Below are 115,343 nucleotides of genomic sequence, written 5' to 3' on the forward strand. Positions count from 1 at the left end.
ATTAATACATTGCTCTTTACATGTACTATGTTTATCATTGCCTTTGAGCTGAACTTGGCTTTAGAGTTGCCATTTTTCTGGACTTGGCTTACAGTCGCGGCGGGTGAATTTGTTGTATTAGCTGTAGGTGCACCGATTATGTATGTATTAAACAAACGCCTTCACTTTAAAAATTTGATTTAACGGACGGATCTTTTTAGATTCGTCTTTTTTCTTGACACTATTCTGAAAATACTCTACAATTCTTTCTAATAAATGCAAGGAAGAAGAGTAGTAGCAAGCATTGTTACTTTAAGAGAGCTGGTGGTTGGTGCAAACCAGTAGTACAGACTTGTGAATGGACTTCAGAGCAGCCTTATCAAATGTAAGGCCGTTTCGCTCCCCGTTACCGGAGCAGGAAAGCGCGCAAAAATTGCGAATGAAGGTGGCACCACGGTTACTCGTCCTTTTTATGAGGGATTGGAGTGGCTTTTTTTTTGGAAAAATCAGCATAGAGGAGTCGAGTTAAGATGAGTACAGTAGTAGAAAAAAAGGGATATTTCGGTGAATTTGGTGGAAGCTTTGTTCCAAAGGAGCTTCAAAATGTTTTAAATAGACTAGATGAGAATTTTCAAAAGTATAAAGAGGATGATGATTTTAAGCAAGAATTAGATTACTATTTCCGTGAATATGTCGGGCGTAAATCCCCTCTTTATTTTGCAGAAAATTTAACACAGCAATTAGGTGGCGCAAAAATCTATTTAAAACGTGAAGACCTTAACCATACAGGCTCACATAAAATCAATAATGTATTAGGACAAATTTTACTAGCTAAACGTATGGGAGCAAATCGCGTGATTGCCGAAACAGGTGCAGGACAACATGGAGTAGCAACAGCTACAGCGTGTGCCATGTTTGGAATGGATTGCACGATTTATATGGGCTTGGAAGATACAAAACGTCAGGCATTGAACGTATTTCGCATGGAACTTCTCGGAGCGAAAGTTGTAGCTGTCGATAAAGGGCAAGGCCGCTTAAAGGATGCTGTAGATGAAGCATTCGCTGACTTAGTAGAAAACTATGAAACAACCTTCTATTTATTAGGCTCAGCAGTTGGACCACACCCCTTCCCATCAATGGTTAAACATTTTCAATCAGTGATTAGCCGTGAAAGTCGTGAACAGATTTTAAAAAAGGAAGGAAAGCTGCCAACAGCTGTTCTTGCCTGTGTAGGAGGCGGTAGTAATGCTATTGGGGCATTTGCTGACTATATTGCAGACGAGAATGTTCGTCTTATTGGAATAGAGCCAGACAAAGCTGCTACCTTAAACGAAGGAACACCAGGAGAGCTACACGGCTTCAAATGTTTAGTACTTCAGGACGCAGAAGGTAACCCACTCCCTACCTATTCAATAGCAGCTGGTTTAGATTATCCAGGTGCAGGGCCTGAGCATAGCCATTTGAAAACAATCGGTCGTGCTGAGTATGTGACCGTGACAAATGAAGAAGTTTTAGATGCCTTCCAAGTACTTTCTAAGGTTGAAGGTATTATTCCTGCTCTTGAAAGCTCACATGCAGTCGCACATGCTCTAAAATTAGCACCAACTTTATCACCTGAGGAAAGCATTATTATTAATATATCAGGTCGTGGCGATAAAGACGTTGAACAAGTCTTCCACATGTTAACTAAATAACTCAAAAAAGAGCGACTTCCGTTTATAGAAGTCGCTCTTTTACCTATACCAATGATTTAGGATAAATTTCTGCTACATTATCTCGCAGCTTCGCTTTCAGGAATTTTCCGACAGATGTCTTTGGAATTTCTTCTAGAAAGACGACTGCATCTGGTACCCACCACTTGGCAAATTGATTTTCTAAAAAAGCAAGAAGCTCTGGTTCAGTTACTGATTGTCCCTCTTTCAATACAACACAAGCTAATGGACGCTCCTGCCATTTTGCATGGGGCATGGCAATGACAGCCGCTTCTAAAACGGCATCATGCGTCATCAGTGCATTTTCCAAATCAACAGAGGAAATCCATTCCCCACCTGATTTAATAAGATCCTTCGTACGGTCTGTTATTTTAATAAAGCCATCTGCTGTTCGTACAGCAATATCACCAGTATATAACCAACCATCTCGATAGGCATCTGCTGTTCGCTCATCACGATAGTATTCGTTGGAAATCCATGGGCCTTTTAAACGTAATTCCCCCATTGTTTCGCCATCCCAAGGTACCTCACCCGCCTCATTAATAATACTAGATTCGATACCTGCCATTGTCATCCCTTGCATCGCTCGAGCTTCAATACGTTTTTCAATCGGCCAATCTTCCATCCATGACATATAGTTGGACAATGCCACGATTGGTGTAGTTTCCGTCATGCCATATACAACAATATAAGGAATACCGTACTTTTCTTCAAATGTCCGAATGAGTCGAGTTGGTGAAGCCGATCCACCACAGCATATCGCTCTTAAAGAGCTAATATCTCGCTCTTTCTTTTCCTGCTCCTGTAAGGCGCCTATCCAAATGGTTGGTACACCAGCAGTTAATGTAACCTTTTCTTGCTCGATTAAATCCATTATTAATGCTGAAGTAAATTGCGGACCTGGTAGAACTTGTGTAGCACCCACATTGACACTAGCAAAAGGTAAGCCCCATGCATTTGCATGAAACATGGGTACAATCGGCATCACCACATCCCTTTCCGCAATCCCCATAGAGTCAGACATACTCAGCATGATACTGTGTAAAACTAAACCCCGATGGGAATAGACAACCCCCTTTGGATTCCCTGTCGTAGCACTTGTATAGCACATACCAGCAGGTGCTTCTTCGTCAATATCCTCTGGAAATTGAAAATTTTCATCAGCCGAAGCTAATATGTCCTCATAGGATAAAACATTTTGTAGTGTAGTCTTCGGCAAAGCTGGTTCATCCGTCATAATGATATAGTGTTTCACTGTCTTAAGTTTTGGCGCAATATTTTCAATGATCGGCAATAAATCTACATCGACCATTAAAATCTCATCTTCTGCATGATTAATAATATAGATTAAGTGTTCTTCTGATAACCGAATATTCACCATGTGTAAGATTGCCCCTGAGCAAGGCACAGCAAAATAAGCTTCTAAATGCCGATGCTGATTCCACGCAAAGGAGCCGACTTTTGTTCCTCTTGTCATCCCAAGCTTTGTAAGGGCATCTGCTAAACGACGCGTTCTTTTTGCCCACTGCCCATATGTTAAACGATGTATTTTGTGTGGGCTTGTCCGTGAAATAATTGATTTTCTTGCAAAATAGCTCTCTGCTCGCTTGAAAAAACTAGTTAAAACTAATGGTGCTTGCATCATAAAACCCATCATCCCTTCATTTGTGAATTTCCCCTTGTGAAATTGTTATAGCATCAATTAAACTGAATACTATTAATATTCCGAATATTATTATATTTTAATTTCATAATTTAATCTATATATTCCAATAATTTTCTTTTATATATAAAAAAACGGATGAAGTTTAGATCTTCACCCGTTGCCCATCTTTTATGAAATGGCTTTTTTATGCAGTTTGATTTTCAATTTTTCTAACATATCTACTGTCATTTTAGCTAAATCATATTCTGCTTTGAAGCCCCACTCTTTTTGAGCCGCTTCAATATTTAAAGAGTTTGGCCAGCTATCTGCAATGGCCTGACGAACTGGATCTACCTGATAGCTCATTGTGAAATTTGGTAAGTGTTTCTTGATTTCAGCCGCGATTTGCGAAGGTTCGAAGCTCATAGCTGTAATATTAAAAGCATTGCGATGAACAAGCTTACTACCGTCTGCTTCCATTAAATCCACAATAGCTTGTAAGGCATCTGGCATGTACATCATATCCATAAATGTACCTTCCTGAATATACGATGTATATTTGCCTTGTTCGATGGCTTCATAGAAAATTTCTACTGCATAATCTGTTGTACCACCACCTGGAGGTGTTACATAAGAAATTAGTCCTGGGAAGCGTACGCCACGTGTATCAACACCAAAACGATTGAAGTAATAATCGCATAATAACTCACCCGCTACCTTATTTACCCCATACATAGTTGTTGGTCTTTGCAAAGTATCCTGTGGTGTATCTTCCTTAGGTGTAGACGGACCAAACGCACCAATTGAGCTTGGCGTGAAAAATTGCATATTTAACTCACGTGAAACCTCCAACGCATTCATTAATCCACCCATATTTAAATTCCAAGCTAACAATGGATTTCTTTCTGCTGTAGCTGATAATAATGCTGCTAAATGCATCATTGTATCTGCACCGAAGTCCTTTGCTAAATCATGCATTCTTTGTCCATCTGTCACGTCCAATATTTCAAATGGGCCCTTAGTATGTTCAAGCTTTCTAATGTCTGTAGCAAGTATATTGTCCTCTCCATAAATACCACGAAGTTTTTCTACAAGCTCAGAACCAATTTGACCAAGTGCTCCAGTAACAATAATCTTTTTCATTTCCCAAAACCTCCACATGTGAACAATTGTACTTTCTGAAAGTACAAAAATACATTAATAAACATTGATTTAATAACACTTTCAATGAAATTCATTATAATGTGTTCGTTTTGAAAATACAACAATTATATTAATAATATTCCTTACAAAGAACAGATAATCCCTTATTCACAGTATATGAGAACATGAAAAACATTGTGCTACAAAAATATACAAAACACATTTGTACACCTCAAAAACACAAAACATTTACACTTTCATAAGCTAGTTTTGTAACCATGCAAAAAAAGAATCTTCTTTGCTATTTTTTGCAAAGAAGACCCTTTTCGAATATTATTCTTTAATATTAAATTATATCGAAAAACGTTTGACAGCTATTTGCAAAACTTTTGATACTTTGCGCAATTCCTTTATATAATTATGGAACTGTTGCTGAGCTGTTAATTGATCAGCTGTTAACGTAGCAACATGCTTAGTAGACACGGCATTCGTATCGGATAAGGCGGTCAGCATACCTGCATCCTCACTTACCTTCTTCGTGTGATTGGCAATCTCTTGAACCGTAGCAGATACTTCCATCATATAAGGCTTAATAGTATGTACTTTTTCTAAAATTTGATCAAAACTTGACGCAGTTTGTCCTGTAACAGCTACACCTTTTTCAGTCGCCACTAAAACGCCTTCCATCATTTGTACCGCATAATTCGAATCTAAATGGATGTTCTGTACAATGGATGTAATCGTTTGTGTCGATTGAACAGTTTGCTCTGCAAGCTTACGAACCTCATTAGCCACTACTGCAAAACCTTTACCATGCTCTCCTGCTCTTGCGGCTTCAATTGACGCATTTAAAGCCAGTAAATTAGTTTGTGCTGTTATTCTTTCTATTACTTCAATCATTTGATCGATCGATGCAGCCCGCTCTACTAAATTAAAGATAGCTGTATTAGATTTTTCAACTGCCTGCTTAATAGCTTGCATTTGCGTTAAATTAGCCTGCACAATTTCAGTTCCACTTTCTGCATCTCTGGCCGTTTTTTGCGCAAAACTTTCTACAACCTGAACCTTTTCTAAAATAACCTGTACATCATTTAAAACCTCCTCTAAGGAAGCCGTATTCGAAGCTAATTTACTAGAAGAAGCAGACGTTGACTCTGAGATAGATTGTACATCCTTCGCTATTTTTAATGTCGTTGTTGATGATTGCTCAGAGGATTTCTGCAATTTCCCTGTCATTTCTTCTACTTCATAGGCACTGTCTGTCACAGTATGGAGTAGTCGTTTCACCTCTGTTACCATTTGATTGTAGGACAGTACTACTTCACCAAGCTCATCATGAGCTACATAACTTGCATTGGCAGTGAAATCACCTTGTTCTGCACGTTTTAATAAGGACTTTAGTTGACGGGTTGGTACATTGACTGCCTTCGTTGCGATAAAGCCGATAAGGATAACAAGCAAGACAACCGCTAAGCATACACCACCTAGTAACCAGTAACCGAATTGTACATCTTTCTGATAAGCATGCTGTTGATCTTTTGCTCGTTGAACCAAATAATTTTGCGTGTCTTCTAATAATGCATGACTCTCCTGACTAATTGGTAAAAATGTTTGCACATAAAACTGATCTAGCTCACCATGGTTCAATTGCTTAAAGTTCTCGATGGCTTCTTCCTGCTTCTTAAGCAATGACTTATACTTCTTAATTTGATGACTCATCTTTTTATCAATTTCTTGGCTATCTAGATGCTCTAAAGGCTGCGCCATATTTTGTAAAATGGCTGTCATTTCTTTATCGTTGCCCTTCGAATCTACTATTAAATCTAATCGACGCTGTGATTCTTCTAGCTCATTTAGCCATCCAATTGGGACAAGTCCCTGTGTATAACTCTCACTTGCATGCCACGACATTTTCCTTAAATAATCTACACTGAATATACCTAGCAATACATTCGATAATACACAAACAATCATGAGTACAAGTAACTTGTCCTTCACCTTAATGAAACGGAAAAAATGCATGATCCCTGGCTCCTCCTCCAACTCTTACCAATAATGATAGTATAGAGATATAAAGCCAGTGTTATATTTTTGTAAATTTTAATCGAAACATTAAGAATTTATACCCATCATTTAGTTTTATTTAGGTAATTTAACTCGCTAAATTAGCCAGATGATTGCTTCTTATTCATACTATTTTTAGAAAAACATCCGCAACCTTCCATACATTGTCAGCGTTCTTAATAGAGAATGGAGGTGTTACATTTGACGCAATTCAAGAAGTTAGATTGGAGTTTAGTAATAAGTCTTCTTTTACTCGGCGCTATTAGTTGCCTTTTTGTCCATTCTAGTAGTGTAAATTTTGAACAGTATTCAAGCTCCTTTATTATCAAACAGTTTTTATTTTATATCATCGGATTAACCATCATGCTTGGAATATCTTTGCTTGATATTGAACAGTTGAAGAAGATTGGATGGCCATTTTACTTCCTAATAGTTGCTTTAACGGCTGGTCTTATTGTTGCACCTGAAAGCATTGCTCGAACGATCAATCAGGCAAAATCATGGTATCAAATCCCGTTTTTAGGTTCTCTCCAACCATCGGAATTTTTAAAATTCGCTTTTTTAATAGTTGTGAGTAGGGTCATTATTGCTCATCAAGAGAAAAATGTCCGCCCCTCCTATCTAGCAGATTTTTGGTTACTTATAAAAATCGGGCTAATTGTCCTTCCTCCTACGCTACTCGTTTATAGACAACCCGATACAGGTATGGTCATGTTATATATGGCAATGATTTTACCGATGATTTTCTTTTCAGGTATTCATAGAAAGCTTCTTGTCGTATTTACGGCTGTTCCTCTAGTTATCATCAGTACGCTGGTAGTGCTCTATGTCAGATTTAATGAATTTTTTACAGAGAAGGTTTTAGGTGCTCTATCAGGACATCAGATTTCTAGAATTTATGGATGGCTTCAGCCTTATGAATATACAGATTCTTCTTTTCAAGTACGCCAAGGCTTTATGGCTATTGGGTCAGGAGAATTTGTGGGCAAGGGCTATCTACATAACAATGTCTATGTACCAGAAAAACATACCGATTTTATATTCTCTGCTATTGCAGAAGAGCTAGGTTTTATTGGAGGAGCATTTGTAATCGCGCTACTATTTTTTGTTATCTATCGTATTGTTGTTATTACGGTAGTAGCGCGAGACCCCTTTATGACTTTAATGGGGGCAGGTATTTCAAGCTTACTAGCCTTTCAAATTACTCAAAATATCGGTATGACAATTGGGCTTTTACCTGTCACAGGTGTCACCCTACCCTTTTTAAGCTATGGCGGAAGTTCATTATTATCCAATTTTATGCTTATCGGAATCGTCATGATTATTCATAATTCATATAAGGGATATATGTTTAAAGTAGGAGACTGACAAAATGCAAGTAGAGATATTGTACATACTATTCTCTACTTGCTAAGTTAAGGGGGGATTAATTCGTTAAAAACTTCTTCATACTTGCATTATGTTGATCGATAAATAGCTTTGCTTCATTATATGGTAAATTTAAAGCAGCTAAAGCGGCACCACCTACTGGTAAGCTATAAGCACCCACGAAGTCATACTGATTACTATTCTTTTTATCAATAGCGATTAATTTTTTAGTAAATAGCTCCAATTCATTAAAAACTCCACCAGCCAGCACTACTTTGACTCGCTTATCTGCAAACGGGTTTTTTTTGTAACAAGCATCTATACTTTGATAAAAAACATGGCACACTCGATCAATAATTGTATTGGCTTCTCCATCACCACGTTTAGCGCATTCAATTGCAACCTTACTTAAAGGAGATATGGTATCCCTCGGATGTCCTTCACCATATACCACTTCAATTATCTCTGGAACGGAATGTAAACGAAAATATTCTAATACCGCTGCTGTTAGAAGCGTTTCAGGACCTCTTTTATCGAATGCTTTAAATACCGCTTTTAATGTGCGTATGCCAATATCATAGCCACTGCCCTCATCATCAAAAATATAACCCCATCCTGCTGTGCGCTCAATTCTTCCAGATGCATCTATACTGAGTGTAATCGCACCCGTACCAGAAATTTGTACAATGCCTGGCTGCCCCAAGGTCCCCGCATACAGCGCGTTCATTCCATCATTCGATAGTGATAGTTGACAGTCTTTCGGTAAAAGCGAGGTTAATAATGCATAGGTAATTTTCTCATTATTATTTTCTGTTACACCAGACAGGCCCGCATGGCACTTTGTAATGCGTTGAAATTCGTGAGGCTGTTGTCTTTTTAAATCATTTATTAATTCTGTTATCGTCTCTGTAAAATGCTCAAAGCTCATGGACGTGGGATTACTTTTGCCTGTTTCTGCTAGCGCCATAATTTGCCCATGACATGTTGAGATTGTTGCAATCGTTTTCGTTCCACCACCGTCTATTGCCAAAACATGCAAGTGCCTTCACCTCTAGACAATTTTAATTGTAGATACAATTTCTCCTACCTCTACCCCTGCATCATTGCGCACAAATGTAGGAGACAATGCTTTAATACGCTCAATTGTTTCTTGATTTTTATACTGAATTTGTTCCAATACAGAAGCAATTACATTCGGCCATGGACTTTCTGAGCCATTCATAATTTTCAAGGCAAAACTTACCCCTTCATCTCTAAGAGCAAAACAGTATACACCCTGTGCTCCACCCTTTGCCACAATATTAGGGTCCTTTAATAATGCCGTACAAATAAAGTTTTGCGCTGCAATGATATGATTCTCTTGATTCATCACTGACGTAAGCTTGATTACTGCTTCACGAATTAGTTGATCATCAATTAATTCTGGTCGTGCTAACTTTAAATAGGCAATGGCCATGTTTTTTAACGGAATCGCAAAGACGGGCGCACCACAGCCATCAATCCCTGTATGAATTCTCTCTATCTTATATTCACTTAAATAAGCAATATATTTTTTTATCATCTGTTGCAGTGGATGTGCTGGATGACAATATTGCTTGACATCATAGCCATTTGCTAGACATGCAGTTAAAAATCCTAAATGCTTGCCCGCGCAATTATGAAAGAGTTTCCTCTTTTGAAATCCTTGTTGAATATACTGTGTTTTAGGTTCCTCATTTAATGGATAGGATGCTGCACAAATTAAATCATTTTCATGAATTGGGAGTTTTTCCAGCAAAGAGAGTAATGCCTCTTGATGATAAATTTCGCCTCTTTGCGAAGCCAGAAATAATGCACTTTCATTTGAAGTAATCCCGTATTTTTCTATAAAATCAGTCATAAAAATGGGAATGGCTTGAAATGGTTTTGCTGCAGAACGAAAATACACAGGCTCATAGTCTTGACCTACAGAGACGAATTCTTCCTTCGTTAGATTCACAGCACTCATTTGTCCATAATGCACATTTTCCATTAATCCTGAACGATACTCCTTTAAAAATTCTGAGTAAGCCACGAATCAACCAACCTTTCTTTAAACAGACAGCAACTGCTTTTGTGCTTGTAATGCCGCTCCTTTAACAACCCCTTCTTTTAATTGATTTGAAAACTGTAAATCAAAGTAGGGTTGTAATTCCTTCCATATATACTGTTTACACTTTTCACTAAGAAGTTTTTGAAATGTCACATTGTGCTCAATAATTTCTCCACTGACGATGACAGCCTCTGGTTCGTATAAACAAACTAGATTATTGATGGCAATAGCTAGAAAAGTAGCTACATCTTGTTGAATATCGATCGCCCATTGCTCACCTTGATCAACACACTGCAAAATCTCTTCTATTGATTGAATATTAAGATTTTTAGGTGTTCTTTTTAACAGCGTAACTTCAGAAACATACATCGATAAGCATCCTCTTTTACCACAGTGACACATTTCACCAAAGGGATTAATTGTTATATGACTTATTTCTCCAGCTTTATTTTGAATGCCACGATACACTTCTCCATTTAATAATATGGATGCTCCTATTCCCGTTCCAATTCCGACTAAAATACAATTTGAATACAGTGGCGTATAGATATCACCAATTTCAGCAATGATTTGCATTTTTAATTCATTATCTACGATGACTTCACAACCCAAAACACCATTTAAATCTTCTCTTATATGGCAGTTTTCCCACTTCAATTGCTCAGAGGAAACGATAATTCCTTCCTCGTTATTGATTACTCCTGGAATTCCTATCCCAATGCCTAGTAATTTATCCTGAGCAATCTGATATTCTGTCATGATATTTTCTATAGATCGTTTTAGTAGATGTATGGCTTCTTCGTATTGATGCTTGATGCTACATTTGACTTCCTGAAAGGCAATAAGCTTCCCCAAGAAATCTAGTATCCCTATTCGAATAGTAAAGCAGTCAATTTCTATCCCAATCGTATATAAAGCATCTTCGCGCATATGAATTAACGTAGGACGTCTACCAATGGCTGTTTCTTCCGATACCCCTTCAAGAATAAAGCCTTCCGCTTCTAGCTCCTGCACAATACGAGTAATGGTCGTAGGGCTCATTTTTGTATGTTTTGATAATTGAATTCTTGAAATTGGCGCCATCTGCCTTATTGCGTCAAGCACAATATATTTATTTTGTCTTCGCATTTGTACTTGATCTTGCTTCTTCAAATTAGATTCAACCCCTATTTAAACTTTTCTATGAATTGTACAGCTTCTTTGATGTCTTTTTCGGGATTTGATCTCACTTCTCGTTCAATAGTTAAATAGCCATTGTATCCGATTTCTTGTAAAGCTGAAAAATAAAGCTCGAAATTGACATCTCCATGACCTAATGGAAGTTCTCTGAAAAACTCTCCATTTTCCACCATTTCTTCTATTTTATCATGAGATGTTCCAGAATCGTATCCTAAGTACCCGTACACATCTTTAGGATTCGTTGACTGTAGTTGAATACCATCCTTTACATGTGTATGTACAATATACTTCTTTAATAGTTTGACTCCAGCTACAGGATCATCTTTTGTTACCATCACCATATTGGCAGGATCAAAATTAACCGATACACCGTTCGTTGATAGCTTATCTAAAAACCCTTTTAATGTTTTACTCGTTTCTGGTCCTGTTTCAATCGCAAAATAAGCATCTAATGATGTAGCATATTGTCCTAATTCTTCACAAGCTTCCAGCATTGTTTGATAGATTGGGTCATTTTCATCTTCAGGAATAATACCGATATGGGTTGTAACAATGGATGTTCCTAGGTCCTTGGCTAATTGCAGTATGTCTTTGGATTTCTTTATTTTCCGGGCATTTTCTGCTTTATCTTGGAAGCCATGTCCTCCTAAATCTCCACATAAGGCAGAGATTTCTAGACCTAACCCTAAGATATACGCCTTCAATTCTGCTCTCTGTTCAGCACTTAGGTTATCGGGGTCCAATTCACCTGAAACGGCATACATTTGTACACCCTGTGCACCAACTTCTTTCGCCTTTAACAAACCTTCACGAATAGGTAAACGAAAGCTGTCTACTATCACACCGATTTTATTATCCAATTTCACCATTTTAATAAACAACCTCCTTTCCTTCAGTTGCAGAAATATAAATACCTTCTAAGATTTTCATAATTTCTACCCCATCTTCCACAGGTGCAACTGATTCATAATGATGAAGGCAACAATCAACAAATGAATTGATTTCATTTTGAAAGGCAGTCGCAAAATCAAATGTTAGATCGTTAATTTGAGGATGAATATTTAAAATCGTATTATGCTCTTCACTTACAATTTTTAATTCAGGCTCTAGCTCTGCTCCACCGTTCGTGCCATATAGCTTAATACTTATTTCTTCTTTTATAGCATGTAGTGTATAGGAAACGTCTACCATTAGCGACGCCCCATTCTCAAATGTAATGAGGGCATTTGCTAAGTCTTCTACTGTGTTTTTAGTAGCATCATAGTCTGCAGCCTTGTAAAAGGATAAATTTTCAATATGATTTCGATTTCCTAATTGATTGTAAGTATGACCTGTTATACGCTTCACCTTTGGTCTACCCATTAAATACCAACATATATCAATTACATGTACCCCTAGATCAATTAAAGGTCCGCCACCAGACTTATCAATTTCTGCAAACCAGCCTCCTGGATTCCCTAATCTTCTTAGGCAGGAAGCTTTGGCATAATAAATATCGCCCAATTTGTTATCGTCAATGAAGCTTTTCAGTACTTTGGTATTTGTTGCAAACCGTCTTACATAGCCCACTTGAAATACTTTCTGATGCTTTTCTGCAACCTTTTGGATATTTAGAGCCTCTGCATACGTCATAGATAGCGGCTTTTCTATTAGAACATGTAAGTCATTTTCCAAAGCAAGAATCGCCAATTCTGCATGCGTATTATTCCATGTACAAATACTGACAGCATCCACATTTTTATCTGCGAATAGCTCTTCTTTCGTAGAAAAAACATGCGTTGCTCCAAATTGGGCTGCTTTCGCTTTGCCTCGTTCAATAGAAGCATCATACACGCCATATAATTCAACGAATGGATTATTCGTATAGGAACCTAAGTGAAAATCTGAAATAGAACCTGTGCCAATGACACAAACTTTTAATTTGTTCATGTACTTTCCTCCTTTAGAGCTTGCATTCGTCCCATAAACGACGTACATTATCCATTCCTATTTTTGAACCAACTTGACAATCTTCCATTCCTTCAAACTCAATAGTAAGATAGCCATCATATCCACTGCCTTTTACGAGCTTAATAATTTCTCGAATATTTATATCGCCATGTCCGACAATAGCACCTCTGATGTAGTTGTTATGAACTGTACGGAACCACTCGCCCTCACCTGGATTTTCATAATAAGGACGAATATAAAAATCTTTAAAATGTACCGTAGCAGCATAAGGAATGTTTTTCATAACACCAATGAGAGGTTCTTCATCAATACATAAAAAATTACCGATATCTAAAGTTGTTTTAAAGTTGTCTCTGTTTACCGCATGAATTAATTGTTGTACACGATCACTTGTTTGAACATTAAAGCCATGATTTTCAATCGTTGTCGTAATATTAAATTGTTTCGCGTAATCTGCAATTAACTGACAGCCTCTAAGCATTTCTTCAAAGTGCTCGTTGTAATAATGAATGGATGTTTGCTCCTTTGGTAAGGTAAAAAGTGTAACGTCATGGCGCAAAATCTGAATACCCATATGATGTACTACATCAATATGTTTCTTTAAACGTTCAACTTCTTCTAAAAAAGCTTCCTCTGTATCCTGAATAAAGTTAGCTGGTAACGAATAGGCGGATAACTCTAATCCTAGCTCTGCTGCTTTATCTTTAATTTCAGTTGCAAGCTCATAGTTATCTACAACAGTAAATTCATAGGGCACTAATTCTACATGCTGACCACCGTTGTCTGCTACCCATTGTAAAACATCCAGAACATCCATCTCTCCCTGTCTCATTTTTTTAACCATGCTGTATGTGCTTAACCCTATTTTCATTTATAAACATCCTCTCCATTAGTTAACAAAGTGACATGCAACACTTTGCTCTTCGTTAATTTTCTTCATTTCTGGTATAGCTTGCTTACATATATCTGATGCAAAGGGGCACCTTGTGTGGAAGGTACAACCACTTGGCGGATTTTTAGGATTTGGAATATCACCAGTCAAAACGATCTTCTTTTTTCGTAATGTTGGGTCTGCAATTGGTACGGAAGCAATAAGCGCTTGTGTATATGGATGCTTTGGTTCATTAAATATGGTTTCTTTACGCCCAATTTCTACAATGGATCCTAAATACATAACCCCAATATAATGGCTAATATGCTCTACAACACTTAAATCGTGAGAAATAAAGAGATACGATATTTTATATTCTTGCTGTAATTGCTTTAATAGATTCAATATTTGCGATTGTATAGATACATCCAACGCAGACACAGGCTCATCAGCAATAATTAATTTTGGCTTTGTTATTAAAGCACGTGCAATACCTAAACGCTGTCTTTGTCCACCACTGAACTCATGTGCATAGCGATCGGCATGTTCAGCATTTAATCCAACGACTTCCAGCATTTCAAGCACTAGTTTTTCACGCTCTGCTTTCGAAAGTTTTGTATGAATTTCTAAAGGTTCCCCAACAAGCTCCTTGACCTTCATTCTTGGATTCAATGAGGCATAGGGGTCCTGAAAAATCATTTGAACAGTTTGCCTTAAGTGCCTTAATTCAGATGGCTTTGCAGTAGCTACTTCTTTCCCATCCACAACGATACTTCCATTCGTTGGTGCTATTAATCTAGTAATTAATCTGCCTGTAGTAGATTTCCCACAACCACTTTCTCCAACTAGACTGAATGTCGTACCTTCCTCTATTTCAAAGGAAACATCTATAACCGCGTTAACATATTGCTTTTTTTGAAATAGCCCTCCGGCTATTTGAAAGCTCTTTTTTAAATTCTCCACTTTTAATATACTGTTAGGCATTTACTTCCACATCCTTTTTCACATATAGCCAGCAGCTACATTGGCGTGTAGCCGAAATTTTTACTGTCGGTGGACTCTCCTGATGGCATATAGACATCGCTTGATTACAACGTGGAGCAAATTTACAACCATTCGGCATATTTTGTGGGGATGGTACTTGACCATTGATAGAATCTAATACTTCTTTGTTATCACCAATTTTCGGTACAGATGCAATTAAACCTTTTGTATAGGGATGCTTGGGGCTAGCAAATAATTCAAAGACATCTGCTTCCTCTACAACCTGCCCTGCATACATGACCACTACCCTATCGCACATTTCCGCAACAACACCTAAATCATGTGTAATTAATAAAATAGCTGTCTCATTTTCTTCTTTTAGCTTTTTCATTAATTCTAAAATTTGAGCTTGTATCGTGACATCAAGCGCAGTGGTTGGTTCGTCAGCAATAAGTAAATTAGGGTGGCAGGCCATAGCCATTGCAATCATTACACGCTGGCGCATTCCTCCTGAGAGCTGATGTGGATATTCATAAATGATTTCCTCGGCCCTCCCTATGCCCACGCTTTTTAACATTTGGATTGCATGATGCTTACTTTCGTTCTTCGACAGCTTCAAATGCATCTCAATTGCTTCCATTAACTGCTTGCCTATTTTTAAGACAGGATTTAAAGAAGTCATGGGCTCTTGAAAAATCATGGCCATTTGCTTGCCACGAATCTTCCGAATTTCTGATTCGGACATTTTCGTCAAGTCATGCCCATTAAAATGGATAGAGCCATTGACGATTTTGCCTGTAGTACCGTGAAATAATTGCATGATGGATAACGATGTTAAGCTTTTTCCACTGCCCGATTCTCCCACTAAGCCCAATATCTCTCCTTTACCGATGGAAAAATTGACACCTCTTAAAATCTTGATTTCCTTATTATCACGCGTAAAGGACGTTTCTAAGTCACTTACTCGCAATACATGTTCTGGCATAGGCATTCTCCTTAATTATTTTTTATTTTTGGATCTAATACATCTCGTAATCCATCACCTATTAAGTTAAATGCTAGTACGGTTAAAAATATGGCAATGCCCGGCATGATGACTACGTGCGAAGATGTTCCTAAATAGTCACGCCCACTACTTAGCATGACTCCCCACTCAGGCATTTCAGGGCTTGCACCTAAGCCTAAAAAACTTAAACCAGAAGCTGCTAAAATGGCTGTTCCTATACGCATTGTGACAAAAATGATTAATTCACTAATGGTTTCAGGGAAAATATGTTTCCACAGCACTCTAACATGTGAAGCTCCCATTGATTGTGCTGCCTCTACGTATACATTCTCTTTCGCATTCAATGTAGCACCTCTGACTAAACGTGCAAAAGATGGCACACTAAAGATCATCACAGCAATGATGACATTATTAATACCAGGGCCCAATAAGGCTACAATGGCAATCGCTAACAATAAATCAGGGAATGAAAACAGTACATCACAGCTACGCATGATGATTTTGTCAATCCACCCACCAAAGTAACCGCTAATTAAACCTAAAATAGTTCCTAGTATTAAGCCTAAAAATACGGCACTGAAACTCACCATCAAGGATATTTTTGCGCCTACTATCAAACGACTAAAAATATCTCGACCATACTCGTCCGTTCCTGCCAAATGACTTGCACTTGGTCCCTCTAATAAAGCATCATAATTTGGTTCAAAAGGGTCGTACGGTGCGATATAAGGTCCAATAATGGCGACTACAATTAACAATCCTATAAAGATACTTGCTACCAAAGCAGCCTTTTGTTTTTTAAAAGACTTCCAAAATTCTTTAAGAGGAGAGTATTTTCTTTGTGTATTTTGCACTTGGCTATTTTGCACAGTAGTTGGTGAAGTCATTTTGTTCCCTCCCTTAAGAATTTAATTGGATTTTTGGATTTAACACGGTATAAAGCACATCAACAATTAAATTGACTAAAATAAATTCAAATGCAAATAACAGCAGTGCAGACTGAATGACGGGATAATCTCGAAAGGCAATCGAATCGATTAGAAGTCGTCCCATTCCTGGAAAACTAAAAACTGTCTCCACTACCACCGATCCTCCTAAGAGAAATCCAAATTGTAAGCCTGCTACAGTTACCACAGAAATCAAGGAATTTCTTAAAGCATGGGTCACAATAACGGAGTGTTCTTTCAGTCCTTTTGCTCTCCCTGTTCTTATAAAATCTGCTTGTAACGTTTCAAGCATAGAAGAACGAGTAAATCGAGCGATCATTGACATAATGCCAGCTCCTAAGGTCAAGGAGGGTAAAATATAACTAGAAAAGCCGTCTAATCCACCTGTTGGAAATAACCCTAGCTGCACTGAAAATAATTGAATCAATAATAAGCCCAGCCAAAATCCCGGAATCGAAATGCCAGAAACAGCCGTTACCATTCCAAAATAATCAGGCCATTTGTTTTTATTGATGGCAGAAAGAACACCAATCACCAAACCCATTAATGTAGCCCAAAACATGGAAAGGAAAGTAAGATGAAGAGAAGGCATAAACCTTGTTTTAAACATATCTATGACAGGTAGTCCTGTTGTTAAGGATGTTCCAAGCTCACCCGTCACAAGATTTTTCATATAATCCATGTATTGTTTAAGAATGGGTTTATCTAAACCTAACTCATGGCGTACATTTTCAACATCTTCTAGCGTGGCATCCTTACCAGCTACTAATCGTGCAGGGTCACCTGGTATGAAATGAATAAATAAGAATGTTAATATGGAAATGACAATTAATATCGGTATCATTTCAACAGTTCTTCTTGCTACATACTTCCACATGCGGCCTTCCTCCTTTCTATTTTTGTAGAAAAGGAATTGACGAGCATCAATTCCTTTTACTGTTCATTACTCCACTTTGGCATTCTTCACATCAAGTCCACCTGTAGGGTTTACTAGTACACCGCTCACATTTGAACGTACACCATATACAACTTCATCTACCCCTAAGAAAATCCAAGGTGTATCTTGATAAACGATTTCCTGTAATTTTTCATATAGTTCAGCTTGGCGATCTACATCTGAAATAGAATTAGCTTCATCCATTAATTGATCTGCCTCCGTATTATGATAATAAGCTGTATTTGCACCATTTGGTGGGAATGATACGCTATGGAAAAGAGGCTTTGTTGCATTCGTTATATCCGAAGCATACGCTGACCAACTCACATACCACATTTGTAATTTCGCATCATCTGGTGTTTGTGCACCATAGATTTCGTCTGATAAAGTTCCTTCTTCCATTGATTTAATTTCTACTTTTACACCGATTTGACCTAACTGTTGTTGAATAAACTGCATACCCTTCATCGTATCTGAGTTTGTGTTCCCCCAGATTTCAATATCGAAGCCATCTGGATAGCCTGCCTCAGCCAATAATTCTTTTGCCTTTTCAATATTGTGTTCATACATTTTTTGCTGCTTATAATAAACGGTTTTAGAAGGAATAATGGAGTCTAATGGTAAACCCAGCCCTGCATTCACCACTTTTAAATAAGCATCCTTGTCCACCGCATAGTTAAAGGCTTGTCGAACTTTAATATCATCCAAAGGTTTTTTATAGGTATTTAATGAGACATAATGTGCAATTGTAGAAGGAACCTTATTCACCTCTACATCTTTACTATTAGAAAGCTCATCAATATTTTGTGCTGGCACTGGATAGATAACCTGAGCATCACCCGCTTTTAGCATCGCTACGCGCGACCCATTTTCTGGCACTGGTTTATAGGTGATTTTAGCAACACGTTCTCCACCATCCCAATAGCCATCAAAGTTTTCAATTGTTAAATGGTCTCCTTGTACCCATTCAACAAATTTATATGGTCCTGTACCAACAGGTTTTTTAGGTATATCTGCTGAATTTTCTTTAATCATTTTTGGACTAATCATTTTGGCAACGCCGAATCGCGTAATCATTGGTCCATATGGTTCTTTTAAAGTAACTTTAATTTCATAGTCACTTAGAATTTCAACATTGCTGATTAAGCTAAAACCACGAGAATATAAACGTAAGCTTTCATCATTCATGATCCGTTCAATGTTGACCTTTACAGCTTCAGCATTAAACTGTTCCCCGTCATGGAAAGTAACCCCTTCTTTAAGTTTGAACGTATAGACTAGAGCGTCTTCACTAATTGAATAGTCATCTGCTAAAACCTTAATAATTTGTCCATCTGCATCGAAGCCTAGCAAACCTTCTAGCATTGTCTCCTGTACAGAACTCGAATTCGTATCCCCTGTGTTATGCGGATCCATTGAAATAAAATTTTCATTTACAGCGATGACAAGTTCATTTTTAGAACTAGCTGTACCTGATTCTGTAGTAGACTTATCTCCAGTATTTGATGCGTTAGAATTGTCTTTCTCTGCGCATGCCGCTAAAAGCAACGTACATAGAATGACAAAAACCAATTTTTTAACATAATTCATCTCATCTACTCCCTTTGTAAAAATATATAAAAATATTTCTTATAACTTAAATTAAGAAATATAATTACCAAAAATCATTTATTTTCTCCACTGCTGAAAATAAGTAGGTAAAAAATTAACTATATTTTCTTATGATTAGACAATTCAATTCAGGCAAGACATCGCTTCCTCAACTATCACAATTGCTTTTAATCAGAAAGTATAGTTCAAATTACAAGATGTATTTATTCCACTGCTGAAAATAAGTAATTAAAAAAATATACCCTATCAGGACATTTCTTAAAATTTCTATCAGAAAATTAATTATTTTTTAACAACTATAAACTATGAAATCTAATATTTCCAGTATTATTTTGATAAATTTCTGAATTTTATAATTATTTTTATTGAGCTATAATAATTATCCCTTTAGCTCATTTATGCTCCAAAGTACTACAATAAAAGCTCTAAAAGCCTTTATTACTCGGCTTTTAGAACTTTTATGAATAGTCACTATAGCGTATTTAAACTATTCACAACCACATTTAATATGCGGTCAAGATCTTCTTGTGCAATATTAAGTGGTGGTGATAACGTTAAGACATTATTAAACCCTGCTACGGTAGCTCCATTTTTCCCAATGATGACCCCTTGCCCTTTACATGCTGCAATGACAGCATTCACTTTCTCCACAGGTAAAGGTTCTTTCGAAACTTTATCTACCACTAACTCAATTCCAATCAATAAGCCTTTGCCTCGTACATCTCCTACATTTGGGTGATGCTGTAATTCTTGTTGCAGTGTTTCAAGTATTGCTACACCAATTTCCTTGGAACGGTCAAATAACGCCTCTTGCTCAAGAATCTCAATATTTTTTAATGCGACTGCACATGCTACCGGTGAGCCACCAAATGTATTTACATGGCGGAAATAGCCGTATGCATCTGAGCCTGTAAATGCCTCATATATTTCTCGCTTTACCGCTGTAGCTGATAGTGGTAAATAAGCACTTGTAATGCCTTTCGCCATCGTAATAATATCAGGCTTTACACCATAATTCATAAATCCAAATGGCTTGCCTGTTCGACCAAAACCACAAATAACCTCATCCACAATCATTAAAGCGCCGTGTTTTTTGCATACTTCTTCAATACCTTTTAAATAGTTTTCTGGAGGCATAATGACACCACCACCTGTAATAATAGGCTCTAAAATCATCGCTGCAATGGTATCGCTCAGTTCCCATGTCATGGTTTTATCTACAGCCTTTACACTTGCTAAATCTAATGGCGCGCTCGTATCACTTTCATGTTCACGATATTGATCAGGTGGTGCAACATGGATAAAACCTGGTGATAGAGGCTCATATTTATATTTACGTTCTGCCTGCCCTGTTGCCGCTAATGCCCCAAAGGAGTTACCATGATACGCACGGTAACGAGAGACAACTTTATAGCGCGAACTTTGCCCTTTTTGCTGATGATATTGTCGCGCTATTTTAAATGCTGTTTCATTTGCCTCTGACCCACTATTAGAGAAGAAAATAACGTAATCGCCACCAAGCATTTCATTTAGCTTTTCAGCTAATTCTACTGCAGGCAAATGTCCCTGAGATAAAGGTGCATATGCATTTTTCATCATTTGTTCATGTGCTGCATCCGCTAATTCTTTACGACCATAACCAACGTTGACACACCATAGCCCAGCCATCGCATCAATATATTCCACACCGTCTGTATCAGTGATTCTTGCACCATCAGATTTCGCTACTACATACGTGGCTTGTGGATTATAGGGTTTCATCGAATGCCATACATATTGCTCATCCTTTGCTAATACATCACTTTTAAGATTGATCTGCGTCATCGCCAAACACCCCTCATTATTATTTTAGTTTTTCGCATCGTTATTACTTGGGAACGCAAAGGAGCTTGCTGTATCCTCTGTCTCATCGGGCCAACGTTCAGAAATCGTTTTTGCCTTTGTAAAGAATCTCGCCTGATCGGGGCCAAACATATGCCCTTCACCAAACTTAGATCGTTTCCATCCACCAAAGTTGTGATAGCCAACTGGGATTGGGATTGGCACATTAACCCCTACCATGCCCACTTCTATTTCTTCTTGGAATTTACGCGCCGCCGCTCCACTGCTTGTAAACATTGTGACACCATTACCAAGCTCATGATCATTTATTAAATCGATAGCCTTTTGTAGAGAGTCCACCCCCACTACAATACGTGCTGGACCAAAGACCTCCTCTTTGAAGATCGTCATTTCTGGTGTGACATGATTAAGTAAAGTAGGACCAAGATAAAAACCATTAGACGTTTCACATACTTTTGGATTTCTTCCGTCGATGACAAGATTTGCCCCTTCACTGACTGCCCCATCGATATAGCGTATAATTGTATCCTTGGACTGTTTAGTGATGACTGGACCAAAATCGACGTCTTGCTCTGTATAAGGCCCAACCTTTAGTTGAGAAATTTTATTTTTCAATATTTCCGTAAAACGTTGCTCCGTATCCTTGCCTACAACAAGTGCACCGGAAATAGCCATACAGCGCTGAGATGCTGCGCCATATGCTGCTCCTAAAAAGGCATTTGCTGTTTGTTCTAAATTGGCGTCTGGCATAACAATCATGAAATTCTTCCCACCACCAAATGCTGCCACACGTTTATTGTGCTTTGTCCCAGTTTGATAAATATATTCAGCAACAGGCGTGGAACCAACAAATGAGATAGCTTGAATCTCTTTGTTTTCTAACAATTCATCCACTGCCTCTTTGTCACCATTGATAACTGTCCAAATACCGTCTGGCAGACCTGCCTCTTTCCATAATTGACTTAAATATAATGCTGAAATAGGTACACGTTCAGATGGCTTTAGAATAACTGCATTTCCTACCGCAACAGCCATACTTGTAATAGCGAGAGGTACCATAACAGGGAAATTAAATGGTGCGATGGTAGCCACTACGCCAAGTGGCGACTTGGCAGAAAAGGCATTAATATTACCACCCACATTAACCGAGTACTCCCCTTTTAGCATTTGTGGGGCACTGATTGCCATATCCACTGATTCAATCCCCCGAACAATTTCACCTTTCGCATCTTCCTTTGTTTTCCCACTTTCCTGGCAAATCACAGCGATAAGCTCTTCCTGCTTTTCTACTAACAGCTGACGGAATCGATGTAATACTTCTACCCGCTTCCCAATGGATGTTTTTTTCCATGCTGGAAAGGCTTCTTTTGCAAGCTGAATAGCATGCTTTACCTCGTCTCTTGAAGCAAGGGGCACTCTTGCAATGACCTCACCTGTTGATGGATTATATACTTCTGAGAATCTGTTACTTGTACCTGCTATCTCTTCTCCTTTGATAAAATGTGTTAGCGTTTTCATTTCTTGCTGAACTGTCATAATGGATCACTCCTTCATCGTCTTATTGTTCAAAATCAAACTTGTCTTTTGTGAAAAGGGAACTTGATTCATCGGCTTGTTTAATCCCCTTTTTCTTTTGAGTAAGCATATAGAAAATCATCACAATGGCCACAATAACGCATGTAAATAAAATTTGTGAGCGCATTGACTCTATAAAGAACATCGCAATGAGTAATGCTGTTGTGGCTAGTATTGTGAAATACGTTAAATACGGAAATAGCCACATCTTCACCTTTAATAGCTCTGGATTTTCTTGTTCAATCTTTCGTCGCATTCTTAATTGTGAAAAGGCAATGATTAAATAAAGAATTAACGTAATAGCACTACAAGAACTTAATAAAAACATAAAGACTTTATCTGGCGAAACATAATTCATTATGACCGCAATATACGAGAAAAATGTTGCGGCAAGTATAGCATTGACAGGTGCACCATTTTTGTTTAATTTTAAAAACGTTTTTGGTGCTTCTCCTTTTTCCGCTAAAGAAAATACCATTCGTGAGGTAGCATAAAGTGCTGAATTTAGGCACGATAATACTGCAGTTAAAACAACAAAATTCATAATTTGTGCAGCAGCAGGAATACCAATATAGTCAAGTACCGCTACATAAGGACTTGTTAAAATATCTGAAGAATGCCAAGGTAATAGCGTCACAACAACTGCTATAGAACCCACATAGAAAATTAAAATACGCCAAGTAATAGAATTGGTAGCTTTCGTAACAGCTGCTAAAGGTTCATCCGATTCACCAGCAGCAATGGCCACGATCTCTGTCCCCATAAAAGAAAAGATAACTATGACCACACCCATTAGAACAGCGCCAAAACCGTTTGGTAAAAAACCGCCCTGTTCAACTAAGTTGGTCATACCTACAGCATTAAAGTTGGGGGCGATACCAAAAATAATAAATGCACCGAGACCAAGAAAAACGACTATACTTGCAACCTTAATAAGAGAGAACCAATACTCAAACTCACCAAAAGCTTTGACAGAAAGAACATTTGTTAAAGTAAGTGCTACGGTTAATAACAGACTTAATAGCCATAAAGGAATCCCGTCATACCAATATTGAATAATGGCTGCTGCCGCTGTTGCCTCTAAAGCAATCGCAATCACCCAGAAAAACCAGTACAGCCATCCAATCATAAAACCTGCCCACGGACCAATGGCTTCATGTGCATAGTGTGCAAACGACCCACTCGTTGGATTGACAGCCGCCATCTCACCTAGCATACGCATAACTAATACAACGATAATTCCTGCAAATATATACGATAAAATTGCCCCTGGGCCAGCTAGGTTAATGACCGAGCCACTTCCCATAAATAGGCCAGCACCGATTACTCCGGCAATCGCAATCATCGTCATATGCCGCTTTTTTAATCCTCTTTGCAAATGCGTTTGTTGCCCCATATCTGTCACCTCTTTTAGTAGATTACTTGATCGCTTACAAAAATCTTACATCTTTCATAACGTTGAAGTAATAGACAAACTGTAAAATTCTATACTTTTGTTTTATACATAATGTAAAATAGACTAAATATTCTTAAAATAATTTTAAACCGATTTTATAAGAAAATTTGTATCACCAAGCAGAAATTATTGAACTTTAATTACAGAGATGCATATCGAAAGGAGGGGCAAAAATGAGCCCATTTCAACTAAAAGTGCTAGACGTTTTACAGAATAAATATTTTCAAAATGCGGAGGTAATTGCAGGTCATGAGGGATTAACAAGGAGCGTTAAATGGGTGCATGTACTAGAAATCATACATGTTGATAATTTTTTAGTTGGTGAAGAGTTAGTATTAACTACAGGGCTTAGTCTCCAACATAGTATTGAGGACTTTGTATCCTTTATAGAAGCCATCATTCAAAAAAATTGTGCTGCCCTTTGTATTGAATATGGCACCTCTATTCAAGCAGTTCCTGAAGCGATTTTAGCACTTGCCAACCGCCACCAGTTTCCTATTATTGTTTTCCATGAAGCAGTTCCTTTTGTTCGTATTACACAGGATTTACATAGTCAAATTATCAATCAGCAATATCTATTGATTTCTTCACTAGAAGCTTACTCACAAACATTGAACAAAAATGCAGTATTGGGACAAAACACAGACGATATTTTACAAAATATGTATAATGAATTGAAAATACAAATTATGTTTTCCATTAAGGGAAGAGAACCTGTCTTTTTCCCGAATATGGCTCATAAAAAGCGGCAGCAATTCCTAACATTGAATACATCGTCTCAGCTATTTAAACATGAGCCTATTTTTCTATTTGATCAACATTATGCCGATTTATCAATTTATCGAGAAGATGGGCTTTTCTCCGAATTTGAATTATTAATATTAGATCGCACGGCAACAGCGTTGGCACAGCTTTTAATGCGAGAGTTTTATATTGAGGAAAAAAAGAATATTGAGGATGCTTCGATTTTAGCTGATTGGATTGATCAAAAACTGTCTAAGGAGGAAATTTATAAATTTATCGTTACACATTATGCTAACTATACACAATCTAGTGGCACTGTCTTTATTTTGGCTTCTCCTAATACGTTGACAAAGGCACAGGAGGACGTTGTCTATAGTAAGCTTTATTATCGTAATCTCTTTGAGCAACATGGCTTTATTCCATTTTTATTTGAAAGAAAAAGCTATGTTATTTTTATTTTACTGCATACAAAAGATAGTAAAGCCATTCGTGATATGTTAAATAACATGTTTTGCTCCTTGGCCAAAACCGAATTTTATAAAAAGCAGCAAGCACAAGGTTATCAGATAGCTATTGGGAAGGTTGTTTGTGATGTAGATGAAATTCCTAAAAGCTATCAAACTGCACTAGAAACCTTATATATTTGTCGAAAAGTACAAACGTCCTCGTTCTTTTACGATGACCTGCATTTATATCATTTAATCTATAAATTACAAATGCAGGTGGATTTACAGGAAGTGATTTACGACTATTTACAGCCCGTTATTGAATACGATGAAAAATATAATAGTAAGCTTCTCGAAACATTGCAGGTGTATTTACAAACAAATGGCTCTAAACAGCAAACAGCGAATCAATTGTTTATTGTTCGTCAAACACTCTATCACCGCTTAAAAAAGCTTGAAAGTTTACTAGGTAAAAATTTTATGAATGGGCATAACCGCATTACACTTGAATTTATGCTACTAGCCAATTCATTGATCGAGGATAAGCGCTAGAAAAAAGTTGGCACGCTCAAAAGGCTATCTACCTTCCTAAGCGTGCCCCTTTATTACCCTTTCACAACTACATCCTGATACAGTTCAGGTCTGCGATCATCGTAAACAGGGATTCTTCCACGTACTTCATCGACAATAGAAAAGTCTACATCGATCACCGCTATTTCCTCGTCCTCAGCACCAACCCAAAGTACTTCTCCCCAAGGCTGAATAATCATGGATTGCCCATTAAAATTTTCTACCTTTTTTGAAATACGATTAACGGCTATGACAAAGCATTGATTTTCAATTGCCCGAGCCTGTAGCAACGTTTTCCAATGGTCAATCCTTGGAGTTGGCCACTGCGCTGGTACAAATAATACCTTTGCTCCTTGTAATGCATGGGCTCGTAACCATTCTGGGAAGCGAATATCATAGCAAATAACACCAGCAGCTTCAATGTCACCTAGAGCAAAACGATTCATTTCATTCCCTGCCTCTAAGTAAAGATGCTCGTCCATTAAACGGAAAAGATGTGCCTTACTATATTCCCCTACAAGCTCTCCATTACGTTCGAAGGTATACATCGTATTATAAAATTTGTCACCTTTCTTTGTTGAAACAGACCCCCCTACAATATGTACATCAAGTTCCTTAGCAAGTTTAGCCAAAAAGGCCTTTGTCCGCTCACCATTGATATCTGCTAGCTCAGACAGTTTTTCCAAAGCATAGCCTGTATTCCACATTTCAGGTAACACAATAATTTCTGCCCCTTGTTTTGCAGCTTCACGAATCTTCTCCTCCGCACGCGCAAAATTTTCTTCAACTTTGCCAAAGCCAACATTTAATTGAATACATCCGATTTTCATATCCATTCCTCCTCTAGACAATTAACAGAAAAAGTAATACTATTTGCTTCATATTCTTCAATAATAATTATTATATTCTGAAAAAGGTGATCATGCATGGAATTCTCGAAAAAACTACAGCAACTACCCACTCAATTTTTTGCAGCACTCGTTCAAAAAGTAAACTTGGCCCTAGAAGAAGGGCGTGATGTCATTAACCTTGGGCAAGGAAATCCCGATCAGCCAACGCCTACTCACATCATTCAAGCATTACAGGAAGCGGCTGAAAATCCTCAAAACCACAAATATTCACCATTTAGAGGTCTCGCTGAATTACGCCAAGCTGCTGCCGACTTTTATCAACGTGAATATCAGGTAGAACTAAATCCAGATACAGAGGTAGCGATTCTCGGTGGAACAAAAATTGGTCTAGTTGAGTTACCTTTAGCAGTGTTAAACCCTGGTGACACGATGCTCTTACCAGACCCTGGCTATCCAGATTACCTATCAGGTGTTGTACTAGGAGACGTCAATTTTGAAGTGATGCCACTTTTTGCCGAAAACGATTTCTTACCTGATTATGATGCATTACCTGATGAAGTGAAAGAAAAGGTAAAGCTTCTTTACTTAAATTACCCGAACAACCCTACAGGAGGTACAGCATCACTTGCGTTTTTTGAAGAGACTGTTCGCTTTGCGAAGGAACACAATATTATCGTATCACATGATTTTGCTTATGGGGCAATAGGATTTGACGGTAATAAACCAGTTAGCTTCCTTCAAGCAAAGGGTGCAAAAGAAGTAGGAGTTGAAATGTATACACTATCGAAAACCTATAATATGGCTGGCTGGCGTATAGGCTTCGCTGTAGGGAATGCCGAGATAATTGCTGCCATTAATCTTATTCAGGATCATCTGTTTTGTAGCCAATTCCCTGCCATTCAACAAGCCGCAGCAGTAGCACTGACAGGTTCCCAACAATGTGCGGATGAACTACGAGCTACTTATGAGCGTCGCCGAAATGTACTCATTGAAGAAGCTCGAAGAATTGGCTGGCATGTTACGGCTCCAAAAGGCTCCTTCTTCGCATGGCTCCCGGTACCACTAGGCTATACAAGTGAACAGTTCGCTGATCTTTTGCTCGAAAAAGCTGATATCGCTGTAGCAGCAGGTAATGGCTTCGGTCAATATGGTGAAGGCTATGTACGCGTAGGGTTGCTGGTTAGTGAGGAGCGCTTACGTGAAGCAGTCCATAGAATCGAGCAATTACAATTGTTTAATAGATAAATAAGACGTATCCTGTAGCTATCTCTAGCTACAGGATTATTATTATTTTTCAATTTTCCTTGGTTGCCCTAAACCATTTTCTAATGGATAAAATTGAGCATGACCTGTTTCATCATCCCATTTTCGAATATGTTGAATACCTTGTACCTCTGCCAACACTATGTCAGCAGTAATAACAGGGTTTCCCCCTTTTATTAAATGCCCACCTGATACAACACCCCATTGATCACTCATAGAGCCATGGAAATGTGTCTCATATCCACCATCTCGTTTACACACCACACCTGAACCTTGAATAAATTCTAATGGTCCCTCTTTTTCCATCACATCACTAAAACGAACTTGAATTTGAGCTGTTGCATCTGGCACTAAATAAACAAAGCTACTTTTTTGAAAGCTGCCAATACAGCTTACAATTGTGGCTGACGCTATATTATTCTCTTCGCAAAGCGCTTCAATCCCTTCAATGATATCTGTTCCTGTTAAAAAACGAGCACTAATAACCTTACCAAATGAACCTATACCATAATTAACTCTTACAGACATCGTTATCCCTCTTTTGCGTCGAAATATTATAATTATATAAAAAATTAAAAAATTATTTATTGACTTACTATACCCTATAAATTATATTAGTTCTATCGGAATTACAAAAAAATATTATAAATCTCTTATCAAGAGTAGCTGAGGGACTGGCCCTATGAAGCTCGGCAACCTCCTTTTTAAAGGAAGGTGCTAAATCCTGCAAACGAACTTCGTTTGATAGATAAGAGAGGACATCTTTTCATGAGCCTCTCTTAATTTGTAAGAGAGTTTTTTTATTTTCAAAAAACCGATAAAAACAATCTTGGAGGTATTTTCATGAAAAAGAAAAATAAATTTTTAGTAGGTTTAGCAAGTTTAACATTAGTAGCAGCTTTAGCAGGCTGTGGCTCTAAAGAAGATAGTAAAAGCCAAGCTGAAGGAATTGATGAAAAGAAAATCGTTGTAGGCGTCACTTCTGGTCCACACGAACAAATTGCAGAAGTAGCCGCTAAAGTAGCAAAAGAAAACGGGCTAGAAGTAGAGCTAAAATCATTTTCTGACTATGTTTTACCTAATACATCCTTAGCTGAAGGTGATCTTGATGCGAACAGCTATCAACACGAGCCTTTCCTGGATACATTTAATAAAGATCATGATACAGATTTAGTACCAGTGGGCAAAACGATTTTAAATCCAATGGGTATCTACTCTGAAAAATATAAATCCTTTGATGACATTCCTGACGGTGCAACGTTTGGCTTACCAAATGACCCAACGAATGGAGCGCGTGCCCTCTTTGTTTTACAGGAAGCTGGCTATATTAAGTTAAAAGATGGCGCAGACTTAACAGCCTCGATTCGTGATGTAGAAGAAAACAAAAAGAATTTAAAATTCATTGAATTAGAGGCAGCTCAAATTCCTAAACAACTTAGTGAAGTAGACGTAGCAGCTATTAATACAAACTTTGCATTAGAAGCTGGTATTAACCCTAAAGATGACTCTATTTTATTGGAATCTACTGATTCTCCATACGTGAACTATATTGTCGTGCGTGCTGAAAATGAAAATGATCCAACAATTCAAAAGTTCGTTGAGGCTTACCAATCTGATGAAGTACGTCAATTCATCGAAGAGGAATTCAAAGGTTCTGTAATCCCTAGCTGGTAATATGTTCAGGAAGCTTCTATAAGCCAAAGAATCTGCCGAAATCCCTCTATAGGAAAACGAGCAGATTCTTGCTTTTTAGAAGGTGGAGAAAGGAGCAAACAATCGCATGATTCAATTACAAAATATCTCAAAAGAATTCAAGTCGAAAAAAGGCATCATAAAAGCTGTGGATGGCATTAATCTTCATGTAAAAAAGGGACAAATTCATGGTGTAATCGGCTATAGTGGTGCTGGTAAAAGTACACTCATTCGTTGTGTTAATCTACTAGAACGTCCTACAGCAGGAAAAGTAGTGATAGACAATGTAGACATTACGACCCTTTCTCTTCAAGAATTACGTCAAACACGCCAAAAAATCGGGATGATCTTCCAGCACTTTAATCTAATAAAAACAGCAACAGTTTACAATAATATTGCAGTTCCCTTAAAGCTTCTAGGCTATAAAGAAGCGGAAGTAAAAAACCGAGTAGCTAAGTATGCTGAAATTGTCGGTTTAACAGATAAACTAGATAGTTACCCAAATCAACTTTCAGGTGGTCAAAAACAGCGTGTGGCGATTGCACGTGCCTTAGCACAGGAACCAGAGATTTTACTTAGTGACGAAGCAACAAGTGCACTTGATCCTGAGACAACGGAAGCCATTCTTGAATTGTTGTTAAAAATTAATCGTGAATTAGGCATTACGATTCTGCTCATCACACATGAAATGAATGTAATTCAAAAAATTTGCGATGAGGTTTCTGTTCTAGAATCAGGGAAAGTTGTGGAATTTGGCACAGCGATTGAACTTTTTGCGAAACCGAAACACCCTACAACGCGAAAGTTTTTAAATACAATTTCACAACGTAATTTATCCCCCTCTCTTATTGAGCAATTAAATGTTTCAGGAAGTGTAATCCGTTTAACATTCCTTGGTGAAAGTACTGGTAAGCCATTATTAGCCGAAGTCACTAAGGTATACGATGTACAACCAAATATTTTAACAGCTAATATTATTGAATTAAAAAACGGTATTGTCGGCAATATTGTGGTGCATTTACATGGCGAGACGCAGATTGTCCAAAAGGCGTTAGCGTATTTTTCAGAAAATGGTGTGGCAGTGGAAGAATTAGGAGGTGCGTTCAATGAGTAGTATCCAAAGTTTCTTTACAGATTGGTCAGATGTTATTGGCAAAGCAATTATCGAAACATTTCAAATGGTCGGAATTTCATTATTGTTCTCCATTCTGATTGGTATTCCATTAGGGCTATTAATTGTTTTAACACGACCAGGACAATCCTTTGAAAATAAATTTTTCTATCAATTTTTTAATCTATTTATCAATATTGTTCGCTCTGTTCCATTTATCATTTTATTATTCTTCATTTTACCTTTTACCAAGTTAATTGTAGGTACAACAATTGGTGTTAAAGGTGTAATCGTTCCGCTAGTTGTTTACACAGCTCCTTATATTGCACGACTGATGGAATCTGCGCTTTTAGAAGTGGATTCCGGAGTAGTAGAAGCCTACACAGCTATGGGTATTAAACGTCGCCATATCATTTGGCATGTCCTATTACGTGAAGCACGACCATCTATTATTTTAGGCTTAACGATTGCCACAATAGGATTAATTGGTGCAACAGCAATGGCAGGAATGGTTGGTGCTGGCGGTTTAGGTGACCTTGCCTATCGTTACGGTCATTTACGCTATGAGGTTGATGTGATGTATGCAACTGTCTTTATCTTAATCATCCTTGTGCAAAGCATTCAATCCATCGGTAACCGCTTCGCCGCGAAGTTGAAAAAAGATTAAGAGGAGAATGAAGATGACAAACGAAATTTATGTAGAGAAAAATGGCTATATTGCAACGTTAGTATTAAATCGCCCAGATAAACGAAATTCTTTATCAAGGGCAATGTTTCAAGCCATAGTAGACCAACTAGAGCTACTCAGTATAGATTCTTCCATCAAACTTTTAATTGTTCGCGGTGTCAATGATGTAGCCTTTTCTTCCGGTGCAGATATTAGCGAGTTTTTAGATGTTCGTTATGCTACAGACAATGCCAAAGCCTATAATGAATTGGCTCTAAAGGCGATCGATGCCCTCTATAAATTTCCGCATCCGACAATTGCTATGATTCAGGGCTTAGCAATTGGTGGTGGCTTAGAGTTAGCAAATGCTTGTGATTTTAGATTAGCAACACCTAAGAGTAGGCTAGGCATCACCGCTGCAAACATAGGTATTGTCTATAATTTAGAAAGCACGAAACGTCTCATCAATATTGTTGGTGTCGCTAAGGCAAAGGAAATTTTGTACACAGCTACTATTTTCACAGCTGAAGAAGGAAAAAATATTGGTTTAATCACGGCCCTCCACGAACCAGAGGATATTGATGAGGCGACATTGCAATTCGCTGAACATTTATTAAGTAAATCATCCATTGCAAACACAGGCATCAAAAAAGTGATCCAGGCAATTGTTGATGGTGAAAATGAAGAAAACGATGCGTTGGCACAGTTAGTTTTGGATTCATTTAGTTCAGACGATTATAACGAAGGTATTCAAGCCTTTTTAAATAAAAGAAAGCCTATTTTCAATAAATAAGTGAGGTAGTAACGATGACAAACATAACTGATGGCGATCTACTCTTAAAAAATATAACTGCACAAGCCCCCTTCCCCATTTGCTTTGCAGATTTAGAAAAGGCCGTAGCGGAAAAAATCGAAGCTGGACCTTTTGGCTATATCCGTTCAGGTGCTGGTGGTGAACAAACACTGCGCAATAATCGTGCAGCTTTTGAGAAGTATTCCATTGTTCCCCGTTTTTTAAATGATGTGTCAAACGTTGATACATCCGTTCATTTGTTTGGTAAAACATATCCAACTCCTTTTCTTTTTGCTCCTGTGGGCATGAACGGAATGGTTCACGATGAAGGTGAGCTTGCTGTTGCACGTGCTGCCCAGTTTTTAAATACCCCTTATATACAAAGCACTGTTTCCACTTTTGCTCTTGAAGAAGTTGCTCAAGCTGCGCCTTCTGCAACAAAATGGTTTCAATTATATTGGTCTACCAATGAAGAAATTGCTTTTAGTATGGCTGCACGTGCGGAGGAAGCTGGATTTGAAGCGATCGTTTTAACTGTCGACACCGTAATGCTTGGCTGGCGTGAAGAAGATGTACGCAATCAGTTTTCACCATTGAAGCTAGGCTATGCAAGAGGAAATTATATGAATGATCCCGTTTTTACAGCCTCTTTACCTGATGATTCATTCGAGTCCTATGTACAAGGTGTCTTGCAAAATGTCTTCCACCCAACACTTAATTGGGAGCATGTTCGAGAGTTAAAAAAACGTACAAATCTTCCTATATTATTGAAGGGAATTTTACATTCTGAAGATGCAAAGCTAGCTATCGACAATGGTATAAATGGCATTATTGTATCAAACCATGGTGGCCGTCAATTAGATGGCGTGATTGGTTCACTCGATGCCCTTCCTGCTATTGCGAAAGTTGTGAATGGACAAATTCCTATTATATTAGATAGTGGTGTATATCGTGGCATGGATGCCTTAAAAGCACTTTCTTTAGGAGCGGATGCCGTTGCAATAGGACGTCCTTTCGTCTATGGACTTGCCCTTGAAGGACAACAAGGCGTTGAAAAGGTGATGACCAATCTTTATGATGAATTAAAGGTTTCTATCGCATTAGCCGGTGCCACCTCTGTCAAAGGATTACGCAACATCACATTAGTCAAACAGGATGGGACTGAGGGTAAATGAAACAAGCACTACAAGGATTAAAGGTTGTCGATTTATCACAAGTCTTAGCAGGTCCCTATTGCACCATGGTATTAGCAGATATGGGTGCAGAAGTTATCAAAATTGAAAAATATCCAAACGGAGATGATACCCGTACAATGGGTCCATTCGTTAATGAAGAAAGTCATATGTATATGATGGTTAATCGTAATAAAAAAGGTGTCTGCATCAATTTAAAAACTACTGAGGGACTGGCTTTATTTAAAGAATTGATTCAATCTGTTGATGTACTTGTGGAAAATTATCGACCAGGTGTCACGAAAAAGCTTGGTATCGATTATGACACATTAAAAGCCATCAATCCAGGCCTAATTTACTGCTCTATTTCCGGTTATGGTCAAACAGGTCCATATAGTCAAAAGGGTGGCTATGATATTATGGCTCAGGGTCTGAGTGGCTTAATGCATATGACAGGTGAAGCAGATGGACGACCTGTAAAAGTTGGCTTTGCGGTGAATGATATTGCTGCTGCACAAACAGCCTTACAATCCATTTTAATGGCCTATATTTATAAGCTTCGTAGTGGCGAAGGTCAATATATAGATGTGTCCTTAGTGGAGTCAGGTCTTGCGTGGACTGTTTGGGAGGCCGCTGCTTACTTCGGAAAGGGTGAGTTACCTGAGCGAACTGGAACCGCCCATCGTGTGTCAGCGCCTTATCAAGGTTTCAAAACACAGGATGACTATATTCTAGTAGGTGCTGGCAATCAAAAGCTATGGGAGATTTTTGCCGTAAAAGTTGTCAATCGACCTGATTGGTTAGACAATCCTCTCTTTGCTACCAACTATTCACGTGCCCAACATGTGAGGGAGCTGGAGGCAGAAATTGAAAGCGAGCTAATTAAGCATAAGGCTATCTATTGGCTCGAACTATTGGATAAGCACGGTGTACCATCTAGTCCAATCTATTCCTATGACCAAACATTAAATGACCCTCATATACTAGAGCGTAACATGGTACTGTCCTATGAGCACCCGATTGCTGGACCAATGAGAACATTGGGCTTCCCAGCTAAGTTTTCACAAACGCCTGGACAGCTAACAAGTGCAGCACCTACATTAGGACAACATAATGAAGAAATTTTACAGGCATTAAATATTTCTGATCAAGCTATTCAACAGCTCAAGGCAGGCAAAATAATTGGGTCAAAATAAAGAGATTGTCTATTTTTAGATTAGATCGCTATCAGTTAGATTTAACCTTCTATTGGTCACTTTTTTGGTTCTATCCTTCACTTTTTTGGTTCTATCCTTCACTTTTTTGGTTCTATCCTTCACTTTTTCTTTTCTATCATGCAAAAAAGGCTTCCCCATCCACGAGGAAGCCTTTTTCTTATTGAATAACGCCTAATTCACGACCAATCTTCTCGTAAATCGCAATTGCATCATCAAGCATTTCTTTTGTATGTGCCGCTGTTGGCATATTCCGAACGCGACCTGTACCTTTTGGAACTGTTGGGAAGACAATCGATTTTGCATAAACGCCTTCTTCAAATAAACGTTTTGAAAATTCCTGTGTTAACTTTTCATCCCCAATGATGCATGGTGTAATTGGTGTTTCAGACGCACCAATATTAAAGCCAAGCTTCTCAAGCCCCGCTTTTAAATAATTACCATTATCCCACAGCTTATCGTGTAGCTCTGTTGAATCAATCAGCATTTGCACTGCTGCTGTAATAGCGGCTACATCACCTGGTGGTAATGCTGTTGAGAATAGGAATGGGCGTGAGCGAACTTTTAGCCAATCAATTAAATTTTTCTTACCTGCTACATAGCCACCTACTACACCAATAGCTTTTGATAATGTACCAATTTGGAAATCAATTTCTTTTTCTAATCCAAAATGCTTTACAGTTCCCTTTCCTTTACCTGTTACACCCGAACCATGTGCATCATCCACATACGTAATTAAATCAAACTCTTTAGCTATTTCCACAATTTCAGGTAATTTAGCAATATCACCATCCATTGAGAAGACACCATCTGTGATAACCATGATTTTATTGTATAAACCTGATTCCTTTGCCGCTTTTGCCTTTGCACGTAAATCCTCCATATCAGAGTGATTAAACGCGATGATTTTTGCCTTCGATAAGCGACATCCATCAATAATAGAGGCATGGTTTAATTGATCAGATAGAATGGCATCATTTTTATCCATTACAGCCGAAATAGCTGCCATATTACAATTAAATCCAGATTGATAAGAAATAGCCGCTTCTGTTCCTTTAAATTCAGCAAGCTTTTCTTCTAATTTCACGTGCAAGTCAAGTGTACCGTTGATTGTACGAACAGCACCTGCTCCAACACCGTATTTATCAATTGTCTCTTTGGCAATACGCTTTAATTCTTCATTTGTTGCTAAACCAAGATAGTTGTTAGAGGATAAGTTAACAAGATTTTTGCCACGGACCTGAATAATTGGACCATTTGCTCCCTCTACTGGATCGATTTCATTGTATAAGCCTTGTTCATGTAGGGCTTGTAGGTTTTCATCTAAAAATGCATTCAATACTTTTGACAAGCGTATCATCCTTTCCTAGGAAAACTGTTCTCGCTCCTAGTTTAGCACATGCAAGCCATTAGCTACATTACTTTGTTAATCTTTCGAATAGTGGCGCTGTTTTCTCGCGCCATAAAGAAGCCGAAAGACAATTATCTAATAAACGACGAACAGTATATTCAGCTTCTGCATATCGTTTAGAATGGCCCATTGCATCCTGTATAGCCTCTTTGTATTGTGCTCGCACTGCCTCGATTGCAGTTTCTGCTTCCTCTGAAAGCGCACAATGTTGACCAATATCAAATATCTTATCCCCTAACCTACCATCCTCTGGATTAAAGATATGAGGCTCTGTGCTATCAAAAATACAGAAATTGAGCTCTGGGATAATGACCATATCCACAGATCCTGCATCTAAGCCACACCAAACAATTTGTGCATCAAGCCCTCTTGCATTTGCTTCATCTGCTAAGCTTTTCATTAGTGAAGATTTGCCTGTACCTGGCTTACCTTTAATCATAAAGCGAGTCGTGATACTTTTGGTGATACTATCCACTGTATTTTCCGCACCTCTAGGAGTTAATGTTCCCAGTAAACGATGTGTCCGCATACCTGTTTTATTCAGAACAATGGATTGGAACACATCCGACTTTAAATTTTCCACCTGTTCATTTAATGCGTGCCAGTCCATACAGCTTTGTGTAACAACCTCCCAGTCATCATGTAGCTTAATTGCTTGATTCAGTTTCGCTATGCATTTTTCACGCCATGTTGCACGCTCTTGCATGGTCTCTGCAAGCTGTTCTCCAATCTTTTTAAGCTGTAGGTCCTCTAAACAATCGTAGAAAGACATGACACGATGCTTTGTACCGAGTAAAGTTGGCTCAATATTCCACTCAGATGCCCATACAAAAAGTCTGTTACAGCCTTTTATATAAACGGCCTCAACAACCTCCTCTAATAAAGCATGCTTAAACCACTCGACACCAAAACCCTGTTTCACATAGAAGTACCCTAGTTCTTTTAACAGTTCTGAACCTTTAAATGTGGCAGGCCCTTGCAAAAAATAAACGAGAGACGCCTCTTCCATCATTTCTTTATATAAATGCTTCACACCTTGGCCAGTCAATGCGTGTCCAAAATAATACGTTACATTTCCGTTCAAATGTCGTTCCTCCTTTAGCTTGTGCCCTGCATTATATGAAAGAACGCTAAAAAAAATGAAAAGCTACTTCTATCCTTTACAGATCTAAGTAGCTTCTTGGTTTAATAGAATGGCTTTATGCCCTCCATATTTCCAATACATTTCATCAATATTTTACGACAATACGGTAATGAATATTGCACAATATAGCCTGAAGTTAAGGCGATCAATACTGTCCCTACTCCAACTGGTCCTCCTAGAAGCCAGCCCACAATGGTTACAAGTACTTCAATTCCCATTCTTGCTGTTTTAATGGATCCACCAAACTTTTCGACAAGTATCATCATTAAGGTATCCCTTGGTCCTGCGCCCATATTCGGTGCAATATACATCCCACAGCCAAAGCTCAAAACAAATAAGCCAATAATAAAATATGTAATTTGTAAGCCATATACATCCGTCGAGGGTAACATCCAGTTAAATACATCAATGAACGAGCCAATTAACAGCATATTGAGCCAAGTACCTATCTTTGGCCATTGACGCAATACAATGGATGTTGAAGCAACTATAAAGAGTCCTGTTACAATAGACCATGTGCCAATACTTAACCCAAAATTTTGAAATAGACCTACATGTAAAACATCCCATGGGCTTGTGCCCACAATTTTCCCCTTTATCGACATCGTGATGCCAAGTGACATCACCATTAAGCCACCAATAAAAAAGGTCCAACGCCACCTCATTATTCTACGCATTCCTTATCCTTCTCTCTATGAATAATATTGCTATTACTGTATCATACTTTCAACCAAAATTAAGCTATAGTGCTTGAACTAAACCGTTTATCTTACCACATAAAAAACTACCCATTCTCTCACTCATGGGTAGTTGTAATTGAGGCAAGTTGTGCCTTTGTTATATTCTTCAGATCTTCTATTTGTACATGAATTTGCATACCAATTTTCCCGGCACTAACGATTATACTACCTTGTTCTTGAGCAGATACATCGATGACCGTTGGATATAACTTCTTCATCCCTACTGGTGAACATCCACCGCGAACATAACCAGTATGGCTAAGTAGATCTTTTACCGCTAACATTTCAATTTTCTTTTCCCCAACTACCTTGGCGGCAGCTTTTAAGTCTAGCTCTTCAGCTACTGGAATTACAAATACAAACAACCTTTGTGCACTTGCTTTTGCTACTAATGTTTTAAATACCCGAGCAACAGGCTGCCCTATTTTCTCAGCTACAGAAACACCATCTACTTGACCGTCCCCTGTTTCATATTCCATCACATCAAAATGAATTTTTTGTTGTTCTAATAAACGAATCGCATTCGTTTTCGCATACTTTGCCTTTGCCATGTCAACAATCTCCTATCTACAGCATCAGGCTATCAAAGAGAACATAGAATCCTTGTCTGGACGATAGCCATTTTTCGTCATTTGAACGTGAGCCGCATATCTTTCCGATGCCTGTTTAAATACTCTTAACTTGAATGCAGTCTCATAGTTCTTACCGAAAATTGTATCTGCAAATGGGTCCAATTTCAATTCCTTCGAGTAACGTTCAGGAACCTTCACTTCAATGATGTCACGTACAAAAGATGGTTCGCTTTCATTTGTGGCAACGTCATCAAAATTTGCATTATTTAACATATGCTGTATTTGAGCGTCAACACTTTGCGCCACACGTAAATCTAGAGGAGAAGGCTCTGCTGATGACAATGCTGCATTACGTACCTGCTCTAAAATGTGCAGTGTGTCACCTTGTTCTGAATCGGATATATTCGAGGAATCAGCGTTATCATTCATTCCTACTTTATAAGTTTGCTCATGGGCCCGTACATTCTTTTCAGTTTGCTGTAAATCTTCCATAATGGCTTTCTGCTGAGGAGTTACTTCTTTTGACTCTTCTTGCTGTTGATCGTACAAATCTTGGTCAGTACGTCCTAATAATAAATTTTCAAGTTCAATCAATAATGGATTTTTCTTTGGCTGAAAATACATCGCATTTTTTCTATAGGCATCTCCTGCCTCTTTACGCTGAAGTATTTTTTTACGATTATGCTGGGATGAAATTCTTTCTTGCTCCATTAGATTTGATATTTTCATTGTTTTCACCTCGCCCTTCTATCTTCATATGCTAATAAGTTAATAGATATGAACATTCTTCCTCACACTCTATCTATACCATTTTAATAGTTTCTGTACACTCATTATCGGAATTTTCACTATTAAATTCAAGCACTAATGACTACTAAGCTCCTAAAGAGATATTAATTATTTTCAAAAATAGGCAGAAAGAACCTCATTCAGCTCATATTTCCATATTCATTTATTAGCTCCATACACTTTTCAATAAAATTTATTACCATATACACTAAACAAATGGTGTTAATCAACATTAAATAAAAAAACAGCCCCTTCATACTGGACTGTTTTTCTCATTTTTTTGGTCTAATCAATATACCTTTATAGGCTAAGTAACCAAGCCATGCACCAATTGTATTTAAAATTAAATCATCAATATCTGCAGAACCAACGGTAAAAATAAATTGAACGGTTTCAACAGCAAGACTAGAAATAAAGCCTAAACAAATAATAACCCACGCTTTTCGGAATTTCTTCGATAGTAAAGGCAGTAAAAAGCCCATTGGAGTAAAAATTAATAAGTTGCCAAGTAAGTTAACGATTATAATTTCCCAATTAAAATACTGAGAGTAGTTTATATAACGGAGAATCGTTTCGAAGGGTATAAAATTAGTAGTTAATCGCCAGCTACTATAATCAAACAATCCTAAGTCACCTATAGAGTAATCTCCCTTTAATAAAATGACGACTACATCTACTAAGCGATCAATAACCAATTTATAAAAAGCCATAAATGAATAGATACTAAATAAAATCCAACCTGCAACCTTTAGCGGCAAATAATATGTATCAATGACATCCCGATATGGTAATGGGAGCTTGGCATTGTTTTGAACATCCGCTATGTTGTTTTTAGACAAGCTTAACACCCACTTCCCTTTTATTCCTTCCCATATTTTAATATGCTCAACTATAGCTTGCAAGTAGCTGAAAAAATTATCACCCAAAAAGGCTGTCTCCTACCAGAGAGACAGCCTTATAATAAGTATGTTTAAACTGGGTTTACCCCATGCTTACGTTGTGAGAATAATAAGTATTTTGACATATAAAGTTCTAAGCGATTTTCTAGTACCTTACGCAGCTCGTTAGGCTCAATCACATCATCAATGATAAGCTCTGAAGCTAAGCGATACACATCAATTTCCTCTTGATATTCTTTACGTTTCTCGGCAATGAAGCTTGCTTGCTCTTCTTTTGGAAGTTCTGCAATTTTATTGGCATAGACTGCATTGACAGCAGCTTCTGGTCCCATTACGGCAATTTGTGCATTTGATAAGGCAATACAGCAGTCTGGTTCAAACGCAGGGCCAGCCATTGCATATAATCCTGCACCATACGCTTTACGCACAATGACCGTTAGCTTAGGAACAGTTGCCTCACTCATGGCAAAAATCATTTTAGCACCATGACGGATGATTCCTGCTTTTTCTACCTGAGTACCAATCATAAAGCCTGGAACGTCTGCTAGGAATAACAGTGGGATATTGAATGCATCACATAGTGAAATAAATTTCGCCGCTTTATCAGCAGAATCATGGAATAGCACGCCTCCCTTGACGCGTGGTTGGTTAGCGATAATGCCGACTGATTGACCATTAATTCGGGCAAGGCCTGTAATTAATTCTGGTGCAAATAATTTCTTAACCTCACAAAATGAATCTTCATCGATAATACGATCAATTAGCTTATACATATCAAATGGAACATTTTGATTTTGAGGAATTAATTCTTCAATAGATTTATCAAATGAAGCCGGTGGTTTGGGAGCCTCTACCTTGCTACGCTCTGCATAGTTATTAGGGAAGTATCCTAAATATTTGCGCGCATAAGTAATAGCCTCCTGTTCGGATTTAACAAGCACATCTCCACAACCCGAAACGGAACAGTGCATTTTTGCGCCGCCCATTGTTTCTAAATCTACTTTTTCACCGATAACCATTTCGGCCATTCGAGGAGATCCTAAATACATAGAAGCATTCCCTTCTACCATCACCACGATATCGCAAAATGCAGGAATATAGGCACCACCCGCTGCGGAAGGACCAAATAATAAGCAAATTTGCGGAACTTTTCCTGACAGTTTGACTTGATTGTAGAAAATGCGGCCTGCGCCTCTGCGGCCTGGGAACATTTCAAGCTGATCTGTAATACGTGCACCTGCTGAATCCACTAAATAGAGTAATGGACAATTCAACTTTTCAGCTGTTTCTTGAATGCGAATCATTTTTTCAACTGTGCGTTTTCCCCAAGAACCAGCTTTAATCGTTGAATCGTTAGCTAGCACACAAACCGTACGACCATGAATTTTACCAATACCAGTGATAACGCCATCTGCTGGTAAATCCCCTGCTAAACAGTTTGCATAGAGCCCATCCTCCGATTGAAGACCATCATCAAGTAAAAGTTCAAGACGCTCACGTACAAATAGCTTGCCTTGTTGTGCATTTTTATCATGATATTTTGGTAATCCACCTGCTAAAATTTTATCTTTCATTGTAGGTGGTGTATTTTCTGTCGAGATATTGCTCATGTTTATTTCCTCCCTTTGCCCAATCGATTACACCAAAATGATTTCTTGGCGTTTTATTTCCCTGAATATTGTGGCGCTCGCTTCTCTTGGAAGGCAAGTAAGCCCTCTAATCGGTCTTCTGTTGGGATCAGTGCACTATATGCAAGTGATTCAATTTTTAACCCGGTAGCTAAATCTACCTCAACACCTTGATTGATCGCAACTTTGGCTTGCACTAAAGAGAGTGGTGCATTTTTTGCCATTTCCAGTGCAAGCTGTTGTGCCTTATCTAATACCTCATGTCCTTCATAAACATATTCGATAATGCCATAATTTTCAGCTTCTTCGGCATTGAGCCTACGTGCTGTATAAATTAATTCCTTTGCTTTACCAAGACCAATTAAACGTGGAAGTCGCTGTGTCCCCCCAGCACCTGGAATAATACCGAGTGAAGTTTCTGTTAAGCCAAGCTTTACATGTGTAGCAGCAATTCGTAAATCACAAGCTAGTGCCAACTCCAAGCCTCCACCAAAGGCTACACCATTTAGGACAGCAATGACAGGCTGTGCAAGCGTTTCAACTTTTGCCACAGTGGCACCAATCAGCTGCACGATCTTCTTCACTTGTTGATCAGACATTCCTTTACGTTCCTTTAAATCAGCACCTGCACAAAATGCCTTTTCGCCCGCACCTGTTAGAAGGACTACACGCACTGCTGGATCTCCATTGATTTGATCAAGCGTGTCAGACAGCTCATGCAGTAATTGAACCGACATAGCGTTCGCAGCTTCTGGTCTTGAAAGTGTAATAAGTCCAATACTATCCTCTAGTACTTCAAAACGAACGAGTTGTGTCATCCCTGATTTGCACTCCTTTCATTGCGGACAATCGCCATTTGCTTTGATGCAACAGCTTTGCCTAACTTCTCTTCAATAAAGAGTGCTGCCTCTAGCACCTTTTGTCGATCTACGCCTGTTTCAATGCCCATCTCATCAAATAAATACAATAAATCTTCTGTGGCTACATTACCTGAGGCACCCTTTGCATATGGGCAGCCCCCTAGCCCACCAAGCGCACTATCAAATTTGGTAATACCCATCTCTAAGGATTTCATAATATTGGCTAATGCGGTCCCACGTGTATCGTGAAAATGCATGGCAAATTTTTCAGCAGGATACCTTTTTAGTAATTCCTCTAAGAGAAACTCAACCTGCGTCGGTACACCAACACCAATTGTGTCACCAAGCGATATTTCAGTCACACCCATCTCCAATAATTTTTCCGTTACTCGTAATACCTTGTCAGGGTGTATATAACCCTCATAGGGACAACCAATAACCGTTGAGATATAACCTCGAACATGTTTCTTTGCAGCCTGAGCTCCTACTACAACTTCCTTTAATATGGGAAATGTATCTTCTATGGTTTTATTAATATTACTTTGGTTATGGCTTTCACTGGCAGACATAAAAATACTTACTTCATCTACTTCAGCCTGCAATGCGCGTTCTAAGCCCCGCATATTGGGTACAAGTGCCGCATAGGTAATATCCTTATGTCTTTTAATGGCTTGCAGAACCTCGACTGCATCTGCCAATTGAGGAATCCATTTGGGATGCACAAAAGATGTCACTTCAATATAATTTAATCCTGTTTGACCTAATAAATTTACTAATTGCACTTTATCAGCTGTTGAAATATGCGTTTTTTCATTTTGTAAGCCATCACGGGGACCAACTTCTTTGATTGTGACTTGCTTAGGTAACTGCATAAACAAGCCTCCTCTTATTCAATTTCTAAAATATCATCATCAACGTTAATAAAGTCTCCCTCATTGGCAATGATTTTCGTCACTACGCCATCCTCTTCTGCTGCAATTGGAATTTCCATTTTCATCGATTCTAAAATGGCTACATCTTGACCTGCTGTCACTTTCTCGCCCTCTGTTACGACGATTTTCCATACTGTTCCTGCCATGCTTGCTTTTACTGTTGCCATAATCATTCACTCCTAATTTTTTTATCATGTATTCGTCCCTCTTCGGAAACACGAATACATGATCATTGTTATTTTGTTTCTGCTAATTGCGGTAAATAATATTGCTCTACAAATTTTGTTGTCGTATACCCTTTTAAAAATTGCTCATGTGTGATGGTTTTTAAAAGCATCGGGATATTCGTTTGAATCCCCTCCACTTTATACACCTTTAGCGCTTGTGCTAATCTTTCACAGGCAATTTCTCTTGTTTCCCCCCACACTACCAATTTACTAATCATCGGATCATAGAATGGTGTTACCACTGAACCAGACTCTACGCCACATTCATGTCGAATTCCTTCACCGGTCGGTAATTCAAGAGTCGTAATGGTACCTGGAGACGGGAAAAATGTCGAAGGATTTTCAGCGTATATGCGCACTTCAATCGCGTGCCCTTCTTTAGTAATACTTTCTCTAGTAAATGTAAGAGGTTGTTTTGCCGCAATTTTTAATTGCTCTTCTACTAAATCAAGCTTCGTAATTTCCTCCGTAACGGGATGCTCTACCTGTAGTCTTGTATTCATTTCTAAAAAATAAAAGTTTTGATCTTCATCAACCAAGTATTCGATTGTTCCAGCATTGACATAACCAATATGCTTTGCCGCCTTAACTGACGCTTCTAGCATTTTTTCTCTTGTCTCTTGTGAGATGAACGGGGATGGTGCTTCTTCTACTACTTTTTGATTTCTTCGTTGAATAGAGCACTCACGTTCAAATAATGGAACAACATTGCCTTGATGATCTGCAATAATTTGCACCTCGATATGGTGAGGGTTAGCAATGAACCGCTCCATATACATCGTGCCATCACCAAAGAATGATTGTGCACGCTTTTGATTGCCCTCAAAAGCTTTGGCTAGTTCCTCGGCATTATCAACTAGTTGCATACCGATACCGCCACCGCCTGCAGATGCCTTTAACATAATCGGATAGCCTAAACGCTCCGCTATGCTAGTGGCTTCTTCTACATCCTTCACAGGCGCTTCTACACCCTCTACAATCGGTACACCTGCAGCTTTCATTGTTTTACGTGCCTCTAATTTACTGCCCATTGAAGCAATCACATCAGCACTTGGCCCGATAAACACTAAACCCGCCTCTGTACAACGTTTCGCAAAATTTGCATTCTCTGATAGTAAACCATAGCCCGGATGAACAGCCTCTGCGCCACTTTCTAGTGCAATTTCAAGAATGCGGTCGATATTTAAATAGCTCTGTGCAACCGGTGGCTTCCCCACACAGAAAGCTTCATCTGCATCTTTCACATGTAAGCTTTCTGCATCTGCCTCTGAATAGATAGCAACCGTATGAATATTTAGGCGCTTGCATGTTCTGATCACACGTCTAGCAATCTCTCCACGATTTGCAATTAATACCTTGTTGAACATATTCACTGCCCCTCCTTACTTTACGGTCATAACAAAATCTTCTCGTAATTTATATTTTTGAACTTTTCCAGATGCAGTCATTGGATAGTGATCAATAAAGAAAATATGTCGGGGAATTTTATGTCTAGAAATTTTATCTCGACAATAATCTCGGATTTCATCCGCTGTAGCCTGCTCCCCTTCTTTTAAAACAATCCAAGCTGCCGCCTCCTCGCCATAAACAGGATCAGGAACACCAGCAACCTGAACATCTGAAATTTTCGGATGTGTATAAAGAAACTCCTCAATTTCACGAGGATATAGGTTTTCGCCACCTCGGATAATCATATCCTTTAAACGACCTGTTACACGGACATAACCTGCTTCATCCATTGTTGCTAAATCACCTGTATGCAACCAACCATCCTCGTCAATCGCCAGATCTGTTTCCTCCTGGTTTTTATAATAGCCCTTCATCACATGATAGCCCCTTGTACACAGCTCTCCCTGTTCATTCGTCGGAGCTTCCTCGGTAGTTCCAGGAACAACAATCTTTACTTCTAGGTTAGGTAATGCGCGGCCAACCGTCTCCACCTTTAACACTAACGGGTCTTCCGTTCTTGTCTGCGTAATAACAGGTGATGATTCTGTTTGACCGTAGCATATTGTTATATCTTTCATGCCCATCTTCTCAATGACCGCTTTCATAACCTCAATTGGACAGTTTGATCCTGCCATGACGCCTGTACGTAAAGTTGAAAGATCGAAAGATGCAAAATTCGATAAATTCAGTTCACTAATGAACATTGTTGGCACGCCATGTAATGCAGTGCATTTCTCTTGTTGAACGGTTCTTAGTACCTCTTCAGGTGAGAACTCCTGTACCGGTACCATCGTTCCACCACTCGTTGTGATGGCTAATGTGCCTATGACACAACCAAAGCAATGGAAGAATGGAACTGGGATACATAGACGATCCTCTGGCGTTAAACGCATACATTCAGCAATATTGACAGCATTATTGACTAAGTTAAAATGCGTTAGCATTACTCCCTTAGGAAAGCCTGTTGTACCAGAAGTATATTGAATATTAATGACATCATCATAATGGAGAGATTGCTCTCTCTGATCTAACTGTTCCTCGGTTACTTGCTCGGCAGCTGTTAAAACATCTGACCAATTAAGTACGCCGGGGTATTTGGTTTCACCGATTAAAATAACATTTTTTAATAAAGGTAGTCGCTTTGATTGCAAATTACCTGGTTCACAATGTTCAAGCTCTGGACATAACTCTTGCAGTGTATTGATAAAAGAATGGTCCCGATAATTTTCAATTAAAAAAATCGTTTTAGCATCAGATTGCTTCAATAAATACTCCAACTCACTCGCACGGTAATTCGTATTTACCGTTACAATTGGAGCACCCATCTTCCCTGTACCAAATTGAAGCTGTACCCACTCAGGAACATTCGTCGTCCATACTGCGATATGGTCTCCCTTTTCAATTCCAAGAGCCATTAAACCTCTCGCTACGTATCGTGCTTGACGATTTAGCTGTTCATAAGTCATGCGTAAATTTCTGTCAGCATAGACCAATGCTTCATTCTGCGGGTACTTTTTTGATTGTTCATCTAGCAATTGACCAATTGTTTGATACACAAGTTCTGCCATGAAGATCCCCCTTATTTATGCTATTTAACTTAACTAATGATGATTAACAGCCAATTAGACGAGAAATAACAAGACGTTGAATTTCAGATGTCCCTTCACCGATTTCCATTAATTTAATATCACGTAAATGACGTTCTACATCGTATTCTTTCATATATCCAGAACCACCATGAATTTGGATTGCTTGATTACATGTACGGAAGCCCATTTCAGAAGCAAATAGTTTAGCCATGGCAGCTTCTTTGCCAAATGGCTTCTTTTGATCTTTTAACCATGCCGCTTTATGTACTAACGTACGAGCAAGCTCTATTTCCATCGCCATGTCAGCTAATTTAAATTGGATCGCCTGTAACTTCGAAATAGGTGCACCAAATTGCTCACGTTCCTTCGCAAATTTTAGTGCCTTTTCATAAGCAGCCTGGGCAATTCCAACAGAAAGAGCAGCGATGGAAATACGACCACCATCCAATGTATTTAAAAACTGGCTAAAGCCACGTTTTTCATCCCCTAATAGATTTGTTCTTGGGACACGAACATTTTCTAACACAATTTCACATGTATTGGAGCCACGTACACCCATTTTGTCATAATTACAGTTGATTGTTACGCCTGGTGTGTTGGTTGGCACAATAATAGAAGAAATAATCTTTTTACCATCCTCACGTTTACCTGTTACCGCAGTTACAATAATTTGTCGAGCATATCCTGCATTGGTGATCCAGCATTTCTCTCCGTTAATGATGTAGTCATCACCATCAATAATAGCTGTAGTACGTGTGCCCCCTGCATCTGAACCAGCATTTGGCTCTGTTAAACCGAATGACCCTAATGTCTCACCCTTAGCTAATGGAACTAGCCACTCTTGCTTTTGTTCCTCTGTGCCGAAGTTGTAAATTGGTGAGGCTCCTAAGCTAACAGCAGCTGCATAGCTTAACCCTGTGCCCCCACATGCTCGACCAATCTCCTCTACAGCTAAAGCATAGGACACCGTATCACCACCTGATCCACCATATTCCTCAGGAAACGGGATACCCAATAAGCCTAGTTCTGCCATCTTCTTAAAGCTCTCTATTCTCATTGTTGATGTCTCATCAACCTCACGAGCATACGGTTTAATCTCCTTCTCAGCAAAATCACGCACCATGTCTCGAATCATTTCTTGCTCTTTTGTTAATTCAAAATTCATCCCTAGTCCCCCTAATGTCGAATTTGCCATAGTAAATGTAGCTTAAGAACAATTGCTTACAGTTAATACCGACTAGTCGGTTTGTAAAAACAAATAATAAAACCAGTGTTTCCTACTGGCTACCCCTTTATTATAAATTGCTTTGCTTCTTCCATGGCTTGATCTGTCACAATTGCCCGTAATACCATATCGGTAAAAACATCTGTGATTTGCTCCATCGTTAATGGTCCTGATTGCTTAAACCATTTGTATGTCCAGTTAATCATCCCGACAATTGCCATTGTCACAATTGTACAAGGTAATTCGGTACGAAAAACCTTTGCTTCCTGACCCTCTGCTATCACTCTTTGTAAAATATCACGATAGTGATCTCGCTTTTTATGGATGATGTCACTATATTCATCTGAGAGTGAACGACTTTCTTCATAAAAAATCGTAATATGTGCTTGATACATATCAAATACTTGTGTCAGTGTTTGCAGCATGGCACACAAACGTGTGATAGGTGTATCGAATTTGTCATATGCAGCTTGCGATTGTTGAATAACATATGAAATAAAGACATCATGAATTTCATACAACAGTTCATCTTTTGATTTAAAATTATGATAAAATCCACCCTTTGATGCCCCAATATATTCCACAATACGATCCACTGTTACATTGTGATAACCATCTTGTTGAAACAATTCAACTGAAGCGTCTACAATTCTTTGTTTTAACGTTTTCTTTACCATAGGCCCTATCATCCTTCATCTAGCTCTATACTTCATCACTCCTTATAATCAGGAAAAACCATTAAACCTATAAAGTATTCTATTTTTTCCTAATTATAAAAATACTATGACAATACAAATATAACATTCTCAAAAATTGGTGTCTAGCACCGAATAGCTTTTTTATAAAGTTTCGAGCATAATTTTTACTTAAAACAGCATGAATAGATTTCGCAAACACAAATTAACTGTATGATATAGATCTTGCTTTCATCACAAAAAAACAAAAAAATTTCCCTTACGTTCACAAAAGGGAAATTTTTACTTTATAAAGTTTTTGGTAGTTTACGTAGCCACGAAATAATAACAGCAACAATTAAGGCGAAACCTAAGTAGCCCATTGTTGAATAGACTTTACCAACTAATGTAGTAAATCCTACTAGGCTTGCAGCAAAACCTATTAATCCTATAACTACAATAGCTACTTTAAAATATTGATGGTCTGGCGCAATAAATCGAACTGTAAATGAATAGAACATCCCCACCGCAGTATTGTACATCATGCCTAATAAAGCAATAGACATTAAGACACCTACTATAGGATGAATTTGTTTTGCTAATTCTAATGTTGGCATTGCTACTCCATCAATAACATTTATTTTAGCAAACATGGCTATATTGATTAATACAATTAAGAGACCAAGCATTAAACCGCCAAGTAGTCCACCTCTGCCAGCAACTTTGCGGTCCTTTACTGTTCCTCCCATTACAATTAACATTGCTGCACCAGCAGCGATATTATAGGAAACATAAAGTAACGCTCCCATTAACCAATTAGATGCTGCAGATGATTGTGCTTTCGCTAAAGTATTTTGCTCTGCAATAGATATATCCATCGTAAAGATAGAATAAATCAAAATAATAAAAATGATACCCATTAAATAAGGGGTAACCAATGCTATTAAATTAATAATATTATTAACATTTAATAGTAAGGTTAGTATAGTTATAACAACCATAAAAATACTACCAACTACTGGATTGATGCCAAACATCTGATGAAATGTTGAGCCTGATCCAGCAAACATGACAACAGCAACGCCAAATAAGAAAAACGTGATAACGATATCTAAAATAATGCCAACATATCGCCCTCCTATATGATAGATCACCTCTTTATGTGATGTTGTTTGTAAATCTGTTCCTAATTGAGCTAAACTCATTCCTAAAAATGCGAATGCAAGGGTAGCAACAATTGCACCTACCATACTGTACAAGCCAAAGCTAGTAAAGTACTGCATTATTTCCTGACCCGATGCAAACCCTGCTCCAACAATTAAGCCTACAAATGCTCCACCTATCTGCCAACTTTTTTTCATAGCCCACCTACTATTCTAATATAAGAAATTTAAGTCTATTTATTGATATGTTTTCTGTGCGACTGTGAAGGAATTAACCGTTTCCCTATTTATTTCATAACCAATTCCTACTTGTTGTGGTACTTCAATATAACCATCTTTTACAACTACTTCTGGTTCGATAATATCCTTTTCCCAATATCGATTAGAGCCAGCAGTATCTCCCGGTAATATAAAATTTGACAACGTTGTTAAGGCTACATTGTGCGCACGACCAATACCAGATTCCAACATGCCGCCACACCATACTGGGATGTTATGTGTCTCACAATAATCATGTATTTTTTTTGCTTCTGTTAGGCCACCAACACGACCAATTTTTATGTTTATAATTTTGGTGCTCCCTAGTTCTACAGCCTTTCGTGCATCTTCTAACGAATGGATACTTTCGTCCAAACAAATTGGTGTTTCCATTAATTTTTGTAATGAAGCATGGTCGATAATGTCATCTGAAGCCAGTGGTTGCTCAATCATTGTTAAGTTAAATGCATCCAGTTGTTTCAATGTTTCAGTATCCTCTAGACGATAGGCTGAATTGGCATCCGCCATAAAGGCTACATCAGGAAATGTTTCCCTTAATGTACGCATAACCTCTATATCCCAGCCCGGTTTTATTTTGATTTTCATGCGCTTATAACCTTCCTTTACATAGCCGTCAACTAATGTTACTAACTCCTCGATCGAATTTTGTATTCCGATACTAATACCTACTTCAATTTTATCCTTTTTACCACCAAGTGCTGTTGCTAGGGATTGGCCAGTTTGCTGTGCATATATATCCCAAATAGCTCCTTCTATCGTCGATTTCGCCATATTATTTTTGCGAATCGGCTCAAATAGTTGACTCACTTCATCGGGGTGATGAATCTCTTTATTTAAAATAAGAGGAATGAGGAAGTCTTCAAGCATATGCCAGTTTGTTTGAAGTGTTTCTTCATTGTACCAAGGTGAATGAAAGGCAACTGATTCTCCCCAACCGATTAAGCCTGTCTCATCTTTTGCCTCGAGGACTAAAAAGTCCCTCTCATCAAACGTGCCAAAGCTTGTTGTAAACGGTGCTTTTAATTTCATCTTCAATTGTCGTATTGTGATTTCTGTAATTTTCATATTAAAATGCCCCTTCCAAATTTAAAGCTGCTTTTTTCACTAAAACATATTCGTTATAGCATTCTCGTTGTTGCAGTGAAATTGCTGCATACCCTGCTGAAAATAGTTGCTTTAGTATAGTTCTTGTTTTGAAACGCCAATCCAATGCTAAGCTAGGATTTTGTGCTTTTAAGGCTTGAAAGTCCTTAGGAACAGGTAGCGTATACAACCCTTCTACAAATTCGAAATTTTCAGTCATTTTTAAACATAATAAGCCCTGCTTTGTAAGTTCACAGCTTGCCACTGGTTTTGCATCCGCTACTTCTATTGTAATGTCGTTCACCACATAATCTGAAGTTAAATGCCAGCTCACCTCAAATCGATCAGAGGGTAGCCCTTTATTGAAACCATCCTGCATTTCACCGTAGCAATTTTCTATATAGGTATAGCAAATACCCTTTAATTTAGATAAATTAAGATAAGCATTTCGGGTTTCAAGAGGGTCAAATGTCCATACCATTAAGTCATAGCCACGTTCAATAGCAATAGCTCGCTGTTCGTACTTTAACTTTTCTCCTATGCCTAGTAATCGATATTTTTCATCAATCCCTAACATATGAGAGCATAGATAGCTTTTTCCTTCTCGAAAACCCGCAAAACCATAACTAAATCCGACTAATTTATCTTCTTGATAAGCACCTACAACGATGCCCCCATTTTTCACTGCTGTCAGCGTTTGATGGAGAGGAATAGCAGGCATTCCCCATACATTCAACTCTAATTGCTGAACCTGCTCAAGTTGTTCTATTGTTTTGATTTCTCTTATCTCTATCATAGCTATCTCTTCTTTCTATATCTTTATAATGTTCTCAAAATAGCCCTTGTAATAATATTTACTCCTACTAACAGCCGATCTTGATTAAAGGTCATTTGTGGATGATGTAAGCCAGGAGTAACCCCACAGCCTAATCCAAGCATTGTAGCTTTAAGCTTCGGACGTTCATAGGTATAAAAATGAAAATCCTCCCCTCCTGGTGTAACAACTGATGGAGCGCAAGCCTTTTCCCCAACGACATCAATAATAGCTTCCCTCATATGTTGTAAGGCTTCATCATTCACCAATGCTGCCACTATATGAGCATCTACCTGTAAGAATATCTTGGCACCATACATCGCTTCAACAGATGCTTTTACACGCTCTACCCCCTCTGTGATTACCTGCATCACTTCATTTGTTTGAGCTCGTGCATCAATGCTAAAGCTAGCTTTACCAGGAATAATATTTGTGGAGGTACCTCCTGCATTAAACTGTGTCATTTTGACAGAGGCAGAGATAGTTGGATCCGTCCAAATTTTTTGAAGACCTTCGACTATAGCTGCTCCAACCTCAATTACATTAATGCCGAGTTCTGGCCGTGCGCCATGTGCCTCTTCCCCAATAATGGTCCCTGTAAAAAGCTTTGCTGCTCCGTGGTATAATGCTGGCGCATACGAACCATCCTGTAATTCCTTTAATGGTCGAACATGAACACCAAATAAATAATCTAAATCATCTATAATACCTTTTTCGACAAATGCGCGTGCTCCTTGGGCCTTTTCCTCAGCAGGCTGAAATAGTATACGTACAGCACCTGACAGTAAATGCTCCATGTCCTTTAACAGCAATGCAGTTCCAATAGCCATCGTCATATGACCATCATGTCCACAAGAATGGTTAGCTTGAAAGACACCATTAACCTCCTGCCAAAGTGCATCTATATCAGTGCGGAACCCTACCCTAGGTGTTCCCTCCCCTATATCAACATAAAGTCCTGTCATATCTTCAAAAAGGTGTGGCTCCATTTGGGCCTCTCTTAATAAATTTGCTATATATTGAGTTGTATTGTGCTCTTGCCAACTAACTTCTGGATGTTCATGTAAATGTTTAAAAATATCTGTAAGAAGTGGCTGTAACTCTTGTAAAATTTGGTTCATATTAGTCAACTCCATCGGTTTGCTAAAAAGCTATTTTGAAAATCGTCATATTTTACGCGCTGATTTTCATAATAGTCATGATCTTGAGCAGTCATTCCTGCTATTAGTGTATTTAAAAATGCTATGAGTGCTGGCATAGCATCAATTGTTGAAACTTCTTGTTGTTGTTCATTCACAAAGGTGATAGTTGCATATTGAGTTATAGGTGCAATCTGAGAATCGGTTATACCAATAATCTCACATTTTTTTTCTTGTAATTCAGCTGCAAATTGGATCGGCTCTTTAAAGTAACGGTGGAATGATAAAATAATTACTACACTATTTTCATCAATCTCTTGAATAGCACGTATGACCTCACTTGTTTCAAAATTTAATAAAACAACATTCGGTCGCAAAAGATTTAATGTAAAATGAAGCCACTGTGCAGCTAAATGGGAAGAGCCATTCCCTGCAATATATATTTTTTTCTTCTCATGGAGCAATACTGAAGCTCGATTAAAGTCTTCCTCGTTAATGTTTTTAGCCATATTTAAAATGCGAGATGCATCCTTTTCCATCGTCTTTACATAAAAACGTGGATTTTCAAAAAGAGCTTGCTTCGATTGCAAATAATTCTGCAAACTACTTGCATTCCCTTCATTAAATAAATGCATGGTTACCTGACGTTGCAATTGTGCATAACCAGATAAGCCTAATGCGTAACAAAAACGGATAACTGTCGTTTCACTTACTCCGGCCTTTTCCCCTACATATGAAGCAGAGTGGATTCCTACTGTCTGTAAATTTTTTAATATGAATGTAGCTACCTTTTGTTGACTTTTAGACAACTCTTGATATTTCTCTTGAATCATTTGCTGAATTGTTTGATCTCTCATAAAAGAAGCTCATCCTTTTTTTATCTATACTATGAAGTCGTTACTTCATTTTTATGTACACTAGACTAACATAATAATTTTCAGAATTCAATATTTTTTCTGAAATTTATGTTTCCTTACTGTTACCTGCCTAAATCTATCCTCCGACATTTAATAAATTTCGCTTCAGTTAAACTGCGAACCCACTCAACCTATGCTATATTTAAAACCATGGAACTATGAAAGGGTGTTAACAATGGCAAAGAGCGTAGTAATTGCTGAAAAACCTTCTGTAGCACGTGATATTGCACGTGTACTGAAGTGTAATAAAAAAGGAAATGGCTTCCTTGAGGGAGATAAATACATTGTGACTTGGGCGCTTGGACATCTTGTAACACTGGCTGACCCAGAAAGCTATGATGTGAAATATAAAACATGGAATCTTGAAGATCTCCCCATGTTACCTGAACGCTTAAAATTAACGGTTATAAAGCAAACTGGAAAGCAATTTAATGCGGTCAAAAGTCAGCTTACACGTAATGATGTTAATGAAATCATCATTGCTACAGATGCTGGACGTGAAGGTGAATTAGTAGCACGCTGGATACTCGATAAAGTGAAAATTAAAAAGCCTTTGAAACGCTTATGGATTTCCTCTGTTACAGATAAGGCAATTAAAGATGGGTTTGCCAATCTAAAGCCAGGCAATGCATATGATAATCTCTATGCCTCTGCTGTAGCTCGCTCAGAGGCAGATTGGTATATCGGGCTTAATGCTACTCGTGCTTTAACTACCCGCTTTAACGCACAGTTGAATTGCGGACGTGTACAAACACCAACAGTAGCAATAATTGCTGCACGTGAAGATGAAATTAAAAACTTTAAGGCACAAACTTATTATGGTGTTGAAGCGCAAACAACTGATAACTTAAAGCTCACATGGCAAGACCAAAATGGTAATAGTCGTAGCTTTGATAAAGATAAAATCAATACACTGGTGAAAAAAATAGGAAATAGCAATGCCATCGTTGCGGACATTGAAAAGAAACCTAAAAAATCATTTGCACCTGGTCTTTATGATTTAACTGAATTGCAGCGAGATGCCAATAAAATCTTCGGCTACTCAGCGAAAGAAACATTGAATATCATGCAAAAACTCTATGAGCAACATAAAGTGTTAACTTATCCACGTACGGATTCTCGCTTTATTTCACAGGATATCGTTGCTACACTACCAGAACGCTTAAAGGCCTGTGGTATTGGTGAATATCGCTCCATCGCCAATAAACTGCTTACTAAACCAATCAAACCAACAAAGGCCTTTGTCGATGATAGTAAAGTATCAGATCATCATGCGATTATTCCAACAGAGGGCTATGTAAATTATTCAGCTTTCACAGATAAGGAACGTAAAATTTATGATCTTGTTGTAAAGCGTTTCCTAGCTGTTCTACTGCCTGCTTTTGAATATGAACAACTAACACTGCGTGCAAAAATTGGCGATGAAAGCTTTATTGCTCGTGGAAAAACGATTTTATCATCTGGCTGGAAGGAAGTTTATGAGCATCGCTTTGATGATGAGGACACAGCAGATGACGTAAAGGAACAAATACTACCACGCATTGATAAGGGCGATATTTTAAAAGTAAAGCTTCTTGCCCAAACTTCTGGTCAAACAAAGCCACCTGCTCGATTTAATGAAGCTACTCTTTTATCAGCCATGGAAAACCCAACAAAATATATGGCAACGAATGATAAAAAATTAGCCGACACATTAAAATCTACGGGTGGTCTTGGCACAGTCGCTACACGTGCAGATATTATTGAAAAGCTTTTCAATTCCTTCTTAATAGAAAAGCGTGGTGGCAAAGATATTTATATTACCTCTAAAGGTCGTCAACTACTCGACCTAGTGCCAGAGGAATTAAAATCTCCTGCCCTGACAGCAGATTGGGAGCAAAAGCTTGAGCTTATTGCAAAGGGCAAGCTAAAAAAAGATGTATTTATTAGCGAGATGAAAAATTACACAAAGGAAATTGTTACAGAGATTAAGGGTAGTGACAAAAAGTATAAGCATGATAATATCTCTACCAAATCATGTCCTGATTGCGGTAAACCAATGCTTGAAGTGAATGGCAAGAAAGGAAAAATGCTTGTCTGTCAAGATCGCGAATGTGGTCATCGTAAAAATGTCTCACGTACCACAAATGCACGTTGTCCACAATGTCATAAAAAATTAGAGCTTCGCGGAGAAGGTGATGGTCAAATTTTCGTTTGTAAATGTGGCTATCGCGAAAAATTATCAGCCTTTGAAGCAAGACGCAAAAAAGAAGGCGGAGGCAAGGTCGACAAGCGCTCCGTACAAAAGTACTTAAAGCAGCAAAACAACGAGGAACCTGTGAACAATGCACTTGCTGAAGCATTGAAGGGGTTAAAGTTCGATTAATTAAAAGGGCAAATTCACTCTTAATGTGAATTTGCTCTTTTATTATGCATACTCATCCCTTCAAAACATATCTTGAATTGACTGAATATTCTATATCGAGGGAGGTTTTTAATGGAAGCAAAAAATTTCAGGCCACGTAATGTGATTTTTATGACAGTTGTTGTAGGTGTTTCATTGTTAATTGGCCAAGCTATTTATGTCTTGTTTATTGATGTACCTTTCCCATAAGAAAGATTTATATCTTTAATTGACTAAGTAAATATTTTTCATTATTAATTATTTCTTGATGATTCGGTTTCCATTTTTGTGCCTCTAGATTATGCTGAAAGGCATTTTCAAATAATCGTAATTCCCTGTACAAAAGGCTTAATTGTAGATGTGGAATCCACGTTGAATAAGCACGCTTTTGGATAGTCATTGTATCGGCAGGAGCTTGTTGCAAGGCTTGAGAGTACCAGTAAATAGCCTCTTTATGTTTTAATTGCTCCATAAAAAATTGGCCCATTCGGCAACATGCTTCTGGCTTTGGTCGATCATATAAGAAAGATTGCAAAACAGCTTGCTGTGCTTGTTGATCATCATGTAAACGCCGATAGCATTCTCCTACATGTAAACAAGCCTCAATGCGATTATCTGTAGTGCCTAAGTTGCTATCCAAAAATAGATTGTATTGATTAATAGCTTCTAGGTAACGGTGATGTAATTTTAGTTCATTCGCAAAATGAAATGACTCAATTGCTGAAAGAGAATGTCCATTCTTTATTAATCCCTCATAAATACTTATATTGCGATGAATATCTTTCGTTAACGGTAAATGTGTGACAGCAATATCACTATGATAGAGCTGCCCTGACACCCTTAAATTCTCATGAACAGCACCTTCCCATTGAAAATGATTCGCCCTTTTTACTAGACGAAACTTTCGTTCACTACACTCCACTTCCCCATCACAATCAAGCGTCAAATAATAATCCATTGTTACAGCATCAATAGAGGGAAATAACGATTGCTTTAGTTGGCTGAACTTGTGCTGATTTTCCTTTGTCATAACATCATCAGCATCGAGCCATAAAATATAGTCTTTTGTTGCCTGCTGAAAGGAAAAATTTCTAGCTTTAGCAAAATGATCACACCAGGAAAAGTCATAAATTCGAGAGGTAAAATTTTGGACAATCTCTTTTGTACGATCAGTTGAACCAGTATCAATAATATTCATCTCATCCACGAGGTGCTGAACCGAATCTAAGCATCTTTCAATCGTACATTGTGCATTTCTAACAATCATACATAAACTAATCGTTGACATCTGTCCCCTCCTTAGCAATGGTTTAATTTATGCTAATGCAGTAGTTTATCGAAAAAATTTTTCAATTATCACCTAACTCTGTAAATTTATAATTAAAATAAAAAAACGAACGCGATCTACGTTCGTTTCTTCTAGCAATTGAAATTGAATCAAGATAAATATTGCTCACGCCATGTTAATTGTTCTTCGTCTGTAAGCTGTTGCTCTAAATGATGATCCCATTGATTGAGTAATGTATTCCAAACTCTTGCAAATACTATATCCTGTTCCTTATCATAAAGAACAAACTCTAAACATGGGCTATCATTAATTTGTTGAGCTTCTGTTTGAACAATTTTTGCGATGACTTTCTGAGAGCTACCTTCCTCTTCTTCATCCGCTTCCTGTAAAGCTGCAATCACCATGGATTCCTCAAATTGTTCCTGTTGTTCTGCCTCTTTGTCAATATAACGATAGAGCTCTGGCAATTCATCATATTCATCATTACTCGTATCGATAGTGAGAAACGATTGATGGCAGGGACTAAAGTAAAGTGTAGAGGTTTCTTCCTCTAGTTCTTCTTCAAAAATACCTCGTTCTAGCTGCTTCTGTCCTTTTTCAGTTAGCCTATAGAAATCATCTTCATTCTTCACAAGGTTTACTCGAATCATTAAAGAAACCAAGTCCTCAATAAATAATGGGTCTACCAGCAATAGCTCGCTCAATTCCTGTGCGTTGCTAAAATCCGCCTCTTGAATACTAAGCAGAAGCATTGTCATTAAGACATCCATTGTTGAACGACGAACAGGCTCATAGGTCACATCAACTGTTCGAATGGGAATACACCATTCAGCCATTTTGACAATCTTAATATTACGATTCTGCTGAAGCTCACGCATTAGTCGTTGTTGTAATTTTGACAATCTATATCACCAATCCTTCATGATTACGTAAGCCATCGTAGGATTTTACTGTTTTTAATAAATTCGCATACATCTCTCTTGTCTCTTGATGTTTTGCACGTTTTGCAAACATTTCTGCACTTCCCACAAGCAGTAGTAACTCACGGGCACGAGATAGCGCGACATTTAATCGACGATAATCTCTGGCAAAGCCAATATCCCCGCCTTTAGGTGTATTACGAACCATGCTCACTAAAATGACATCCATTTCCATCCCTTGGAATTTATCAACAGTCCCTGTTCTAAATTGCAGATGTGGTAGCTTTAATTCTTGCTGAAGAAGGCGATTAATTTTCTTTACCTGCTCACCGTAGAAACTGATGACACCAACGCTTTTTTGAGCATCCTGCGGCATACGCCCTGCTTCTTTTGCTGCCTTCACCGCTTCATTGAGATCTAGTAAAATACGTCTAATTGTGAGCAATTCTCCTTCATTAAAACGACTCGTTCCGCCTTTTACTTGCTCCTCTAAATAAGGTTTTTCTGTTGGAATATCAATCCACAGTAAATGGTCATCACGTTTTATAAACTGCCCTTCTAAGCCATGATCTCTTGCTGCATCCGAATCTGGTAAGCCACATTGCAAGCCATTTTCTTCTTCCGCATAAAATGGTGTGATACTTTGCATGATTTTCTCATGCATGCGGTATTGCAATGCTAGCATTTGCTTATGTGTTGGTGGCAAATTATTAAATAAACGCTCAAATAATGATTCACGCAACAGATTTTTTAATTCCTGTGCGCCTTCAAAGTTTGGATTTTCTTCTAGCATTGCCTTTAATGTTTCCTCCAGCGTATCATCCCCAAGTAATGGTGGTAGCTGATGATGATCACCTACTAAAATAACTTTTTTCCCCTTTAGCATTGGTAAGAGCAATTCAGGTGGTGTTGCTTTTGAAACTTCATCAATAATAACCACATCAAAGGTCGGATAATTTTCCATAAACTCCTTACTGGCAGAAGCTACGCATGTTGTACCAATAACGTTCGCATGACGTACATACAGTTTTCGAATTTCATCTAAATCATACTCTGTTGCGTTTTGTAATTTTTCACGCCATTGTTCTTGTAGTTTTTTGTGAAGAGGTAGCTGTTTTTCCTGACGTTGGAATGCTTCGATTGCTTGCTTTGCAGTTTGAATAGCTTCCTTCACCTCTTCAGCAGTTCGTTCTGGCATAGATTGTAAAAGCTTTGTATAGGTAGCTAGTTGCTTTTCTTTCTTCAATCCAGCTATATTAATATCTTTTATTTGTTCTTCTATAAGCGTTAGCTGCTGTTCTACTTCCTGCAAGTTTGTTTGGACAGTCAGTAAAGAGGCTTGTTTAGGAACAAGTTGTACTTTAGCCTGCTCCACTGCCTCAAGTTGCTGCTTTGCTTGTAGAAGAGACTCTCTAGCTTGGGAGGCAAGAATTTTTAAATAGTCTACAGATTCTTCTGGTTCTTCAGTAATCCGAAAGGCGTTTGCTAATTGTTGTAACCGCTCAGTATGCTGTAAAAATGGTTGAAGCTGCCGCTGGTAACTTTGCACATCAAAGCTAGTTATTGCACACTCCTGATGAATTAAAGTTACAAGATTTTTACGAAAAGTTTCGTATTCCTGATCTTTATGCTCTTGCTGTTGCTTTAGTGCTATCCCCTTTTGCCAAACAAAATCACGACGCATATATAACCCGAGCAAATAACTTTCCATAACATCACTTGCGGGTGCTTGACCATCTTGAAAAGCCGTGTTTAATTGTGCGAATACACCAGTAAGGTTTTGCAAAGAAAACGATTGTACTGGTTGTAGTCTACTTTTAGCAAGGGCACGCTCCTTGACTTCATGCGTGACCAAAGCCTCTAACTTCACAATTGCCTTTTGTAAACGAGCATTAATCGTGGACCATGCCTCTAAATCTTTCGCATCCTCTAAATGCTGCAAGCGATCGATTTGTTGCGAAAGTACATGAGAAGGGCGAATTTGATAATGTTGTAAAAAACGCTGAATAAGCTCAAATGAGGTTAATGTATATATATATTTTTGCGCTTCCTTCATGATTACTAGACGATTGCTTTCGATTTCATATTTCTGCTGTATCTCTTCAAATTGCTGTGTTAACTGGTGCTTTTGTTCTTGTAGTTCTTTATATTGAGCAGCAGCCTCTAGATGTTTCACTTTTTCAGTAGTTTCCTGAATCATACCCTGTAGTTGCTCGACTGAAGGGTAATCAGCAATTGTCTGTTCAAGCTGCTGTACAATTGGCCCAATTTGTGCGAGCTGCTTTTCATAATGCTCTTTTTGAGTCTCACATGTTTGTTGCTCTGTTTTAGCAACCTTCAATTCTTTTTTTAATGCTTGAATCTCCTGCTGTAAAATGGGTTCTTCAATAGCTGCCTGCTCTTTTGCAGCCATTTCCTGTGTTAATTGCTCTAGCCATTGCTCTAATTTCTCTAGCTCACCTTTTGCTTTTACAAGGTTTGCTTCTAGCTCTTGCTGACGTTCTGGAAATATTGTAATTGCTTCTTCAATCGCAGCAAGTGTCTGCTCACGCCACTGAAGTGCCACATTTTCCTCTATAAATTTTTTACCCTCTTCCTCAATACTTTCCGTTCTACCATAGCGTAAAATTCGGATTTCTTGATTGGACAGTAAGCGTCCTAATGCATTATCTACAGCTAAATTAGACTGTGAGGCAACAAGTGTTTTTAATCCTGCTTTAACATTTTGCTGACAAATCTCTGAAATGACAGTTGTTTTCCCCGTACCAGGTGGACCCTGAATGACATACAAATCCTCAACTGATAGTGCACCTAAAACGGCTCGTCGTTGATATTCATTTAAATTATTATGAAATTCAATATCTTCGCGTAGCTTGGATGAACGAACTGTAGGACGTCTCTCAAACAGTATTGTTTCTAAATTAGGGTTTACTGCCTCACCCTTTTCTAGCTTTGTAAAACCATTACGTAGTCGTCGAATTTGGCTTAATGTTGCAAAATTACTAAAGCTCGCTTGTTTTGAACGAAGATTCAGTCCATCCTTGCGAGCCAAATCCTGTATAAAAGGCTTTACATCAATTTCTACCGTTTGCTTTCCTGCATTAGCCTTTATAACCTGTCCTATTTCGCCTCGAATTCCTTGAATGCTAACACTTAACCCCTCTAGCTTTTTCCATTCTTTACTCTTTATGTAGGGACATACAATGGTTAAGCGTGTAAAGTCTTCATTGAAATAGCTTTGCTTAAATTCTGTATGAATATCATCAATGGTTGCATCTCGTTCTTGTATTTTTAAATAGCCTTCCCAGCTGGCTATACGTTTTTTTACATACTCTGTACGTTCTTCTGCAATCGGTAGCTGTCTTATTTTGGTGTGCAGCTCAAGTGGAATACCTGCTCCATTATTAGGTTTCGTCACAAATTGTAATGCGGCTGCTAAGCGACGATTTGTGTTAATAGGTCCACGCATATGGACAAATCGAATGTTGGTTGCCAGCAATCCTTCCACCTTTAGCAAACAATCCATAATAACCGTTTTCTCAGCAAGAAAATCGCTTAATTTTTCATTGTCCTCCGCATTAAAATAGATGGATAAAAAGGTTTCACCAACTGTTTTTGCTTTTCGTTTTTCAATATAGACAGTAAAAGATCTTTGTAACGCAAAAAAGGCATGCTCGTTTGCTGAGCATTCCTCTACCGCTTCCTTCGCCTTATTGGTCAAAATAAGATTACAGCGTTGTTTTTCTAGTAAAGCGATGTCCTGCATGAGCAGCCCTCCTTTCTGAGTCACTAAAGTTTTATTTTATCACATCCTAAAACAATACTTACAAAGAAAAATCCCCTGCACAGTGATTTCTTACCACCGTACAAGGGCTATCTTAATGTTGGTCAATTGTTTCCTTCGGCAAGTTCTTGCTCATTTCACAGTATTGAACAAATACACGAGCTAATTCACGTAAACGACTATGAACGTCTGCGTCTACAATATTATTATCTGCATCAAAGTGTGATGTATGTGTATACACATAGTTTGGCGTAACAAGCGCTCGGAAGTAGTCTAAAATAGGTTTTAGCTGATTTTCGACTACAAGATGATGCTGGTATGTGCCTCCATTTGCAACAATGGATACAGGCTTATAGCGCATTGTTTTAGGGTGTAAGAAGTCAAAGGCATTTTTCAAAACACCTGGAATAGACGCTTGGAAAATAGGCGTTGCAATAATGTAAGCGTCTGCCTCCTCAAATTGTTGAATCATTTTTTTCATATCATCATTTAATGGGGAACCATCCACAATTTGATGCTTATATTGACTAAAATGCATCATTTCTAACTCGAAACTAGCATCTAATTCTTTAATATATTGCTCCACTTGCTCTAAAATAGCACCAGTTTTAAGACCAAACATCGTGCCATCTACGAGTAAAATTTTCATCTTTACTTTGCCTCCACATTCATCTTCTACAATAATATTGTAACAAATGAAAAGTGGCTCGGAAAGGATTGTCATGACAATTGATATAAATTCAGTCTTTAGACGGAACGAGAATTTAATCCCTAAATTAATTATCCTGGTCACGTTGTCGGAAATGGACCTCCTTATCAATGACCGTTTCCTCAAGCTTATATTTATCTCGATTAATGACAACCTCCCGATTAACTTTCTCGCCTTCGTTCAGCTTATTCCAATCAAATAATGTTTCTCTTGAAATGTCCTCTTCTGGTATTTCCGGATACTCTAATGTTGCTAACTCATCTGATGGATAAATAGTGACTGGCTGTTGTTTACCATATAGGGCAATGATAATCATAGCCTTTGCCACTTGTGTAGCTTCAATCGCTCTAGAACGTTTTAAAGGTCCAATCAATAAAGGCTGTGCAAGCTTTAATAATTTTTCTCCTGCCTTTTCTCCTAATCGAAATTCATCACGGTTCCCTACTAAGAGTGAGGGGCGAATAATGGAAAGTCTTTGTAAGCCTAGTTCCTCTAAATCACGCTCAAGTTTGCCTTTAACTCGATTATAGTAAAATGGAGAATTCTCATTAGCTCCCATTGCCGTAATCACAAGAAAATGAGGGATTCCACGTTTTTTTGCTAAAGATGCAATTGCTAACGGGTATTCAAAATCTACCCTTTCAAACATTTCACGAGAGCCTGCCTTTTTAATGGTTGTACCTAAGCAACAATACAATTCATGAGCAAATCCTATATCGTTTTCTTCTATTCTATCAAAATCACGAATTTTCACTTCTAACTTTGGATGCATATAAGTTAGCTTTCTTCGTGCAATAACTGTTACTGAAATATACTCATCATTTTCACATAATTGTTCAACTAGAGCGGAGCCGGTTAAACCAGTCGCCCCTACAACAATCGCTGCACGCATACTCATTTTTTCTCCCGTCCTTCTACTTATTAATAGTATATCAATTACGGCTCACTCTAAAAGCTCGCCTTTAAAATCCTTGACACCCTGCGTAGACCTTATCTTGACACATCAGAGTTAAACAAAACATGCCATCATCTCATTTGTAGAGGGATTTTTCTGAGCCAAGATAAAGACCTTCCAGTTGTTATGTATATTCCTACAATTCGCCTTTCTCTATATATCGACCATTTTTTGATAATTAAAACTGATTAAAGATAGCTATTTTAGAAGATTCCTCTAGAGACATTCATGAGCAAATCCTAAATTTTACACATACTTGCTCTTTCTTCGCCATAATTTAAAGAGACAGAGGAAAGGATGGGATACATTTGCAAAACGAAACACACGCAATTGAACCAAAAAAAACGATTGTTTTCATTATTGAAAGCTGTATTGATAAAGGGCTGTATCCTTTTGAACGGGTTTCAACATTAGCTAAACTACTTTCGAATGAGAAGGTTTTTATCTTTGTAAAGACTCCTTCAAATGACGGAATCCAAATTTTAATGAATGAAGGAGTTTCTCCTATTCTATTTGATCACTTTAACGAATTACCTAAGCAAATCAAAGGACTTCAACCTGATTTAATTGTTAGAGATGGGCGAAATTCTGAAGGCTGGCAAGTAGAAGAATTACGACCTTTCTGCAAAACAATTATTCATTTTGATGATTTTGGTGAAGGTGGCCAAGCCTGTGATTGTGTACTACTAGCACTCTATCAAGAAGTAAAAGATTATTTACCAGCACATTATATTGGTGGAAGCTTTGTTTTTGCCCTGCCAGATGCTTATCAGCATTTCGATAATATATCTGATAGTAAAACACCTGAAAATCCGCCTCATATCGTTGTCGCTTTCGAGGATGGGGACGAGCATAATTTAACGTATCGAACACTTCGACATCTAACTCAACTTCAAATACCACTACAAATTACAGTTATGATTGACGAAAGCTATCGCCATGCAACGGATGACTTGCAAATGATGGTACTTAGTCGTCGCAATACTGCTATTCTTCGAGATAAAAATGCACTCCTCAAACTACTACCTAAAGCAGATGTCATTATTTGTAATGCTAACTATACACCTTATAAAATTGCCTCTTATGGCGTGCCATGCATTACACTTGCGCAAACTGAAGCTGAACTTTTACATGCTTTCCCTCGTGAGCATAATGGCTTTATCCATCTAGGACTTGGTCGAAAAATGAAGCAATCACAAATCCAAAATGCTGTCATGGAATTTCTTTTACACGAAGCTCGCAGTGAACGAGCAGTGAGAAAACAGCGACAACTCAATCTTGCTGGTAATAATGAAACACTTCAAGCATTACTGTTAGATTTTGCTTATGATCGTCATAATATCGCTTCTACTTAGTGCTACTTCTAAGATGATTATGATACAATATATAAGAATTTTTCACTCCAACACCTCTTACAGAAGTTGGGCCATAAGTAAATTCAACAAGTACCCGATTGATTTTAAAGAATAGGCGGTGGGGGATTCTTAAAACCTCCATCGCTTTTACACGCATTCACTATAAAAATAGTCTCAAAAGGAGTAGTCTTCATGCCAACAAAAAGTGATATTGAATACCAAATTAGAGAGTTAAAAATGGACTATATGAATTTACAAGGTGATATAGAAAAGTTGGAGTCTACTGGGCACAACGATCAGGTAGCTAAGGCAGAGCAACGTCTTGCGAATATGGAAGCTCAATTAGCAGAACTTAACAAGCAGCTTGCAGAACTATAAAATGTAAACAAGAAAGATAGTTGGAGGAACAGATATGGCAATATTAACAGTAGAAAATTTAGGTCATTCTTTCGGTGATCGTACACTCTTTAAAGATGTATCGTTTCGCTTAGTAGAAGGTGATCATATTGGACTTGTAGGAGCTAATGGTGTTGGTAAGTCTACATTAATGGGCATCATTACAGGTCAAACGATCCACGATACAGGAAAAGTTGAGTGGCTTCCTGGTACACACTATGGTTATCTAGACCAACATACCGTATTAACGGCTGGTAGAACAATGCGTGAAGTGTTACGCGATGCCTTTTTACCATTATATAAAAAAGAAGAAGAGCTGAATGAAATTACAGGCAAGATGGCAGACGCAACGCCTGAAGAATTAGAAGTACTTTTAGAACAAATGGCAGAAGTACAAGATGCATTAGATGCAGGTGATTTTTATACATTAGATATGAAAATTGAAGAGGTGGCACGTGGACTTGGACTTGATGCCATTGGCTTAGAGCGTGATGTAGCTGCCCTCTCTGGTGGACAGCGCACAAAGGTACTCCTCGCTAAGCTTTTATTAGAAAAACCTAAAGTACTTTTACTAGATGAGCCGACGAACTATCTTGATGAGGAACATATTACTTGGTTGAAAATTTATTTAAAGAACTATCCATATGCCTTCCTTCTAATCTCACATGATACAGAATTTATGAACGAAACAGTGGATGTCATCTTCCAATTGGAATTTTCAAAATTAACTCGTTATACTGCAACATACGAAAAATTCCTTGAACTTGCTGAAATCAATAAACGTCAGCATATTGAAGCCTATGAAAAGCAACAGGAATTCATTAAGAAGCAAGAAGATTTTATAGCTAAAAACAAGGCACGGTACTCCACTACTGGTCGTGCAAAATCACGTGCTAAGCAACTTGATCGTTTAGAGCGAATTGATCGCCCAGAAACAGCTGTAAAACCAGAATTCGGTTTTAAAGAAGCCCGTTCATCTAGCCGCTACGTTGTAGAGGCTGAGAACTTAGTGATTGGTTACGATAAAGACAAGCCATTACTTCCTCCACTATCTTTTGCGATTGAACGAGGAGAAAAAATTGCTTTAGTCGGTATGAATGGTGTGGGTAAATCCACATTATTAAAAACAATGTTAGGTAAAATTAATGCGCTTGGTGGGAAAGTAGTCCGCGGTGACTACCTATATCCTTCCTATTTTGAACAGGAAGTAAAAGCTGAGAAAATCACGCCAATTGATGATGTTTGGAATGCTTTCCCTTCTATGGAACAAGCCCAAGTACGTGCAGCTTTAGCAAGAGCTGGCCTAAAAACTGACCATATTACACGTCCGCTTAATTCATTATCTGGTGGCGAGCAAGCCAAAGTGCGTTTATGTAAATTAATGATGGAGGAAGCTAACTGGCTTCTCTTCGACGAACCGACAAACCATTTAGATGTAGATGCAAAAAATGAATTAAAACGTGCCATGAAAGAATTTAAAGGTACCATTGTGCTAGTAAGTCACGAACCTGATTTCTATGAAGGACTCGTAACAAAAGTCTGGAATGTTCAAGATTGGTTTACTTCTGGACAACAAGACCAAGACTAATTATTTCAAGGGCAGCCTCAACATGTTATGGGGCTGCTCTTTTAAATTTTTTAACTTCGATGTATAAATAGCCTCATTTAAACATACTATAATCAGTGGACTAACAATTTTACTCCTACTTCCAACTAACTCTCTCCTACAAGACAACTTAGAATTCTAGTAGTCCCTATTAACTCATCATCGATTTTATAGCTTAAAAAGACAAATTCTAAAGAGTTAACATAAACTTACATCATTGTAAGCTGAATAAACGAAACTTTTTACGCTTATCTTCGTATATTTTAATATAACTGAAAAAATAATAATACGATTGAGAAATTTTTTCAATTAACTATTGATTTATATATAGCTTACTAGTAAGATATATATATAAACTATTAACTTACTAATAAGCTATTTGTAAAATATAATCTAAAAAAGAAAGCGAGGAATGAAGAATGACAGTTACAATTTACTCACAAGCGAGCTGTTCTTCATCCAGAAAAGCACTTAAATGGTTAAAAGATCACAACATAGAATATAAAGAAAAACGTATTACATCTCACCCACTTACACTTGCAGAATTCAAAGAAATTCTAAGCATGACTGAAGATGGCACAGATGAAATCATTGCAACAAACTCAAATGACTTTAAAAACTTAAATATCGACATCGACCAACTTTCTATTCAAGAGCTATTTGCTATCATTCAGGCACACCCAAGAATGTTACGTAGCCCTATTATAATAGATGAAAAACGTATTCAAGTTGGCTACAATGAGATGGACATCCGTCGTTTTATCCCACGTAAAGTACGTGCTTACGAATTAAATGCGATGACAAGATTGGCACAAGAAAGTTAAAACAGTTTTGGAGATGACCTTCTATGGACCAAGAAAAACAAAAAGCCATTACCTCGTTGTTTGAAGTCGTTTCATCTATTGAGCGCAAGTGGGCAAACGAGTGGAATAATCATAATGTACTCGGCTTTTCAAAATCCCATATTTTAATCTTAGACTACTTATCGCAGGAGGGCCCAAAACGCCCTTCTGCTATTGCTGAGCGGTTAAAAGTAACTACTGGTGGCGTCACTGTTTTAACAACCAAGCTGATAAATGGTGGCTTTATTGAAAAAACACAGCATGCCACAGACCGCCGTGCTTCTCAACTAGTCATTACGGCTGACGGTGAAAACATATTAAAGGAATCTCGTCAACAAGTGAGTGAAATCATTAATAATATGTTTGGTATGCTAACAGCGGAGGAACTGCAAACCTTACGAACTATTTTTTCTAAATGTTTATTGGATGTGGAGACAAATCGGCCAGATTGAAGCACAATAAAAAGATGCATTTGCAACTATTTGCGAATGCATCTTTTTTGATTAGTCGACCAAATACTTCCGTCTAAGTACCGTGATGTGCGACCAATCTGCTTTATTAAGCTGGTAGCACAGATTCCACAATAGCTGTATCTGACATGAGCATTTCTTTTAATCGAGCCTTTGCACGGAATAAACGAGATTTCACAGTACCAATGGAAACTTTCATAATTGTAGAGATTTCTGCAAGTGAATATTGGTCTATGTAGAAATACCATAAAGTCTTTCTATAAATGGCATCTAATTGCTCCATTTTATCTTGGACTAGTTTTGTCACAATGTCCTTTTCAATTTTTTCTTCTGTAGAAATATCGTTATTGGGAACCAAATCTAGAATCGGTACGTCTAATGTTTCAGGTTGGTTCATCATATACTTGCTACGTCGTACTTTTTTACGATAGCGATCTCTAAATGTATTCATTGTAATAGTTGTCAGCCAAGCTTTAATATGCTCTACTTCGGCCACGCTATCTTCATAGCGTACAACCTTAACCCAAACTTCTTGCATTAAATCTTCAGCTTCTATATTATTGCGAGTTAGTTTTAAACATAAATGATATATATAACGATTGAATTCCTCGTATACGCCTTCTAATTTTTCATTCATTGTGTATGCCTCCGCTTCTTGTTCTTGCTTCTATACACATTCTCGCAAAATAATGTATTACACTCTATCGCATTGGCTTTCAATTTCATTACAATCGTGTAAGCTTAATCGCTTTCACTTGTAATATTCGTAAAAATTGTTTTACTACTATACTGCTTTCCCTTCAAAAAAGCTTTTGATGACAATCGTTACCTATTAATTAAACTATATTTTCAATAGTATTTATTGTCAGAATATTAATCAACATTTGAAGAAACAAAAAATGCACTCCTAATAGAAGTGCATTGGTGTGTTAGCTTAGCAGCCCTAGACGAAAGGCTGAGGCAACGACCTGTGTTCGATTCTTTGCTTTGAGCTTTGTCATCAGACTGCTTACATAATCCCTGACAGTATGCTCACTTAAAAATAATAAACCAGCAATTTTTTTATTATCATATCCTTCGGCAAGCAGGCCAAGTATCATCGATTCCCTTTCAGTTAAATGAAGCACTGTATTCTTTTCTACCTTCTCGCCCTTACGTGATAAAAATAAACCTAAACGCTTCCCTACTTCCTCAAGGAGAGTTAATTCTTCCTTTGTACAATCAAATTCCTCCCCTAGCTGATCAAATGTTAGCCATCCAAATAATTGATCTTCACACAAAATGGGAATAAAAATAATCGAGGATAAATTAAATAATTGGATATGCTCTTCTTTCACGTAATTTTTAGGATTTTTTAAATAAATGGGTTTTCTTGAACTAAGTATTGTGTTTTCTCCAGTCAACTCCCCTTTCATGCTTTGCACCTTAGGTAGCTCTGCGCCAATAACTCCATAAAATTGATTGGACCATGGGACATATGCGTAAAATACACATCTTTTATAACTAAAATACTCTTCACATTTTTTTAAAATAAGGGCTAAATCTTGATAACCTGAAGAACTAATGAGCAATTTATCAAGCCTATCTAATAGCTGTAGATGCCTAATTTTTTGATTTTCAGTAGTTATGTTACCAGTTTGGTTATCTTCCTCACAGCCATAGTATAGCTCTACAAGTAACGTAAATGTCGATAATACATACATGAAGATGGCGTTCGTTCGACTACTCTTCTGTTGAATCATAAAAGTAATCAATGATTTCTCAAAAATTAATTGAAATAAATTAAAGCTCTTCCTATCAATAATGGACAACTGTGATTGAAGCCATGTGTTAAAAAAATACTTATCATCATTATTTAGTTCATCGATATTTGCATGTGTCATTAAACGCAAAAATGAATCTAATAGCATTGCTGCTCTTTTTCGATCTGCCCCAGTTATAGAAGATTCTAGATTAAGGTAAATAATTGTATTCTCTTCAATTTGCTTATGATGAATTTTAATAAACAACACAAACTCTTGGAGTGTTACTTCTTCAATTGATTGAAATGGATGCGTCATAGGAAATTCTTCTCCTTCACACTAAAAATACCCCTATAAATGGAGGATATTCACTCACTATATTATACAGCATCTTATAGGATAGTATTTCAAATTGAAAGGAGTAAGATGAAGGTAACGCTAGACAATGCGAATACTTTTGAATCCTCAGGCAACCATATAACCAGAAATAATGAAAGGCGTGTGTTTGAAATGAGATTAGAAAACAAAGTGGCCATTATTACAGGTGGAGGTACAGGAATCGGGAAAGAAACTGCACTATTATTTGCTAAAGAGGGAGCAAAAATAGTTATTACTGATATAAATGAACAATCTGGGAACGATACAGTCCGTGATATTCAAACTATCGGCGGTGAGGCAGTATTTATCCGCCACGATGTTAGTAATGAAGAAGACTGGAAAAAGGTTGCAGATGAATCAATAAAAACATTTAAAAAAGTGGATATTCTTTTCAATAATGCAGGTATCTATATCATAAAACCCCTTGCAGAAATCGAGCTTTCTGACTGGAACCGCTTAATGTCAATCAATGTGACAGGTGTGTTCTTAGGCATGAAACATATTATGCCGCTTATGGCTAAACAACATAATGGTTCTGTTATTAATGCTTCCTCTATTGCAGGCTTAACAGGTGCTGCTGGTCACGTATTATACGGCGCTAGTAAAGGGGCTGTTCGCATTATGACAAAAGATGCTGCTATGGAGTATGCTCCATACGGCGTACGTGTCAACTCCATTCATCCTGGCTACATTGATACAGGTATGGCAGACTATGCATCAGCAACAACAGGAAGCTCAAAAGATGAATTAGGTAAAAACTTATTCCCATTAGGACGTTTAGGCTCTGTAAAGGAAGTAGCGCAAACTGTATTATTTTTAGCTTCTGATGAATCTTCCTTTTCAACAGGTGCAGAATTCGTTATTGATGGCGGAGCAACAGCAAAATAACATTACTAAAGGTGGTCATTTATATGAAACTAAAAGATAAAGTAGCAATTGTTACAGGTGGAGCTAGTGGGATTGGTGAAGCCACAGTTCGTCTCTTTGTAGAAGAAGGCGCTAAAGTCGTTATTGCCGATTTTTCTGATCGTGGACAAAGTGTTTCTGAAGAATTAAATAACAATGGTTTTGATACACTTTTCGTAAAAACAGACGTAACAAATGAAACGGACATTCAAAACATGATAAAGGAAACCGTTACTAAATACGGTAAACTTGATATTATGTATGCAAATGCAGGCGTAGCTGACGATGCACCAGCACACGAGCTTTCTTTTGAAAAATGGAAAAGAACAATTGATATTAATTTATCTGGTGTATTTCTTTCTGATAAATACGCCATTGAACAATTCCTTGCTCAAGGAACAGGTGGCGTCATTGTTAACGCTGGTTCCATTCATAGCTTCGTTGCCTTACCAAACCCTACAGCCTACTCATCTGCAAAAGGTGGCGTTAAATTATTAACACAAAACCTATGTACTGCTTACGCTAAACAGGGTATTCGTGTAAATGCAGTGTGTCCTGGCTATATCGACACTCCCCTATTAGCTGAGGTCGATGCTCAGAAGAAAGAATATTTAGCATCCCTTCACCCACAAGGTCGACTTGGTAAACCAGAAGAAATCGCTAAAGCCGTTCTCTTCTTAGCAAGCGATGACGCAAACTTTGTTAATGGTACAACGCTTCTTGTTGATGGTGGTTATACTGCTCACTAATGAGGCCTTGAATAGACTTGCCTGATAGCTAGTGCATTTTAATGATGCATTCTAGCCGTTAATAGTACGAAGCGATCTGGCTGTTGTATCTGAACACTTCACTGAAAAAATTTATAACCCACTCAAGTAAGACTCAACCACAATTGCTATTTAGCTCTTGTGGTTCATTTTGTAGGTGCTATGTGTAATCTTTCAATTCAATTTAAGCTTCCTAAAAGCAAATTGTGCTATACTATTTCTATTATCGAAATATTAGAAAGAGGGATGCTTAATGACTAATTTACAGCAAATTGATGCTTATTTTGCAGAACATCGTGAGGCACATTTAAATGAATTGAATGAATTTTTACGTATTCCAAGTATCAGTTCTTTATCCGAGCATAAAGTGGATATTCAACATGCAGCTGAATGGCTAGCCAGTGCGTTTGAAAAACTAAATCTTGAAAATATCTCCATTACACAAACAGCTGGGCACCCTGTTGTTTATGCGGATTGGCTACATGCTGAAGGTAAACCAACTATTTTATTTTATGGTCATTATGATGTTCAACCTGTTGATCCATTAAATTTATGGGACAGTGAGCCTTTCAATCCTACAATTCGAGACAATAAATTATTTGCTCGTGGTGCAAGTGATGATAAAGGACAAGTCTTTATGCACTTAAAAATGATTGAGGCATTGTTTGCTACAACAGGGACATTACCAGTTAATGTTAAATTCATTTATGAAGGTGAAGAAGAAATTGGTAGTCCACATCTACCTGCCTATGTTGAGCAAAATAAAGAAAAACTAGCCGCCGATTTAATTTTAATTTCCGATACAGGTCTTTATGGTCCTGGGAAGCCTGCGGTATGCTATGGTTTACGGGGCTTAACGGGCATTCAAATTGATGTGCGTGGAGCTAAGGGAGATTTACACTCCGGTCTTTATGGTGGTGGCGTACAAAATGCTATTCATGCATTAGCTGAAATTTTAGCATCCTTCCGTGATGAGCATGGTACAATTCAAGTTGAAGGTTTCTACGACAAAGTGTTGCCATTAACAGAAGAGGAACGTGAGGCTTATCTTGCGCTTGGCTTCGATGAAGAATCTGTTAAACAGGAAGTTGGCGTAAAAGAATTATTCGGTGAACAAGGATATTCTTATTTAGAACGTACTTGGGCCCGCCCAACCCTAGAGGTTAACGGTGTATTTGGTGGTTTCTCAGGTGAAGGCATCAAAACAGTGCTACCCGCTGAAGCTGGCGCTAAAATCACATGCCGTCTTGTACCAAATCAAGAGCCAGATGAAATTGTAGCACTTTTAAAAGCACATGTTGAAAAGCACAAACCTGCTGGTGTGGAAATCAACATTTCTGAATTCGATAAAGGCCGTCCATTCCTAACGCCTTTCGATCATCCATTTATCCAGGCTGCTGGACGCTCTTATGAAAAAGTGTATAATGTGCCAACAGCATACACACGAGGCGGTGGATCCATCCCTATCGTCGCTGCGTTTGATGAAATTTTAGAATTACCTGTAGTGTTAATGGGCTTTGGTCTATCAAGTGAAAACTTCCATGCCCCAAATGAACACTTCCATTTAGAAAACTTTGATAAAGGCTTACGTGTTCTGAGTGATTATTTATATGAGGTTTCAGGATTACAAAAATAAATATCGATTAATTAAAAAATCCCCTCACTTTTAAAGTGAAGGGATTTTTTGTTTGATTACTCACCAAAAATTGTAACGATTTCAGCTGCTTGTTTGCGTTCTTTGCCTTTTGGCACCTCATCAAAATAACCAACTTGTAGCATAGCAATGACACGCTCACCTGGCTGTACCTTTAAAGCTTCACGGAATTTTGGGTTATCTAGGAAGCCTGGTGTTTTCCAGCAAGAGCCTATTCCTCTATCCCATGCCAGTAACTGCATGTTTTGAATAAATGTACTTGCCGCTGCATAATCTTCTAAACGTTCTTTTTGACGTGCATCCTCTGGCACGATAACAAAGGCATAGCCACCTGGTAATGTAAATTTCAACATCTGCTTCCCTAAATCTTCGCTTGAAAGCTCCTGCCATTTAGGAATTGTTAAGTCCCGTAACAACTGATGAAGGTTTGTTAATTCCTTTCCACAGGCAATAACTAATCGCCAAGGCTCGCGATTACCATGGTTGGGAGCCCATACTGCATCGTCAATAATAGCCATTAAATCCTCACGCTCTACAGGCTGGCCATTAAACTTTTTAATGGAACGGCGTTGAATAATTGCATCTCTAATAGATAAAATTTGTTCGCTCATATATCAATTCTCCTTCTACCATAAGACAACATATTAGAGTTTATCTCTTCTATCTTTCACATTATCATATATTTGTATGCTTTAAAACTACCTGTTCCTAGGCAAAGCTGTCATCTATATGATAGAAAAAGTAGGTCATGCTTGGCGTATAGGCGGTGGAATCCTCGTAAAAATAAGGTCTATTAATACTATCTGAGGTATGGGCATTCACATAAGGAATACCATTTTGAATACTTGTCACAATAACGGAGTGGTCAATTCTCCCATTCCCTTGAAAATCATAAAAAATGACATCTCCAAGCTCTAGTTCCTCTGCATATTGAACACGTCTACCCTTCAATCCAGTTGTAGATCCTTCTAAATACCATCTTAATGAATGGGCAACAGACCAGCTAAAGCTCCAGTTCCCTTGCTGAATCCACCAGCCTTTCTCTCTACTTGGTGCACCTCGCATCGGTGCCCCCCCTGCAAGTAAACACTGAGATATATAGTTTGTGCAATCTACATCAAAATTTGGAAAAGCAGGATTGCGTCTGTTCCACCACAAATTAGCATATTGAACTGCAGCCTGCCTATTATACATTTTTGCCACACCATAACCTCCTCATGCCATCATATGTCTATTTAAGCGTTTCTATTAGTTAGGTCCTTCCTCATAATTCTTATTGAAATCCATTATATTCAGCATGTTCCTTTCCAATTTCAAGAACATTTTTGCTACAATAGGGTTTAAAGATATGTCAATTTTATTTTATGACCAGAAGGGATGTTGAATGTGAGGCAGCATGCTGAGAAAGAGATTTTACAGCCAACTCTTTTATGCGATAAAAAAGGTAATTTAAATCCAGCAGCCATCGGATTTGCACGCAAACCACTTATTAATAGCAATTTAAGCGGCCATCTCATGCGCAAAAAGAAATGGAACTATTGGTGTGTCTACGGTGATGAAATCTTGTTTTCAGCTACGATTAGTCATCTAGATTACGCAGCAGTCTGCTTCGTTTATTTCCTTGAATATGAAACACAGCGCTATTTTGAAAAAACGATCACAATCCCCTTTGGTGGTAAACTAAAAATGCCTACACAGGTTTTAGAATCTGTTTCATTTAAAAATAGTGAAATGATGATTGATTTATTATATATACAAAATGAAACACATCTATCTGTTTCCATACCAAACTTTGACGGAGATGTTTTACGAGCAAAGCTTATCATTCAGCACCCACCAGCTGACGAAACCCTAAATGTAGTCATTCCTTGGAATCGCAAAACATTTCAGTTCACAGGCAAGCATCACATACTGCCAACATCAGGTGTTGTCACAATTGGTACTCGACGGTTTAATTTCTCAGCTGAGGAGAATTTTGCTGTGTTGGATTATGGACGAGGTGTATGGCCACGTGAAGCGTTATGGAATTGGGGAATGGCCTCTCAACGAGTACGCGGACGACGGATCGGGCTTAATTTAGGAGGTAAATGGACAGATGGCACAGGCATGACTGAAAATGCTGTTTTTGTTGATGGTAAAATGACAAAAATACATGAAGATTTATTATTTCACTATGATTCCGAAGATTATATGCAGCGTTGGAAAGTAAAAACTAAATTTTCCAATCAGGTCTCCTTAACCTTTTCACCCTTTTTTGAGCGTATAGCCCAAACGAATGCCAAACTAGTTAAATCAGAGGTACATCAGCTATTTGGCTATTACGACGGTTCTATTTTACTCGACAATGGTGAAACACTGGTTATTCAACAAATGCTCGGATGTATTGAGGAACATCGTGCAAAATGGTAAAAACCCTCTAGAAGACGGTGCTTTCCGTGGGTATTTTGAAAATGCAAATGATTCCACGGAAGCTTTTGTCTCTTAGCTGTCCACTTTTGCTCTAACTAAGGGCTCTTACTATTTTTTCTGGATCATCTGTAAATATCGCCTGTACACCGAGCTGTTGCAAACGTCGAGCATCACGTTGTTCATTGACGGTATACACACGGACAGTTGCGCCTTCAGCGAGAGCTAGTTTAACTGATTTACGAAAGGAAGTTGGCAAACTTACATGTAACGCCTTAGCTGGTATAAGAGCAATGTAAGTTGGGAAATCCACCAGCACCTCTGCAAACAACGCTGCACTTTCTATATAGGGCGCTACTTTTGATATTGTTTGCAATGATTCATGATTGAAAGATGAAATGATCACCCGCTCTGTCATTTGCTGTGCTGCTACTTCTTTGAGCACGAGCGCTTCTATTCCTTCATAGGCAATAATGTCTGTTTTCAGTTCAATGTTGATACGATGATTGGTACCTGCAAATAACTCCAACACTTCCCCTAACGTAGGAATTACTTCATCTCCGAACTCCCGTGAAAACCACGAACCAAAATCAAATGTACGTAATTGCTGTAATGTAAAATCTTTTACATAGCCTGAGCCATTGGAGGTACGATCAATGGTCTCATCATGAATCACCACTACCTCTTTATCTGCAGTTAAATGAACATCTAGCTCTATCCCTGCTATAGGGAGCTTTGATGCTGCTTGAAAGGCAGCCATCGTATTTTCTGGATAGTTTATCGAAACACCTCTATGTGCAAATATGTCCAAATTCAATAACCTCCTCTATTATTATCAAAGAAAAACCTTCCAGCCCCATGTAATAGTAGCACAATTAACTTTTTGCTTTCACTTGCTGGTAAATATTATATATAGTAGTATGATAATCTACTTTGAAATTGTAAGTACCTAGGAGGTGCTAAAAAATGACTGTACAACATCCAGATTTTCAGGCTGAAGTAGAGCGGTTAGCGTATACCCAGGGCTATATGCAACAAATATTAGACGAATCACAACGAGATTTAAAATCTGCTCAAGAAAATATCCGTAAATCTATGGCCGATCTTGATTACTTAGATTCGAGTTTAAGTTATTTAAATATCTTAACAAATGCCAGATTTTTTGAAATGGCACGTAATCAAAAAGAAGGTCTAGAGGCCGTTCGCAAGAAGCCCTATTTCGCTAGAATCCATTTCCAAAAAACCGGTGACCCAGAAGAATTCCTTTACATTGGGAAGACATCACTATTTCATCGTGAAACCCATGAGCCCATTATTGTTGATTGGCGCTCACCCGTAGCTAATGTTTATTATGATGGACGTCTTGGTGACATGGAGTACGATGTCCGTGGTGAAGTTCATAAGGGACATCTCTTTGCTAAAAGGCAATACAAGATCGAAAATGGCGAATTACTCGATATAAGAGATATTGATCTAACAACAAATGATGAACTACTACAAGAAGCATTGGCTGGAAAAGCTGATGTTCGTCTAACTGAAATTGTTTCAACAATTCAAAAGGAACAAAATGAAATTATTCGAGCACATCTTCGTCAACCAATTATTGTGCAAGGTGCTGCTGGCAGTGGAAAAACAACCATTGCTCTACACAGAATATCCTATTTCCTTTATACAATGGGTGAACATTTTAATCCTGAGCAGCTCATGATTTTAGCACCGAATAAGCTATTTATTGATTATATAGGCGATGTTTTACCAGAGCTTGGCGTCGATAAAATATGCCAAACTACTTTTACAGACTACGTTCTTTCTGCCACAAAGTTAAAGCTTAAGCTTCAAAATTCAAATGAGCAATTAGAGTTACTCGTTGCTGGAGGTAGTCATCAGCCTACTGCCTGGATTGCTGAAATGAAAGGCTCACTTTACTATCGTGATGTCATCGAACGCTATGTACAAAAGCTGGAACAAAAGATTGCAGAGCAATTCGAAGATGTCTATATTGAAAAATACTGTATCATGCGTGCTTCCCACCTGAAGAAGCTGTTTTTATATGAATTTTCATATATGCCTATCGAAAAGCGACTTGAGCATATTAAAAAGGTCTTAGCAAGCCATGTACGTCAAAAAAAACAGGCTGTTTTAGCTACACTCCATAAAAAGTATGATGAGGCATTGGGTAAAGCCTTAAATGGAATTCGAGATGATGAAAAACGGCGACGTGTTGTCACAAAATTCATTGATGAGCGTGATGAACGAATTCCTGCCATTGAAAAAGAAACGAAGACAACGGCATCAGCTTATATGCGTCGCTTTCCAAAACATAATATTAAAACACTCTATCGTTCCCTTCTCACCGATGCAGAACTATTAGCAGAACTCACCCCTGAATGGCATTACCTTGAACAGCAACAATTTTTGCAGGCACATCGTAAAGAACAATGGGCACTCGAAGATTTAGCTGCACTATACTATTTACAAGCACGTTTAAAAGGCATTGCAGATGAATGGAAGATGCGTGTTGTCTTTATCGATGAGGTCCAAGATTACAGTTTATTTCAGCTTGCTGCTTTAAAAGCAGGTCTTGATACAGATATGTTCACTATGGTTGGTGATTTAGCACAAGGTATCCATAGCTATCGCTCATTAACAGCCTGGGAGCCTGTCCAAAGCTTATTTCCCCGTGCAAGCTTCCGCACTTTGCAAAAAAGCTATCGAACAACAATTGAAATTATGGAAGTCGCGAATCAAATTCTAGCACAAATGAATGAACAGCTACCTTTAGTAGAACCCGTTGTGCGTCACGGTAACGTACCAAGCTTTATTCAAGCGGAGCAATTCGATGCCTTCAAAATTAAAGAGATCTTTGAAGCCATTCGTCAAAATGGCCATCGATCCATTGCTTTAATTTGCAAAACTACTGCAGAAGCCATTACTATGCAACAGGCTTTAAAAGACAATGATATTGCTTCACAACTACTAACGGAAAATGAATCTATTAATCAAGAAATGTTACTTGTTGTGCCAAGTCACTTAGCTAAGGGACTTGAATTTGATGCCGTCATTGTAGCTGCCTACGATACACCATTTTACGATACACCCATTGACCGAAAGCTACTTTATGTAGCTCTTACACGAGCCATGCACGAGCTATACTTAATCGGACCATCCAAAGAGACATTTTTATTATAAAATTAATAAGTCGCTAAAAGGCGACTTTTTCATGTTGTTGAAAAAAGAGGATGTCGCTAGCAGACAAAGACCTTTTGGCAAGGTGAGGGGTTGATTTCCGTTCTACAAATGTCTTTACTTTTTTCATACTAGCATAGCTCAAATAGGTCACTATCTGTCTTCTTAGGGAGATAGGCTCTTATTTTCAATTTGGAGAAGTAATTCGTTACAACACCCCTCAATAAAAGGAGTAGTGCAAACCCTTGCAAAAAAGGTAGTGGGTTGGAGTGGAAGGCTACTTGACTCCCTGAGATAGCGAGACAGGCGAGCCTCTAAACGGAGCGGTGCAAGAGAAAGCGGCTCGGCGCTCACCCATAGGAAAGTAAGTGGCCTGCAACAGAAATTCATTTCAGTTGTCGCAAAAATTCTATTGATTATTTTGTTTTTTAACACTTTGAAAAAGTCGCCTTTTCGCGACTTTTTTCTTTGCATTATTAATTTCTTGGTGGTAACTTATAAAACTTTCCTTTGGATAAATAAGCTTTAACAACTTTCCACCATGAACTAGGGGCTTCCTTTGGAGGCGACTTCTTTTTTGGCAATGCTGGCATGCGCATGATCACGACTCCTTTCTTAAAGCTTATTAATATTATATGAAGATAGTAGGTAATTATGATAAAAAAGGGCGATGAGTTAATATTAAATACCACTCATCACCCTTTTTCTATTGTTTTACATAATAATCAATTTGCTGTGCTTTCATAAAGCCTGCTTTTTCATAGACCGAAAGTGCTTTTTTATTGTCTACTTCTACATCTAGCATGACAAACGCTGCACCAACCTTACTCGCATAATCCTTTGAAAAGGAAAGAAGGGCTGTCCCAATACCTTGTCCTTCACAATTTGGATGTACAGCAAGTGCTGTTACCCACTGGATTTCATTTTCCTTAGCTGTAGTCACTGTTCCAACAACTGCACCATCTCTGTAAGCAATCCAAAGCTCTCTTCCATTTGTTGATGTATTAAAAGCAATAAGCTCTTTTGATTCTTCGGGTAGATCTCCAAAAGCCTCACAATAAATAGTAATCAGTTCAGCTTGTTCTCCGTTATAGGCTTGAATATTTATATCACCTCGTAATGTAACGGGCTCTGCTTTTGTTTCTAGAGTCGTTTCTGAAAAACTATAAGTAAACCCTTTGTTTTCAATAAATGTGTGCCCATAAGGGGAACCATCAATTACTACAGCTAATTGACCCTCTGCCCCTCTTTCTTTTAGCCCTACTTGTATACCCTCAACTAACGCAGTTCCAATACCCTTTTGTCGATATGCAGGTGTCACCACTAATGACCACTCATATGTATGAAGTCCCATTAAGTCGATAGCACTAGCAGCACCAACTAGTAAATCCTTATCATCCTCATACGCTAGTACCATAAAGCCTTTATTCTCGAAAGAGCTAGCCATCGGTACATTCATAATGGTGTCATATACTCGATAATCTTGAACTGTTGCTTCTTCACATAATAACTTTACTTCTTTCAATGTTTCTCCATCTAATGGAAAAGACACTGTCATCACTGAAATATTCATCATTTACTCCGTTCCTGTAACAGACTATTGCCCTATTGTAGCAAGAATGAAAATAAGCTGGCAACAAAATATATTAATACCCGCTATTAATCAGAATTTTACTTCAAATATTAGAAAAATAAAAGGATTTATACTATAAAAATTCAGTAAAATGACTGAAATTTACTAGAAAAAATAGCTATAAAATAATATACTAATTTTTCGAAAATAGAGATATTTATTCTGTTGCAACCTGTTACTTTTAAACTATATACCACTTCCTAATTTAATAAAAATTTTACTAATTATTCAAATTAATAACATTTTAATTCAATAAAAAAGAGCAACTTCAAATGAAATTACTCTTTTTCCATCTATTCCTCAAGATGGTGTGAGGATGAATGTAGCATTTGTGCATAAAGACCACCTGATTCGATTAGCTTTTGCTGAGGTCCAGCCTCCACTAATTCCCCTTTATGCATAACTAAGACCATATCAGCATTATGGACAGTATTTAAACGATGTGCAATCACAAAGCTGGTACGCCCTTGCATTAACGTATCGAGTGCCTCTTGTATGGCTAGTTCTGTCACAGTATCGATACTGCTTGTCGCTTCATCCAATAGTAAAATTTTCGGATCAGCAATAAGTGCCCTTGCTATAGAAAGTAATTGCTTTTGGCCTTGGGAAATCTCGCGTCCATCCGCTGCAAGAATAGTATCATACCCATCCTTTAGTTTCATAATGAATTCATGTGCATTAGCTTGCTTGGCCGCTTCCTCAATCTCTGCATCACTCGCATCCAGTCTACCATATCGGATATTCTCGCGAACAGAAGCCTCAAACAAAAATGGATCCTGTAAGACAAAGGCCATTTGTGAACGAAGGGATTGTCGATCAATTTGCTGTACATTTATACCATCAAATAATATCTCTCCCTTTGAGACCTCATAAAATCTTGCAATCAGTTGAAGGATTGTCGTTTTACCAGCCCCAGTTGCACCAACAAGGGCTACCGTTTGACCAGGTTCCACTTTAAAGTCTACATCTTTTAGTGTGTACCCCTCTTCTTCTAGTTCATATTTAAAGTACACCTGCTTAAACGTTACATGTCCCAATAGCTGATGCTTTTGTGCTGACACATTTTCTGCCTCTGGTTGTTCATCAAGCAAGGAAAATACACGTTCTGCACCAGCAATAGCTGAAAGTACCGTATTAAACTGGTTTGCTAAATCATTTAAAGGACGTGTAAATTGTCGTGCATATTCAGTGAATATAACAATTACCCCTATCGATACATGTCCATATAACGCAAGGATTCCTCCTACACCGGCTACAATGGTAAAGCTCATATTATTTAAGAAGTTCATAACTTTAGGAATATAACCTGAGTATGTCTGTGCCCAAAAACCAGTTCTTTTTAAGCGCAAACTTTTTTCACGAAATTCTGTTTTCATTCGCTCCTCTTGTGAAAATGCCTTCACAATCCGCTGTCCTGAAATTGTTTCTTCTATCATCCCATTTAAGGCGCCAATAGCTGCCTGCTGTTCTTTAAACAGTGGTGCTGTACGACGTGTAATCCATCGCATCGCCCAAAACATCAGTGGAATAATGATCATCGTCAGAACTGTCAGCAATGGGCTTAGACTGAGCATAATAATGACGGTTCCTCCAAGCGTAAGTACACTTGAAAATACCTGAATAAAGGAACTATTTAATGTTGAGCTGACAGCTTCAATATCATTCGTCATTCTACTCATCAATTCGCCATGCTGACGACGATCAAAGAATGCCACTGGCAGTCTTTGAAAATGAGTGAATACACTTGTCCTTAATCTATAGATCGTTTGCTGGGCGATGCCAATCATCCAATAGTTTTGTAGGAAAAGTGAAACGGCTAATAACACATAAATACCAATTAATAAGCCAATCCCCTTACCTAAGCCTGAAAGCTTGCCATGCATAACATAGTGATCAATCATTTGACCGATTACATAAGGGCCAACTAAAGCTAATATGGAGCTAATCATCACTAATAAGAGCACTACAATGAGCAGTGCACGTTGTTCGTCGACAATTTTCCATAACCGCAGCAATGTACTTTTCCAATCAGCTGCACGTGGCCCCTTCTTTTTCTTCACAGCCTGTTTCACATCATCTTTTGTCAAAAGCGGTTCATAGCCAAAAGGTTTCTGGAAAAATCCCATTAATCCTCCACCTCCTGTTGAGAGATAGCTATTTTTTTATAAAGCGAGGAAGTCTCTAATAGCTCTTCATGTGTGCCATAAGCAACTACTTTTCCAGCATCAATCAGTAAAATGCGATCTGCACCTTTAGCTGTACGTATTTTTTGCGTAACAACAAGCATCGTTGCTTTTTCTTCATTCAATGCCTCCCACAAAGACTGTTCAGTTTTAACATCTAAGGCACTAGTACTATCATCAAGCATTAAAATATGTCCTTTTCTCAAAAGAGCTCTAGCTATAGATAACCTCTGTTTTTGCCCCCCCGATAAATTAACACCTTTTTGCCCAACCTTTGTATCATAACCATTTGGAAAATCTTCAACAGATGCATGAATTTGCGCCTGCATTGTAGCCTGTAATACAGCATCCATTTTAGCCTGTGTATCTCCCCAACGCACATTATCTGCAATACTTCCTGTAAATAACAATGACTGCTGAGGGACATAGCCAATCACTTCCCGCAACTCTTGTAAATCCCAATGTTGAACATCCTGACCTTCCACAAGTATTCGGCCTTGCGTTACTTCATAGAACCGAGGAATGAGCTGTAATAAAGTTGATTTCCCTGCACCAGTTGCCCCCATGATCGCTAGTTTCTCGCCAGACTTAACTTGAAAGCTTACATCTGACAGAACAGGAACATCTCCTCCTGGATAAGTAAAACTAACATGGTCAAAGGTTAATTCTCCATATTGTGTTGCATGACATACTTCTTCTAAAAGGGACGTCTCTTCAACCTCATTTTCAATGGAAAGGATTTCAGCCATACGTTCTGCAGATGCCTTCGCACGTGCATAGAAGATAATAATAAAAGCGAACATTGAAAATGAGCCTGTCATACGCATTGCATAATTCACAATAGCCACAATATCACCAAGTGGCGTTGTTCCTGTAGCAATTTGTTTTGTACCAAACCATAAAACAGCGAGCAGGCTCATATTCATAATGAATAAAAGAACAGGCATAATATATTCCATTATGCGTAAGGCCTTCACAGTATCAACCTTTAACCGTGAAGCAACTTCATCAAAGCGTGAAGCCTCATATGCCCCTCTTAAGTAAGCCTTTACTAATCGTATCGCCTGTAAATTCTCCTGTAAAACTCTGTTTAAACGATCGACCCTCTTTTGTACACGCCCAAAATAAGTCACACCTTTTGCCACCATAAAAAGAAGAAAAATAAAAATGATGGGTGCACCGATAACTAAAAATAATGCTAATTTCGGATTTACGACAAAAGCCATAATAATGCTTCCTATCACAGCAAGTGGCGCTCGAAGCATAATACGCAAGCTCATAAACAGCACCATTTGTACTTGTGTGACATCATTTGTTAATCGAGTAATAAGTGATGCAGTGGAGAATTTTTGATAGGTTGCTAGTGTAAAGGATTGAATCCTATCAAACATGGCATTTCGAAGATCATACGAAAAGCTTTGAGCTGTATGGGAAGAAAAATAAGAATTGATAACGCCCGCCAGAAAGGCAACGAAAGATAGCCCAAGTAAAACAGCCCCCCATTGCAAAACCATTCCTTGATTTTGTGCCCTTACTCCCTCGTCGATTATTTTTGCCATAATGAGTGGCTGCACAAGCTCTACAAATAACTCTAAAAGCATTAAACATAAAGCAAAAATAGCTGTCCATTTATATGGCTTTACATAGGAAAAAACTTCTTTCATATTCTTTCCCCCTTGTTGGTAGATAAAATTTAAAGGTAGTCAAAAACTACTAACATAATAGTATATTTATGCTTTTTCTCCCGCTATTGAAAGCCATGTTACACAAACAAGCATAACGAAAACTCCTATTAATTGCCAAAAACCTAAAGAAGTACCGAAAATAATAACAGAGATAACCATTGCTGTTAATGGCTCAATACTAGAAAGAATGCTCGTTTCAACTGCCGAAATGTATTTCATACTACTTAAAAATAATATAAAAGCTACTGTTCCAAAAAATATTAAAGCAACTAATAACATTAAAATTTTAAAATCTACTAGAACAATCCATTGAGTGGACTGCTGCCAAACACGGCTTACTAAGCCTAAAGTGAAGCCACCCACCAGCATGCCCCAGCCCACTACTAAAAGCACACTCCACTCCTTCATTAAGCGTGCAGGATACAAGGTGTAAAATGCAAATGTTAAGCCTACTCCTATTCCCCATAACAAGGCTTTTGGACTAATAAGCAAACTTTCAAATGATGCATTCGTTAGTAACAGAAATAACCCTATAAGGGTACCAATAATACCTAACACTTGATATTTTGGTGGCCATTTCTTTAAACTAAGAGAGACATACGCGACAACAAATATTGGCGCTAAAAACTGTAGTAAGGTAGCAAGCACAGCATTACTTTCATTAATTGCAGCAACAAATGTAAATTGTACACCAAGCATACCTGCAATACCAAAAACGATGAGTTGCCTCCCCCATAGTTTGTGCTGCCAAATTCCAAAAATATTTTTTCCTGTTAACAATAAATATGTAAGTAGTAATATACCTGCAACCGATAAACGGATTGTTAACATAAAGGATACTGTCAAAGGTGTATGATTAAGCAACCACTCCATTAAAGGGCCAGTTGCTCCCCATAACATAGCACCCGAGACGATAAATATTATTCCTTTTAAACGTTTCATACCAATCCTGCTTCCTATATACGTACTAAAAATTGTTACTTTTCTTCAAATCATTTCTTGTATTTCACTAGAAAAGTCCTATTATTTTTTACTATCAAATATTTACAAATATATTCATAATGACTAATTCCCGATTATTATCTATAATATTAGTATATATTGATTACCCAAGGAGATCGAATAATCATGAGTCATATGCATAAATCATTTACGATTGATGAACATTATTTAAATTCACTTCCTTTTCCTGCAATTATCATTAATCAAGATGGACAAGCAACAGTCTGGGGAAAGAGTGCTGAACATCTGATTGGCTTATTAGCTAATGATATTAAAGGAAATACTACTCCATCTATACACGAAAATCTACTGCGTCAGCTTCCTGTCGAAACATTTCAATCTATTTTACAAAATGAGGACAGTACGTATCTAGAAAAAATTCAAGTACACACAACTTCAAATGCAGAAATAACAACAGCGCTGCTAGCTAAACCTTTTACAGATGAGGGAGAGCGTTTTATTCTATTGATTTTTATGCTACCAGAATTAATGACGCAGGCTATCTCTCAATGCAATACCTTTGTAAATCTTAAGCAAGGTTTAGATGCGACCTTTATGACTGTTACACTCGATCACGATGGATTTATCTTGGAATGTAATAATGAATTTCTAAAAACAAGCCAATGGACACCAAAGCGTGTTATCGGTAAAACCTTTTGGCAACTGTTCCCTGATAATGAAGTGAGTGAAAAAATAACACATACGATCTGGCGTAATTTAAATAATGGTCATACATGGCAGGGAGAAGTTGAAAAAATCACAAAAACGGGGCAATCCTATTGGGTGCTACTAACGGCTATCCCCCTCGTTAATCTTGAAACAAATGAACAACAGTTTATCCTAATTGAAAAGGATGTAACGAAATCAAAAACGATTCAACACCAACTTGAAAAAATTGCTTACATCGATACAGAAACTGGTTTGATGAATGCGCATCGACTTGAAAAAGTAATCACCAATATGATTGACGATGAGAGACACTTTTCATTTGTTTATCTAAGTATTGATAAATTTTATACACTTAAAGAATTACATGATCAACAAATCGATCAAAGCCTTATTGTTGAATTTACAAATCGTATAAAAATGTATTTCCAAGATAGCACGATGGCTCGTATAAATGAAAATGATTTTGTTGTCATTACGCCTTTAAGTGAATGGTTTATTCAAGGCTTTTTATCTTACTTACAACAACATCCGATTTATAGCGACAATATTGCTGTACCAATTTCTATTAGTGGCGGCATAACTAGATATCCTGAGGATCAATCAACATTCTCTCAGCTTATGAAGGCATCCATTGCTACTATTTCAACAGTCCGTGAGGCTGGCGGAGATAAAATTGTTTCTTTATCAACAGCAACACATAAAGCTTTAAATCGTAAAGCATTAATTGAAAAGCGCCTACTCCAAGCACTTGACCAAAAGAACTTGAAGGTACTCTATCAGCCACAAATCGATGTGTATTCTGGAAAAGTTACTGCTGTTGAAGCACTTGTACGTTGGGAAGATGAGGTAATAGGTGTCGTAACGCCTGATGAGTTAATTCCTATCGCTGAAGAAACAGGTTTAATTAATAATATTGGGTCCTTCATGCTGGAAAAGGCTTGTGAACAAGCCTTACTTTGGAAAAAGGCAGGCTATGATTTAAAAGTATCTATTAACTCTTCTGTACGCGAATTCCGTGATAAGAATATGGCAAAATCTATACTTGAAATGATTACAAAAACAGGTTGTCCAGCGAACCTATTACAAATTGAGATTACTGAAAAATTTGCTTTAGAAGCTGAAGGCGCAACGTCTATTGCACAGCAAATGCGTAAGCTTGAAAACGAAGGCATTTCCTTTGTTTTAGATGATTTCGGTACTGGCTACGGCTCATTTAGATATATGCAAATTTTACCAATAAGTACATTAAAAATCGATCAAACGTTTACAAATTCACTCTTGAAATCCGAAAAGAGCCAAAAGCTTATGAATGGTATGGTACAACTAGGTAAATCCATGGAATTGAAAGTAGTCGCTGAAGGTGTAGAAACAGCTGAACAAGCAGATCTATTAATCACTTACGGCTGCGATGCCATTCAGGGCTATTATATTAGCAAGCCTGTTACACCTGAAGAGATTGAACTATTACTGACTAAACAATAATAAATGAAGAAGGAAGGCTGCGTTTACGTTACACGCAGCCTCCTTCTATTTTTTATAAACCTTTTGTAATTTTACTTTACTTGAACGCACTGAGCGGAATATGAGTTGAATAATTACTTCTGCAAAAACTAGTCCAATAACAATAGCACCTGTAATTAAAAATGCCTTTAAGCCATATTGCAAGCCTTGTAAGTAATCATCTTCTACCACATTTCTCATTGCATTATAAGCCATGCCCCCTGGCACTAATGGTATAATTCCACCAACAATGAAAATAATCATGGGTATTTTAAAGCGTCGGGCATATAAATGAGCAACAATGGCAATGACAAATGAGCCTAAGAAAGAAGCTTTGACAACATCCATCCCTTGCTCTGTTAGAACATAGTATATGATCCAGCCAATTACCCCAACGAGTCCGCAATGAAGTAGTGTTTTTCTAGGAACATTAAAAATAATGGCAATCCCAGCTGTCGCAAAAAAACTAACTATTAATTGTATAATAATGTCCATCATCTGCATTTTGTCCGCCTCCTAAAATCCTAGTGTGACGGCAATAGCTGCACCAATAGCAAAGGCTGTTAAAAAGGCCTCTGCTCCCTTTGCCATCCCTGACATAAAATGACCTGCCATTAAATCACGAACAGCATTTGTTATCAAAATACCTGGTACGAGTGGCATGACGGAACTAATAATAATTTTATCAAGTTCAGTACCATAACCATACTTTACTGCAAAGAAGGCAACAAAGCCGAGGACGAGTGATGCTGTAAATTCAGAAAAAAACTTTACCCTTGTTAAATGATTAATGATTACAAGTACTAGGAAACCTAGCCCGCCTGCTAAAAAAGCTATCGGAAAATCCGACCATCCACCCTTAAACATAATAAGGAAACAACCACTAGCAAGCGCAGCTGCCAAAACTTGCAAATAAGTTGGTAAAAAATAATTTATTTTTTGTATCGACTTTAACTCGTCATAAGCTTCTTCTAATGTTATGATGTGAGATGTGAGTCTACGAGATACTGAATTTACCAAGGCGATTTTTTGCAAATCTGTAACCCTACTGGGAATTGATGTAATTCTTGTTGGCTGTGTCTTGCCTAACGAAAAAATGATGCCAGTTGGTGTGGCATAACATTGAGCATTTGGCATATTTTGAGAATGTGCCATACGCAGCATCGTATCCTCTACGCGGTATGTTTCTGCACCACTTTCAATCATAATGCGTCCTGCAAGCAACAAACAGTCAATCGTAAGTTCATTATCCGCATCTTGTAAGACCATTGCAGCTATCTGCCTCCTTCAAAAGGTTCCTTGCCAATATTAACGAACTGCCAATAAAAACTCAACTGAAAATTTTTCATAAGCAATGGATTATCTTTCAATTTATTTTTACAGTTACACTAATATTACGCATGTGTTTTTTCTATTTTAGTAGGTATTTTACAACCTCTTAAATAGAAGTACAACTACAATTAATTCGCTGATTCTTGAAGAAAAAGTGATCTTAATATATTTCCACAAAAATACATAAAAAGATTCTAGATTTGTATAACTTTTTTAATGACTGGCACGTCTGATTGTATAGAAAATAAAAAAGAGGGGAGCGTATCCAAAACCATGCAGGAACGCAGAAAAAGACGCGGTCCAATAATTGATTTCTTATTACTAAGCCTTATTGTGACCTTAACAACTATTATACTTTTTATTATCCTTTCAAAGGATGACTTCAAGTTTCAAAAGATTAGTGCTTCAAAAGAATCGGAGACGGAATCGGTGAATAGTCATTTATCGACCGAAAGTTCTGCGTTTCCAGGCATACGTATTGTTACAGACGTTTCAAATGACAAACGAACACCATTTGCTATTCATTACCCGCAAACAGATAACGAGGTTTTTAATGATGCCGTATTACAGTACATATCGGATTCAAAAGAAAACTATCTAACATCGATGAAGAAAAATAAAGATAAAGAAGCTATGGGTGAATTAAATATTAGTCTTGAAACTTTTCCATACCGAGAGCATTACTATTCCTTTGTGCTAACAAAAATGCTATATGTAGGAGGAGCCAATCACGAAGTCTCCACAAAAACATTCTTCATTAACAACGAAACGGGCGAACAAGTTACGATCCAAACGCTCTTACAAAATGATGAGAATAACTTATCTACGTTGGCTGTAAACGTCCGAAAAGATTTGCAAAAAAACCTCCAATTAAAGGATGAGCTTTTCAACGATGAATTATTAAAAGCTACAGAACCAAAATGGTCTAACTTCAATCGCTTTGCTATTGTTGACGATTCATTACAAATCTATTTCGATGAATATGAGATTGCTAGTGGAGCAGCAGGTATCCCAATAGTGAAACTACCCCTTTCGCTTATTAACCCATTGTTAGCCTCCGAATTTCAAATCGCAATGGAAAATGTAAAACCCATTAATCCACCACCAACTGGTGATCCGAATAAAAAACGTATTGCTTTAACATTTGATGATGGTCCACATCCAAAAGTGACGGAGCAAATTTTAAATATTCTTGATAAGTATCACGCAAAGGCTACTTTCTTCATGCTCGGTAGTCGTGTACAATACTATCCTGACATCGTAAAGGATGTTCTTGCGCGCGGTCATGAAATTGGAAACCATTCGTGGAACCACCCTGTCTTAACAAAGCTTACGCAGGAACAAGTGATGAAAGAATATAACACTACTGCCACTGAAATTGAGAAGGCAATCAATCAAGGTGCCACAGTTTTTAGACCACCATACGGTGCAACTAATGACACCATTAATGCTGAGATTCCTATCCCTGTAGTGCTATGGTCAATCGACACATTGGATTGGAAACATCGAAATGCACAGCAGCTATTGCCACACGTGAAAAATAATTTACACAATAATGCCATTGTCTTAATGCATGATATTCATCAATCTACTGCAGACGGACTTGACGCTGTTCTCTCCTATTTACAAGAGCAGGGCTATGAATTTGTGACTGTATCCGAGATACTGCCATATCGCCAATAGTATTTACAAAGAAAAGTCCAATGAATTTCAATATTCATTGGACTTTCCTTTTTGTTGAAAAAAGATGGTGTCAACGGCAGAATAATAACTTTGCAAGGTGAGAGGTTGATTTCCGTTCCGCCAGCATCCTTTACAGGGGCGTCCGATGAACCGCTTCACTCACTTACGTTCACTCCAAGGTCTCATCTGTCATTCTGCAAAGGACTTTCCTTTTCATAGTAGCATAGCGATCAAATAGCCCATTATCTGTATTCTTAGAGTGAATAAACTCTTATTTTCAATGAAGAGAAGTGATGGGTGACAACACCTCATCATAAAGAATAATGAACACCTTCACTATCGTTGAAAACCGTTGCTAAAAAGATAACAGGATTGGAGTAGAAGGCTGCTTGATACCTTTCAATTGACTGTTTTGTTTTTCTTATTATTTTATTGTTAAAGTATCTAAAGGCTTGAAGTCATTTAACTGATAGCTCTTCACTTCATTACGCGCTATTGTATACAGCGTATCATCTATATAAACAACACGTTGTACAACCTGCTCCCAATTTTCATAGGCTTCATTATTATTACGATTGATTATATTTCCTTTCAATACAATCCCTTTCTCTGCAGTAATCTCATAGATTTGAGCACCATGACCTTGATAGACAACTTCGTCTCCCTTACCTGCCTCATACAGTACTACAGGGAAGCCAAAATAGTTGAATTCCTTATTGCGGAATAGCGCTTTAGGATTGTATTGCACTTCAGAGGAAGAACCTTTCCCACCAATTTTTACGGTTGATTGCTCTCTCGGATTTCGGAAGTCTGATACATCAAATAGGGACATCTTCATATTGGTTGTCACAGTAAAATTACGTTTTGTATACGAATCATAGCGTTGCTCCGTATCATAACCAATACCAATTAAATGCGTCTCATCTAATGGATGTAGGTAATTACTGAAGCCAGGAATCTTCAATTCCCCTAGTACAGCAGGCTTTTTCGGATTCGCTACATCAATGACAAATAGTGGATCCACTTGTTTAAATGTCACCACATATGCTTTTTCTCCCATAAATCTAGCTGAATATATCTTTTCTCCAGGCGCCATATCTTTTACTGAACCAAGCGGTTTTAAATGTTCATCCAAAATAAAGAGATGGTTATAGGAAGTACTTTTCTCATTCCACGTATTACCTTCTGTTGTAAAGATTCGGAAGTTCCCCTTATATTCATCCATTGAATACTGATTTAGCACAGTTCCCTTTACTTCCGTACTTCCGACAAAGTTCAAAGTCGTTCCATCTACATTCCACTTGAAAATTTGGGTGTCGGCTGACCTCGGTAACCAAATCATATCCATGACGCGCTTTTCTGATGAAACATCAATATTACTTTCATACATTGGTGTCGTTAAATACAGGGCATTCTCTGACATATAAAGACCACTACTTCCACCTAAATACCCTTTCGTATTGGCCGTTGTCTTAGCTCCATTTTTTAAATCGACAGCTGTAATTAAACTATACGTACCATCCATCGTATTTGGTAAGATTGAGATTTTTTCTAAAGGCAGACTTTTGTACTCTAATCCTGCCATACTATCAAATGTTTTAGGCTTTAAATCGGTTTTATTGTTTTCTTGTAGCATCCAGTAATTTGGATACATATTTCCGATTAAATATAATGTGTCATTCGTTATGCGAATATCCTGCAAGAAGCCTTCTTGCCCAACATCACGTACATGCTTTGGATTGCTTGGATTTGAAATATCATAAATTGAGGCTGTTACCATAGCTGTGCCAGCTTTTTCAATATATTGATCCCCGATAGCAATTAATAGATTGTCATATAGCGCAAGCTTAGAAATATATTGGGAATCTTTTAATTTGATACTTGTAGCCACCTTTAAATTTTTAGGATCTTTAGCATTCACAACTGTAATGCTCTGATCTTTTGCATTGTAAATAAAGCCATCTTTGACAACTACAATGTCTCCCTCTTCTACCCCCTCTACTTGATTATTAGTTGTAGACTCATTATTAGCGGTTGCTTTATCTTCACTTGCTGTACTTTGTAAGCTCTCTTCTTCTCTAACTTCTACTCTTTGAGTTGTTAACAACTTTTTAAAATACTGCTGTAACTCTTTCTCCGATTTAACGGCTGTTAATGTCTCGATAATTGTAAATGGAATTGTCTGCGAAGCTATTTTCAGTCCGCCTTGTGCAAAGGCCTCCTTTTTTACATGCAATTGATAATTACCTGGTGCTAACTTTTTCACCACTATCGTTTTTTGATCTTCCAGCAATTCAATTGTTGCAGGTACTTTGTGTCCTTTTTCCGTAGTGATATAGACATATTCTTCAGTTATTTTGTTTTTCTTTAAAGCAACTGAAAAAGATGCTTGCCAGTTTTGTGTTGCCATACTTGCGCTAGCCGCCTTTGCCGTCACATCTGTATTCACTATCCATGTAAAAATACCAGGCACGATAGCTAGAACGATAATCAGCATAATTGCGAACCATTTACTTTTCATCATTTTTCCTCTCCTTCATATACTTGTTTATTAATTAGACTAGTAAAAAAGAGGAAAGTTACATTTTTCTGAAATTTTCTAAGTAAGTTAAGGCACTACAAAAAACGAGAGGGAAGTGTTTCCCCTCTCGTTTATTCTTCAAATGGCCATTTAGGCAACATATTTTTTAAAGGCTTATCTTGGCGTCTTCCCAATACATAATCCGCCTGCATAATCGTATGAATTTCGCGAGTCCCTTCATAAATTACTGGTGCTTTGGAGTTTCTTAAATAACGGGCAACTGGATACTCGTCTGAATAGCCATAGGCTCCATGAATCTGTACCGCATCATCCGCAGCCTTATTCGCAAAATCACAAGATTGCCATTTTGCCAATGAAGTCTCTCGAGTATTTCGAACACCTTTATTTTTCAATTCTCCAACACGATAGACAAGGAGACGACTCATTTGATAGCCTGCTTCCATATTAGCTATCATTCGTCCTACAAGCTGGTGCTCACCAATAGGTTTGCCAAATGTTTCCCGTTCATGACAGTACTTCACACTAGCCTCTATGCAAGCTTGGATCAAACCAACAGCACCTGCCGCTACTGTAAATCGACCATTATCTAGCGCAGACATGGCAATTTTGAAGCCCTCGCCCTCTTCACCTAGTCGGTTTTCAATTGGCAAGCGTAAATCTTCAAAAAAGAGCTCACCTGTATTACCAGCACGAATACCATATTTTCCTTTAATCGCTTTAGATGTAAAGCCAGCCATGGAACGTTCTACAATAAACGCACTAATTCCATGATGTTTCTTTGATTTGTCAGTATAGGCAAATACGATAAAGTGGTCTGCAATATCACATAAGGAGATCCACGTTTTTTGCCCATTGAGGATATAATGATTACCATCACGTACAGCAGTTGTTGTCATGGCAGCTACATCAGACCCTGCCCCTGGCTCTGTGAGACCAAAAGCTCCAATTCGTACACCTTTAGCTTGTGGAACAAGGTATCGTTGCTTTTGCTCTTCAGTCCCCCACTGCATTAGGGTCATACTATTTAAACCTGTATGGACAGATACAGCTGTGCGAAATGCCGTATCTCCCCGTTCAAGCTCCTCACATACGATAGCAAGTGCATTATAATCCATGCCACTACCTCCGTATTGTTCAGGAACACAAACCCCCATTAAGCCAAGCTCAGCCAGTCTGGACCAAATCTTGGCATCAAAGCCACCTTCAGCATCCCATTTTGCAATATAGGGAATGATTTCCTCATCAACAAACTGTCTTACTGTTTTTCTTAGCATTTCCTGCTCAGCGGACATTTCAAAGTTCATGGTTAGCACCTACCATTTCACAATCATAGCAGACTTGTGTGATGTCTCTTTAATGACCACACCTCGTTTAGCCATCTCTTCAATATACGTATCACCTGGCACGATTGCTTCAGGCGGGAATACACCATGCTCTGTAATAGCACCGGCACCAATCATCTGAGCAACAACTGATATCGTATTTGCGGTAGCACGTGCCATAGCTGTTTCATTAATTGTCATGTCTTTACGTACAACCATTTCATATTCATATGTCACCTGCTGTTGGGCTTTTTCACCCGCTACAATAACACGTAACAATACAGCATCAGGTTTTGTGCCCAATTCAAGTTTCTTTTTGAGTGCCTCTCGTACAACTGCACGAACAGGCACTTCTTGATTATCCACTTCTACCTTATTCGCAGAATCAAGGAAACCTAAGTCTGCTAAAAGTTTAAATTTCTCAGCATGGCCTTTATAACGGATGGTTTTATATTCTAATGTGCGGACATTCGGGAATGTCTTATACAATGTGGAGATACCACCAGATGTATAAAATGCCTCAAGCACACCGAAATCATCAAAATAAATAGGTTCAACGCCTGATAGGGATGGAACTTCTTCAAGCTTGCCCTTCTGAATCGTTTTTGAAGGCTCAGTATAATGATCGAATACGCCATCTAAAGAAAATACGCGTGTATAATGAAGCGGAGGCTTTGGCTCAGTTGGAATACCACCAACAAATAGTTTAATAGATTCTACTTCATCTAATTTTGAAGCACCATAGCCCGCTAGAATATTGACCATGCCAGGAGCAACACCTAGGTCAGGAATGATTGTAACACCCTTTGCCTTCGCTTCCTCATGTAAATCTAATATCTTCTCTGTAACGCCACCGATATGACCACCTAAATCAACGGAATGGACACCCGCCTCTATAGCTGCTCTTGCTACTCGTTCATTGAACGAATAAAACAATGCATTGACGGCAACATCACCCTTCGAAATAACGTTCATTAATGAATCGTCACGTTCTGCGTGTAGCTCTACCACTTCTACCTTATTTGTATCTAGCGTATCTACAAAGTCCTGTGCAACTTTCACGTCGATATCACCTAAATACACACGCTCCACTTTATCGTTTTTTATTAAATCACGAGCTACCTCTTTCCCCATTAAACCTGCACCTAATACAACAACTTTCATCAAGAACATCCCCTTTCGTTGATCTGTTACTCTGTATCGATTTGTGCTCTTTGTAATTTACCGCTGTAGTCTACATAAATACTTTTCCACTCTGTGTATACATCTAGGGCTGCTACACCTGAATCACGGTGCCCATTTCCTGTCCCTTTAGTACCTCCAAATGGCAAATGGATTTCAGCACCTGTTGTGCCAGCATTTACATAAACGATACCTGTGTCTAAATCACGTTGCGCGCGGAAAATTGTATTGACATCCTGTGAGAATATTGAGCTAGATAAGCCAAATTTCACACCATTATTTACTTCAATTGCTTCTTCCAAACTTGCCACTTCAATTAGAGATACGACTGGACCAAAGATTTCTTCTTGAGCAATAATCATGTCAGGCTTCACATTCGTAAACAATGTTGGCTCATAATAGAACCCCTTATCATAAGGTGGTTCATTTAGTATCCTGCCACCTGCTAATAATGTAGCACCCTCTTGTTTACCTATTTGTACATAGTGATTAATTTTTTCCAATGCTGCTTTATTAATCACTGGCCCGATTTTTACTCCCTCATCTAGACCATCCCCAATTGTGAGCTTTTGCATTTCATCTAAGAGACGTTTCTCTAATTGTTCTTTTACATCTTTATGCACAATGACTCGGCTACATGCTGTACACCTTTGCCCAGCAGTACCAAATGCGCTCCATAAAATTCCTTCTGTAGCTAGCTGTAGATCAGCATCATTCATGACAATAACAGCATTTTTGCCACCCATCTCTAAAGAAACCTTTTTCAAATGCTTCCCGCCAAGCTCAGCTACTTTACTGCCCGTTGTTGTAGAACCTGTAAACGAAATAACCTTGACGTCAGGGTGTTCAATTAATGCTGTGCCTACTGTAGGTCCTGTACCAAATACGATATTAGCAACACCATCTGGTAAGCCTACTTCCTCAAAAATTTTACCCATTTCATAGGCCATCATTGGAGTCTCATTAGAAGGTTTCCAAATGAATGTATTCCCTGCAACAATGGCAGGAAATGACTTCCACGTGGCGATAGCAACAGGGAAATTCCAAGGTGTAATGAGTGCTACAACGCCTATAGGTGCCCTTACACTCATAGCAAATTTATTGGCAAGCTCAGACGGTGTTGTTTCACCAAACAATCTACGTCCTTCACCAGCCATATAGTATGCCATATCAATTCCTTCTTGGACTTCTCCTCTAGCCTCTTCAATGACCTTGCCCATCTCTTTTGTTAAAACGGTCGCCAAATGTTCTTTTTTCTCTTTCATTTTTTGACCGATGGCATATAAATAATCTGCACGTTTTGGTGCTGGTATAAGTGCCCAGCTCTTTTGTGCTTGTTTAGCAACAGCTACAGCCTCGCCTACCTCATTCGAAGTAGAACGTGGAATGGTAGCAAGCTGCTCACCGTTTGCAGGGTTCGTCACTGCTATACTTTGTAAATGTGAATGTGTGATCCATTTACCACCGATATAGTTTTTAATCTCCACTACATACACCCCCTGAAATACTCTATGATGCCTCAGCTGTTGTACCAGTCGTATTCCATAGGTATAAGTCTATGAATTTAACCAGAATCCATTTCGCCTTTGGATAATTGCGTCCGAGTAGTGGAATGTGCTTGCACGTTTCACTATCCGTGACAGTTACCAGTGGCTTTATCTCCATACAATCAATAATTGCTCCCCACCAAAAGAATAAATGTCTCATTAGGAATCTTGGAGTGAACGGAGATAAAATATGTCAAAATTCCGAATTTTCAATAAAAACCACACCTTGTCATACTAGCATTTCCATAATAATCGGTGACAACTGCCAGAGGCTTTATTTCCACTTAACTTCCTTACCTCAATAGAGAGGATGACTTCTAATCTTAGAAGCCTCTTAAGGTTATGTATATTCACAATACCCTTAGTTAAATGAAAATAAATAATACACATTCTAGTTTTTTATATTCGACATTTTCTAACTAATTCCCTTTTTTTCTAAAATATTTAATTTTCTATTGAAACCAATGTAGCTTATAATCGTATACAATATCATTAAATTTATTTTTGGAGGAATCCCTTTATGAATAATCATGAAATTGACTACAAGTTATTTGGTGACGACATGCAATATGTGCAAGTTGAGCTTGACCCTCAGGAAACAGTGGTTGCAGAAGCAGGAGCGTTAATGATGATGGATGATTCGATCCATATGGAAACTATTTTTGGTGACGGCTCAAGAGGTGGCTCACAAAGTGGTCTAATGGGTAAATTATTAGGTGCCGGAAAACGCCTAATAACAGGTGAGAGCTTATTCATGACAACATTCACAAACGTTGGCTCAGGTAAGAAGCATGTTTATTTCGCATCACCATACCCAGGGAAGATTATTCCGATGGATTTAAGCCAATTAAACGGTAAAATTATCTGTCAAAAAGATGCATTCTTAGCTGCTGCTAAAGGGGTCTCTGTTGGCGTTGAATTTCAGAAAAAAATTGGAGTAGGCTTCTTCGGTGGTGAAGGCTTCATTATGCAAAAGCTAGAAGGTGACGGCATGGCGTTTGTTCATGCAGGAGGAGCCATTCATGAAAAAACATTACAACCAGGTGAAGTTTTACGTGTGGATACAGGATGTCTGGTAGCAATGACATCCAATGTAGATTACGATATTGAAATGGTTGGAGGCGTAAAAACAGCCCTGTTTGGAGGCGAAGGAATTTTCTTTGCTACATTACGTGGTCCTGGAACAGTGTGGGTACAATCATTACCATTTAGCCGTTTAGCCAGTCGTGTCTTTGCAGCTGCACCTATTTCGCAAGGTGGAGGCGGTCAATCTAAAGGTGAAGGCGGTATCGGTGGCTTATTCGATTTATTCAATAGATAAAAAAATGGAGCATATCTTTCACCGATATGCTCCTCTTTTTAATCAATTCGATTGGATATTGCCTTTCCTTGTCCATAAGCAGTCAAAGCTTTTACATTTAACATTAGCATTGCCGTTCTCGTTTCTAATGACGCGCTACCGATATGTGGCAGAGCTACTACATTTGGAAGTGTTAATAAAGGATGATCCATCGCAATTGGCTCTTGTTCAAACACATCTAGTCCTGCAGCCCAAAGCTTCCCATTTTTCAGAACATCGTACAGCGCATCCTCATCAATAATTCCACCACGTGAGGCATTAATTAATACCGCATCTTCTTTCATCAAAGCAAGTTCCTTTGCACCAATGAGTCCTTCCGTATCACTATTATAAGGTGTCATAATCACAACAAAATCAGATTGCTTTAATAGATCCTCCAGCGAAACATACTGGAAGCCATACATTTCTTCTGCTTCATGACGACGTCTGCGATTATTATACAAGATTTTCATATCAAACCCTTTTGCTCTTCTAGCAACAGCTTGGCCAATTCTCCCCATGCCAATAATGCCAATTGTAGCTCCTGAAACATCCTTGCCAACCAGTTGCATTGGATACCAGCTTTTCCATTTGCCCTCACGTAAATATCTTTCACTTTCTGGAATTCTACGAGCAGTTGCAAGCAGTAAGCCAAATACTAAATCCGCAGTTGTATTAGTTAGAACTCCGGGCGTATTTGTCGCCATAATGCCTCGTTTTTTTAAAGCCTTCACATCGATATTATTATATCCAACAGCTAAATTCGTCACTAATTTTAAGTTGGGGGCATGCGAAAGTAATTCTTCATCTACTTGATCGGCTATCGTTACCCACAGTACCTCACAGTCAGCGACAGCTGCTAGCAATTTTTCACGTGGAATCACAATTTCTTCCTCATCCCATTGTGAGATTTCATAAAATTCCTGTAACAGTTCAACAATATGTGTAGGAAACTTACGTGTTATAAATAATTTCTTTTTCATGCTCCAAACACCCCTCTACTCAATTCCCTAATTCGCCTATAGCGTAACACTTAAAACAAGCATTTTCTAGGGTTTTGTAATCTTCCTCTTTCTATAAAATTTGTTATTAGCTAATTCATCAGCCTATTAGTTGATTTATCCATAAAATAAGACCTTTTATCTTAATTCACATACTAAAAAACTATGCATAGACAGTATGCATAGCTATGTTTCTTTTAAAACTCTCTTATTGTTGTATTTAAGCGATTAGCTGCCCTCGCTAATTCTTCCGAAGATTCACCAATCGATTCAATAATAGTAGCTAATTCAGATACTTGATTATCAACTTTTTGGAAATTCGAGATCGAATTTTCTACAGAACCAGAAATCGCATCAAAAGCTTTTAGAGATTCAGCATTACGTTCGATACTACTATTTACAAGCTCCTGTATGTTCTGAATAGCTTGTACAACTTGTGTTGTGATACCATTTGACGTCATGATTAACTCAGCAATCTGTTCAACAGAGCTTTTCGTTTGATCTGCAAGCTTGCGTACTTCGTTTGCAACAACTGCAAATCCTTTACCATGCTCACCAGCACGTGCCGCCTCAATTGCAGAGTTTAACGCAAGTAAATTTGTTTGCCCAGAAATACTTTTCACAATTTCTACAACGGCATTTATTTTCGAAGAGGAAGCATCTAATTGCTCCACCATATTTGCCATTTCTACGGTCTTATGATGAATCTTCCCTGTTTGCTCATTAATGGATAGTATTTTAATATAGCCTTCACTAGACACTTTTTGCATTGATTCTGCCTCATACATACTTTCCTTCAAAGAAGCGTTGACACGCTTGGCGCTATATACAAGTTCTGTTACTGTTTCAGTCGTAGTTTGTGATTGAACCTCTAATTGTGTAGAAATTCCGCCTATAACATCCTTTACATGGTCCCTAACATTATTGCGTTGTGTTTCAATTAGTATACTTGCGTAGCTATCGTATTCTTCTAAAACGATTTGTTGTTCAAAATTACATATTTTACTGATAGCATCACAAAACTTCTCTTCTTCGCCCTTTGGTAATCGTAGTTCATAGACTATTTTGCGAAGTGATTTCTCAAGTATTTGAAATGCAGCTAAATACCATTTCGGATATAAATTAATCTTTACATGCATTTTTGCCACACGTCTTCGCTTCTCTAAAAAGGCTTCATCTATTCGCCCCTCAAACATTTCAATAATATGGTGACGTAATGTCTGACGTAAACGTTCGCTGGAGCTATGTGATTGAATGACCTTTTGTAAGGCAGGAACACTTTCTATTGCATGATAAAATGCAGCTACCACTTCTACTACATTTCTTTCTACATATGGTTTTAAACTATTAATCAGCTGAAGATCATGCACACTTAACCCTACAAGATTTAATTGTAGTAAACGGTCTGGATCTTCTATAAAAATACCGATTGTTGTTTCATTGCTTATTTCAATTGTACTTTTCTTAGATCTATTGATAAGTTGAAACATTTTCTCCACCTCATATATTTAATCAAATATCTTACTAAGTCTATATTCCTACTTTTTATAAAAAAACAACAAATAATTAGACACTTTATGTATCAATTATAATCTCAAAACAGTTAAATGAACAATATGTAGGTAAATGTTGTCTAATATTATTATAATTTGCTATTAATTTATGCTTCGATATGATTCTTTATGCTCATTTTTTCTCACTTTATTGAAAAAACGGATGGATGATACAATAATTTTGACGCAAAAAAAGCCACTGCTTCTTGAAGAAGAAGCGTGACTTATTGTTTACATGAAAATGATAACGCAAAGAACTGCGGCTAAAACTAAACGATAAATGGCAAAAGGCATTAATTTTACCTTTGAAATAAGCGCTAAGAAAAACTTAATGGACAGTAATGCAAAGACGAACGAACTAATAAATCCTACAGCATAGAAGCCGAAATAGTCCATTGATAAAGTATCCCAGTTTTTCAAAACGGATACGAGGCTAGCTCCTGCCATGATTGGCACAGCCATAATGAATGTAAAATCAGCTGCAACACGGTGACTCATACCAAATAGTACCCCACCCGAAATCGTTGCACCTGAACGAGAAAAACCTGGCCATAGAGATAGGCATTGTACTAGCCCTACCTTAAATGCTAAACCATAAGAAATCTTATCTAAAGAATCAACTTTTGGTTTTCTCGGTGCCAATTTATCTGCAGCAATCATTAGAATTGCTCCTGCCACTAGTGCATATACAACATGTTCTACTTTAAAAAGATGGTCGTCAATAAAATCCTTGAATGCAAAACCTAAGACAACTGCTGGTAGCATACCAACAATAACATGCAATAAGTTAAAGCGGCCATTTATGGACTTAGCTTGACCTTCAATATTATATAAACCAACTAAGCTTAGCATACGTTTCCACATAACTACGATAACTGCTAATATGGAACCAAGTTGTACAACAATTTTAAATGTGTTGGCAGGATATTTCCCTAAAAACTCTTCTGTCTTTAACCACATATCATCCACGATAATCATATGCCCCGTAGAAGATACTGGTGCAAATTCTGTCATACCCTCAACAAAGCCTAATATTAATGCTTTTAATAACTCTATAATTTCCACCATGTCACCTTACCTTTTCTAATCAAATACCCACTTATTATAAAATACTACGTTTGTATATACTACTGCCATTTCACCTAAGAAGCCGGTTGTTAGATTATCACATTCTATTTAAATGTTATATCTACTACCCAAAGCTCTGATCTACTGCCAATTCGCATCGGTGGGCCCCAGAAGCCATAGCCTGATGAAACAAGTGTATGCATCTGTTCCTTCAATTTATAACCATAATCCAGTTCAAATACACGAGCTGTTATATACTGATTCGGCCACAGTTGTCCCTTGTGTGTATGACCAGACATATGTAAATCAACGCCCATTTTTGAAGGCATGTTCAAATCGTCAGGTGTATGATTCATTACAAGCCATGGTAAATTAGCAGATGGCTTTAGTACCTCAAGTGGTTTTCTTTCTTTATTCGTTCTGTCCTCTTGCCCTGTTAATATAAACGCCTCTTCTATAAGAATTGTTTCATCTAGGAGCATTTTCACATTGGCATTTTCCATTTCCTTAATAAACTCAGGAATTTTTTTGCCATAATATTCATGGTTACCTAATATACCATATGTTCCATATGTAGATGTTAATTGTTTCATGACATCTGCCATACCCTCTTGAACAAACCATTTAGGGTCATCGTCCACAATATCCCCAGCTAACAACACAATATCTGGTTGTGCTTCATTAGCTAAACTGACAAAACGTTGTAAATGTCGTTTATGTGATAACACACCTAAGTGAAAATCAGATGCCACAACAGCTCTTAGTGTGTTTAAATCACTATCTTGTTTATCAACAGTTATTTCTAAATGACGAACAACTGGAGAGTAGGCTAAATAGGAGCCAATAATACTTAACAAGAATAGGATTGCTACTCCTATACTACCTATTATTTGCACGTTTTTAAAAGGTGTAAGCCAAATAATGAATTGTGCAACTAAACATAGCAATAAGCCATATTCAAAGATAAACATCCAATAATTACTGATTACAGAAAACACTCGTAATGACTCGTGTAATCTTCCGATTATAATACTAAAAGCAACCATATATAGCACGATCCAAAATAATACTGGAAAACGAAACCACCCCATTGCTACAAGCCACTGCTTTACTCCCCACCCTAAATAGAAAGTCAAAGCACTATAAATACTAATTAAAAGAACAGCGCCGATTACTTTTGGCATAACCAAGTCCTCTACTTTCTTTCTATAATTTAATTGATTATACCATTATACTTATCAATCATATTGCTTAAAGCACTTGAATAATCTTCTAAAGAAAGTAGGAACTTGTCCCTTTATTCTATGACAAAATTAAGTTTACCTTTTCATTTCATTCGTTACTCTCGTTTTACATGACATTTCACTGTATATAGATGACATTTTCGTCATTTACATATTAAATACCACTTTTATTTTCACATTTCTTCCAGTAACATAGTAGATGAACGAGCAAATTTGCGTATTTACGAGGAAAAAGGGGTGCTATTTCAAATGACACGTTATAAATTTGAAACAACAGAGCATGAGTTATTTCGCAAAACCTTTCGTAAGTTTTTAGCTGAAGAAGCTGAACCGCATTATGCACAGTGGGAAAAGGATCATCTTATTCCGCTTTCTTTTTGGCGTAAGCTTGGTGATATGGGGTATCTTTGCCCACAAGTAGAAGAACAATATGGCGGACTGGGCTTGGATTTCAGCTTTGGCGTCATTATACAAGAAGAACTTGAACGTATAGGCTCAAGTCTTATCGGGGTTGGCCTGCATAATGACATTGTTGTCCCATATATCGAAGCATATGGGACACACGAACAAAAATCTCGTTGGCTGCCAAAATGTGTTACAGGCGACTATATAACAGCTATTGCAATGACGGAGCCTGGTACAGGTTCAGACTTGGCTAATATCAAAACGTCAGCCATTCGCGATGGGGACCATTATATCGTAAATGGTCAAAAAACCTTTATAACAAATGGCATCCATACAAACTTAGCGGTTGTCGCAGTAAAAACAAATCCTCAAGCTGAGAAAAAACATCGTGGTATTAGCCTACTTGTTATTGAAGAGGGCACACCTGGCTTTACAAAAGGAAGACAGCTCGAAAAAGTTGGTATGCATGCCCAAGATACAGCTGAACTCTATTTTGAAGATTGTCGAGTGCCTGTTCAAAACCTACTTGGAGAAGAAGGCAAGGGCTTTCATTATATGATGGAAAAACTGCAACAAGAGCGATTAGCAGTAGCGATTGCCGCACAAACAGCCGCTGAGGATATGCTTACGCTAACGCTAGACTATGTGAAATCACGTCAGGCTTTTGGCAAAACAATTGGTGACTTCCAAAATACACAATTTAAAATAGCTGAAATGGCTACTAAAATTGAGCTTGGTAAATCCTTTTTGGAATCATTGATTGAAGAACATATTGCAGGCAATGATGTTGTGACAAAAGTTTCTATGGCAAAATACTGGATTACCGAAAATGCACGTGACCTTGCTACGCAATGTATGCAATTGCATGGTGGCTATGGCTATATGGAGGAATATAAGATTGCTAGAAGATATAGAGATATACCTGTTATGTCGATCTATGCTGGTACTAATGAAGTCATGAAGGTTATTATCGCCAAAAATTTAGGCCTATAATAAAAAAGGCGGCAGAAGTTTGCCGCCTTTTTACCATTAAACTGCTGGAATTCGAACGATTACTTTAAATAAATCGCCATCTACATCAATGCTCATTCTTGCTCCGTGTAAATCGACAATGGATTGTGCAATGGCTAATCCAAGCCCTGAGCCCTCTGTATGACGTGAGGCATCTGCACGTTTAAAGCGTTCAAATAATTCTTCAGCATCTTCACTAATTTCATACTTTGCTACATTTTTCACCGTAAATTCAGCATCGCCATCTGCCGTACGCTTAAATGTCACATAAACACGCGTTCCCTCTAGCGCATACTTCAAGACATTGACAATTAAATTATCAATAAGTCTCCACCATTTTTGACCATCCACATATGCAAAGATTGGATCATGAGGCATGGTCATTCGTAAATCTAGTTGTGACTGTGTTAAATCCTCTTTATGCTCCCCTACAGCTTGCTGGATAAGCTGTGTTAAATCTACTCGACTGCGGTGAAGTTCAATATTACCGCTTGCCATTTTCGATACTTCAAAAAGGTCTTCAATCAGCACTTTTAAACGTTCAGACTTTTTATCCAGTATATGAATGTATTGTTTCCGTTCTTCCTCTGTAATATTTGGCTTCTTCAATAAATCGGTATACGTAATTATTGAGGTTAAAGGAGTACGTAAATCATGACTCACATTTGTAATCAGCTCTGTTTTTAAACGCTCACTTTTCGCCTGCTCATGCATGGACGTACGCACACCTTCTCGTAAATGATTGAGGTTTTCTGCATGACCTGTAAGCGGAGATTTACCTTTTACCTTTACATCACGGTTTAAACGTCCTTCAGCCATATCCTTCGTATCTTTCATAATACGATTTAAATAACCCATTCTTGATAAGAAAACAATCATAGCAGGGAACCCTATCAGCATACAAATACCAAGCACAAGGACTGCAAAGCTCCCTACTCCAGTCATGAATGCAACAAGGCTACCTCCTCCAAAGAATGCTGCGGCTATCATTACAATTGAATGCAATGCAATTGAACGATTAATAAATAAGTCAGTCATCGAATCGCCAAGTGACCATAAATAACTCGATTTCACATTCTCCTCTAGCTTTTTCAAAGTATCTACTCTTGTATACAACCATATTAATTGTACGAAGAAAACACTACCAATTACCATTAGAACAACTATTTTAAAGGCAATATCAAGTATAAAACGAACATAATTATTATTATATATTGAATTATATTCTATAGATTCAAAAACAACTTGTGCTGAAAAGAAATACATAAAGGCTGTTATTAATAAAAGAATAATTTGAACATCAATTTTATACTTTGTTAATAGATCTTTTTCCTTCATGCTCATAACTATCTGTAATAAGTCCTTACGCCCCCTCCATACAAAGACGGCCATTATAATACTTGTGATCCAAATAAAGTAATGGGTATATTGATTGCGCTGAAACTGTTGAAATTGTTGGTATCCTCCTTGTATCAAATCTTCTGATATTACTGCTTTTTTAGAGATAGCTATTACACCTGTATATTCTGTCGTTTCGTAAAGGTCATCTACATTCACATACGTTTCTGTACGGTAAAAAATATCTCTTAAATTATCACTGATATTCCATGCATATAGCGGTTTTCGATCAGTATACTTTATTTTATAGGCACTACTTTCAGAAACATCACCAGAACGGTAAATTTTACCATTTTCTGTATTTGTCAACTCATATGACCAATAATCATAGGTTTTACTAAAGTTTTTGGATTCAGTTTGAGCGGCTTTGATATATTTATCAATAAGTTCTTCTTTTTCTGCAAAAATCTTCTTTCGTACATGCTCATCATCTTCAAAATTTGCGGTAATATCTTTAATTTTAGTATCCCGTTCAGTCTCTAGTTTTGTCTTTAATTCTGTAGCATTGGCATCTACAGCTTCCTGAATGCGCTGTTCATATTGTGCTTTAATATTTTCGATTTGCTGCCCTAATGTACCATAGTAATTACGATGATCATCTATTTCAGTTTGGGTAATCTCAATTTTATTTTTCAATTCCTCTGCATTCGGTACATTAATTACTAACGGTCCTAGTTCTGCAGTGAAATTATCGATTTCATGCTGGAAATTTTCCGATTCGAAATATGATTTCCCAATATACTGGTACCCCACATGATAAAAAGTAAAGATACCGAAAACTGTCCAGATTAAACACATTAACACGAGAAGAGATTTCCATTTTTTCACCATAAGTCTTTACACTCCTCTAAAAAATTCTTTCTAGTAACTGTAAAACCTCTGAGGAGCGAGAATTGACAATTTGATAGGCATAAACACCAAAATAAATGAGTCCAACAACGCCTGCTAGAAATCCTGCAATTGTCATATACTTCTCTAGTTTATTTTTCCATTTTATAGCCAACGCCCCATACCACCTTTAGATAGCGTGGATTTTTCGGATCAGCTTCAATTTTCTCACGTATTTTCCGAATGTGAACAGCTACAATATTTTCAGCATTATAAGCTTCCTCATTCCAAACACGTTCATAAATTTCACGAATCGAAAACACACGCCCTGCATTTTTCATTAATAGTTCTGTAATTTTATATTCTATCGGGGTTAGTCGAACTGGTTCTCCTTCTAGTACAACTTCTTTTGCCTCTTCATCAAGAACTAGTCCGTCTATTTCCACTTTTGTAGCTCCCTCACTATAAGTTCCTAGCTGCACATAACGGCGCAGCTGTGATTTTACACGTGCCAATAGCTCTAATGGATGGAATGGCTTTGTCACATAATCATCTGCTCCTACCGATAATCCATGAATCTTATCGCCATCCTCCGCCTTTGCACTTAGCATGATAATGGGGATATTGCGCTCTTCCCTAATTTTAAAGGTTGCTGTAATTCCATCCATATTTGGCATCATGATATCTAAAATTATTAAATGTACTTCATTGTTCTCTAGCTTTTTTAATGCGTCTAAGCCATCTGCTGCTTTAATGACATGATAGCCTTCATTTTTTAAATAGATTTCAATACCATCACGAATATCTTGATCGTCATCTGTAACAAGAACTGTTAATTTCGTCATGATATACACCTCGCTCTCAAATATAAGTGTATCTTCTAAATCTTAAAAACCAGCTATTATAAAAATGAAGAATTTCTTAAGGTTTTAGCTTTTTTCTCCCACCCAATGTTAAAACAACAATGCCACCTAAAAGCATCGCTACTCCAAGCCAGGAAACTACACTTAAGTGTTCTCCAACTAAAAACACACCAAGAATTGCAGCAGTCAAGGGTTCTGCTAATGAAAGTGTTACAGCTGAGGATGAACTAATTTTTTGTAGTCCACTTAAAAACAGGAAATACGCTACGCTTGTACACATAATCCCCATAAATAACATTGTCCATAAGTTGTGCACATTTACTAACCAGGAAAATCCACCTTGTAAAGAAAACGGCAGTAAAAACAAAGCGCAAATGGAGAATGTCATAGCAACTGCGGGTAATGCCTCTTCTTGTGCCATTAATTTTTTACTTATGTTTGTGTAAAATGCAAAGGATAAACCTGCACAAAGCGCTAATATGAAACCGCCAACGTGAACAGAATCCTCTCCATTATTCATAAACAATAAAAGACATCCGATAATGGCCATCAATGTAGCAAGTCCCCATACCGCTGTGGGACGTGTTTTCCATACTAGCCACTCTAAAACACCAGAAAACACTGGTGCACTACCAATAGTAGCAACAGTTCCAATGGCTATACCTGTTAGGCGAATGGATGAGAAGAAAAGACCTTGGAAAAGCGCAATACTAGCCGCAGCTAAAATTGTCCATTTCCATGACCACCTTAAAAAGTTAATTTTCCTCATTATAATCGTAATAACTAATAATAAACTGCCACCAATTGCAGAACGAACCATGGCCACTGCTGTTGGAGATACCCCTTGATCCAAATATGTTTGGGCAGTACCTGTCATTCCCCATAGAATAGCTGCTAGTAATACAAACAATGAATTTAGCATTTATCAACTCATCCCCGCTTCACATCTTTATCCATACTAATCATACATATTTATCCAAAATCAAACAATTATCATTTTTACTTTTCTTTTAATTCCAATAGTATGTTTTCTCATGAATGGACGTTATAATAAAAGCAGTAAAAGGAGCGAATCGTATGTACAAATCAATTGAAGAGACAGCTATAGATCTTGGTATGCCTGAGGATCAAGTAATGCGTCTAATTTACGAAGGACGCATCCGTTCTGTTTACGATGGCCAACAAATTTTAATCAATAGTGGACAATTCAGCACTTATTTTAAACAATTGGAACGTATAAAAGAGGAAATTGAAATTTGGCGTGCTACTCCTATTCCAGAGGACATAGACGTCAAAGATGAAGACTAAAAGCCCACCATTCATACAATTGAACATTGTTGAATGGCGGGCCTTTTTTAAAGCTTTTATTAGATTGTCACAACAAATCCTGCTCTTTTCCCAATGATTTCAGCATAATCTTCTACCATGACACTCGCTGTTGGATACATCCCTGCTCCAGGACCGATTAATGTTAGTGTACCAATATAGTTAGTCTCTAATGCCACCGCATTGAACACATCATCGACTGGATAAAGTGGATGCTCTTTATCAACTAGTTGAGGACCTACTTTTGCAATAATCTTACCATCAGCTAGTTTTTCCACTTCAGCTACATGACGGTAACGTAGACCCTTTTCACATGCTTCATGAACTTGTTCAGCAGAGATACTATCGATCCCAATTACCTCTACATCTGACCAGTCAGGCTGCTCACCAAAAGCTAAGGCACTTAATATCATTAATTTTTTAAATGCATCCTGCCCAGATATATCATTATATGGATCTGCTTCGGCATAACCTAAGCCTTGTGCCTCTTTTAAAGCTGTTTCGAACGACCAGCCCTGTGCACGCATTTTTGTTAAAATATAATTACATGTGCCATTTAAGACACCTTGTATACGACTTACATCATTTACAAGTAAGATATTCTTCATTGTTTTTATAACAGGTACGCCACCAGCAGTAGTAGCCTCATAGCCTACAAAAACGCCATTTGCTTTTGCAAGATCCTGCAACTCCAAACCTCGTTTGGCAAACATCACTTTATTGGCAGTAATAACATGACACTTATGTTCCACCGCTCGCTTTAAATAACTGTATGCAGGTTCTTCGTTCACAATTGCTTCAAACACTACCTGCATACCTGGCTCTGCTAAGACTTCATCCATACTTGTTGTCATCAAATTTGCTGTGCCTGGTACACGTTCACGACTAGCATCTGTCACTAAAATCTTCGCTAACTCTAATTCAATACCTAATTTATTTTTTAGCTCTTCTCGTTTTTCATTTAAAATATGGTAAATCCCCTGACCTACCGTTCCAAATCCTAAAATCGCTGCCTTTATAGTTGCCATTCTTATTATTCCCTCCAACTTACATTCCGCAGTTTCATTAAAGCTAACTCTCCATGGGGTTGTGTCATGACAATTTGACACCCACCGCAGTCTTTAGCCAACAACTCTCTTTGTATGAGTTTCGCTATTTATATATGTGTTAGTACACATACAAATTCAAATAATTCAAAATTTAACTTAAAGAAAATTGTAACGCAAATACACACTTTGCACAAGAAAAATCTTTCTAGGAAGGACATTTGTTTTCTCTAGATGTGCAAAAGAAATCGGTTTCATTCCCTTTATTATACGTTTTATTAATCAATCTATAAGATTTGAACAAATATTGACTATTTACATTTCAATATATGAATGTCTTTCTTCTATTATATATATGTATGCTCAGACACTCATTACAATCCCTTTAAAGAAAAAACTCATTCCCTGTAGCAGCAGAGAATGAGCTTAAAAATATGAGGGGGTTTTAACTTGCTTTTGAAAGCAATTGATAACGGTATTGTGCTAAAGCTTGTTGAACAAGACTAATCTCTTCTTCTGTAAAATTTGGTATTGCATACGTACGTTCCACTAATTGAAATGTACCATACTTCAAGTAAAACTCTGTCGCAGGAAGTGAGATATGGCTCACACCATACTGTTCATATGCCTCAAATACTTCCTTAACAGTAAAGTCTTCTTCAGTAAAAACACGTTCTTGAAATGCTGTATGACCAAATACTTCCTGCCATTTTCTTTCGACTGATGTAAGAAGGTGTTGAATGGATTTATTGTTGACAAATACATGCCCTTCATTTAGCTCATATATTAGATAGGATACAATGTTTTGCGCACTATAGATGTTACCCATTTTAAACACTCCTTTATCATCAGTTTTTGGGAAGAGTAGTCACTGGCTAGGCAACTACTCTTCTATATATTCAAAAGTGGGGGAGCACTTATGAAAACATTTACCTTTTTTTAAAAATTTTTGTACTGTTAACTTATTTCTTAGTATATAACGTGGATTTAACAAAGTCAATAATACATATAAAATTACTTGGTATTATTTTTTATAAGGTTCTGATAATTAATGGGTGCAGTAATAGATTGATGTAGCAACGTTTAACGCATTACCAAATGAGGCTAATCGAATGAGAAAATACGTTAACGTCACAACATTTTACCATTTGCTTTAAACTTTAAGCTTCTACTGTTTGTTCAGTTGTTGTAGCCTGTGTAATGGCTTGATCTAAATCAGCAATAATATCCTCTACTGCCTCTAAACCGATGGATAAGCGAATGAGCGACTCGGTTACACCAGCTTGAACTAATTCTTCTGCTGATAGTTGCTGATGAGTAGTGGAAGCTGGATGAATAATTAATGACTTTGCATCACCTACATTTGCTACATGTGAAAATAATTTCACGCTATCAATAAGCTTTCGCCCAGCTTCTCGTCCACCCTTGATGCCAAATGTAAGCACTGAACCGAAGCCATTTCTTAAATATTTTTTTGCTAACTCATGTGTCGGAAAATCTTCTAGGCCATTATAATTTACATACTCCACAGATGGGTGGTTTTGTAAATACTCAGCCACTGCCAATGCATTTTCATTGTGTTTAGGGATACGCAGATGAAGCGTTTCTAACCCTTGCAATAAATTAAAGGCAGCATCAGCACTTAATGTTGGACCAAAATCACGTAATAATTGTACACGTAGCTTTGTAGCAAAGGCTGCAGAAGCTGTATCAATTCCATAACGTAGCCCATGGTAAGAGGCATCTGGTTCAGTAAAACCAGGGAATCGACCGCTAGTCCAATCAAACTTACCAGCGTCTACAACAACGCCCCCTAAAGTTGTACCATGACCTCCTATCCATTTAGTTGCAGAATGAACTACAACATCTGCGCCGTATTCAATAGGTGTAGAACCATAAGGAGAAGCGAACGTGCTGTCAATAATTAATGGTAGACCATTATCATGTGCAATTTTAGCTACTGCTTCAATATCTAAAACCTTTAAACTTGGATTACCATAAACCTCTGCAAAGACCGCTTTTGTTTTATCAGTAATCGCTGCTTTGAAATTCTCTGGGTTTGTTTCATCTACAAAAATTGTTTTAATACCATAGTTTGGTAATGTGTTAGCAAATAAATTATACGTACCACCATATAAAGAACTAGCTGCTACTATCTCATCACCCGCTCCAGCTAGATTTAAAATGGAAAATGCGATAGCTGCTGCACCAGATGAAAGTGCTACTGCTGCTGTTCCACCTTCCAATAAAGCCACACGTTTTTCAAACACATCAACTGTTGGATTGGTAATTCGTGTGTAAATGTTCCCTGCTTCCTCTAAGGCAAAAAGACGTTGCGCATGAGCAGTATCTTTAAATACGAAAGCAGTTGAGCGATAGACTGGAACTGTGCGAGAACCCGTCACTGGGTCTGGCTCTTGACCACCATGCAACAGCAATGTTTCTGGTTTAAAATTTGTCATTGTGTACCTCCAAATGGTTATTTTTTTACGATGGTACCGGAGATGAGGAGGATTTTTCTGTAGAAAACAAAAACCCTCTTCAGCTAAGAAGAGGGTTGCGGTTGCAAGTTTTCCTCCCCTTATCTGCCAGATCCAAGTAAGAATCTGTAGGAATTAGCACCTTAGTAAGCTCATTGCTTACTGGTTGCCGGGCATCATAGGGCCTATCCCTCCGCCGCTCTTGATAAGAGTATGAGATTCAATTTCCATCGTTGTTACACAGTATAAACATAGAGTTTTTTTCTGTCAACATGTAAATTTTATTTTTTCCGAAACTTCTGTCTGCTCTTATACGTAATATGAACGCATACACTATTTTAAAAAATTTTGAGAGGAGTATTTTTATGGTAAAGGCCGTGATCATTTTTCTTATGATTGGCTATTTAATAGGCTGTATTCACGGCTCTAAAGTGGCTCAATTTTTATCGGGGGTTGATTTAAAAAAGGCAGGCCACGGTAATGCTGGTGCCTCTAATGCTACTCTTTCCCTTGGCTGGAAATATGGCGTTTTAGTAGCCCTCATCGATATAGTCAAAGGTGTTGTGGCTATTATAGGTGCGCATTTTTATCTAGCTGACGCCATTCATTTAACAGAAGAACAAATTTGGCTGCTTACTTATATTATGGCTGCTGGGGTTATTTTAGGTCATAATTTCCCCTTCTACATGGGCTTCAATGGCGGGAAAGGAACTGCCTCCATTATTGGTATTTTACTTGCTGTTGATTGGAAGATTGGTTTATTTGCACTTATTTTATTTGTTATTTTATCCTTTGCAACAAATTATTTAATTGTTGGTGTTCTAGAATTTTATCTCGTGTTTTGTACAGCAACTTATTTATGGATTCCTGGCATTGGCCCAACCATTATAGCTCTTCTTCTTTTTGGCATAGCCATCATCCTGCACCTTGAAAATATTAAACGATTAGTCAATGGCACAGAGCCTAAAGTAACTTCTGCCTTTAAGAAAAAGAAATAATATTTCATGGATATTTTTGTATTCTTTGTGACCATGTATTTTCTCTTTATCTACTCATATTGCTGTAAAAAACACAATTTTCACATCGATTTTTTTCTACAATAAAATCAACATATTCTTATCTTAATAAAACATTATACAGGCCGATGTTATGGATAATAATCGTCATTTTTATTGCAGAAAGGATGAGAAAATATGTCTTCCCCAAAGCAAGCAGCTACAAAACTTAATTTAAAGCCACTATGGATTGGCTTGGCATTCGCGTTACTAATCATTATTACCTTTTTACCTAACAATGGTGATTTACCTATAGCTGGGCAACGAGCTTTAGCCATTTTAGCTTTTGCAGTCATCCTTTG

At 37.8% G+C, this 115,343-nt stretch carries 98 protein-coding genes, 2 riboswitches and 1 other annotated feature (2 of these 101 cut by a window edge); of the genes, 29 read left to right on the top strand and 69 right to left on the bottom strand.

What is annotated here, in order from left to right; all coding sequences use genetic code 11:
• Nucleotides 1-183: the final stretch of a QueT transporter family protein gene (locus JIN86_RS12135; protein WP_048393417.1), read on the top strand. 300 nt of this gene lie to the left of the window's left edge; the window shows 183 of its 483 coding nt (coding positions 301-483); its start codon lies off the left edge, out of view; its stop codon occupies nucleotides 181-183.
• 68 nt (nucleotides 184-251) lie between these two features.
• Nucleotides 252-451, top strand: a binding site (T-box leader).
• A gap of 58 nt (nucleotides 452-509) precedes the next feature.
• Nucleotides 510-1,673 carry a tryptophan synthase subunit beta gene (gene trpB / locus JIN86_RS12140; protein WP_202342034.1) on the top strand — a complete coding sequence of 388 codons (1,164 nt, stop codon included), beginning with the start codon at nucleotides 510-512 and terminating at the stop codon, nucleotides 1,671-1,673.
• 43 nt (nucleotides 1,674-1,716) lie between these two features.
• Here trpB and JIN86_RS12145 read toward each other — a convergent pair whose 3' ends face one another.
• The 3 genes from JIN86_RS12145 to JIN86_RS12155 form a co-directional block, all read right to left on the bottom strand.
• The gene (locus tag JIN86_RS12145; RefSeq protein ID WP_202342035.1) at nucleotides 1,717-3,336 is read right to left on the bottom strand and encodes a long-chain fatty acid--CoA ligase; all 1,620 of its coding nucleotides are present in this window, start codon (nucleotides 3,334-3,336) and stop codon (nucleotides 1,717-1,719) included.
• Nucleotides 3,337-3,525: 189 nt separating this feature from the next.
• Nucleotides 3,526-4,479 carry an L-threonine 3-dehydrogenase gene (locus JIN86_RS12150; RefSeq protein WP_004225462.1) on the bottom strand — a complete coding sequence of 318 codons (954 nt, stop codon included), beginning with the start codon at nucleotides 4,477-4,479 and terminating at the stop codon, nucleotides 3,526-3,528.
• Between the two features lie 351 nt (nucleotides 4,480-4,830).
• The gene (locus JIN86_RS12155; protein ID WP_202342036.1) at nucleotides 4,831-6,501 is read right to left on the bottom strand and encodes a methyl-accepting chemotaxis protein; all 1,671 of its coding nucleotides are present in this window, start codon (nucleotides 6,499-6,501) and stop codon (nucleotides 4,831-4,833) included.
• Between the two features lie 234 nt (nucleotides 6,502-6,735).
• Between JIN86_RS12155 and JIN86_RS12160 the strand changes: the two genes are divergently transcribed.
• On the top strand, nucleotides 6,736-7,911 hold the full coding sequence (locus JIN86_RS12160; protein ID WP_370568688.1) for an FtsW/RodA/SpoVE family cell cycle protein: 1,176 nt from the start codon (nucleotides 6,736-6,738) through the stop codon (nucleotides 7,909-7,911).
• Nucleotides 7,912-7,969: 58 nt separating this feature from the next.
• Here the strand turns inward: JIN86_RS12160 and JIN86_RS12165 are convergent, their stop codons facing one another.
• The 14 genes from JIN86_RS12165 to JIN86_RS12230 all read right to left on the bottom strand — a co-directional run bounded on the left by JIN86_RS12165 (nucleotide 7,970) and on the right by JIN86_RS12230 (nucleotide 24,280).
• Nucleotides 7,970-8,950, bottom strand: a complete 981-nt coding sequence (locus JIN86_RS12165) for an N-acetylglucosamine kinase (protein ID WP_202342038.1) — start codon at nucleotides 8,948-8,950, stop codon at nucleotides 7,970-7,972.
• Between the two features lie 12 nt (nucleotides 8,951-8,962).
• Nucleotides 8,963-9,964: an asparaginase gene (locus tag JIN86_RS12170; protein WP_202342039.1), complete on the bottom strand. Its 1,002-nt coding sequence runs from the start codon at nucleotides 9,962-9,964 to the stop codon at nucleotides 8,963-8,965.
• Between the two features lie 18 nt (nucleotides 9,965-9,982).
• Entirely contained in the window at nucleotides 9,983-11,134 is a 1,152-nt protein-coding gene (locus tag JIN86_RS12175; protein WP_202342040.1) for an ROK family transcriptional regulator, read from the bottom strand.
• Nucleotides 11,135-11,148: 14 nt separating this feature from the next.
• The gene (locus tag JIN86_RS12180) at nucleotides 11,149-12,030 is read right to left on the bottom strand and encodes a sugar phosphate isomerase/epimerase family protein (protein WP_004225480.1); all 882 of its coding nucleotides are present in this window, start codon (nucleotides 12,028-12,030) and stop codon (nucleotides 11,149-11,151) included.
• A gap of 1 nt (nucleotide 12,031) precedes the next feature.
• Nucleotides 12,032-13,090 (bottom strand): Gfo/Idh/MocA family protein, encoded by a 1,059-nt coding sequence (locus tag JIN86_RS12185; RefSeq protein WP_004225482.1) that lies wholly within the window; start codon nucleotides 13,088-13,090, stop codon nucleotides 12,032-12,034.
• Between the two features lie 13 nt (nucleotides 13,091-13,103).
• A complete protein-coding gene (locus JIN86_RS12190) occupies nucleotides 13,104-13,982 on the bottom strand; it encodes a sugar phosphate isomerase/epimerase family protein (protein ID WP_202342041.1) in 879 nt (292 codons plus the stop codon).
• A gap of 18 nt (nucleotides 13,983-14,000) precedes the next feature.
• Nucleotides 14,001-14,966 carry an ABC transporter ATP-binding protein gene (locus JIN86_RS12195; protein ID WP_009371619.1) on the bottom strand — a complete coding sequence of 322 codons (966 nt, stop codon included), beginning with the start codon at nucleotides 14,964-14,966 and terminating at the stop codon, nucleotides 14,001-14,003.
• Nucleotides 14,959-15,951 (bottom strand): ABC transporter ATP-binding protein, encoded by a 993-nt coding sequence (locus tag JIN86_RS12200; RefSeq protein WP_202342042.1) that lies wholly within the window; start codon nucleotides 15,949-15,951, stop codon nucleotides 14,959-14,961. The genes JIN86_RS12195 and JIN86_RS12200 overlap by 8 nt, the downstream gene beginning before the upstream one ends.
• An 11-nt stretch (nucleotides 15,952-15,962) precedes the next feature.
• Nucleotides 15,963-16,859, bottom strand: coding sequence for an ABC transporter permease (locus JIN86_RS12205; protein ID WP_009371621.1), 897 nt, complete (start codon nucleotides 16,857-16,859; stop codon nucleotides 15,963-15,965).
• Between the two features lie 13 nt (nucleotides 16,860-16,872).
• A complete protein-coding gene (nikB, locus tag JIN86_RS12210; RefSeq protein ID WP_004225489.1) occupies nucleotides 16,873-17,796 on the bottom strand; it encodes a nickel ABC transporter permease in 924 nt (307 codons plus the stop codon).
• A gap of 66 nt (nucleotides 17,797-17,862) precedes the next feature.
• Nucleotides 17,863-19,446: a glutathione ABC transporter substrate-binding protein gene (locus tag JIN86_RS12215; protein ID WP_009371622.1), complete on the bottom strand. Its 1,584-nt coding sequence runs from the start codon at nucleotides 19,444-19,446 to the stop codon at nucleotides 17,863-17,865.
• Nucleotides 19,447-19,938: 492 nt separating this feature from the next.
• On the bottom strand, nucleotides 19,939-21,291 hold the full coding sequence (locus JIN86_RS12220; protein ID WP_202342043.1) for an aspartate aminotransferase family protein: 1,353 nt from the start codon (nucleotides 21,289-21,291) through the stop codon (nucleotides 19,939-19,941).
• Nucleotides 21,292-21,315: 24 nt separating this feature from the next.
• Entirely contained in the window at nucleotides 21,316-22,845 is a 1,530-nt protein-coding gene (locus JIN86_RS12225; RefSeq protein WP_202342044.1) for a CoA-acylating methylmalonate-semialdehyde dehydrogenase, read from the bottom strand.
• A gap of 22 nt (nucleotides 22,846-22,867) precedes the next feature.
• Nucleotides 22,868-24,280 (bottom strand): amino acid permease, encoded by a 1,413-nt coding sequence (locus JIN86_RS12230; protein ID WP_202342045.1) that lies wholly within the window; start codon nucleotides 24,278-24,280, stop codon nucleotides 22,868-22,870.
• Between the two features lie 233 nt (nucleotides 24,281-24,513).
• On the opposite strand from JIN86_RS12230, the gene JIN86_RS12235 reads away from it, so the two are divergent.
• Nucleotides 24,514-26,082, top strand: coding sequence for a PucR family transcriptional regulator (locus JIN86_RS12235; RefSeq protein WP_202342046.1), 1,569 nt, complete (start codon nucleotides 24,514-24,516; stop codon nucleotides 26,080-26,082).
• Nucleotides 26,083-26,135: 53 nt separating this feature from the next.
• Here the strand turns inward: JIN86_RS12235 and JIN86_RS12240 are convergent, their stop codons facing one another.
• Nucleotides 26,136-26,930 (bottom strand): carbon-nitrogen family hydrolase, encoded by a 795-nt coding sequence (locus JIN86_RS12240; RefSeq protein ID WP_202342047.1) that lies wholly within the window; start codon nucleotides 26,928-26,930, stop codon nucleotides 26,136-26,138.
• Nucleotides 26,931-27,026: 96 nt separating this feature from the next.
• Between JIN86_RS12240 and JIN86_RS12245 the strand changes: the two genes are divergently transcribed.
• Nucleotides 27,027-28,196, top strand: a complete 1,170-nt coding sequence (locus tag JIN86_RS12245; protein WP_202342048.1) for a pyridoxal phosphate-dependent aminotransferase — start codon at nucleotides 27,027-27,029, stop codon at nucleotides 28,194-28,196.
• Nucleotides 28,197-28,238: 42 nt separating this feature from the next.
• Here the strand turns inward: JIN86_RS12245 and JIN86_RS12250 are convergent, their stop codons facing one another.
• Nucleotides 28,239-28,742, bottom strand: a complete 504-nt coding sequence (locus JIN86_RS12250; protein WP_004225507.1) for a PPC domain-containing DNA-binding protein — start codon at nucleotides 28,740-28,742, stop codon at nucleotides 28,239-28,241.
• Between the two features lie 122 nt (nucleotides 28,743-28,864).
• Nucleotides 28,865-28,969, top strand: a riboswitch (SAM riboswitch).
• A gap of 88 nt (nucleotides 28,970-29,057) precedes the next feature.
• Between JIN86_RS12250 and JIN86_RS12255 the strand changes: the two genes are divergently transcribed.
• From JIN86_RS12255 to JIN86_RS12280, 6 genes are all read left to right on the top strand, one after another.
• The gene (locus tag JIN86_RS12255) at nucleotides 29,058-29,888 is read left to right on the top strand and encodes a MetQ/NlpA family ABC transporter substrate-binding protein (RefSeq protein ID WP_202342049.1); all 831 of its coding nucleotides are present in this window, start codon (nucleotides 29,058-29,060) and stop codon (nucleotides 29,886-29,888) included.
• Nucleotides 29,889-29,994: 106 nt separating this feature from the next.
• A complete protein-coding gene (locus tag JIN86_RS12260) occupies nucleotides 29,995-31,020 on the top strand; it encodes a methionine ABC transporter ATP-binding protein (protein ID WP_004225515.1) in 1,026 nt (341 codons plus the stop codon).
• Nucleotides 31,013-31,684, top strand: coding sequence for a methionine ABC transporter permease (locus tag JIN86_RS12265; protein WP_004225517.1), 672 nt, complete (start codon nucleotides 31,013-31,015; stop codon nucleotides 31,682-31,684). The genes JIN86_RS12260 and JIN86_RS12265 overlap by 8 nt, the downstream gene beginning before the upstream one ends.
• A 13-nt stretch (nucleotides 31,685-31,697) precedes the next feature.
• Nucleotides 31,698-32,477, top strand: a complete 780-nt coding sequence (locus JIN86_RS12270; RefSeq protein ID WP_004225519.1) for an enoyl-CoA hydratase/isomerase family protein — start codon at nucleotides 31,698-31,700, stop codon at nucleotides 32,475-32,477.
• 14 nt (nucleotides 32,478-32,491) lie between these two features.
• Nucleotides 32,492-33,652: an alpha-hydroxy acid oxidase gene (locus JIN86_RS12275; protein ID WP_202342050.1), complete on the top strand. Its 1,161-nt coding sequence runs from the start codon at nucleotides 32,492-32,494 to the stop codon at nucleotides 33,650-33,652.
• Entirely contained in the window at nucleotides 33,649-34,845 is a 1,197-nt protein-coding gene (locus JIN86_RS12280; protein WP_202342051.1) for a CaiB/BaiF CoA transferase family protein, read from the top strand. The genes JIN86_RS12275 and JIN86_RS12280 overlap by 4 nt, the downstream gene beginning before the upstream one ends.
• A 178-nt stretch (nucleotides 34,846-35,023) precedes the next feature.
• On the opposite strand, the gene JIN86_RS12285 is transcribed toward JIN86_RS12280, so the two are convergent.
• From JIN86_RS12285 to JIN86_RS12375, 19 genes are all read right to left on the bottom strand, one after another.
• Complete coding sequence (locus tag JIN86_RS12285) at nucleotides 35,024-36,223, bottom strand: glycine C-acetyltransferase (RefSeq protein ID WP_009371627.1); 1,200 nt, start codon at nucleotides 36,221-36,223, stop codon at nucleotides 35,024-35,026.
• A gap of 58 nt (nucleotides 36,224-36,281) precedes the next feature.
• Complete coding sequence (locus JIN86_RS12290) at nucleotides 36,282-37,358, bottom strand: hypothetical protein (RefSeq protein WP_004225523.1); 1,077 nt, start codon at nucleotides 37,356-37,358, stop codon at nucleotides 36,282-36,284.
• 101 nt (nucleotides 37,359-37,459) lie between these two features.
• Complete coding sequence (locus JIN86_RS12295) at nucleotides 37,460-38,095, bottom strand: YczE/YyaS/YitT family protein (RefSeq protein WP_202342052.1); 636 nt, start codon at nucleotides 38,093-38,095, stop codon at nucleotides 37,460-37,462.
• A gap of 119 nt (nucleotides 38,096-38,214) precedes the next feature.
• Nucleotides 38,215-38,709, bottom strand: coding sequence for a Cys-tRNA(Pro) deacylase (ybaK, locus tag JIN86_RS12300; protein ID WP_004225525.1), 495 nt, complete (start codon nucleotides 38,707-38,709; stop codon nucleotides 38,215-38,217).
• Nucleotides 38,710-38,733: 24 nt separating this feature from the next.
• Nucleotides 38,734-39,459 carry a hypothetical protein gene (locus JIN86_RS12305; RefSeq protein WP_004225526.1) on the bottom strand — a complete coding sequence of 242 codons (726 nt, stop codon included), beginning with the start codon at nucleotides 39,457-39,459 and terminating at the stop codon, nucleotides 38,734-38,736.
• Nucleotides 39,460-39,791: 332 nt separating this feature from the next.
• On the bottom strand, nucleotides 39,792-40,445 hold the full coding sequence (locus JIN86_RS12310) for a VanZ family protein (protein ID WP_004225527.1): 654 nt from the start codon (nucleotides 40,443-40,445) through the stop codon (nucleotides 39,792-39,794).
• A 44-nt stretch (nucleotides 40,446-40,489) separates the two neighbouring features.
• The gene (locus tag JIN86_RS12315; protein ID WP_004225528.1) at nucleotides 40,490-42,028 is read right to left on the bottom strand and encodes an acyl-CoA carboxylase subunit beta; all 1,539 of its coding nucleotides are present in this window, start codon (nucleotides 42,026-42,028) and stop codon (nucleotides 40,490-40,492) included.
• A gap of 53 nt (nucleotides 42,029-42,081) precedes the next feature.
• Nucleotides 42,082-42,864, bottom strand: a complete 783-nt coding sequence (locus JIN86_RS12320; RefSeq protein ID WP_202342053.1) for an enoyl-CoA hydratase — start codon at nucleotides 42,862-42,864, stop codon at nucleotides 42,082-42,084.
• Entirely contained in the window at nucleotides 42,861-43,778 is a 918-nt protein-coding gene (locus JIN86_RS12325) for a hydroxymethylglutaryl-CoA lyase (protein ID WP_004225531.1), read from the bottom strand. The genes JIN86_RS12320 and JIN86_RS12325 overlap by 4 nt, the downstream gene beginning before the upstream one ends.
• A gap of 14 nt (nucleotides 43,779-43,792) precedes the next feature.
• Nucleotides 43,793-44,005: an acetyl-CoA carboxylase biotin carboxyl carrier protein subunit gene (locus tag JIN86_RS12330; protein WP_004225532.1), complete on the bottom strand. Its 213-nt coding sequence runs from the start codon at nucleotides 44,003-44,005 to the stop codon at nucleotides 43,793-43,795.
• Between the two features lie 68 nt (nucleotides 44,006-44,073).
• Complete coding sequence (locus JIN86_RS12335) at nucleotides 44,074-45,432, bottom strand: acetyl-CoA carboxylase biotin carboxylase subunit (protein WP_202342054.1); 1,359 nt, start codon at nucleotides 45,430-45,432, stop codon at nucleotides 44,074-44,076.
• Between the two features lie 15 nt (nucleotides 45,433-45,447).
• Nucleotides 45,448-47,082, bottom strand: a complete 1,635-nt coding sequence (locus JIN86_RS12340; protein ID WP_004225535.1) for an AMP-binding protein — start codon at nucleotides 47,080-47,082, stop codon at nucleotides 45,448-45,450.
• A gap of 43 nt (nucleotides 47,083-47,125) precedes the next feature.
• Nucleotides 47,126-48,268, bottom strand: a complete 1,143-nt coding sequence (locus tag JIN86_RS12345) for an acyl-CoA dehydrogenase (protein ID WP_004225536.1) — start codon at nucleotides 48,266-48,268, stop codon at nucleotides 47,126-47,128.
• Nucleotides 48,269-48,387: 119 nt separating this feature from the next.
• Complete coding sequence (locus JIN86_RS12350) at nucleotides 48,388-49,005, bottom strand: TetR/AcrR family transcriptional regulator (protein WP_004225537.1); 618 nt, start codon at nucleotides 49,003-49,005, stop codon at nucleotides 48,388-48,390.
• A gap of 305 nt (nucleotides 49,006-49,310) precedes the next feature.
• Nucleotides 49,311-50,363: a YkvI family membrane protein gene (locus JIN86_RS12355; protein WP_009371634.1), complete on the bottom strand. Its 1,053-nt coding sequence runs from the start codon at nucleotides 50,361-50,363 to the stop codon at nucleotides 49,311-49,313.
• Nucleotides 50,364-50,402: 39 nt separating this feature from the next.
• Nucleotides 50,403-51,509 carry an o-succinylbenzoate synthase gene (menC, locus tag JIN86_RS12360; RefSeq protein WP_004225539.1) on the bottom strand — a complete coding sequence of 369 codons (1,107 nt, stop codon included), beginning with the start codon at nucleotides 51,507-51,509 and terminating at the stop codon, nucleotides 50,403-50,405.
• Nucleotide 51,510: 1 nt separating this feature from the next.
• The gene (locus tag JIN86_RS12365; RefSeq protein WP_202342055.1) at nucleotides 51,511-52,323 is read right to left on the bottom strand and encodes a GNAT family N-acetyltransferase; all 813 of its coding nucleotides are present in this window, start codon (nucleotides 52,321-52,323) and stop codon (nucleotides 51,511-51,513) included.
• Nucleotides 52,324-52,346: 23 nt separating this feature from the next.
• Entirely contained in the window at nucleotides 52,347-53,462 is a 1,116-nt protein-coding gene (locus JIN86_RS12370) for a M20 peptidase aminoacylase family protein (RefSeq protein WP_202342056.1), read from the bottom strand.
• Between the two features lie 5 nt (nucleotides 53,463-53,467).
• The gene (locus tag JIN86_RS12375) at nucleotides 53,468-54,337 is read right to left on the bottom strand and encodes a MurR/RpiR family transcriptional regulator (RefSeq protein WP_004225544.1); all 870 of its coding nucleotides are present in this window, start codon (nucleotides 54,335-54,337) and stop codon (nucleotides 53,468-53,470) included.
• Nucleotides 54,338-54,572: 235 nt separating this feature from the next.
• Between JIN86_RS12375 and JIN86_RS12380 the strand changes: the two genes are divergently transcribed.
• Nucleotides 54,573-56,762 carry a DNA topoisomerase III gene (locus tag JIN86_RS12380; protein ID WP_202342057.1) on the top strand — a complete coding sequence of 730 codons (2,190 nt, stop codon included), beginning with the start codon at nucleotides 54,573-54,575 and terminating at the stop codon, nucleotides 56,760-56,762.
• A 235-nt stretch (nucleotides 56,763-56,997) separates the two neighbouring features.
• Here JIN86_RS12380 and JIN86_RS12385 read toward each other — a convergent pair whose 3' ends face one another.
• The 5 genes from JIN86_RS12385 to JIN86_RS12405 form a co-directional block, all read right to left on the bottom strand.
• Entirely contained in the window at nucleotides 56,998-58,068 is a 1,071-nt protein-coding gene (locus JIN86_RS12385; protein WP_009371636.1) for a glycosyltransferase family 2 protein, read from the bottom strand.
• A gap of 149 nt (nucleotides 58,069-58,217) precedes the next feature.
• Nucleotides 58,218-58,970, bottom strand: coding sequence for a hypothetical protein (locus JIN86_RS12390; RefSeq protein WP_202342058.1), 753 nt, complete (start codon nucleotides 58,968-58,970; stop codon nucleotides 58,218-58,220).
• A gap of 1 nt (nucleotide 58,971) precedes the next feature.
• Nucleotides 58,972-62,754, bottom strand: coding sequence for a DEAD/DEAH box helicase (locus JIN86_RS12395; RefSeq protein ID WP_202342059.1), 3,783 nt, complete (start codon nucleotides 62,752-62,754; stop codon nucleotides 58,972-58,974).
• Between the two features lie 112 nt (nucleotides 62,755-62,866).
• Nucleotides 62,867-63,421 carry an NADPH-dependent FMN reductase gene (locus JIN86_RS12400; protein ID WP_004225549.1) on the bottom strand — a complete coding sequence of 185 codons (555 nt, stop codon included), beginning with the start codon at nucleotides 63,419-63,421 and terminating at the stop codon, nucleotides 62,867-62,869.
• A gap of 127 nt (nucleotides 63,422-63,548) precedes the next feature.
• A complete protein-coding gene (locus tag JIN86_RS12405; RefSeq protein ID WP_202342060.1) occupies nucleotides 63,549-64,379 on the bottom strand; it encodes an oxidoreductase in 831 nt (276 codons plus the stop codon).
• A 365-nt stretch (nucleotides 64,380-64,744) separates the two neighbouring features.
• Here JIN86_RS12405 and JIN86_RS12410 point away from each other — a divergent pair, with 365 nt between their 5' ends.
• From JIN86_RS12410 to JIN86_RS12430, 5 genes are all read left to right on the top strand, one after another.
• Nucleotides 64,745-65,791: a PseG/SpsG family protein gene (locus JIN86_RS12410; RefSeq protein ID WP_009371641.1), complete on the top strand. Its 1,047-nt coding sequence runs from the start codon at nucleotides 64,745-64,747 to the stop codon at nucleotides 65,789-65,791.
• A 192-nt stretch (nucleotides 65,792-65,983) separates the two neighbouring features.
• Nucleotides 65,984-66,169 carry an SE1832 family protein gene (locus JIN86_RS12415; RefSeq protein ID WP_004225556.1) on the top strand — a complete coding sequence of 62 codons (186 nt, stop codon included), beginning with the start codon at nucleotides 65,984-65,986 and terminating at the stop codon, nucleotides 66,167-66,169.
• Nucleotides 66,170-66,203: 34 nt separating this feature from the next.
• Complete coding sequence (locus JIN86_RS12420) at nucleotides 66,204-67,775, top strand: ABC-F family ATP-binding cassette domain-containing protein (protein WP_202342061.1); 1,572 nt, start codon at nucleotides 66,204-66,206, stop codon at nucleotides 67,773-67,775.
• A gap of 437 nt (nucleotides 67,776-68,212) precedes the next feature.
• The gene (gene spx, locus JIN86_RS12425) at nucleotides 68,213-68,617 is read left to right on the top strand and encodes a transcriptional regulator Spx (protein ID WP_004225558.1); all 405 of its coding nucleotides are present in this window, start codon (nucleotides 68,213-68,215) and stop codon (nucleotides 68,615-68,617) included.
• Nucleotides 68,618-68,640: 23 nt separating this feature from the next.
• On the top strand, nucleotides 68,641-69,087 hold the full coding sequence (locus JIN86_RS12430) for a MarR family winged helix-turn-helix transcriptional regulator (RefSeq protein ID WP_009371643.1): 447 nt from the start codon (nucleotides 68,641-68,643) through the stop codon (nucleotides 69,085-69,087).
• Nucleotides 69,088-69,193: 106 nt separating this feature from the next.
• On the opposite strand, the gene JIN86_RS12435 is transcribed toward JIN86_RS12430, so the two are convergent.
• Entirely contained in the window at nucleotides 69,194-69,742 is a 549-nt protein-coding gene (locus tag JIN86_RS12435) for an RNA polymerase sigma factor (protein WP_004225561.1), read from the bottom strand.
• A gap of 292 nt (nucleotides 69,743-70,034) precedes the next feature.
• Nucleotides 70,035-71,165, bottom strand: coding sequence for a LuxR C-terminal-related transcriptional regulator (locus JIN86_RS12440; protein WP_202342062.1), 1,131 nt, complete (start codon nucleotides 71,163-71,165; stop codon nucleotides 70,035-70,037).
• Between the two features lie 192 nt (nucleotides 71,166-71,357).
• Between JIN86_RS12440 and JIN86_RS12445 the strand changes: the two genes are divergently transcribed.
• The 3 genes from JIN86_RS12445 (at nucleotide 71,358) to JIN86_RS12455 (ending at nucleotide 74,534) form a co-directional block, all read left to right on the top strand.
• Nucleotides 71,358-72,113 carry an SDR family NAD(P)-dependent oxidoreductase gene (locus tag JIN86_RS12445; RefSeq protein ID WP_048393320.1) on the top strand — a complete coding sequence of 252 codons (756 nt, stop codon included), beginning with the start codon at nucleotides 71,358-71,360 and terminating at the stop codon, nucleotides 72,111-72,113.
• A gap of 23 nt (nucleotides 72,114-72,136) precedes the next feature.
• Nucleotides 72,137-72,880 carry an SDR family NAD(P)-dependent oxidoreductase gene (locus tag JIN86_RS12450; RefSeq protein ID WP_202342063.1) on the top strand — a complete coding sequence of 248 codons (744 nt, stop codon included), beginning with the start codon at nucleotides 72,137-72,139 and terminating at the stop codon, nucleotides 72,878-72,880.
• A 271-nt stretch (nucleotides 72,881-73,151) separates the two neighbouring features.
• A complete protein-coding gene (locus JIN86_RS12455; protein ID WP_202342064.1) occupies nucleotides 73,152-74,534 on the top strand; it encodes a dipeptidase in 1,383 nt (460 codons plus the stop codon).
• Nucleotides 74,535-74,590: 56 nt separating this feature from the next.
• On the opposite strand, the gene JIN86_RS12460 is transcribed toward JIN86_RS12455, so the two are convergent.
• Both JIN86_RS12460 and JIN86_RS12465 read right to left on the bottom strand, forming a co-directional pair.
• On the bottom strand, nucleotides 74,591-75,163 hold the full coding sequence (locus tag JIN86_RS12460) for a nitroreductase family protein (protein WP_202342065.1): 573 nt from the start codon (nucleotides 75,161-75,163) through the stop codon (nucleotides 74,591-74,593).
• A 97-nt stretch (nucleotides 75,164-75,260) separates the two neighbouring features.
• Nucleotides 75,261-75,755 (bottom strand): amidase domain-containing protein, encoded by a 495-nt coding sequence (locus JIN86_RS12465; RefSeq protein ID WP_004229655.1) that lies wholly within the window; start codon nucleotides 75,753-75,755, stop codon nucleotides 75,261-75,263.
• A gap of 183 nt (nucleotides 75,756-75,938) precedes the next feature.
• Here JIN86_RS12465 and JIN86_RS12470 point away from each other — a divergent pair, with 183 nt between their 5' ends.
• Entirely contained in the window at nucleotides 75,939-76,961 is a 1,023-nt protein-coding gene (locus JIN86_RS12470) for a DUF2804 domain-containing protein (protein WP_004229659.1), read from the top strand.
• A 91-nt stretch (nucleotides 76,962-77,052) separates the two neighbouring features.
• On the opposite strand, the gene JIN86_RS12475 is transcribed toward JIN86_RS12470, so the two are convergent.
• Nucleotides 77,053-77,769 (bottom strand): glycerophosphodiester phosphodiesterase, encoded by a 717-nt coding sequence (locus JIN86_RS12475; protein WP_202342066.1) that lies wholly within the window; start codon nucleotides 77,767-77,769, stop codon nucleotides 77,053-77,055.
• 155 nt (nucleotides 77,770-77,924) lie between these two features.
• Here JIN86_RS12475 and helD point away from each other — a divergent pair, with 155 nt between their 5' ends.
• Nucleotides 77,925-80,147, top strand: coding sequence for an RNA polymerase recycling motor HelD (gene helD / locus JIN86_RS12480; protein WP_202342067.1), 2,223 nt, complete (start codon nucleotides 77,925-77,927; stop codon nucleotides 80,145-80,147).
• A gap of 703 nt (nucleotides 80,148-80,850) precedes the next feature.
• Here helD and JIN86_RS12485 read toward each other — a convergent pair.
• The 4 genes from JIN86_RS12485 to JIN86_RS12500 all read right to left on the bottom strand — a co-directional run bounded on the left by JIN86_RS12485 (nucleotide 80,851) and on the right by JIN86_RS12500 (nucleotide 86,587).
• A complete protein-coding gene (locus JIN86_RS12485) occupies nucleotides 80,851-81,720 on the bottom strand; it encodes a GNAT family N-acetyltransferase (protein WP_232735604.1) in 870 nt (289 codons plus the stop codon).
• A 350-nt stretch (nucleotides 81,721-82,070) separates the two neighbouring features.
• Nucleotides 82,071-83,903 carry an ABC transporter ATP-binding protein gene (locus JIN86_RS12490; RefSeq protein ID WP_004229670.1) on the bottom strand — a complete coding sequence of 611 codons (1,833 nt, stop codon included), beginning with the start codon at nucleotides 83,901-83,903 and terminating at the stop codon, nucleotides 82,071-82,073.
• Complete coding sequence (locus JIN86_RS12495) at nucleotides 83,903-85,624, bottom strand: ABC transporter ATP-binding protein (protein ID WP_202342068.1); 1,722 nt, start codon at nucleotides 85,622-85,624, stop codon at nucleotides 83,903-83,905. The genes JIN86_RS12490 and JIN86_RS12495 overlap by 1 nt, the downstream gene beginning before the upstream one ends.
• A 66-nt stretch (nucleotides 85,625-85,690) precedes the next feature.
• A complete protein-coding gene (locus JIN86_RS12500) occupies nucleotides 85,691-86,587 on the bottom strand; it encodes a DMT family transporter (RefSeq protein WP_004229677.1) in 897 nt (298 codons plus the stop codon).
• Nucleotides 86,588-86,773: 186 nt separating this feature from the next.
• Here JIN86_RS12500 and JIN86_RS12505 point away from each other — a divergent pair, with 186 nt between their 5' ends.
• Entirely contained in the window at nucleotides 86,774-88,798 is a 2,025-nt protein-coding gene (locus JIN86_RS12505) for a GGDEF domain-containing phosphodiesterase (protein ID WP_004229679.1), read from the top strand.
• 45 nt (nucleotides 88,799-88,843) lie between these two features.
• Here the strand turns inward: JIN86_RS12505 and JIN86_RS12510 are convergent, their stop codons facing one another.
• Together JIN86_RS12510 and JIN86_RS12515 are read right to left on the bottom strand one after the other, a co-directional pair.
• Nucleotides 88,844-89,320, bottom strand: a complete 477-nt coding sequence (locus JIN86_RS12510; protein ID WP_004229681.1) for a threonine/serine exporter family protein — start codon at nucleotides 89,318-89,320, stop codon at nucleotides 88,844-88,846.
• 12 nt (nucleotides 89,321-89,332) lie between these two features.
• Nucleotides 89,333-90,085, bottom strand: a complete 753-nt coding sequence (locus JIN86_RS12515; protein WP_202342069.1) for a threonine/serine exporter family protein — start codon at nucleotides 90,083-90,085, stop codon at nucleotides 89,333-89,335.
• A 336-nt stretch (nucleotides 90,086-90,421) separates the two neighbouring features.
• Between JIN86_RS12515 and JIN86_RS12520 the strand changes: the two genes are divergently transcribed.
• Complete coding sequence (locus tag JIN86_RS12520; RefSeq protein WP_004229690.1) at nucleotides 90,422-91,831, top strand: polysaccharide deacetylase family protein; 1,410 nt, start codon at nucleotides 90,422-90,424, stop codon at nucleotides 91,829-91,831.
• 424 nt (nucleotides 91,832-92,255) lie between these two features.
• On the opposite strand, the gene JIN86_RS12525 is transcribed toward JIN86_RS12520, so the two are convergent.
• The 4 genes from JIN86_RS12525 to JIN86_RS12540 all read right to left on the bottom strand — a co-directional run bounded on the left by JIN86_RS12525 (nucleotide 92,256) and on the right by JIN86_RS12540 (nucleotide 98,364).
• Nucleotides 92,256-94,355 carry a beta-propeller domain-containing protein gene (locus tag JIN86_RS12525; protein WP_225340632.1) on the bottom strand — a complete coding sequence of 700 codons (2,100 nt, stop codon included), beginning with the start codon at nucleotides 94,353-94,355 and terminating at the stop codon, nucleotides 92,256-92,258.
• A gap of 128 nt (nucleotides 94,356-94,483) precedes the next feature.
• Nucleotides 94,484-95,677 carry an acyl-CoA dehydrogenase family protein gene (locus tag JIN86_RS12530; protein WP_202342070.1) on the bottom strand — a complete coding sequence of 398 codons (1,194 nt, stop codon included), beginning with the start codon at nucleotides 95,675-95,677 and terminating at the stop codon, nucleotides 94,484-94,486.
• A 9-nt stretch (nucleotides 95,678-95,686) separates the two neighbouring features.
• Complete coding sequence (locus JIN86_RS12535) at nucleotides 95,687-96,859, bottom strand: saccharopine dehydrogenase family protein (protein ID WP_004229703.1); 1,173 nt, start codon at nucleotides 96,857-96,859, stop codon at nucleotides 95,687-95,689.
• A 26-nt stretch (nucleotides 96,860-96,885) separates the two neighbouring features.
• Nucleotides 96,886-98,364: an aldehyde dehydrogenase family protein gene (locus JIN86_RS12540; protein ID WP_004229708.1), complete on the bottom strand. Its 1,479-nt coding sequence runs from the start codon at nucleotides 98,362-98,364 to the stop codon at nucleotides 96,886-96,888.
• A gap of 580 nt (nucleotides 98,365-98,944) precedes the next feature.
• Here JIN86_RS12540 and JIN86_RS12545 point away from each other — a divergent pair.
• The gene (locus tag JIN86_RS12545) at nucleotides 98,945-99,745 is read left to right on the top strand and encodes a TIGR00266 family protein (RefSeq protein WP_004229711.1); all 801 of its coding nucleotides are present in this window, start codon (nucleotides 98,945-98,947) and stop codon (nucleotides 99,743-99,745) included.
• 38 nt (nucleotides 99,746-99,783) lie between these two features.
• On the opposite strand, the gene JIN86_RS12550 is transcribed toward JIN86_RS12545, so the two are convergent.
• The 4 genes from JIN86_RS12550 to JIN86_RS12565 form a co-directional block, all read right to left on the bottom strand.
• On the bottom strand, nucleotides 99,784-100,746 hold the full coding sequence (locus tag JIN86_RS12550; protein ID WP_004229713.1) for a 2-hydroxyacid dehydrogenase: 963 nt from the start codon (nucleotides 100,744-100,746) through the stop codon (nucleotides 99,784-99,786).
• A gap of 215 nt (nucleotides 100,747-100,961) precedes the next feature.
• Nucleotides 100,962-102,254, bottom strand: a complete 1,293-nt coding sequence (locus JIN86_RS12555) for a globin-coupled sensor protein (RefSeq protein WP_004229715.1) — start codon at nucleotides 102,252-102,254, stop codon at nucleotides 100,962-100,964.
• A 294-nt stretch (nucleotides 102,255-102,548) separates the two neighbouring features.
• Nucleotides 102,549-103,385 (bottom strand): undecaprenyl-diphosphate phosphatase, encoded by an 837-nt coding sequence (locus tag JIN86_RS12560; protein ID WP_004229718.1) that lies wholly within the window; start codon nucleotides 103,383-103,385, stop codon nucleotides 102,549-102,551.
• 104 nt (nucleotides 103,386-103,489) lie between these two features.
• Complete coding sequence (locus JIN86_RS12565; RefSeq protein ID WP_202342071.1) at nucleotides 103,490-104,569, bottom strand: metallophosphoesterase; 1,080 nt, start codon at nucleotides 104,567-104,569, stop codon at nucleotides 103,490-103,492.
• A 309-nt stretch (nucleotides 104,570-104,878) separates the two neighbouring features.
• Here JIN86_RS12565 and JIN86_RS12570 point away from each other — a divergent pair, with 309 nt between their 5' ends.
• Nucleotides 104,879-106,027, top strand: coding sequence for an acyl-CoA dehydrogenase family protein (locus tag JIN86_RS12570; protein WP_004229727.1), 1,149 nt, complete (start codon nucleotides 104,879-104,881; stop codon nucleotides 106,025-106,027).
• 36 nt (nucleotides 106,028-106,063) lie between these two features.
• Here the strand turns inward: JIN86_RS12570 and JIN86_RS12575 are convergent, their stop codons facing one another.
• From JIN86_RS12575 to JIN86_RS12590, 4 genes are all read right to left on the bottom strand, one after another.
• Nucleotides 106,064-108,274: a sensor histidine kinase gene (locus JIN86_RS12575; RefSeq protein ID WP_202342072.1), complete on the bottom strand. Its 2,211-nt coding sequence runs from the start codon at nucleotides 108,272-108,274 to the stop codon at nucleotides 106,064-106,066.
• A gap of 16 nt (nucleotides 108,275-108,290) precedes the next feature.
• A complete protein-coding gene (locus JIN86_RS12580; protein ID WP_004229738.1) occupies nucleotides 108,291-108,446 on the bottom strand; it encodes a hypothetical protein in 156 nt (51 codons plus the stop codon).
• A complete protein-coding gene (locus JIN86_RS12585) occupies nucleotides 108,424-109,116 on the bottom strand; it encodes a response regulator transcription factor (protein ID WP_004229740.1) in 693 nt (230 codons plus the stop codon). Before JIN86_RS12585 ends, JIN86_RS12580 begins: the two co-directional genes overlap by 23 nt.
• A 76-nt stretch (nucleotides 109,117-109,192) precedes the next feature.
• Nucleotides 109,193-110,056 (bottom strand): DMT family transporter, encoded by an 864-nt coding sequence (locus JIN86_RS12590; protein WP_009371802.1) that lies wholly within the window; start codon nucleotides 110,054-110,056, stop codon nucleotides 109,193-109,195.
• Nucleotides 110,057-110,211: 155 nt separating this feature from the next.
• Between JIN86_RS12590 and JIN86_RS12595 the strand changes: the two genes are divergently transcribed.
• Nucleotides 110,212-110,442 carry a MerR family transcriptional regulator gene (locus tag JIN86_RS12595; protein WP_004229745.1) on the top strand — a complete coding sequence of 77 codons (231 nt, stop codon included), beginning with the start codon at nucleotides 110,212-110,214 and terminating at the stop codon, nucleotides 110,440-110,442.
• Nucleotides 110,443-110,501: 59 nt separating this feature from the next.
• Here JIN86_RS12595 and JIN86_RS12600 read toward each other — a convergent pair whose 3' ends face one another.
• The 3 genes from JIN86_RS12600 to JIN86_RS12610 form a co-directional block, all read right to left on the bottom strand.
• A complete protein-coding gene (locus tag JIN86_RS12600) occupies nucleotides 110,502-111,488 on the bottom strand; it encodes a homoserine dehydrogenase (protein WP_202342073.1) in 987 nt (328 codons plus the stop codon).
• Between the two features lie 463 nt (nucleotides 111,489-111,951).
• Complete coding sequence (locus JIN86_RS12605) at nucleotides 111,952-112,335, bottom strand: hypothetical protein (protein WP_004229747.1); 384 nt, start codon at nucleotides 112,333-112,335, stop codon at nucleotides 111,952-111,954.
• A gap of 331 nt (nucleotides 112,336-112,666) precedes the next feature.
• On the bottom strand, nucleotides 112,667-113,968 hold the full coding sequence (locus JIN86_RS12610) for an O-acetylhomoserine aminocarboxypropyltransferase/cysteine synthase family protein (protein WP_202342074.1): 1,302 nt from the start codon (nucleotides 113,966-113,968) through the stop codon (nucleotides 112,667-112,669).
• A 116-nt stretch (nucleotides 113,969-114,084) separates the two neighbouring features.
• Nucleotides 114,085-114,198, bottom strand: a riboswitch (SAM riboswitch).
• 153 nt (nucleotides 114,199-114,351) lie between these two features.
• Here JIN86_RS12610 and JIN86_RS12615 point away from each other — a divergent pair.
• Both JIN86_RS12615 and JIN86_RS12620 read left to right on the top strand, forming a co-directional pair.
• Entirely contained in the window at nucleotides 114,352-114,984 is a 633-nt protein-coding gene (locus JIN86_RS12615) for a glycerol-3-phosphate acyltransferase (RefSeq protein ID WP_202342075.1), read from the top strand.
• 195 nt (nucleotides 114,985-115,179) lie between these two features.
• Nucleotides 115,180-115,343, top strand: partial view of a DASS family sodium-coupled anion symporter gene (locus tag JIN86_RS12620; protein ID WP_048393276.1) — the start only. The gene runs 1,318 nt beyond the window's last position; 164 of the gene's 1,482 nt are visible here — the first part of the coding sequence; it begins with the start codon at nucleotides 115,180-115,182; its stop codon lies off the right edge, out of view.

The sequence above is a fragment of the Lysinibacillus sp. HST-98 genome (genome assembly GCF_016757845.1).
Classification (GTDB): Bacteria; Bacillota; Bacilli; order Bacillales_A; family Planococcaceae; genus Lysinibacillus; species Lysinibacillus capsici.

Excerpts from the sequence above, each read along its gene's own strand:
- trpB (WP_202342034.1), top strand. The coding sequence starts at position 510 with ATGAGTACAGTAGTAGAAAAAAAGGGATATTTCGGTGAATTTGGTGGA.
- JIN86_RS12145 (WP_202342035.1), bottom strand. The coding sequence starts at position 3,336 with ATGATGCAAGCACCATTAGTTTTAACTAGTTTTTTCAAGCGAGCAGAG.
- JIN86_RS12150 (WP_004225462.1), bottom strand. The coding sequence starts at position 4,479 with ATGAAAAAGATTATTGTTACTGGAGCACTTGGTCAAATTGGTTCTGAG.
- JIN86_RS12155 (WP_202342036.1), bottom strand. The coding sequence starts at position 6,501 with ATGCATTTTTTCCGTTTCATTAAGGTGAAGGACAAGTTACTTGTACTC.
- JIN86_RS12180 (WP_004225480.1), bottom strand. The coding sequence starts at position 12,030 with ATGGTGAAATTGGATAATAAAATCGGTGTGATAGTAGACAGCTTTCGT.
- JIN86_RS12185 (WP_004225482.1), bottom strand. The coding sequence starts at position 13,090 with ATGAACAAATTAAAAGTTTGTGTCATTGGCACAGGTTCTATTTCAGAT.
- JIN86_RS12190 (WP_202342041.1), bottom strand. The coding sequence starts at position 13,982 with ATGAAAATAGGGTTAAGCACATACAGCATGGTTAAAAAAATGAGACAG.
- JIN86_RS12195 (WP_009371619.1), bottom strand. The coding sequence starts at position 14,966 with ATGCCTAACAGTATATTAAAAGTGGAGAATTTAAAAAAGAGCTTTCAA.
- JIN86_RS12200 (WP_202342042.1), bottom strand. The coding sequence starts at position 15,951 with ATGCCAGAACATGTATTGCGAGTAAGTGACTTAGAAACGTCCTTTACG.
- JIN86_RS12205 (WP_009371621.1), bottom strand. The coding sequence starts at position 16,859 with ATGACTTCACCAACTACTGTGCAAAATAGCCAAGTGCAAAATACACAA.
- nikB (WP_004225489.1), bottom strand. The coding sequence starts at position 17,796 with ATGTGGAAGTATGTAGCAAGAAGAACTGTTGAAATGATACCGATATTA.
- JIN86_RS12215 (WP_009371622.1), bottom strand. The coding sequence starts at position 19,446 with ATGAATTATGTTAAAAAATTGGTTTTTGTCATTCTATGTACGTTGCTT.
- JIN86_RS12220 (WP_202342043.1), bottom strand. The coding sequence starts at position 21,291 with ATGACGCAGATCAATCTTAAAAGTGATGTATTAGCAAAGGATGAGCAA.
- JIN86_RS12225 (WP_202342044.1), bottom strand. The coding sequence starts at position 22,845 with ATGACAGTTCAGCAAGAAATGAAAACGCTAACACATTTTATCAAAGGA.
- JIN86_RS12230 (WP_202342045.1), bottom strand. The coding sequence starts at position 24,280 with ATGGGGCAACAAACGCATTTGCAAAGAGGATTAAAAAAGCGGCATATG.
- JIN86_RS12235 (WP_202342046.1), top strand. The coding sequence starts at position 24,514 with ATGAGCCCATTTCAACTAAAAGTGCTAGACGTTTTACAGAATAAATAT.
- JIN86_RS12240 (WP_202342047.1), bottom strand. The coding sequence starts at position 26,930 with ATGAAAATCGGATGTATTCAATTAAATGTTGGCTTTGGCAAAGTTGAA.
- JIN86_RS12245 (WP_202342048.1), top strand. The coding sequence starts at position 27,027 with ATGGAATTCTCGAAAAAACTACAGCAACTACCCACTCAATTTTTTGCA.
- JIN86_RS12250 (WP_004225507.1), bottom strand. The coding sequence starts at position 28,742 with ATGTCTGTAAGAGTTAATTATGGTATAGGTTCATTTGGTAAGGTTATT.
- JIN86_RS12255 (WP_202342049.1), top strand. The coding sequence starts at position 29,058 with ATGAAAAAGAAAAATAAATTTTTAGTAGGTTTAGCAAGTTTAACATTA.
- JIN86_RS12260 (WP_004225515.1), top strand. The coding sequence starts at position 29,995 with ATGATTCAATTACAAAATATCTCAAAAGAATTCAAGTCGAAAAAAGGC.
- JIN86_RS12265 (WP_004225517.1), top strand. The coding sequence starts at position 31,013 with ATGAGTAGTATCCAAAGTTTCTTTACAGATTGGTCAGATGTTATTGGC.
- JIN86_RS12270 (WP_004225519.1), top strand. The coding sequence starts at position 31,698 with ATGACAAACGAAATTTATGTAGAGAAAAATGGCTATATTGCAACGTTA.
- JIN86_RS12275 (WP_202342050.1), top strand. The coding sequence starts at position 32,492 with ATGACAAACATAACTGATGGCGATCTACTCTTAAAAAATATAACTGCA.
- JIN86_RS12280 (WP_202342051.1), top strand. The coding sequence starts at position 33,649 with ATGAAACAAGCACTACAAGGATTAAAGGTTGTCGATTTATCACAAGTC.
- JIN86_RS12285 (WP_009371627.1), bottom strand. The coding sequence starts at position 36,223 with ATGATACGCTTGTCAAAAGTATTGAATGCATTTTTAGATGAAAACCTA.
- JIN86_RS12295 (WP_202342052.1), bottom strand. The coding sequence starts at position 38,095 with ATGCGTAGAATAATGAGGTGGCGTTGGACCTTTTTTATTGGTGGCTTA.
- ybaK (WP_004225525.1), bottom strand. The coding sequence starts at position 38,709 with ATGGCAAAGGCAAAGTATGCGAAAACGAATGCGATTCGTTTATTAGAA.
- JIN86_RS12305 (WP_004225526.1), bottom strand. The coding sequence starts at position 39,459 with ATGAAAATATCAAATCTAATGGAGCAAGAAAGAATTTCATCCCAGCAT.
- JIN86_RS12315 (WP_004225528.1), bottom strand. The coding sequence starts at position 42,028 with ATGAGCAATATCTCGACAGAAAATACACCACCTACAATGAAAGATAAA.
- JIN86_RS12320 (WP_202342053.1), bottom strand. The coding sequence starts at position 42,864 with ATGACACAACTCGTTCGTTTTGAAGTACTAGAGGATAGTATTGGACTT.
- JIN86_RS12325 (WP_004225531.1), bottom strand. The coding sequence starts at position 43,778 with ATGCAGTTACCTAAGCAAGTCACAATCAAAGAAGTTGGTCCCCGTGAT.
- JIN86_RS12330 (WP_004225532.1), bottom strand. The coding sequence starts at position 44,005 with ATGGCAACAGTAAAAGCAAGCATGGCAGGAACAGTATGGAAAATCGTC.
- JIN86_RS12335 (WP_202342054.1), bottom strand. The coding sequence starts at position 45,432 with ATGTTCAACAAGGTATTAATTGCAAATCGTGGAGAGATTGCTAGACGT.
- JIN86_RS12340 (WP_004225535.1), bottom strand. The coding sequence starts at position 47,082 with ATGGCAGAACTTGTGTATCAAACAATTGGTCAATTGCTAGATGAACAA.
- JIN86_RS12345 (WP_004225536.1), bottom strand. The coding sequence starts at position 48,268 with ATGAATTTTGAATTAACAAAAGAGCAAGAAATGATTCGAGACATGGTG.
- JIN86_RS12350 (WP_004225537.1), bottom strand. The coding sequence starts at position 49,005 with ATGGTAAAGAAAACGTTAAAACAAAGAATTGTAGACGCTTCAGTTGAA.
- JIN86_RS12355 (WP_009371634.1), bottom strand. The coding sequence starts at position 50,363 with ATGAAAAAAAGTTGGCAGATAGGTGGAGCATTTGTAGGCTTAATTGTT.
- menC (WP_004225539.1), bottom strand. The coding sequence starts at position 51,509 with ATGAAAATTACAGAAATCACAATACGACAATTGAAGATGAAATTAAAA.
- JIN86_RS12365 (WP_202342055.1), bottom strand. The coding sequence starts at position 52,323 with ATGATAGAGATAAGAGAAATCAAAACAATAGAACAACTTGAGCAGGTT.
- JIN86_RS12370 (WP_202342056.1), bottom strand. The coding sequence starts at position 53,462 with ATGAACCAAATTTTACAAGAGTTACAGCCACTTCTTACAGATATTTTT.
- JIN86_RS12375 (WP_004225544.1), bottom strand. The coding sequence starts at position 54,337 with ATGAGAGATCAAACAATTCAGCAAATGATTCAAGAGAAATATCAAGAG.
- JIN86_RS12380 (WP_202342057.1), top strand. The coding sequence starts at position 54,573 with ATGGCAAAGAGCGTAGTAATTGCTGAAAAACCTTCTGTAGCACGTGAT.
- JIN86_RS12385 (WP_009371636.1), bottom strand. The coding sequence starts at position 58,068 with ATGTCAACGATTAGTTTATGTATGATTGTTAGAAATGCACAATGTACG.
- JIN86_RS12395 (WP_202342059.1), bottom strand. The coding sequence starts at position 62,754 with ATGCAGGACATCGCTTTACTAGAAAAACAACGCTGTAATCTTATTTTG.
- JIN86_RS12400 (WP_004225549.1), bottom strand. The coding sequence starts at position 63,421 with ATGAAAATTTTACTCGTAGATGGCACGATGTTTGGTCTTAAAACTGGT.
- JIN86_RS12405 (WP_202342060.1), bottom strand. The coding sequence starts at position 64,379 with ATGAGTATGCGTGCAGCGATTGTTGTAGGGGCGACTGGTTTAACCGGC.
- JIN86_RS12415 (WP_004225556.1), top strand. The coding sequence starts at position 65,984 with ATGCCAACAAAAAGTGATATTGAATACCAAATTAGAGAGTTAAAAATG.
- JIN86_RS12420 (WP_202342061.1), top strand. The coding sequence starts at position 66,204 with ATGGCAATATTAACAGTAGAAAATTTAGGTCATTCTTTCGGTGATCGT.
- spx (WP_004225558.1), top strand. The coding sequence starts at position 68,213 with ATGACAGTTACAATTTACTCACAAGCGAGCTGTTCTTCATCCAGAAAA.
- JIN86_RS12430 (WP_009371643.1), top strand. The coding sequence starts at position 68,641 with ATGGACCAAGAAAAACAAAAAGCCATTACCTCGTTGTTTGAAGTCGTT.
- JIN86_RS12435 (WP_004225561.1), bottom strand. The coding sequence starts at position 69,742 with ATGAATGAAAAATTAGAAGGCGTATACGAGGAATTCAATCGTTATATA.
- JIN86_RS12440 (WP_202342062.1), bottom strand. The coding sequence starts at position 71,165 with ATGACGCATCCATTTCAATCAATTGAAGAAGTAACACTCCAAGAGTTT.
- JIN86_RS12445 (WP_048393320.1), top strand. The coding sequence starts at position 71,358 with ATGAGATTAGAAAACAAAGTGGCCATTATTACAGGTGGAGGTACAGGA.
- JIN86_RS12450 (WP_202342063.1), top strand. The coding sequence starts at position 72,137 with ATGAAACTAAAAGATAAAGTAGCAATTGTTACAGGTGGAGCTAGTGGG.
- JIN86_RS12455 (WP_202342064.1), top strand. The coding sequence starts at position 73,152 with ATGACTAATTTACAGCAAATTGATGCTTATTTTGCAGAACATCGTGAG.
- JIN86_RS12460 (WP_202342065.1), bottom strand. The coding sequence starts at position 75,163 with ATGAGCGAACAAATTTTATCTATTAGAGATGCAATTATTCAACGCCGT.
- helD (WP_202342067.1), top strand. The coding sequence starts at position 77,925 with ATGACTGTACAACATCCAGATTTTCAGGCTGAAGTAGAGCGGTTAGCG.
- JIN86_RS12485 (WP_232735604.1), bottom strand. The coding sequence starts at position 81,720 with ATGATGAATATTTCAGTGATGACAGTGTCTTTTCCATTAGATGGAGAA.
- JIN86_RS12490 (WP_004229670.1), bottom strand. The coding sequence starts at position 83,903 with ATGGGATTTTTCCAGAAACCTTTTGGCTATGAACCGCTTTTGACAAAA.
- JIN86_RS12495 (WP_202342068.1), bottom strand. The coding sequence starts at position 85,624 with ATGAAAGAAGTTTTTTCCTATGTAAAGCCATATAAATGGACAGCTATT.
- JIN86_RS12500 (WP_004229677.1), bottom strand. The coding sequence starts at position 86,587 with ATGAAACGTTTAAAAGGAATAATATTTATCGTCTCGGGTGCTATGTTA.
- JIN86_RS12505 (WP_004229679.1), top strand. The coding sequence starts at position 86,774 with ATGAGTCATATGCATAAATCATTTACGATTGATGAACATTATTTAAAT.
- JIN86_RS12510 (WP_004229681.1), bottom strand. The coding sequence starts at position 89,320 with ATGCAGATGATGGACATTATTATACAATTAATAGTTAGTTTTTTTGCG.
- JIN86_RS12515 (WP_202342069.1), bottom strand. The coding sequence starts at position 90,085 with ATGGTCTTACAAGATGCGGATAATGAACTTACGATTGACTGTTTGTTG.
- JIN86_RS12520 (WP_004229690.1), top strand. The coding sequence starts at position 90,422 with ATGCAGGAACGCAGAAAAAGACGCGGTCCAATAATTGATTTCTTATTA.
- JIN86_RS12525 (WP_225340632.1), bottom strand. The coding sequence starts at position 94,355 with ATGATGAAAAGTAAATGGTTCGCAATTATGCTGATTATCGTTCTAGCT.
- JIN86_RS12530 (WP_202342070.1), bottom strand. The coding sequence starts at position 95,677 with ATGAACTTTGAAATGTCCGCTGAGCAGGAAATGCTAAGAAAAACAGTA.
- JIN86_RS12535 (WP_004229703.1), bottom strand. The coding sequence starts at position 96,859 with ATGAAAGTTGTTGTATTAGGTGCAGGTTTAATGGGGAAAGAGGTAGCT.
- JIN86_RS12545 (WP_004229711.1), top strand. The coding sequence starts at position 98,945 with ATGAATAATCATGAAATTGACTACAAGTTATTTGGTGACGACATGCAA.
- JIN86_RS12550 (WP_004229713.1), bottom strand. The coding sequence starts at position 100,746 with ATGAAAAAGAAATTATTTATAACACGTAAGTTTCCTACACATATTGTT.
- JIN86_RS12555 (WP_004229715.1), bottom strand. The coding sequence starts at position 102,254 with ATGTTTCAACTTATCAATAGATCTAAGAAAAGTACAATTGAAATAAGC.
- JIN86_RS12560 (WP_004229718.1), bottom strand. The coding sequence starts at position 103,385 with ATGGTGGAAATTATAGAGTTATTAAAAGCATTAATATTAGGCTTTGTT.
- JIN86_RS12565 (WP_202342071.1), bottom strand. The coding sequence starts at position 104,569 with ATGCCAAAAGTAATCGGCGCTGTTCTTTTAATTAGTATTTATAGTGCT.
- JIN86_RS12570 (WP_004229727.1), top strand. The coding sequence starts at position 104,879 with ATGACACGTTATAAATTTGAAACAACAGAGCATGAGTTATTTCGCAAA.
- JIN86_RS12575 (WP_202342072.1), bottom strand. The coding sequence starts at position 108,274 with ATGGTGAAAAAATGGAAATCTCTTCTCGTGTTAATGTGTTTAATCTGG.
- JIN86_RS12585 (WP_004229740.1), bottom strand. The coding sequence starts at position 109,116 with ATGACGAAATTAACAGTTCTTGTTACAGATGACGATCAAGATATTCGT.
- JIN86_RS12590 (WP_009371802.1), bottom strand. The coding sequence starts at position 110,056 with ATGCTAAATTCATTGTTTGTATTACTAGCAGCTATTCTATGGGGAATG.
- JIN86_RS12595 (WP_004229745.1), top strand. The coding sequence starts at position 110,212 with ATGTACAAATCAATTGAAGAGACAGCTATAGATCTTGGTATGCCTGAG.
- JIN86_RS12600 (WP_202342073.1), bottom strand. The coding sequence starts at position 111,488 with ATGGCAACTATAAAGGCAGCGATTTTAGGATTTGGAACGGTAGGTCAG.
- JIN86_RS12605 (WP_004229747.1), bottom strand. The coding sequence starts at position 112,335 with ATGGGTAACATCTATAGTGCGCAAAACATTGTATCCTATCTAATATAT.
- JIN86_RS12610 (WP_202342074.1), bottom strand. The coding sequence starts at position 113,968 with ATGACAAATTTTAAACCAGAAACATTGCTGTTGCATGGTGGTCAAGAG.
- JIN86_RS12615 (WP_202342075.1), top strand. The coding sequence starts at position 114,352 with ATGGTAAAGGCCGTGATCATTTTTCTTATGATTGGCTATTTAATAGGC.